The following is a 115,343-nucleotide window of genomic DNA, read 5'->3' as shown; positions in this document are numbered from 1 at the left end:
CCGATGTTGATCTGCACTGTCCCCTGGTTTAAAAAGTCGTGTCGCCAAAATGCTTTCAGCTACCGTAGGCTTATCAAACAGTGACGCGAGCAGAGGATAAATCCGGTCTGCGGTTGCTTCGCTCGTTCCTACACCTTCTGCACCTGAAAGCAAAAGTTTGGCAAACACTTCAGACGATAGATCAACCCTTTGTATGATCGAAAGAGACTGGCTGGTCTTCACTACCGAGGCGTTAGCCTCCTTCGCTAAGTGCTCGACCGCTTGGGAGAATATATTTCGTTTGTCCGTGAAACGTCGGCCGCTTTCTACGTAGGCGTCTGCGAACATCTTCAAGAACTGTGGGTTGGGGAGTAGCGCTCCTAGGTCAAATCGAGAGACTTCCGCTTGGAATGCTGCGAACTCCTCGCCTTCAACATGATGATGAAAAATTGCTCGCTGTTCTTCTTCATCAAACTCGACCAGTCTGACCACGAGTGGTGAGGATCCTAGGTATTCCTCGAATGCGTTTGTGGCCGCGCTGCTCCACTCACTGGACCGACTCGAAATGATGACGTGTGTTGGCTTGGCTTTACTGGCGTTAGCCAGAAGATCGTGAATGCCGGTTTGATCGACTTTTGCCAACTCGTCAAACGCATCGATCACGAGCGGAGAGTTATCAGCGTCGGGCCCGATGCGTTTGAATTTGTTTGCAGTAACGGTGGTAGTACCCAGTTGCTGGGCCAAACTACCCATAAGTTCAGTTTTGCCACCACCGGGTTCGGCCAAGACAACGACATAATTCGAGGCGGCTAAGAGCTCGTCTTCGGTGTAGATACTGTCTTTGCTCGAGAGCTTGCGGGGAAGATAAAAAATAGAACTCATGGAAAGAAATCTAAATTTGATGTGCTTAAAGCACCAAAAATCGGTGCCACTTGAGGACGAGTCCCTCAAATGGCGCGTCCTAGCATCGATACTACGTCATTTTATTATCCTAGGGGGCACCACCAGAAAGCCAAGTCGATTGCTCCAAATCAGGAGCGACACCCCAAAAGCATTGGTGTGCAATTTATCGAGGCGCTGACCGTAGTTGATGTTTGGGACGACTTCGCCAGACCAACTGATAAACACAGTTCAGTGACCACGTTTAAAGTACACGAACCGTTACGCCATAAGGGCTACAACACCTTGCGTCGTTGCCTACGCGTACGCCAGAATCCGCCGGCTTACGCGGCTTGGAGAGGGCTATATCGTTTCCCTGTCACTGAAAAACAGTGATCGGGTTTGGTAGCCCGTTTTCTTGACAGCCGTGTGGTGTCCCTTATGCAGTCTCATTTTTGGGGCTGAGTTTTATATGGTGGCCATGCGTGGGGCTCCTTCGGGGGCGCCGGGGGTTTCTCTGTCTTGACCGGTCTACCAACCCACGTATGGCCGCCACCCTTCGTTTGGTAGCGAAAGTGACGGCTCTTCAATTCTTTCAAGATAGAGAGTCCGTATGTTCAAAATTACGCCAAACCCGCCAGAAACCGATTCAATCCCCTACGACGCCGCACTCGAAGCCGAAAACATAAAAACGGCAACCGAACGGGCGATCAATCATTACCTCGATCCTGGGGCGCAGAAGACGTCCAAGCCCTCGCGCAAGCCGGGCAAGATCTATCTGGTCAATCCAACAATGGATGACGAAACGCTGCTGGTCGAAGCGTGCGAAACGCTGTCGTCGGCCAGTGACATGGCCCGGGATCTCGGCGACACCGTCGATCCGTCGCAGCGCAAGGCGATGCAGATTCTGCAGCAGGTCATCATGCTGAGTGAGCTGCTGGTCAATCGTGTGCTGGATAACCATCACGTCTCGCGGTAGTTGCCGCCTCGGTGAGGGGCTTGTCCCCTCACTGCCTGGCAGCCGTCGATAAAAATCCTCAAGCGACTCTTTTCCGGAGTTCCAGCTGATGTCCAAGACCGTCATTCCCCCGTTAGAAGATCCGGTGTCCCCGTACGAATTTCCCGATTCAAGAAAACTCCACGACGCGGCCGAACGCGCCCTCGACTATTACCTGACCCCCGCAGCCCGGATCATGGCCACGCCCTACACCCCAAACGACATGTTCATGGTCAACCCGCAAACCGACACGGAGTCCTTGCTGGCCAACGCCTGCGAATCCCTCGCGTCAGCCACGGTCATGCTCGGTGACTTCGCCGGCCTGCTGGAAGGGCCGAACCGCAAGACTCTGTTGGGCATTGCGCAGGTGGTGATGTTGGGCGAGTTGGCGGTGAATCAGGCGCTGGATAACCTCGTGCCGAAGGAGTAAGTAGCAAGGCAATAAAAAACCCGGAAGCTCGCTATCCGGGTTTTTTATTGCCTTGCTACAGGCGAGTTCCAAGAATTGGCCAGCCAACTGATCAAAAGTCCTCAAGGTCGGAATAGATGACTTTTCCCACGATCCATGGCTCAACAATCTCGCTATGCACCGTTCGCAGAAATGAACCCCACTCACTCCGGTTATGGGCATCCGGGCCTGTGATTGTCAGCAAAAGGTATTCATCCCGGAAAGCATCGTAGGCGTAGATAAGCCAGAAGTCGTTGTCAGGATCGTCAACCAGGGCAGTTCGATAATACTGGCGGTCTATTTTTGCCCACCGCGCCTGGGTCGCTTGAATGCTGGCCAGGTGGATGTGATGCATTTCGCTGAGATCTAGTCGTTCGTCTCGCCCGAAAATAGCGGGCAGTTCACCGCACACTTTGTAGTTAAAAAAATGAGCGGCGAAGTTTTTCCAGTTGTTGATTTGTTCGAAAAGCGCAGAGATTTTGACTGCTGGCATCTATGGCTACTTTGTTATGGGTAGCTTGCCAGTGATCACATATTTATCGAACGCTTTCTGCCCATCACGCGCGGCTTGCCGGACATCAAGAAAAGTCAGTTCATCGCGAATGACTTTTTTGACTGGCTTGTCGATCTTTCTGGTGGTGGCCATCGGAGCCTCCAAAGGAGATGTATTCATACTGACCAGCTTAAGGGATTGGATTTCTACCGGCAAACGATAGAACCGACCCCAAAGGTGCACCAGTCAGCGGATTCTGGCGTGCTTGTAGGGCATAGCGCCCCTATGTGTAGTCACGCCGTAAGCCACAATAAAAAACCCGGAAGCTCTCGCTATCCGGGTTTTTTGTATTGCAGAACAATCAGCGGTTAAACCGCTCCACCAACGAATACTGCGTATTAGCCGTCTTCGTCAGCTCTTCACTCAGCAACGCCGAGTTATGCGCCTGTTCCGAGGTCTGGTCCGCCAGTTCCGAGATGTTGCTGATGTTGCGGCTGATTTCTTCAGCCACGGCACTTTGCTCTTCGGTCGCGGCGGCGATCTGGGTGGTCATGTCGGTGATGTTGGCCACCGCTTCGCTGATGCCGACCAAGGCCTGGTCCGCTTCCAGAACCCGCGCTACACCTTCTTCCGCCTGGCGATGCCCGGCTTCCATGGTTTGTACGGCGCTGGACGCAGTCTGTTGCAACTTGGCGATCAGGGCGTGGATCTGGCCGGTGGATTCGCTGGTGCGTTGTGCCAGTTGGCGGACTTCGTCGGCGACTACGGCAAAACCACGGCCCATTTCGCCGGCACGCGCTGCTTCGATCGCGGCGTTGAGTGCGAGCAGGTTGGTCTGATCGGCAATGCCTTTGATCACGTCGACCACGCCGCCGATTTCGTCGCTGTCCTTGGCCAGTTGGGTGACGGTCAGGCCGGTTTCACCGACGACGACCGACAGACGCTGGATGGCTTCGCGGGTTTCCCCGGCGATGTCGCGGCCGCGGCCGGTCAGACGATTGGCTTCCTGGGTGGCGTCGGCGGTGCGCTGGACGTGGCTCGCCACTTCCTGGGTGGTGGCGGCCATCTGGTTGACGGCGGTGGCGACCTGTTCGGTTTCCACGCGCTGACGTTCCAGACCGCTGGAGCTGTTGTGCGCCAGGGCGTCGGACTGTTTGGCCTGATCGGTCAGGTGCTCGGCGGTGTCCTGCAGACGGGTCAGGCAGGTTTTCAGGCGCGCTTCCTGGCTGAGGATCGACATTTCCAGACGCGCCTGGGCGCCACGGCTGTCGGTGTACATCTGCGCGATCAACGGGTCGGAGGTGGTCTGCTCGGCCAGACGCAGCAGGCGCTTGAGCCCGCGTTGTTGCCATTGCAGGCCCAGCAGGCCCAGCGGCACCGACAGACCGGCGGCGAGGGCGAAGCCCCACTGCGAGTTCAGGGTGGCGCCGATCATGAAGCTCAACTGGCTGACCAGAATGAACGGCAGCCAGTCCTGCACAATCGGCAGCCACTTGTCGCTCGAAGGAATCGCCGACTTGCCCTGGTTGATGCGTTGGTAGAGCGCTTCGGCACGGCGGATCTGTTCGGCGGTGGGTTTGACCCGCACCGACTCGTAACCGACCACCTGATTGCCGTCGAACACCGGCGTTACATAGGCATTCACCCAGTAATGATCACCGGTCTTGCAGCGATTCTTGACAATGCCCATCCATGGCAAGCCTTGTTTCAGTGTGCCCCACATGTGCGAAAACACCGCCGCCGGCACGTCAGGGTGACGAACCAGGTTGTGCGGCGCACGGATCAGTTCCTCACGCGAAAACCCGCTGATTTCGACGAAAGCGTCGTTGCAGTAGGTGATCACGCCCTTGGCGTCGGTTGTGGAAATCAACCGTTGCTGAGCCGGGAAAGTCCGTTCGCGTTGTGTAATGGGCTGGTTGTTACGCATGGTTTTTCAATCCGCAAGGCTTTGAAAGGTTGTCGGCGGGGTCGGCCATTTATTGAAATTTTTTTTCATTTATAAGTACAGCGTCGCAAAACGGCCCTTGCTTCAACCCGCGAGCATCGGATAGGTGAACAGGCCGAAATGCAGCAGGTTCAGGCCAAAATGCGTGGCGATCGCCGCACCGAGCCCGCCAAAACGGTAGGCCAGACCATAGCCGACACCCGCCAGGCTCGCCAGCAACACCCATTGCCAGCCAGCGCCCACATGCACCAGGCCGAACAGCAGGGACGCCAGCAGCAGCGCGAGGTTTTCGCCGTAGGGCAGGTGTTTGAAACGTCGGCTCAGGCCGCCCTGGATATAGCCGCGAAACAGCGCCTCTTCGACCAGCGTCACCAGCAGCAGATTGTTCAGCACCCACAGCCACGCCTGATCCGGCCATTTCGGCGCCCAGGTGATCATGCCCAGCAACACCGCACCGCCGAGCGCCAGAATCACACTCAACGTCAGTGCCAGCGCGGTGGCGTAAACCGTCAGGCGCAACGAACGACGCGCGACGATCCACGGGCAGACCAGCAGCAGCCAGAAGCCAATCAGCGGTTTGTCGAGATTCAGGTACATCGAGAACGGCACGGCGTTGTCGGTGAAGCGCTGCGGTTCGATGGCCCGGCCGTTGTAGAAACCCGGCAGCCAGTGCAGGGCCAGCGCCAGGGCCAACACGATAAACAGGCCATGGCCGAGATAACGCCCGACCGGCACGGTTTGCTGGCGCACGGCATAACCGGCGAAAACCAGCAGTGCAATGGAGATCAGCGCCAGCCAGCCGAGCTGGCCGAAACTCAGCGCCAATCCGTAACCAAGGCTGAGAAGCCCGAGATAGAGCCATGGCAGAGCTGTCATGGAAAGTCCTTGTGCACGATTTGTGGACAGGCTTTCTACACGGGTGGGGGCGAGGGGACAAGTGAAGGTGTGGCGAGAAACCGGGACAACTCGCAAACCTGTGGCTGACACTGAGACCTGTGAGAGATCTGTGGGAGCTGGCTTGCCAGCGATGGCGTCTGCACAGTCGACATCTTCATTGACTGACTCACCGCTATCGCTGGCAAGCCAGCTCCCACAAGTTCTCGGGTGTGGCTGAAATGTCAGCGCAGGTTGAGCTTTGCCGCCGCGCGCTCGGTGATTTCCGTGCGCAACTTCAGCGAAGGCGCCGCACGCTTGCGCGCTTCATCGACAACAGCACTCGGCGCCGTGTCCGGGCTGCCCGAATCAAACGGCGGCGCCGGCGCATATTCCAGCTGCAACTGCACCAGTTGTGCCGTATCGACTCCCACCAGTTCCTGCGCCAGGGTCAGAGCAAAATCGATCCCGGCCGTAATGCCGCCCCCGGTAAACAGATTGCCGTCGCGCACCACCCGATCCTTCACCGGGATCGCACCCAGTGTCGGCAGCAGATCGTGATAGGCCCAGTGCGTGGTCGCCCGCTTACCTTGCAACAGACCCGCCGCGCCGAGCACCAGCGAACCGGTGCACACCGACGTCACGTACCGCGCCTGCGCCGCTTGCGATTTGATGAACGCCAGCGTCTGCTCATCCTCCATCAACGGCCCGACGCCCGCACCGCCGGGAACGCAAATCACATCCAGATCCGGGCAGTCCTCGAAGGTGGTCGTCGGTTTCAGCACCAGCCCGGTGCTGGCGGTGACCGGCACCAGATCCTTCCAGACCAGATGCACCTGCACGTCCGGCAACGAGGCCAGTACGTCGTACGGGCCGGTCAGGTCGAGTTGCTGCACCTGGGGAAACAACAGAAAACCGATCTGCAACGCCATGGTTCTTCTCCGTGAAAAGGGGGTAGACGGCTTCACTGTAGGCGCGTAGGTTTTGGCGCATACGCCAATCAGCCCACGAATTACGCCAAATGCCGAAAACCATCCACGTCCTCGCGTTCGCCAATGTGCAATTGCTCGATGTCACCGGGCCGTTGCAGGTCTTCGCCTCGGCCAACGACATCGCCCGCCAGCAGGGTTTGCCTGCGCCGTACGCGCCAACGGTGATTGCCAGCGGTGGCGGGGCGGTGAACTCGTCCGCCGGGTTGGCGATGTTGGCCGAGCCGCTGCCGCCGCAGCCCAGCGATACGCTGATCATCGCCGGCGGCTGGGGCGTCTACGCCGCTGCCGAAGACGCCGAATTGGTGAGTTGGGTGCGTGAGCACGCCAACGGATGCCGGCGCGTGGCCTCGGTCTGCACCGGCGCCTTTCTTCTGGCTGCCAGCGGCTGGCTCGACGGCCGGCGAGTCGTCACCCACTGGACCCGCTGCGAACAACTGGCGCAGCAACACCCACGCTTGCAGGTCGAGCCCAATCCGATCTTCATCAACGACGGCCCGGTCTGGACCTCGGCGGGCGTCACCGCCGGCATCGACCTGGCGCTGGCCATGGTCGAAGACGATCTCGGCCGCGACATGGCCCTGGACGTCGCCCGGCAACTGGTGGTGTTCCTCAAACGCCCGGGCGGGCAGTCGCAATTCAGCGTGACGCTGTCGCTGCAAAAACAGGGCAACCGCTTCGATGATCTGCACGCGTGGATCGCCGAACACCTGACCTGCGACTTGGGCATCCCGACCCTCGCGGAACAGGCCGGCATGAGCGAACGCAGCTTCGTGCGCCACTACCGCGCCGACACCGGCCAGACCCCGGCCCGGGCCATCGAACTGATCCGCGTCGAAACCGCCCGCCGATTGCTGAGCGACACCGGATTGCCGATCAAACGGGTGGCGGCGAATTGTGGATTTGGCAGTGAAGAAACCTTGAGACGCAGTTTCCTGCGGGCCATGGGTGTGACGCCGCAGGCTTATCGGGAGCGGTTTTCGGTCAGCGCTGGAGCAGATCCAGTAATGCCTTGAGCGTTTCGCCCGGCGCTTCCTCGGGAATGTTATGTCCGACACCGGCCAGCACCCGCCGCTCATAAACTCCGGTGAAGTGTTGGGCATCTTCATCGTCCACCGGCGCCGGGCCTACGCCATCATCGGCACCGCACAGCGAAATCGTCGGCACGCCGATCGCCGGCTGTTTCTCCAGCGCCTGCTCCATCCCTTCCAGCGCCGGATCGCCCGGCGCATACATGAAGCGATGACGGTAGGAGTGAATCACCACCTCAACGAAATCCGGGTTGTCGAACGCCGCTGCGCTCAGCGGAAAACGCTCGGCGTTCCGCGCCCAGGTCGGTGACCACAATTGCCACAGCAACTCACACAGCGCCCGACGATTCTGCGTCAGCCCTTCAACGCCTCGGGGCGTATGGAAATAGTACTGATACCAGTAACGATGCTCGCTCTGCGGATCCAGCGGCCGGACCGAATTCGGAATGTCTTGCAGGTTGTAGCCGTCGCCCGTCACCAACCCGCGCACGCGCTCGGGATACAACGCCGCCACAATGCACGCCGCCCGACCGCCCCAGTCGTAACCGCACAATGTCGCTTGTTCGATCCCCAGTGCATCCATCAGATCCAGCAGATCCTGCGCCAGCGCCGCTTGCTGGCCGGAACGCGGCGTGTCCGGGCTGTTGAAACGGGTCGGTCCGTAGCCGCGCAGGTACGGCACGATTACCCGATAACCCTTGGCGGCTAGGGGCGGGGCGATTTCGTCGTAGGCGCGGGGGGAGTAGGGGAAGCCGTGGAGGAGGATGACCGGCGTGCCGTTTTCCGGGCCGTGATGCTCATAGCCGATGGTCAGGCTTTCAGTCTTGCAAAACTGCATCACAGCTTGGGTCATCTCTCTCTCCCATTATCCGAATAACACCTTCTGCCAATGGTCTTCGCTGATGATGGCAATCGGCACGCCGCTGTCGCGAAGCTCAACTGCTTTCTTGATCTTGGTGCCATAGCTGCTGTGAAGCCATTGATCATTACCGATGCTGCCTACCACCAGATAATGAATCTTTTTGCTGACAGAACCACCGATCAATCCACCTCGCTCGACAATCAACGCCTCACAGTCCTTGCGGGGGCCGTAGGCCATGACACCGGTGAAGAGAAAGACACGATCAGCACAGCTCAATGCCGGAGCAGGGTTGTCCAGAGGCAGAGAGGTTGAGGCAACGAAGGGTTGCTGTGCGCCGACTGGAAGACCTGCGAACTGGTGAAGCATTTCCAGCAACTCGACCGACTCTTGTGCATCAAGAACGCCGTCACTCAGCATGTCGGCGAGACGCTTATAAAGGATGTTGACGACCGGATCATTCAGATGGATCAAGTGCGATTCGATCCAGTTCTTGAGAAATTCGGCTTCCTGCTGATTGATCTTGCCGTCTGCTGCAAGCCCGGCGGCGATTCCAGTCAGCGCGTCGACGGAGCGACGGTCGATTCGGGCTTGATGAAAGAAACTGCTGTTCTGAAACTCCTGATGCAGATCGACCATTGCGCTTCTCCTTAAGCTTCGGCTTCCGCCACCTGATTGAAATACTTGCTGCGATCCGGCGTAAACGTCACCACCATTTTCGTCCGCGAGCAGGTCATGACTCGCTCGGAACCCAGATCAATATCCAGATCCTCCCCACGCAACCCCTGCCACTGGGCCAGGTATTTCAGCGATCCGTATTTTTCATTCTTCTTCAGGCTGCGACTGACCCCGCCTTTCCAGCCCAGTACCGGCAGTTCATCGGCACTGCAGCGTTGGGCGAGGTCGGGGAAACGGGCGGCGCGCTGGCGGCCGATTTCCCAGCATTTGATCAGGCCCTTGTCGGCGGCTTCCCACAGTTCGTCGCGCTTGAGGCCGGTGCGTAGTGGGGTATCGATCTGGCGGTGGATGCGTTGGCTCATTCTGGTTCCTTGAATCGGGTTTTTATTGGACAGCTCCGCTGTGCCCGTTGCGGTGGATGGTAGGGGGCGATGTAACAGCTGGCAACAAGGTATTTCGGGGTGTAAGTGCGAGTTGCGGGACAAGCGTTACACGGGGTTGGCAGGTTTCTGTAGGGCGTGCCATCAACAAGTTGTATCGAAAGGAATCGATTGTGTGGGCCAGCCCTTCAACCGCAAGGCTCGGGGGTGTTTGCCGTTCGTAGGTAGCCATCCTACAAACGGCGATTGGAGTTGGGATCTTTCTTACAGGCACTGGCGAAGAAGGATGACTACGGCTGCCAGTAATTTTTCTCCCCACTCAGCTTGCGATCAAGAAAACTCGCCGCGCTGATCAGCGCCAGATGCGTCAATGCCTGTGGCGTGTTGCCCAGATGCCGGCCTCGGTTGTCGAATTCCTCCGCGTACAGCCCCAGCGGATTGGCGTAGCGCAGCAGTTGCTCGAATTCCAGATGAGCCTTTTCAACTTGCCCTGCGCGGGCCAGGCATTCCACGTACCAGAACGAGCACGCGGCAAAAGCGCCTTCAGTGCCGGACAAGCCATCAATACCCGCGTCATCGTTGCGATAGCGATAAACCATGCCGTCACGCACCAGATTTTTTTCGATGGCTTCCAGCGTCGCCAGCCATTTCGGATCCTTGGCGCTGACGAACCTCACCAACGGCATCAGCAACATCGAGCCATCCAGCGCCGTGCCGCCCTGGTACTGCACAAAATGCCCGCGCTCTTCGTTCCAGAAGTTGTCCCAGATGTCGGCATGGATGGCCTGACGGGTCTGGTCCCAGCGGGCGAACGGCGCCGGCAGCGAACGTTTCGAGGCCAGGCGGATGGCCCGGTCCAGCGCCACCCAACACATCAGGCGCGAATGCAGGAAGTGATGTTGCTCACCGCGCATTTCCCAGATGCCTACATCCTTGGTCTGCCAGGTCTCACAGACCTGATCGACCACTTCCATCACGTGTTGCCAGCCTTCGTGGGAAATCGCGTCGCCGTATTTGTTGACCAGATAAACGGCGTCCATCAGTTCGCCGAAGATATCCAGTTGAATCTGGTCGTAGGCGCCATTGCCGATGCGCACCGGTTTTGCACCGCCATGTCCCGACAAATGCGTGAGTTCGGTTTCCGGCAGTTCCTGGCGGCCGTCGATCGCATAGAGTATGTTCAGCTTCATCGACGACTTGCCGCTGCAATCGCTGACCCGCCCGCGCAGCCAGCGCATGTAGGCGTTGGCTTCGTCGACAAAGCCCAGGCGCATGAAGGCGTAGACGGTGAACGAGGCGTCGCGGATCCAGGTGTAGCGGTAGTCCCAGTTGCGTTCGCCGCCGGGTGTTTCCGGCAGGCCGAAGGTGGCGGCGGCGAGGATTGCGCCGTGCTGGCGTGAGGTCAGCAACTTCAGAGCGAGGGCCGAACGGTTGACCATTTCCCGCCAGCGACCGCGATAGTTGGACTGGCCGATCCAGTCGCGCCAGAACTTCAGTGTGCGTTCGATGCACAGCTGCGCGGCGCCTTCGGCAAAGCGCGGATCGTCGCTGGCGCCGAGCATGAACGCGGCGGTCTGATCCTGCTTGAGGGTGAATTGCCCGACCGCCGCAGCGTTATCGATGCTCAAGGTCTGATCCGAGGCCAACCGCAGTGTCGGCTGGCCGCTGGCGCTGAACAGCACATCCTTTTTATCGTTGACGGCGCGCGTTTCAACGCGGGCGTAGTTATGCCGAACCGCGCAGCGCAGATGAAACGTCGCCTGCCCGCTGACCACTCGCACCCGACGCATCAACAGCGGCAAGGCATCGTCGTTGTCGCCGATGGGCAGCAGGTCGGTGATTTCCACCACGGCGTGATCACTTAGCCAGCGGGTTTGCAGGACGTTGGTATCGGGCAGGTAGATCTGTTCGCGCCGGGCATCGGGCAGGTCGGGAGCGAGCTGGAAAATCCCCGCATCGGGGGTGTCCAGCAGCGAACAGAAAATCGACGGGCTGTCGAACTCCGGCCAGCAGAAGAAATCCACGCTGCCTTTGTCGTTGACCAGCGCGGCGCTGCGCATGTCGCCAATGATGCCGTGGGCGTCGATGGGGCTTTGTCGTTCGGATTGATGCTCAGCCATTGCCACGGAACTCCGGATAGAGGCTCATGCCGCCGTCGATGAACAGGGTGGTGCCGACGATGTAGTCGGAGGCATCGGAGGCGAGAAATACCACCGCGTTGGCCACGTCCTCGACATCGCCGATGCGCCCGTAAGGGATGAGTTTGAGCAGGTCCTGCGCGGCGTCGCCTTCGGTGGCGTCCTTATTGATGGCCGTGCGGATCGCCCCCGGTGCGATGCCGTTGATGCGGATGCGCTGGTGGCTGACTTCCTGGGCCAAAGTCTGCATCAACTGATCGACGCCGCCCTTGGACGCTGCGTAGTTAACGTGCCCGGCCCAGGGAATACGCTGGTGCACCGAGCTCATGTGGATGATCTTGCCGGCGGCTCGCGACACGCCTTCGCGCACGCCCTGGCGATTGAAGATCCGCAGCGCGGCCCGGGCGCAGAGGAACTGGCCGGTGAGGTTGACGCCGATCACTGCGTTCCAGTCGGCCAGCGACATATCCACAGCCGCCGCGTCTTTTTGCAGGCCGGAATTGGCCACCAGAATGTCCAGCGTTCCGAAGGCGTCGAGGGTTTGCTGGAACAGTCGCTCAACGTCTTCTTCCTTCGAGACATTGGCGCCGATGGCGATGGCCTGTCCACCGTCGGCGACGATCTGCCGGGCCAGCGCTTCGGCGGGTTCGGCCTGCCGGTTGTAGTTGATGACGACGGCGGCACCGGCAGCGGCCAGGGCTTTGGCGGCGCCGTGGCCGATGCCGGAACTGGCGCCGGTGACAAGAGCCACTTGGCGGGCGAGGGAAATCTGCATGCAGGGTCGCGCCTTGGGTTGAGAGCTTATTTAGCTGACTGATGGGCGGCGGCGAGAGTTCATCCGCGTACATGAAATCATCGACAGGTTTATGCGGCAGCGATTGGCCCTGCGTGCGTTGGGGACTTCACATTCCACCAACAATTCCTTGCTTCCCCGGCCGTCAGGCTTTGTGGCAACTTGGCCGCCCCTGATGAGGCTGCATCCGATGGCAAACCCTTACCGCGAACTGTTCAACGCCCCCGGCGCCCGGGCTTTTGTGATTGCCGCGATGATCGCGCGCATGCCGATTTCCATGACCGGCATCGGCGTGATCACCATGCTCTCGCAATTGACCGGCGGCTACGCGCTGGCGGGTGGGGTGGCGGCGACGTTTGCGTTGGCCACGGCGTTTTGCGCGCCACAGGTGTCGCGGCTGGTGGACCGTTTCGGTCAGGGGCGAGTGCTGCCGGTGGCGGCGCTGATCGGCGGGGGCGCGCTGCTGATGTTGCTGCTGTGCACCCGCTTGCAGGCGCCGACCTGGACACTGTTTGTCTGCGCAGCACTGGCCGGTTGCATGCCGAGCATGTCGGCGATGGCGCGGGCGCGCTGGACCGAAATCTATCGCGGCCAGCCGCAGTTGCAGACCGCTTATGCGCTGGAGTCGGTGCTCGACGAAGTCTGCTTTATCGTCGGCCCGCCGCTGTCGGTAGGCTTGTGCGTCGGTGTGTTTCCCGAGGCCGGACCGCTGGCGGCACTGTTGATGCTGGCCATCGGCGTCACGGCATTCGTCGCCCAGCGCAGCACCGAGCCGCCGGTGCATCCGCACGAATCAGAGCATCAAGGTTCAATCATTCGTTCAACCGACGTGCAATGGCTTCTGGCGTTGATGCTCGCCATGGGCGTGATTGTCGGCGTGGTGGATGTGGTCAGCGTCGCGTTCGCCCAGCAGCAGGGCCAGCCGGCGGCGGCGAGCATCGTGCTGTCGGTGTACGCCATCGGTTCCTGTCTGGCCGGGATTGCCTTCGGCGCGATGCGCTCGAAGCTGCCGTTGCCGCGCCTGTTTCTCTACGGCGGTCTGGCGACGGCGGTGACCACGCTGCCGCTGTTGCTGGCGAGCAATATTTTCGGGCTGGCCGTCGCGGTGTTCATCGCCGGCCTGTTCTTCTCCCCGACACTGATCGTGGCGATGGCGTTGATCGAGCGCATCGTGCCGCCGGCCAAACTCACCGAAGGCCTGACCTGGCTGGTGACCGGTCTGAGCATCGGCGTGGCCATCGGCGCTGCCGGTTCCGGCGCGCTGGTGGACGCATTCGGTGCCCGCAGCGGCTTCTGGCTGGCGATTGCCGCCGGGGCGGTGGTGCTGGGCTCGGCGGTGCAGAGTTTCCGTCATTTGAAGTGATCGTCACCCGGACTAATTCCCGTCGTGCCTCATCCGTTCTCTTTTACAGATAACCCATTGAGGTAAACGCGGTGACAAAGCTGACACTGCTGTGCCTGCCCTATTCGGGCGCCAGCGCCATGGTCTACAGCCGCTGGCGGCGCCAGCTGCCGTCGTGGATGCAACTGCAACCGGTGGAGTTGCCCGGACGCGGCGCGCGCTACGACGAACCCCTGCAAATCGACATGCGGGCCCTGGCCCGGCAACTGGCGCGCGAGCATAAACCTTCGCTGCAGGCGCCCTATGCGCTGTTCGGGCATAGCCTGGGCGCGCTGCTCGCGTGCGAGCTGGCCCACGCCTTTCGCGATCTTGGTGCGCCCGAGCCGGTGGCGCTGTTCGCCTCCGGCACCGCCGCCCCGAGCATGCGCAGCGATTACGATCGTGGTTTTTCCGAGCCGCGCAGCGACGAAGAGCTGATCGAACAGCTGCGCACCTTTCAGGGCACCAGCGAAGAAGTACTGGCCAATCAGGAGCTGATGAGCCTGACGCTGCCGGTCCTGCGCGCCGATTTCATGATGTGCGGACGCTTCACGCCGATCGAGCGGCCACTGCTCAATTGCCCGGTGCATGTGCTGGGCGGCAAGGAAGACCGGGCGACCACCGAACAGTTGATCGGCTGGAGCAAAGAGACGCTGGGCAGTTTTTCGGTGGACATGATGACCGGTGGGCACTTTTTCATTCATGAGCATGAAGCCCGGGTCATCCGCACGCTCAAGAATCACCTGGAAGCCCATCACCGGCGCCATGCGCTGTCGGCGGCACCGGCGCTGTAAAGCGCGGTTCACCAATCGAGTGTTTTGAGGAGGCCAGTCATGGCTGTTGCTGAGGGATTTTCCGTCCGTCCGTTGTTGCCGCATCGCGGTCGCCTGCCGCTGCTGGTGGAGGCGAGCGACGCCGATACCGACTTGCTGGCGGTGTTCGACGAATTGAAAGAGCTGGTCGATAAGCATCTGCTGCAAGACGGCGGTTTGCTGTTTCGTGGATTCCGGCTGGAGGGCGCGGAGCGCTTTCGCGAGTTTGCGGCGAGCTTCGGCCATCCGCTGCTGAACTATGAGTTCGGCTCCACGCCACGGACCAACGTGACCCAGGGGGTGTACACCTCCACCGAATACCCGGCGCACCAGAGTATTCCGCTGCATAACGAGCAGGCCTACTCCCGGGACTGGCCGATGAAGATCTGGTTCTACAGCATGATCGCGGCCAGGTCCGGTGGCGAAACGCCGATTGCCGACAGTCGCGAAGTGTATCGCCGGATTCCGGTGGCGATCCGCGAGCGCTTCGTCAGCAAGGGTCTGATGTATGTGCGCAACTTCGGCAACGGCCTGGATGTGGCCTGGGAAGATGTGTTCAACACCGAAGACCAGGCCGAGGTCGAGGCCTACTGCCAGGCCCACGGCATTGTCTGCGAATGGAAGGACGACGGCGAACTGCGTACCCGCCAGACCTGCCAGGCAGTGGCCCGGCATCCGGTCACCGGGGACATGGTCTGGTTCAATCAGGCGCACCTGTTCCACATCTCCAACCTGCAACCGGAGGTGCGCGAGAGCCTGCTGGACATCGTCGATGAAGAGGACCTGCCGCGTAACGTCTACTACGGTGACGGTTCGCCCATCGAGGATGAAGTGTTGAGCCAGATACGTGCGGTGCTCGACGAATGCGCCATCAGCTTCCCGTGGCAGGAGGGGGATGTGCTGATGCTCGACAACATGTTGTCGGCCCATGCCCGCTCGCCGTTCGAAGGCCCGCGCAAGGTGATCGTGGCCATGGCCGAAGGTCACTCCCAGGACGCCCTCTGACCCGTCGCAGCAGGAGAGCGGGTGGTTGTCGAAGCCGGTCGAGTGCCGGCTTCGGCGTTTGTGCGCCAGTCCCCGGCGACCGTCGGCCGGGGATTGCCCGGCCCCGCTAAATCATGGCGTTTGTCATTCGTTCTTGTTGATACGACCGGGCCTCCTGGTCACGCCGCCGATCAGCAAGGACCCAATGCATGAATGCCGCAGACGCACAGAAACTCGCCCGCCGCTTTATCGAATTGCCTCAGGACAAACGTCGTTTGTTCCTCGCCGGCATGGCCCGTGAAGGGATCAATTTTGCGCAGCTGCCCATGACCGCCTGCATCGGGGCCGCCGAGCGTGACGGCTTGTCCTATGCCCAGCAGCGGATGTGGTTTCTCTGGCAGATGGATCCGCAAAGCGCCGCCTACAACCTGCCAATGGCCGTGCGCCTGAGCGGTGAGTTGCAGCCCGAGGCGCTGGAGCAGGCGTTCAGCCTGCTGGCGGCGCGGCATGAGTGCCTGCGCACCACGTTCGGTCAGGAGGGCGAACAAGCCTTCCAGAAAGTCGCCGAACCGCAGCCCGTCAAGTTGACCCTCACTGACCTGAGCGCGTTGCCCGAGGATCAGCGCTGGCCGCTGGCCCGGCAGCACATGATGGCGGAGGCCACGCAAGCCTTCGATCTGGAAAACGGGCCTTTGCTGAGCCTGCGTCTGCTGCGGCTGGACGCGCAGGAACACGTGCTGTTGCTGACGTTGCACCACATCATCGCCGACGGCTGGTCGATGAACATTCTCATCGATGAATTCATGCGCACCTACGATGCGCTGGTGGCCGGGCGCGAGCCACAATTGCCGGCGATCACCGTGCACTACCGCGACTATGCGCTATGGCAACGCAGCTGGCTGGAAGCGGGCGAGCGCGAGCGGCAGCTCGACTACTGGCGCGCGCAACTGGGCGACGAACATCCGGTGCTTGAACTGCCGACCGACCGCGCGTACCCGGCCCAGGCCAGTCACCGTGGAGCGCGTCTGGAAACGGTCATCGACGCCGGCCTGCGCCAGGATCTGAAGAATCTCGCGCAACGTCAGGGCGTGACCCTGTTCGTGGTTCTGCTGGCGGCGTTCAAGACCTTGCTGCATCGCTACAGCGGCCAGACCGACATTCGCGTCGGCGGCCTGATCGCCAACCGTACCCGCAGCGAAACCGAAGGCTTGATCGGCTTTTTCGTCAATACGCAGATCCTGCGCAGCGTGGTCACCGCCAACAGCCGTTTCGCCGATCTGTTGCAGAGCCTGCGCCAGTCCGCGGCCGGCGCGCAGTCCCATCAGGATCTGCCGTTCGATGCCTTGATCGAAGCCCTGCAACCGGCCCGCAGTCAGAGCCATAACCCACTGTTCCAGGTGATGTTCAACCATCAGCCGCTGGTGACCGATTTGCAGCAGGCGCAGTTGGCGTCCGGCTTGCGGGTCGGTTACCTGACCGAGGAACAACTGACCGGCAGCGGCCGCGAACATGCGGCCACCAGCGATCTGATGCTCGACACCCGTGAAGAGGGCGAGCAACTGTTCGCCGCGTTCACCTACGCCACCGATATTTTCGACGAGTCCACCATCGCCGCGCTGGCCGGGCACTGGCGCAACGTGCTGGTGTCGGTCTGCCGTGATCCGCAGCAGTTGATCGGCAACCTTTCGATGCTGGACGTCGCCGAGCAGCAGGGCTTGATCCAGATCGCCGAAACGAGCCCGCGACTGGACAGCTTTCAGACCCTGTTCGAAGCGCAAGTGGTGCGTACGCCCGAGGCGCCGGCGGTGATTCTGGCGAGCGAGCCGTCACCCTCGATCAGCTATACCGAACTGAACCGGCGCAGCAATCGCCTGGCCCATCAACTGCGCGCCCGGGGTGTCGGCCCAGATGTGCTGGTCGGCGTGGCGCTGGGGCGTTCGCTGCAACTGGCCGTCGCCTTACTGGCCGTGCTCAAGGCCGGCGGCGCCTATGTGCCGCTGGATCCGCAGACGCCGGGCGAGCGTTTGCGCCATGTGCTCGACGACAGCGGACTGAACCTGTTGCTGACTGACCGGCAGACGCTGGCCGTTCTGCCGGCTCTCGACGGTGTGCAAAGCCTGTGCCTGGACACGCTGCCCGACGATGGCGCCAGCGACAATCTGCCGGTGACGGTCGAGCCGCAAAACCTCGCCTACGTGATCTATACCTCCGGCTCGACCGGTCGGCCCAAGGGCGTGGCGATCAGTCATGCCGCGCTGAGCGAGTTCATTGAGCGCGCCATCGACTACAGCGACCTGCGCGAAGGCGACCGGGTCTTGCAGTTCGCGACCAGCAGCTTCGACGGCTTCGTCGAGCAGTTTTTCCCGCCGCTCTGTCACGGCGCGAGCGTGGTGCTGCGCGACGCGCGTCTGTGGGACAGCGCGACATTGCATCAGGTGATCCTCGAACACGGCATCACCCTGGCCGACTTGCCGGCGGCGTACTGGTACTGGCTGGTGCAGGAATACGCCGCCAATCCTCCAGCGCATTTCGGTGCGCTGCGCCAGATACACGTGGGCGGCGAGGCGATGGCGGTGGACGGTCTGCGTCTGTGGCAACAGGCCGGGCTGGGTCATGTGCGCCTGCTCAATACCTACGGGCCGACCGAGGCCACCGTGGTGTCGACGATCCACGACTGCTCGGCGCTGACCGCTGACGCCGTGTCGTGGCGCGGCATTCCGATTGGTCACGGTCTGGCCGCACGTCGCCTGTACGTGCTGGACGATGATTTGAACCTGCTGCCGCAAGGCGCGGTGGGCGAGTTGTACATCGGCGGCCCGGGCCTGGCGCGCGGCTACCACCGACAGCCGACCCTGAGCGCCGAGCGTTTTATTGCCGACCCGTTTGCCAGCGGCGAACGCCTGTACCGCACCGGTGACCGCGCACGTTTACGCGCCGATGGCGCGGTGGAATACGTCGGTCGCATGGACCATCAAGTGAAGATCCGCGGTTTCCGTATCGAGCTGGGTGAAATCGAATCGCGCCTGCAGCAATGCCCGGGCATCCGCGAGGCCGTGGTGCTGGCCTTGCCGCTCAATGGCAGCCTGCAACTGGTGGCGTATCTGGTGGCCGATCAGGAAGTGCTGGACGGGGTGGCCGGTCAGTCGGCGTTCCGTCAGCAGGTCAGGGCTTCGCTGCAGGCCAGGCTGCCGGACTACATGGTGCCGGGCCATCTGCTGCTGTTGGCGGAGTTGCCGCTGACGCCGAGCGGCAAGCTCGATCGCAAGGCCTTGCCGGCGCCGGACATGGACCAATTGCAGGTCGATTACCGCGCCCCGCAATCGGACATCGAACAAGCCCTGGCGCAGATCTGGGCGGATGTCCTGCAAGTGCCACGTGTCGGTCTGGACGATCACTTCTTTGAGCTGGGCGGCCATTCGCTGCTGGCGGCGCAAGTGATCGGCCGGATCAAGAAACAGCTGAACGTGGTGTTGCCGCTGCGCAATCTGTTCGAAAAGCCGCTGCTCGGTGAACTGGCCCAGGCAGTGGCGCAGTTGGCCGACGGTGCAGCGGATAACGACTGGTCCGACATGGACCTGTTCATGAATGAATTGGAAGGAGAAGAAGTATGAGCGGCACCATGGCGGAGCGTATCGCTAAAAGATTCGTCGGCTTGCCGCTTGAGCAGCGTCGGCTGTTTCTGGCCAAACTGCGCGAAGAGGGCAAGGATTTCAGCCTGCTGCCGCTGCCGGTCAGCCGCCACGACTGCGCGCAGATTCCGCTGTCGTTCGCCCAGCAGCGTTTGCTGTTTCTCTGGCAGCTCGAGCCGCAGAGCGCCGCGTACAACATGGCCGCCGGCCTGCGCCTGAAAGGACGGCTGGACGAAGCGGCGCTGACCCGCTCGTTCGATCACCTGCTGGCGCGCCATGAAGTGCTGCGCACGGTGTTCCGCACCGACGGCGAGCAGCCGCATCAAGTGATCCTCGAACCGCAGGGCGTTGCGCTGGAACGCATCGACTTGACCGGTGTTGCCGCGCAAGAACGCGAGCAGACGCTGGCCGAGCACGTGCAGAAGGTGACGGCGCAGCCGTTCGATCTGCGCCACGGCCCGTTGCTTCGCGCCAGTCTGTTTTGCCTGGCGGACGATGAGTTCGTGCTGGTGGTGAGCATGCACCACATCGTCTCCGATGGCTGGTCGATGGACGTGATGGTCAAGGAATTCGTGCAGTGCTATCAGGCGTTCAGCCTGCAGCGCGAACCGCAGTTGCCGGCGCTGGCCTTGCAATACGCCGACTACGCCATCTGGCAGCGGCGCTGGCTGGAAGCCGGCGAGGGCGAGCGTCAACTCGATTACTGGAGTCAGCAACTGGGTGAGGAACATCCGCTGCTGGAGGTCGCCCCGGACTTCGCCCGGCCGCTGACCCAGAGTTTTGAAGGCCAGACTTTGAGCTTCGATTTTGGCGCGGATCTGTCACGTCAGCTCAACGGGTTCGCCCGTGCTCAAGGCATCAGTCTGTTCATGCTGGTGCTCGCAGGGTTCTCGCTGTTCCTCTCGCGTCAGGCCGGAGAGCGTGACATCCGCGTCGGCGTGCCCAACGCCAACCGCAGTCGCGCCGAGGTCGAAGGGCTGATCGGTTTCTTCGTCAATACGCAGGTGCTGCGCTGCGAGGTGGATGAGCGAGGCAGTTTCGAGGACTTGCTGGCGCGGGTGCGCGAGGCGTCATTCGGCGCGCAGGCCCATCAGGAGCTGCCGTTCGAGCAACTGGTGGACGAGTTGGTCGCCGAGCGTACGTTGGGGCACAACCCGTTGTTCCAGGCCAAGTTCAACCAGAACGTCGGCATGCAGAAACAGCGCTCGATGGCGCTGCCGGGCCTGACCGTGGCGGAGTATCCGCTGGACAAGGACGGCACGCACTTCGATCTGGCGCTGGACATCACCGACGACGGCACGTTGATTCACGGGCAGATGACCTACGCCAGCGACCTCTATCGACACGCAACCGTCGAAGGTTTTGTCTCGGCCTTGCTCGGTCTGTTCGGTGCGCTGCTGAAAGCGCCACAGGCGCCACTGCACACCGTGGCGACGGCATTGCCGAGCGCGCTCGCGGCACCGCGTGAACCGGCACAGTCGGTGTTGCGGCACTGGGCACGCGAAGTCGAGCGCCAGCCGCAATCGCTGGCAGCGCGGGATCTGAATGGCGGCTTGAGCTTCCAGGCACTGGATCAGGCTGCCAATCGCCTCGCGCATCATCTGCTGGCCCAAGGCGCGATTGCCGGTCAACCGGTGGCGGTGCTGATGGAGCGCTCGCTCGACTGGCTGACGTGCGTGCTGGCGATCATCAAGGCTGGCGCGGTGTACATGCCGCTGGACGTCAAGGCGCCGATGGCGCGCTTGCAACAGATGCTCGGCGCCGCGAAGGCTCGGGCAGTGGTGTGTGCCGAGGGTGATTCGCGGGTTTCGGAACTGGCGGTCGCCGGTTGTCAGGGGCTGGCATTCGATGCGCAGCAATGGCAACAGCAGCCGGCGACGGCCCCGGCCTGTGAGTTGTCGGCGCAGTCGCCGGCCTATGTGATTCACACCTCCGGTTCCACTGGACAACCCAAGGGCGTGCTGGTCAGCCACGGTGCGTTGGCCAGTTACGTGCGCGGTGTGCTGGAGCGTCTCGATCCGGCGCCGGACACCAGCATGGCGCTGGTCTCCACCATCGCGGCGGACCTGGGTTTCACCGTGCTGTTCGGCGCGCTGTGCTCGGGCCGGTTGCTGCATGTATTGCCGGAAGAGCTGGGCTTCGATCCGGATCGCTTCGCCGAGTACATGGCCGGGCACCGGGTGGGCATGCTGAAAATCGTTCCGGGACATCTGGCGGCCTTGTTGCAGGCGTCGCGTGCAGCCGATGTGCTGCCGGAGCAGGCGCTGATTGTCGGCGGCGAAGCGTGTTCGCCGGCGCTGGTGGAGCGTGTGCGTCAGCTCAAGCCGGGTTGCCGGGTCATCAACCACTACGGCCCGAGCGAAACCACCGTCGGTGTACTGGCCCACGAAGTCGGTTCGCTGGAACCGGGGGCTCGCAGTGTGCCGGTCGGCACGCCATTGGCCGGGGCCCATGTGTATGTGCTTGACGATGTACTCAACAGCGTGGCCGATCAGGTTGCGGGCGAGCTGTACATCGGCGGCGACAGTGTTGCCCTCGGTTACCTTGGGCAGCCGGGGCTGACGGCCGAGCGCTTCGTTCCCGATCCGTTCGGGCCGGCCGGTGCGCGGGTCTATCGCAGTGGCGACCGGGTGCGTCGCAATCGCCAGCAGGCGGTGGAGTTCATCGGGCGCGCCGACGATCAGGTCAAGGTGCGCGGGTATCGGGTAGAACCGGCGGAAGTCGCCCGGGTGCTGCTCGGCCTGGACGGTGTCAGCGAAGCGGCGGTGCTGGCACTGGCGCTGGATGACGACCCGACACGGCTGCAACTGGTGGCCTGGTGCGTGCCGGCGGCGGATGCAGCGCTGAAGGCGGAAACACTGCGCGAGCAACTGCAAGCCCGTCTGCCGGATTACATGGTGCCGGCGCAGGTTGTCCTGCTGGAGCAATTGCCGCTGACCGCCAACGGCAAACTGGACAAGCGCGCCTTGCCGGTGCCGGGCGTGGTGACGCAGCGCTTCGTCGCGCCGGTGGGCGAGGTCGAGGAAAAACTCGCGGCGATCTGGGCCGATGTGCTCAAGCTCGAGCGTGTGGGCAGCACCGACAATTTCTTCGAACTGGGCGGTGACTCGATCCTCAGCCTGCAAATCATTGCCCGGGCCAAGCGCCAGGGCATCAAGCTGAGCCCCAAGCAATTGTTCGAGAAGCAGACCGTCGGCCAGTTGGCGGCGGTGGCCAAACTGATCGAAGCCAAACCCGTGGCGGCAGCGCCGCAGAAGGTCGGCGGGCAGCTGGCTTTGCTGCCGATTCAGGCGCGCTTTTTCGAAACACCGATTGCCCGGCGAGAGCACTGGAACCAGTCGGTGATGCTGCAACCGCAGGCGCCGCTTGATGCCAGTCATCTGCAAGCCGCACTGGCGGCACTGATCGAGCAGCATGATGCACTGGCGTTGAACTTCCAGGCGTCGGGCGATGTGTGGCAGGCAACGTTCCAGACGCAACGCGACCCGGAGCTGTTGTGGGTGCGTGATCTGGACAGCCTGGATCAACTGACGGCGCTGGCGGATCTGGCCCAGCGCAGTCTGGATCTGCAACAGGGGCGACTGCTGCGGGCGGTGCTGGCGAATCTGCCGGACGGTGAACAGCGCCTGTTGCTGGTGATCCATCACCTGGTGGTCGATGGCGTGTCCTGGCGCGTCCTGCTGGAAGACTTGCAGCTCGGTTACGCCGCACTGGCATCGGGCACGCCGCTGGTGTTGCCGGGCAAGAGCAGTTCGCTGCAGAGCTGGGCCGAGCATCTGCACCGTTATGCCCAAAGTGAAACCCTGGGCCGCGAGCGCGAGTATTGGCAGGCGACCCTGAGTGCCGATGACGTGGAGTTACCACGGGACTTTGCACAGGACGTGCAGACTCAGGAGCAGGCGCAACGCGTCAGTTCGCGCCTGAGCCAGGCACTGACCCACAAGTTGCTCAAGGTCGCTCCGGCCGCGTATCGCACCCAGATCAACGATCTGCTGCTCACGGCGTTGGCGCGGGTGTTGTGTGACTGGAGCGGACAGCCGTCGGTGCTGATCCAGCTTGAGGGCCATGGTCGCGAAGACTTGTTCGAGGAACTCGACCTGAGCCGTACGGTGGGCTGGTTCAGCAGCCTGTTCCCGGTGCGTCTGACACCGCAGGCAGGGCCGGGCGAATCGTTGTGCGCGATCAAGGAGCAACTGCGCGCCGTGCCGGGCAAAGGCATCGGTTACGGCGTGCTGCGCTACCTGACCGGTGCCGCCGAGCTGCGTTCGCTGGCCCCGCCACGGGTGACCTTCAACTATCTGGGCCAGTTCGACGGCGACTTCAGTGCCGCCGAGGGCGCCCTGTTCGTGCCGTCCGGCGAAAGCACCGGGGCCAATCAGGACGCCACGGCACCGTTGGGCAACTGGTTGAGCATTGACGGTCAGGTGTATGGCGGCGAGCTGGAACTGACCTGGACATTCGGTTCGGGCATGTACCGTACCGACACGGTGCAGGCACTGGCCGAGGCTTATCGCCTGGAGCTGGAACGGCTGATCGAGCACTGCTGCGACAGCGGCGAGGCCGGCGTCACGCCGTCCGATTTCAGTCTGGTGAGCCTGACGCAGGCGCAACTTTCGGCACTGCCGATTCCGGCCCGGGAGATCACCGATCTGTACCCGCTGTCGCCGATGCAGCAAGGCATTCTGTTCCACAGCCTCAACGACCCCGACAGCCCGGCTTACACCAACCAGCTGCGGGTCGACGTGCAACATCTGGAGGCCGAGCGTTTCCGTCAGGCCTGGCAGCAGACCCTCGACGCCCACGACATTCTGCGTACCGCGTTTGTCTGGCCGAGCGACGCCGCTGCAGCGGTGCAAGTGGTTCGCCAGAGCGTGCAAATGCCGTGGAGCGTGCAGGACTGGCGGGGTCGAACCGACCTCGACACTGCGCTGGAACAACTGGCCGGCGATGATCTGGCCAACGGTTTCGAGCTGACGGGCGCGCCGCTGTTGCGGGTTTCGCTGGTGCGTACCGATGATTCGACGCATCACCTGATCTACACCTGCCATCACATCCTGATGGATGGCTGGAGTACCTCGCAGTTGTTCGGTGAAGTGCTGCAGCGTTATGCGGGCCTGACTCCGGTTGCTGCCCAGGGACGTTATCGCGACTACATCGAATGGCTGGGTCAGCGCGATCAGCCGGCGAGCCGGGAGTTCTGGAAGCACGCGCTGGCCGAGCTCGAAGAGCCGACGCGTCTGGCCAGTGCCGTGCCGACGCAGCCGTCCGGCGTCAGCGGTTATGCCGATCACCAGCACGTGTTCAGCGAACAGCTGACGGCGGACCTGAACCGTTTCGCCCGGGAGCAGAAAGTCACCCTCAACACCCTGGTGCAAGCGGCGTGGCTGGTGCTGTTGCAGCGTTACACCGGTCAGGACAGCGTGGCCTTCGGCGCTACGGTGGCCGGACGTCCGACCGATCTGCCCGGCGTCGAGCAGCAGATCGGCCTGTTCATCAACACCTTGCCGGTCGTGGCGGCGCCGTCCGCCGAGATGCCGGTCGAGCGCTGGTTGCAACACGTGCAGGGCCTCAACCTGGCGCTGCGCGAGCATGAGCACACGCCGCTCTACGAGATTCAGCGCTGGGCCGGACTCGGTGCGGGAGCGCTGTTCGACAGCATTCTGGTGTTCGAGAACTACCCGATGGCCGAAGCCCTGCAACAGGGGCCGGATACCGGTCTGGTGTTCTCGGCGATCCGCCGTCAGGAGCAGACCAACTACCCGCTGACGCTGGTGGCGGTCACCGGTCGCGAGCTGAGCCTGGGCGTCAGTTACGATCAGGCCCTGTTCGGTGCTGCGACGATCGTCGGCCTGAGTCGTCAGCTCGAAAGTCTGTTGAGCCAGTTCCTCGGCAACGCCACGCAACCGTTGGGCACCTTGCAATTGCTCGACGAGCCGCAGCGCAAGCAAGCGATCGACTGGGGCAAGGCCGGCGTCACGGCGACCGATTCGCGCACGGTGCTCGAGTTCATCGAGTCCCGCGTTGCACTGCGACCGGATGCAGCGGCGGTGATCTACGCCGAACAGCAGATCGACTATCGCCACCTCGACCTGCGGGCCAATCGTCTGGCGCACAAACTGCAAGCGGTGGGCGTGGGGCCGGAGGTGCGGGTCGGTGTGTGCATGCGCCGTACCCCGGACATGCTGGTCGCGCTGTTGGCAATTCTCAAGGCCGGTGGCGCCTATGTGCCGCTGGACCCGGATTACCCGCAGGAACGTCTGCTGCACATGCTCGACGACAGCCGCGCCGCAGTATTGCTGACCGAGCCGGCAGCGCAGGCGATGCTGCCTGACGCGTTGAGCGCTCAGGTGGTGCTGGTGGAGGAGGGCGAGCAATCGCTGGCCGGGTATCCGACCACTGCGCCGGTGGCCGGGATCAGCGGGCAAAACCTGGCTTACGTCATTTACACCTCGGGTTCCACCGGCAAGCCCAAGGGTGTGGCCATCAGTCACGCCAACCTCACTGCGCTGATCCAGTGGTCGCAAGGGGTGTACCGCGAGGAGCAACTGCGCGGTGTGCTGGCGTCGACTTCGATCTGCTTCGACCTGTCGGTCTGGGAGATCTTTGTCACCCTGGCCAGCGGTGGCTGCATGGTGCTGGCGGACAACGCGCTGGCCCTGGCGGAGTTGCCGGCCCGCGAGCGGGTCACGCTGATCAACACGGTGCCGTCGGCGATTACCGCGCTGCAACGGGCCGGGCAGATTCCATCGTCGGTCGCGACCATCAATCTGGCCGGCGAGCCGCTGAAACAGAGCCTGGTGGACACACTGTACGCGACCCCATCGGTCAAGCGGGTCTACGACCTGTACGGTCCATCGGAAGACACCACGTATTCGACGTTTACCCTGCGCACCGCGCGTGGTCAGGCGAACATCGGCCGGCCGCTGGACAACACCGTGGCGTACCTGCTCGACACGCAACTCAATGGCTTGCCGGCCGGTGTGGCGGCCGAGTTGTACCTGGGCGGCGCCGGCGTGACCCGGGGCTATCTGATGCGCCCGGGGCTGACCGCCGAGCGCTTCGTGCCCAACCCGTATGCCGGCAACGGCGAGCGGCTTTACCGCACCGGCGACCTGGTGCGCCAGGGCGCGGACGACAACATCGAGTACCTGGGGCGCGCCGACCATCAGGTGAAGATCCGTGGTTTCCGTATCGAGCTGAGCGAGGTCGAAGCGCGCCTGCTGGAGCAGGACGAGGTGCGCGAAGCGGTGGTGCTGGCGCAGGACGGCGCGGCGGGCAAGCACCTGCACGGCTACGTCGTGGCGGCGCAACCGGCGACCGACCCGGCGGCGCTGGCCGAGCGCCTGCGCGCCGCATTGGCCAGTCGTTTGCCGGCGCACATGGTGCCGGGGTATCTGCATGTGATCGAGGTGGTGCCGCTGACCCCGAACGGCAAGCTCGACCGCAAGGCGCTGATGGCATTGGGCGAGAGCCCGACGCAGCAGCAGTACGAAGCGCCGCAGACCGACTTGCAATGGGAGGTGGCGACGGTCTGGCAGGAAGTGCTGGAAGTCGAGCGCGTGGGCCTGGCGGACAACTTCTTCCAGCTCGGTGGCCATTCGTTGCTGGCGACGCTGGTGGTGACCCGGATCAAGGAGCGGCTGGGCGACAAGGTGCCGCTCAAGGAACTGTTCGAAGCCGATACCCTGAAAGCGTTCTGCAACCGGATCGAGGCGCTGCGCGACGAAATGTCGCCCGTTCAGGATGAATTGGCTAAATCCCTGGAGGCCCTCAAACGTCTATCCCTCGATGATCTGGAAAAACTGATTTCTTGAGAGGGAAAAACGCGTGCAAGAGTTAATCGAGTCGGTAGGACAACTTTCGGCTAAGCAAAGAAAGGCTCTGGCGGTTCTGCTCAAGCAGAAAGGCGTCAACCTCTTTGACATTGCCCCGGTTTTCAAGCGCACGGCCGAAGAGCCGCTGCTGCTGTCCTACGCCCAGCAGCGCCAGTGGTTTCTCTGGCAGTGGGCGCCGCACAGCGCGGCCTACAACATTCCGACGGCCCTGCGCTTGCAGGGTCCGCTGGATGAGTCGGCGCTGGAGCGCAGCCTTCAGGCGCTGATCGAACGACACGAAACCTTGCGCACGGTGTTCTCCCAGGAAACCGAACAACCGCTGCAAACGATCCTGCCGCCAGGACCGTTTGCGCTGGAAACCTACCCGTTGAGCCCTGAGCTGGCGAGCGACCCGGAGGCCTCGATCCAGGCATTCGTCCAGACTCAGAGCCAGAAGACTTTCGATCTGCAGCAAGGCCCGCTGCTGCGCGCGGCCCTGTTGCAGGTCAATCCGAACGACCATGTGCTGGTGCTGACCCTGCACCACATCGTCTCCGACGGCTGGTCGCTGCAAGTGATGATCGAAGAGCTGGTGCAGCTCTATGCCGGTTTCAGCCTCGGTCACGATGCCGGTCTGCCGCCCCTGCCGATTCAATACGCCGACTACGCCTTGTGGCAGCGCCAGTGGATGGAGGCCGGCGAGCAGGCGCGGCAACTGGCCTACTGGCAGGAAAAACTTGGCGGCGAACAACCGGTGCTGGAACTGCCGCTCGACCGCGCGCGCAGTGTCGATCAGAGCTTTGCCGGTGCCAGCCACAACCTGATTCTCGATGCGCAGCTGAGCCAGGGCCTGAAAGCCTTTGCGCGGCAGGAAAACGTCACGCTGTTCGTCTTGCTGCTGGCGTCTTTCCAAGCGCTGTTGCACCGCTACAGCGGGCAGTCGGACATCCGTGTCGGCGTGCCGGTGGCCAACCGTGGCCGGGTGGAAATCGAGCGTCTGATCGGTTTCTTCGTCAACACGCAGGTGCTCAAGGCCGACGTTGACAGCCAGACCTCGTTTGTCGATTTGCTGCGTCAGGTCAAACAGACCGCGCAGGAAGCCCAGGCCCATCAGGACTTGCCTTTCGAGCAACTGGTGGAAGCCCTGGAACCGGGTCGCAGCCTGAGCCACAGTCCGCTGTTTCAGGTCATGTTCAACCATCAGGCGGAACGCCGCAGCAGTGTCGAGACGCGCCTCAACGGCCTGAGCATCGAGCCGCTGGAATGGCAGAGCCAGACCGCCCAGTTCGACCTGACGCTGAACACCACCGAACAGGCCCACGGCATCGAAGCGGTGCTCAAGTACGCCACCGACCTGTTCGACGCGACGACCATCGAGCGTCTGGCGCAGCACTGGACCGCGCTGTTGCAGGCGATCGTCGCCGACCCGTCGCGCAGCATCGGGCAGTTGCCGATGCTCGATGACGCCCGTCAGCAACAACTGCTGAGCCAATGGAATCCGACACGGGTCGAGCACCCGGTCGAGCAGTGCATTCATCAGGCCATCGAAGCCCAGGCGGAACTTCATCCCGAGGCGGTCGCCGTGACCTTTGCCGGGCAACGGCTGACCTACGCCGAGCTCAATCGCCGGGCCAATCAGTGGGCGCACCGGTTGATCGCGAACGGCGTCGGCCCGGATGTGCGGGTCGGTGTGGCGGTCGAGCGTTCGCTGGACATGATCGTCGCCATCGTCGCCGTGCTGAAAGCCGGCGGTGCCTACGTGCCGCTGGATCCGGGCTACCCGCAAGACCGCCTGAGTTACATGATCGAGGACAGTGGCATCGGTCTGCTGCTGACCCAGGGTCACTTGCAGGCACAGCTGCCGATTCCGCCGGGCCTCACCTGCCTGGACCTGAGCCAGACACTGGAGCCGGGCAACAGCGAAAACCCGGTGTGCCTGACCACGCCGGATAACCTGGCGTACGTCATCTACACCTCCGGTTCGACCGGCAAACCCAAAGGTGCATTGCTGCCGCACAGCAACGTCATCCGCCTGTTCAGCGCCACCGAACACTGGTTCGGTTTCGGCCCGGACGACAGCTGGACCCTGTTCCATTCCTACGCGTTCGACTTCTCGGTCTGGGAAATTTTCGGCGCGCTGCTGTACGGCGGCAAACTGGTGGTCGTACCGCACGACGTCACCCGCTCCCCGGAAGATTTCTACACCCTGCTGTGCGATGAAAACGTCACGGTGCTGAACCAGACGCCATCGGCGTTCAAGCCGCTGATGCAACTGGCCAGTGAATCCTCGCGCGACCATTCGCTGCGTTACGTGGTGTTCGGTGGCGAAGCGCTGGAAGTGCAGAACCTGCGGCCATGGTTCGAGCGTTTCGGCGACCGCGCACCGACGCTGGTGAACATGTACGGCATCACTGAAACCACCGTGCACGTGACGTACCGTCCATTGTCGATGGCCGACCTTGAGCAAAGTCACAGCAGCCCGATCGGCGAGCCGATCGTCGACCTGTCGTGGTATCTGCTCGACAGCGCGCTGAACCTGGTGCCGCAAGGTTGCATCGGCGAGCTGTACATCGCCGGTGCCGGTCTGGCCCGGGGTTACCTGAATCAGCCGGGCATGAGCGCTACGCGTTTTGTACCCGATCCGTTCAACCCGCAGGCCGGCGAACGTCTGTACCGCACCGGCGACCTGGCGCGCCTGCGCGGCGACGGGGTGATCGAGTACATCGGTCGTATCGACCATCAAGTGAAGATCCGCGGTTTCCGCATCGAGCTGGGGGAAATCGAAACCCAACTGCTCAAGCATCCGGCGGTGCGCGAGGCGGTGGTGCTGGCGGTCGAAGGCCCGAGCGGTCAGCAACTGGCAACCTGGATCGTGCCGAACGAGGCACTGCAAGGCGATGCCGAGGCGACGTTGCGCGATTCGATCAAGGCGCAACTGCGCGACGCCTTGCCGGACTACATGGTGCCGGTCAGCTGGGCATTCCTCGAGCGCCTGCCGCTGACCGCCAACGGCAAACTCGATCGCAAGCAACTGCCGCAGCCGCAGGTCGCTCAGGTGCAGGAAGCGTATGCCGCGCCGCGCAGTGAACTGGAACAGCAACTGGCAGCCATCTGGCAGGACGTGCTGAAGGTCGAGCGTGTCGGCCTCAACGACAATTTCTTCGAGCTGGGCGGCGACTCGATCATTTCGATTCAGGTGGTCAGCCGCGCCCGTCAGGCGGGCATCCGTTTCACGCCCAAGGACATCTTCCAGCATCAGACGGTGCAACGCCTGGCCACGGTCGCGCAGCAGAGCGACGTGGTACTCGCGACCCAGGGCGATGTGCTCGGCGAGGCGGTGCTGACGCCGATCCAGCAGTACTTTTTCCACAGCGATATCCCGGCGCGTCATCACTGGAACCAGTCGATCCTGCTGACCCCGACCGCACCGCTGGCGGCGACTGCACTGGAGCAGGCGTTGCAGCACCTGCAACGGCACCATGACGCCTTGCGTCTGCGTTACCGCGACCTGGAGGGTGGCTGGCAACAGACCCACGCGCCGGTCGAACACAATCTGGAGCTGCTGCGCACCGTGACCTTGCAGGACAGCGCGGCCTTGCCGGCGCTGTGCCAGGAACTGCAACGCAGCCTCGATCTGGACAACGGCCCGCTGATCCGCGCGGTGCTGGTGGACTTGCCGGACGCCAGCCAGCGCCTGTTGCTGGTGATCCATCACCTGGTGGTCGACGGGGTGTCCTGGCGGATCGTGCTGGAAGACCTGCAAACCGTTTACCAACAGCTGACGGCGGGCCAGGTTGTGCGCCTGCCGGCCAAGACCACCGCGTTCAAGGACTGGGGCGCGCGCCTGCAAGGGCATGCGCGCAGTGCCGTGCTGGAAGCCGAGCTGGATTACTGGCGCGGGCAGTTGAGCGGCGCGGGCATCGAGCTGCCGCTGGACAACCCGCAAGGTCAGTTGAGCAACCGTTTCGAGCGCAGCGTCGATACGCGTCTGGATGCCGAGCGCACCCGGCAGCTGCTGCAACAGGCCCCGGCGGTCTACCGCACCCAGGTCAACGACCTGTTGCTGACTGCGCTGGCCAAGGTGCTGTGTGAATGGACCGGTACCGAGAGCGCGCTGGTGCAGCTCGAGGGTCATGGTCGTGAAGACCTGTTCGACGATGTCGATCTGAGCCGCACGGTGGGCTGGTTCACCAGCATGTTCCCGGTGCGTCTGACCCCCGGCGCCGGTTTCGAAACCTCGATCAAGGGCATCAAGGAACAGCTGCGGGCGATCCCCAACAAAGGCATTGGCTACGGCCTGTTGCGATATCTGGGCAGCGCCGAGGCACAGGCTGCCCTGAGCGGCGCGGCGCAGCCGAAGGTGACGTTCAACTACCTCGGCCAGTTCGACAACAACTTCGGTGAAGGCGCGTTGTGGGTGCCGGCCACCGAAGACAAGGGCGCCGGGCAGGACGAGCGCGCGCCGATGGCCAACACGCTGACCATCGATGGCCGGGTCTATCAGGGGCAGTTGAGCCTGACCTGGACCTACAGTGGCGATGTGTTCGAAGACGCGACCATCCATGCGCTGGCACGTGCCTATGAAGGCGCGCTGGCCGAGTTGATCGACCATTGCCTGAATCACGCGAGCGGTGGTCTGACACCGTCCGACGTGCCGCTGGCCGGGTTGTCCCAGACCCATCTGGACAACCTGCCGATCGTTGCCCAGCGGATCGAAGACATCTATCCGCTGGCGCCGATGCAGCAGGGCATTCTGTTCCACAGTCTCTATGACGCCGATGCCAGCGCTTATGTCTATCAGATGCTGCTGGACATCGAAGGTCTGGACGTCGCGCGCTTCCAGCAAGCCTGGCAGCGGGTGGTGGATCGCCATGAAGTGCTGCGCGCCGGTTTCATCTGGGGTCGCGACGGTCTCGACACGCCACTGCAAGTCATTCATCGCCAGCTGACCCTGGAAATGCCGGAAGTAGACATGCGCCACGAGCCGGACCTGGCCGTGGCCATGGAGGCGCGGGCACGGGCGGATCTGGAGCGTGGTTTCGATTTGCAGAACCCGCCGCTGCTGCGTCTGTGCCTGTTGCGCACGGCTGATGATCGCCATCGCCTGATCTTTACCTGCCACCACATCCTGATGGATGGCTGGAGCAACTCGCGGATGTTCGGTGAGGTGCTGCAGGATTACGCCGGCCATCCGGTGCCGGGTGCGCAGGGCCGTTACCGGGACTTCCTGGCCTGGCTGCAAGGCCAGGACAAACAGGCCGCGCAGGCTTTCTGGCGCGGACAACTGGCCGAGCTCGACGAGCCGACCCGTCTGGCCTCGGCGTGCCCGGGCAACGTGCAGCCGGGGGCGGGCAAGGGCGTGCATCGCCTGACGTTCGATGCAGCGTTCACGCGCCGCCTGAACAGTTTCTCGCGCCAGCAGCAGGTCACTCTGAACAGTCTGGTGCAGGCAGCATGGCTGTTGATTCTGCAACGCTACACCGGCCAGCCCACGGTCGCGTTCGGCGCCACGGTGTCCGGGCGTCCGGTGGATTTGCCGGGCATCGAGCAGCAACTGGGGCTGTTCATTAACACCTTGCCGGTGATCGCCAGCCCGCAACCGGGCGTCAGCGTGCGCGACTGGGTGCGCAGCGTGCAGGACAAGAACCTGCTGCTGCGCGACTTCGAACAGACGCCGCTGCAAGACATCCAGCGACTTGCCGAGCTCAACGGCGAAGCGCTGTTCGACACCTTGCTGGTGTTTGAAAACTACCCGGTGTCGGAGACGCTGGAGGCCAATCCGGGCGGCCTGCGCTTCGGTGGTCTGGAACACCGCGAGCAGACCAACTACGGCCTGACCCTGATCGCCGGTGCCGGCGAGGTCCTGAGCCTGGACTTCAACTACCTGACCGAGCAGTTTTCCGAGCGCGGCGTGGCTGGATTGGCCACGCATCTGGAAACCGTTCTGCAGCAGTTCCTCGACGCACCGCAGCGGCTGCTGGGTGAAGTCGGAATGCTGTCGAGTGCGGAGCACACAACGCTGGCGCAGTGGAACGACAACCACGCCGGGTATCCGGCCGAGCGTCTGATTCATCAAAGCTTCGAGGCGCAGGTCCAGGCCCGTCCGCACGCTGTGGCCCTGAGCCATGGCGGTGTGGCCCTGAGTTATGCCGAACTCAATCGCCGGGCCAACCAACTGGCGCGTTATCTGGTGTCGCTGGGTGTCGGCGCCGAGGTTCGGGTGGGCGTGGCGATGCCGCGCTCGGCGGAACTGGTGATTGCCTTGATGGCGGTGCTCAAGGCCGGTGGCACCTACGTGCCACTGGATCCGGACTACCCGGCCGACCGCGTGGCGTACATGCTGGAAGACAGCCAGGCGAAGGTCCTGCTGACGCAACAATCGTTGCTGGCGCAACTGCCGCAGACCGACGCGCAGGTGCTGCTGGTGGAGGCGGGCGGTGAGGCCTTTGCCGATGAGGCTGCCGATAACCTCGACGTGCGTGGCGATTCGGCGAACCTGGCCTACGTCATCTACACCTCCGGTTCCACCGGCAAACCTAAAGGCGTAGCGATTGCCCACCGTAACGTCCAGGCACTGATCCACTGGTCCGCCGACGTTTACAGCGAAGCCGATCTGCAAGGTGTGCTGGCATCGACCTCGGTCTGCTTCGACCTGTCGGTGTGGGAGATTTTCGTCACCCTCGCGCGGGGCGGTTCGATCGTCATGGCGCGCAATGCTCTGGAACTGCCGGACCTGCCGGAGCGCGATCAGGTGCGTCTGATCAACACCGTGCCGTCGGCGATCGCTGCCTTGCACCGTGCCGGGCATATTCCGAATGGCGTGCGGATCATCAATCTGGCCGGCGAGCCGCTCAAGCAAAGTGTGGTCGACAGCCTGTACAGCGAGACCTCGGTCGAGCACGTCTATGACCTGTACGGGCCGTCGGAAGACACCACCTATTCGACCTGGACCCGCCGCGAAGCCGGCGGCCAGGCGAATATCGGCCGGCCGCTGGTCAACACCACCGCGTACCTGCTGGACGGGCAACTGCAAGCGTCGCCGATCGGGGTGGCGGCCGAGCTGTATCTGGCCGGTGACGGCATCACCCGCGGTTACCTGTTCCGTCCGGGCCTGACCGCCGAGCGTTTTGTGCCGAACCCGGCCTCGACCAGCGGCGAGCGGATGTACCGCACCGGCGACCTGACGCGCCTGTGGGACGATGGGCGGATCGAATACGTGGGCCGCATCGACCATCAGGTCAAGGTGCGCGGGTTCCGTATTGAACTGGGTGAAATCGAAGCGCGTCTGCTGGCCCATGACCGCGTGCACGAAGGCGTGGTGCTGGCGGTGGACGGCCTCAGCGGTCAACAACTGGTGGCGTATGTGGTGCCGACCCAATCTGGCCTCAGCCTTCAGGAACAGGATGAGCTGAGCGAATCGCTGCAGTCCGCCCTCAAGGCACACTTGCCGGATTACATGGTGCCTGCGCAGTGGCTGTACCTCGAGGCGCTGCCGCTGACCCCCAACGGCAAGCTGGACCGCAAAGCCTTGCCGGCACCGGACGTCAATCAGTCGGCCCGGGACTATGTCGCCCCGTCAACGGAGCTTGAGCAACAGCTGGTGGTGGTCTGGCAGGACATCCTGAAGATTGACCGGGTCGGTGTGACCGATAACTTCTTCAGCCTGGGCGGTGATTCGATCATCTCCATCCAGCTGGTCAGCCGTGCGCGCCAGCAGGGCATCCGCTTTACCCCCAAGGATCTGTTCCAGCAACAGACCGTGCAGAAACTGGCGACGGTGGCGTCGGTGGAGTCCGCGCAGCAGGCCGACGGCACGCCGGAAAACTACCCGCTGGCGCGTCTGGAGCAGGCGCAGCTCGATGCGTTGCCGGTGCCGGCGGATCGGATCGAGGACGTTTATCCGCTGTCGCCGATGCAGGAGGGCATGCTGTTCCACACGCTCTCGGACAATGGCAGCAGCCTGTACGTCAACCAGGTCAGCTTGCCGATCCAGGGCCTGGATGTGGAGCGTTTCCGGGGCGCCTGGGAATTTGTCATCGATCGCCAGGCGATCCTGCGGACCAGTTTTCACTGGCAGGACGGGCTGGCCAAGCCGTTGCAAGTGGTCCATCGTCAGGCCCCGCTGCAGATGCAGGTGCTCGACTGGCGCGAGCGTGAGGTCAGCGATGAGTTGATCGCCGAATTCGCCAGCGATGATCGTGCCCTCGGCTTCGATCTGTCCCAGGCACGTCTGCAGCGGGTGACGCTGTTGCGCCTGAGCGATGACCGCTATCAGATGATCTGGACCAGCCACCACATCTTGATGGACGGCTGGAGCAGTTCGCGCCTGTTCGGCGAAGTCTTGCAGTACTACTCCAAGGGCAAGGTCAGCGGTGAGAACGGTCGTTACCGCGACTTCATCGCCTGGTTGCAGGCACAGGATCAGGACGCGCAGGAGCTGTTCTGGAAAGCGCGTCTGGCGGCGGTCAACGAGCCGACGGCGTTGAGCCAGGCGATCCATCCGCGCCATTCGGCCGATGTCTGCGGCCACGATGCGATCTACTCGAACTGGGATCAGGCGCAAACCGCACGCCTGCTGCAGTTCTGCCGCGACCTGCGCATCACCCCCAACACGTTGATTCAGGGTGCCTGGCTGCTGCTGTTGCAGCGTTACACCGGGCAGCGCACGGTCACGTTCGGTGCCACGGTTTCGGGGCGTCCCGAAGGGCTGGCGAATGTCGGCAACATGCTGGGTCTGTTCATCAACACCTTGCCGATCATCCAGACGCCGCAGGCCGATCAGCGCCTGGCGGACTGGCTCGGCGAAGTGCAGGCCTACAACCTGGACATTCGTGACTATTCCCAGGCGCCGCTGGCCGATGTGCAGCGCTGGTCCAACCTCGGTGGGCAGGCACTGTTCGACAGCATCATCGTGTTCGAGAACTTCCCGATCGATGATCGCCTGCAAGAAGAAAACGACACCGACCTGACCTTCGGCAAATCCATCGGCCACGGCGTGACCAACGTACCGATGGACCTCGCGGTAATGCTGGGTGACGAGCTGTCGATCGAGTACCTGTACCTGCGCAGCCACTTCAGCGCCGAGGCCGTGGAAGGCATTCGCCTGACGCTGGAAAACACCCTCGAAGCGATGGTGCGTGCGCCTTACGAGCGACTGGGCAATCTGCAGCGCCTGTCGAACGAGCAGTGGCAGGCGATCCAGGCCTGGAGCGCCGAACCGGTCTCCAGCCACGAACCGGTGCTGCTGCCGCAACTGATCAGCCGGCATGCGCAGCATCAACCAGAGGCTATCGCCCTGCAGTGCGCCGGGTTGAGCCTGAGCTATGCCGAACTTGAACAACGGGCCAATCGTCTGGCCCACTGCCTGACCGAACACGGTGCGGGCCCGGAAGTGGTGATCGGCGTGGCGCTGCCGCGCTCGCTGGAAATGGTCGTCAGCTTCCTCGCCGTGCTCAAGAGCGGTGCGGCGTACGTGCCGCTGGACATCGATTATCCGCCTGAGCGACTGGCGTACATGATCGAGGATTCGGGCATGGCCCTGTTGCTGACCCAGAGCAGCCTGCGCGCCACCTTGCCGGCGCCCGAGGGACTGCTGCGCCTGGAAATCGATCATCTCGACGAGTCCCGCTACCCCGATCACGCGCCGGTTTGCCGCGTTCAGGAGCAGGGGCTGGCGTATCTGGTTTATACCTCCGGTTCCACTGGGCGGCCGAAGGGGGTTGCGGTCACGCAAGGGCCGTTGAGCATGCACTGTCAGGCCATCGCCGAGCTGTATGAAATGGACGCCAGCAGCTGCGAGCTGCACTTCATGTCATTCGCTTTCGACGGTGCCCATGAACGCTGGTTGAGCACGCTCTACAGCGGTGGCCGTCTGGTGATTCGCGACGGTTGCCTGTGGACGCCGGAGCAGACCTACGCCGCCTTGCACGAGTATGGCGTCACCATCGCTTGCTTCCCGCCGGCCTATCTCAAACAGTTGGCCGAGTACGCGGCGGCCAGCGGCATCGCGCCGCCACCGGTGCGCATCTACTGCTTCGGCGGTGATGCCGTGCCGGACCAGACCTTCGAACAGGTGAAGGCGGCCCTGCGTCCCGAGTACTTCACCAACGGTTATGGCCCGACGGAAACCGTGGTCACGCCGATGCTCTGGAAGGTCCCGGTGAGCCAGCATTGTGAAGCGGCCTATGCACCGATCGGTCGTGCCGTCGGCGCACGTTCGCTGTACGTGCTGGACGAGGATCTGAACCCGCTGCCGCCAGGTTTTGCCGGTGAGCTGTACATCGGCGGTTACGGGGTTGCCCGTGGTTACCACGGCCGTGCGGATCTGACCTGCGAGCGCTTCGTACCCAATCCGTTCGCGGTCGGCGAGCGCCTGTATCGCAGCGGCGACCTGGTGCGTTTGCGTCAGGACGGCGTGGTCGATTACGTCGGGCGCATCGACCATCAGGTCAAGGTGCGCGGTTTTCGCATCGAGCTGGGTGAAGTCGAGGCCAGCCTGCGCCAACTGGAGGGTGTGACCGATGCGCTGGTGATCGCCCGGGACAATGCGTCCGGCAAGCAACTGATCGGTTATGTGGTGACGCCGACGGGCGAAGACGTGGGCGATGAACTCAAGGCCGGGCTGCGCGCCTCGCTGCCGGAGTACATGGTGCCGGCGCAGATTGTCTGCCTGAGTGCTTTCCCGGTCACGCCCAACGGCAAACTCGACCGCAAGGCGCTGCCGGAGCCGGACTTCAAGAGCGAGGAATATGTCGCCCCGCGCAACGAGCAGGAAACACTGCTGGCCGAGATCTGGGCCCAGGTGCTGCAAGTCGAGCAGGTGGGCATCACGGATAACTTCTTCGAACTGGGCGGCGATTCGATCCTCAGCCTGCAGGTCATTTCCCAGGTCAGGAACCATCCGACGTTGCAGATGGATCTGAAGCTGCGCGATCTGATGCGCTATCAGACCATCGCCGGCATCGTCGAACAGAACGTGACGAAGGAAGGCGCCGGACAGCCGCTGGTGGACGTCACGCAGGTGGCGGGTGAGGGGTTGTTCAATCTGTTGCCGATCCAGGAGTGGTTCTTCGCCGAGGGCATGTCCGAAGCCCATCACTACAACCAGTCACTGCTGTTGAGTGCGCGTCAGCCACTGGATCTGGATGCGCTTGAGCAGGCCCTGGGCTGGATCGAGCAACACCATGACTCGCTGCGCCTGCGCTTCACTCGGGAGAGCGGGCGCTGGCTGCAACGCTACTGCACCGCCAACGAACAGGGCGATGCGGTGCTCTGGCGCCGTGAAGCCGAGAACAGCGAACAGGTCGAAGCGCTGGCCAACCTTGCCCAGCGCAGCCTCAAGCTGGACGACGGGCCGGTCTGGCGGGTGATGCATGTCGCCCTGCCGGACGGTCAGGCGCGACTGCTGGTGGTGATTCATCACCTGGTGGTCGACACCGTGTCCTGGCGGATCCTGCTCGATGACCTGAAAACCGCTTATGAAGCGTGTGTGCAAGGGCTGGCGCCGCAACTGCCGATTCGTACCAGCAGCTATCGTTCGTTTGCCGAGGCCTTGCAGGCTCAGGCCCCGGCGATTGCCGAACAGGAGCTGGCGTACTGGCTGGAGCAGCTCGATCAACCGGGCGTCGATCTGCCGTGCGACAACTACCGTGGCAAGAATCAGGTGCGCCAGCAGGCGCAGGCGCGGCTCAAGTTGTCCCGCGAGCACACCGAACAATTGCTCAAGCAGGCGCCGGCGGTCTATCGCACGCAAATCAACGACCTGCTGCTGTCGGCACTCGGTCGGGCACTGTGCCGCTGGAGCGGTCAGCCATCGGCGCTGATTCTGCTGGAAGGGCACGGCCGCGAGGATCTGTTCGAATCCATCGACCTGAGCCGCAGCCTTGGCTGGTTCACCAGCATGTTCCCGGTCCGGTTGCGTCCGGACAGCGACGATATCGGACGTTCGATCATCGACGTACAGGCGCAGCTGGCGGCGGTGCCGCAGAAGGGCATCGGGTATGGCGTGCTTCGTCATCTGGCGGGCGCCGAGGTGTCCCGGCAACTGGCGGATCTGCCGCAGGCGCGGGTGACGTTCAACTACCTGGGGCAGTTCGACCAGAGTTTCGACGAGCAGGCTCTGCTGGTGCCGGCGCTGGAAGAAACCGGCGACAACTACAGCCTGAAGGCGAACCTGGGCAACTGGCTGGAAATTGTCGGCCAGGTGTATGACGGCCAGTTGGCGTTGCGTTGCATCTACAGCAGCCAGCGTTATCGCGCCGGCACCATGGACGCACTGATGCAGGATTACCAGCGTGAACTTGAAGCGCTGATCGAGCATTGCATGGCGCGTGTGGGCTGATCGCTGCACGCTGGATCATTTTTGAGGGGCGTTGCCGAGGCGCGCCCCTTTTTTGCTGATACAAGGATCTTCGCGATGTCGTTACACCCTGATCTGGAAGCCTTTCTCGACCTGGCTCAAGACAGCCAGGATGCCGGTCTGCCGGCGCTGCACCAAATGACTCCGGCCCAGGCCCGGGACACCTTCGAACAGACCACTGCGCAGTTGCGCTGGATGGCGCCCGAAGACCTGGACGTGCAGGCCATCAGCGCGACCGCCCGGGACGGTGCGCCGCTGGCACTGCGACTTTATCGCCCGCACGGTGTGTCAGCGCCAATGCCGGTGCTGGTGTATTTCCACGGTGGCGGGTTTGTGGTCGGAAGCCTCGATTCCCATGACGGCGTGTGTCGCGAGTTCTGCCGGCGCACGCCATGCGCGGTGCTCTCCGTGGGCTATCGACTGGCGCCGGAGCACCGTTTCCCGACGGCACTGGAAGACGGTGAGGACGCCTTGTCGTGGCTGGCCGAACACGCGGCTTCGTTGGGCCTGGACTCGGGCCGGGTCGCCTTCGGCGGTGACAGCGCCGGGGCCACGCTGGCCACCGTACTGGCGGTGCAAGCGGTGGTTCAGCCGCACACCGTGGCCATCGCACCCAAGGTTCAGTTGTTGTGCTATCCAGTCACCGACGCCTCCCGTGCCCATGATTCGCGGGCCCTGTTCAGCGAAGGCTATCTGCTGGAAGACGAGACACTGGACTGGTTTTATGGGCATTACGCGCGCACCCCGGAAGATTATCTGGACTGGCGTTTCTCGCCGTTGCTGGCCGAAGATCTGCGTGGCGTCGCCCCGGCCATTGTCGTGCTGGCCGGGTTCGATCCGCTGCTCGATGAGGGCCAGGCGTATGTCGACAAGTTGCGTGAGCACGGTGTGAGCGTCGAGCTCGAGCACTGCCCGGGGCTGACCCACGACTTGCTCAGGCTGGCGTCGGTGATGCCCGATGTCCTGCAGGTACACGAAACCCTGAGCCGGGCGCTGCATCGCGCATTGAGCTGAACCTCAGACAAATTCGCAGGCCAGAAAAAACCCCGCAATGCGGGGTTTTTTCATGGTCGCTGTAATCAGAAGTCAGCTTTGACCGACATCACGAAATTGCGCGGGTCGCCGTAGAAGTTACCGAAACCTTCGGTGCCCACAGTGGCGTAGTAGCGTTTGTCGAACAGGTTGTTGCCGTTGAGGGCGACGGACCAGGTGTCATCGATGCGGTAGCCGATGCGACCGTTCCAGACCGCGTAACCCGACTGGGTGATGTTGTCACCGCCCAGTGGCGAGGTGCGGTAGTTGCCGCTCTGGGCGTTGACGCCGGCACCGATGGTGACGCGATCCAGAGGGCCGCTCAGGCTGTAATCACCCCAGACGCGCAGCAGGTGACGTGGTACGTAGGAGTTGTAGATCACGCCGTCCTGGGTGGCGTCGGCGTCTTCCAGCACTTTGGTCTGGGTGTAGGTGTAGCCGGCCAGCAGTTGCAGGCGATCGATCACTTCACCGCTGACTTCCGCTTCGAAGCCCTGGGCGCGGACCTTGCCGGAGTTCAGCGAGCAGGAACTGTCTTCACAGCGCGGGTCATCCTGGGCCGCATCTTTCTGAATGGTGCGGAACAGGTTGAAGGAGCTGTTCAGGCGACCGTCGAACCACTCGCCCTTGATCCCCAGCTCGTAGCTCTGGCCGATCAGGGGTTTGAGGGTGCCGCCGTCGATGGTCTTGTAGCCGCCTTGCGGGGTGAAGATATCGGTGTAGCTGGCGTACGCGGTCAGGTTGTCGTTGAGATCGAACAACAGCCCGGCAAACGGGGTGACCTGTCCGGTTTCGGTGGACTTGGTGTTGACCGGGGTGCCTTCGCCGCGGAAGTACTGCACGGAGTCGGTGTCGGACTTGTACCAGCTGACACGGCTGCCCAGCACGAAGGTCAGTGGATCTGCCAGCTTCAGGCGGGCGGTGGAGTAAACACCGTATTGCTTGATGTGCATATCTACCGGACCGCCCCGGGAGGCATTGGCCAGGTAGTAGCTTTCGTCAGGCTGGGGCAGGTGATGGTTCGGGTTCAGTACGTTCTGGCGCTGTGGCAAGGCCGCCACGGCGTAGAAGTCATCCTTGTGGGAACGGCTGGCGTTGGCGCCGACGGTGAGTTCGTGCTGCTGGCCGAACGCGTCGAATTTGCCGTCCACGTAGGCATCGAAGCCGTAGTCGGTCTGCTCGTAGTCGTAGATGCTCCCCAGCATCAGCGTGTTGGAGCTGGTGGCGCCTACCGGCACCGCGCCGCTCGGGAACGCGTATTCCATGTCCTGGGTGTTGCGCGAGAAGACCCCGGCCACTTTCAGGGACCAGTCGTCGTTGAACTGGTGTTTCACGTCGCCGAAGTAGGTGGCGCGTTTGCTGCGCTGGTTGTTCCACGAGGTGTTCAGGCAGGTGGAGCGCTTGAGGTGCAGGTCGGAGCCATCGGCGTAGCGCGGCAGACCGCCCCAGCAAGGCGTGGCGTCGACGTCTTCATAGGCCATGCCCAGGCCCAGGGTGGTGTCGGGGCTGAGGTCGAAGTCCAGGGCACCGTAGTAGATCTGGTCCTTGCGGCTGGCCACGTCATAGAAGTACTGACGGGTCTGCTGGGTGACCACGGCGCGGCCACGGAGGGTGCCGGCGTCGTTCAGCGGGCCGCCGGTGTCGACCTGACCGCGATAGTTGTCCCACGAGCCTGCCGACAGCGACAGTTGGGTGTGCGGGGTGTCCTGGCCGCGCTTGCGCACGAAGTTGACGCCACCGGCCGTACCGCCTGCGCCTTTCATCATGCCGGCAGCACCGCGCAGCACTTCGACGCGGTCATAAATGGCCATGTCGCTGTTGAAGCTGTCTGCCTGTACGTAGCTGCTGCCGATGTCCAGCGGCACGCCGTCGTACTGGTACTGGCCGGTCATGCGGAAGCCGCGCGAGTAGAAATACTTGCCGCCCATGGGCGAGTCGTAAACGGTGATGCCCGGAGTCTTTTCCATCACTTGTTCGATGGTGTTGAGGTTCTGGTCGTCCAGCATCTTGCGGGTCATGACCGTGACCGACTGCGGGGTTTCCTTCAGCGAGTGCACGCCCTTGCCGATGGTCACGCCACCGGTGGTGTAGGAGTTGCTGCCTTCGGTAGTGGCCGTCAGTCGTTGCCCGTCGATGTTGGTCGGTGCCAGTTCCATCGCGCTGCCGGTGGCGGGGGCCAGCAGGGTCACGGTATTGCCGTCACGCTGATGACGGATGCCGGTGCCCTTGAGGATGGCCGCGATGGCGCTGTCGTCCGCGTACCGGCCGTTCAGGGCGGTGGAGCGCAGGCCTTGCAGGCTTTCCGGGCTGTAGATGATTTGCAGGCTGGTCTGCTGACCGAGCGATTGCAGGGCCTGGGCCAAAGGTTGCGCCGGGATGTTCAGGGTCCATTCCTGGGCCTGGACATACGGGGCGACGGCCAGCGTCATTGCCAGTCCCAGGCCGGTGGTGGCCAGACGGGAGCGGGTAGCACCGTGCATGAGCAGGGCTCGGGTCAGTGGGCGAAGCATGAAGCGGGATGCGGACATGAGGTTAAGACCTTGGCAGGTATAGTTGTTAATGGTTCTTATTCATCTCATTAAGACGAGAAAGCCGCGGTAAACCGGAAAATATTTTTCCGGTCTGGCCGCGGCTTCGTCGATCAAGCGGTTTGCAGTTCGCTTTTGACCTTTCCGGCCTCCATGCGCACCAGTTGATCGGCAACGTCGAAGTAACGGTCATCGTGGGAGATCACGATGATGGTCTTGCCCAGCCGTTTCAGGTCGGGCAGGAGTTCGGTGTAGAAAATCCGTCGGAATGTCGGGTCCTGATCGGCGGCCCATTCGTCGAACACCAGCACCGGGCGCTCTTCGAGCCAGGCGTTGACCAGTGCCAGGCGCTTGCGCTGGCCGGTGGACAGGTCGGTGGTGGTGAACGCTCCGTCGCGCACGCTGACCTTGTGCGCGATCTCCAGGCGCTCGAGGTAGCGGGTAGCGTCCTGCGGTACTTCGCGGTCTCCCTGGATCAGGTCGTCGAACAGGTAGTAGTCGGCAAAGATCGTGGTGAAGTTCTGGCGGTAGTCGTCACGGTTCAACGCGGTGATCGGCTGACCGTTGACCCGGATTTCGCCTTCGGTCGGCGCATACAGGCCCAGCAGCAATTTGATCAGGGTGGTTTTGCCGCAGCCGTTTTCACCGACGATAAACACGATGTCGCCTTGCTCGATGCGCAGGTTGACCGGTCCGAGGCGGAACGGTTCGCTGCCTGCAACCGGCGGGAAGGCATAACGCACATTGTTCAATTCCAGACGGTTGACGGCACCAGGCTTCTTGCCCTGGTCTTCCAGCAGCAGGTGCGGCTCGGGCGAGGAGAACTGCTCGCTCAGTTCGGCAATCCGGCGGAAGGCAATCTGTGCGCGGCTGATGATCGGCAGTGTGCTGACCAGATGTTCCAGCGGGCCCTTCATGTACAGCAGCACCAGCACGAAGCCGCTCATCACGGCCTTGTCACCGCTCGGCCAGAACGATTGCAGGGCCAGGGCCATGCCGATCACCACGAAGAACAGCATCGATCCGAAGGACTTGGCGATCACGAACGTGTTGATGGATTTGATCTGGGTGTCGCAGATCTTTTCGGCGGTCTTCTGGATACCCGACACAAACATGCGCTGGCGGCGCGGGCGATGGATGCGCAGTTCCTTGGCGCCTTCGGCAATCGCGTTGTAGTGCTTTTGCAGTTCGTCTTCGGAGTCGCGCGCAGCGTAAAACCCGCGCATGCCCTTGGCCCGGGCAATCGCCTGGATGGTGGTGCCGATGGCGATTGCCACCAGCATCATCAGGAACATCGGCCAGGACAGCATCGCCAGGTAGCCGAGGCACCCCAGGGTCACGGTCATGGAAATGGCCAGCGGTGCAAACGCGAAAGCGAAGTCGCTGATGGTGTCCACGTCGTGGGTCAGCACCGGAATCAGGCGGTGGCTGCGATAGCGTTCGATCTGGTCGATCGGCGCCGACAGCACTTTCTCCCCCAGCTCTTTGCGCAGGCGGGCAATGATGTGTTGGCCGACGTAGTTGGTGCCGATGTCGGACAGGATCGTGGTCAGCAAGGCCAGGGCGCACAGCCCGGCGAAAATCATGACCACGGTGCGGGTCAGTCCGTCGGCCGAGTGCAAGGCGTTGTTGATGGTCGCCAGCAGCACGGTGACGCTCAGGCCGCCGATCATGCCGAGCACGATGGATACGCAGACAATCAGGCGGAAGGGCTTGAGCAGGGCGAACAATTCGTTGATCGCCCCACGCGTTGGCTTGGTCATGGAGGATTCCTGCTTCGGTGCGGAGGGAGTGCCGGTATGTAAGGAAAACGAATGGTCACGGGGTTTCTTTAAACGACCGCAGACGGGCTGCGGTCGCTGACAGTCGGGTTCAGAGGTCGCGCACTACGCGAAAGCCCAGCCAGTCGCCCTTGCTGGTCGGCCAGCTGCTGTTGCGGTTGCCGGAACGGGAAAACACCGGTGCTTCGCCCCAGTCGTTGCCGCGCATGATCTGGCGTTCGCAGTTTTCCTGTACCCATGGGCGGCCGTCGTTGGGTACGCCGGAGTAATCCTTGTGATAACAGTCGGCCGTCCATTCGTAGACGTTGCCGTGGGCGTCGTACACGCCAAAGGCGTTGGCCGGGAAGGTGCCGGCCGGGGACGTGAAGTTGTAACCGTCGGCGGCGCCGTAGGTGTTGGCGTGTTTGGAAATCTGGTAGTCGCTGCCTTCGTCGAACGGGAAGGGGAACGAACCGGTGCTGCCGCCACGGGCCGCGTATTCGCGGATCGACTCGCTCGGCAGGCGATAGCGGTGGCCGGTCTTTTTCGACAGCCAGTCGATGTAGCCCTGGGCTTCGGCCACGTTCATGCAGACGGCCGGGTCGCGTTTGGTCTGTTTGAACTCGGGCTTGCCGGCGGTGCAGCGGCGGCCCGGGCGATCATCGAAGTCATAGGGCTTGGCGCCGGTCTCGCGGACATACGCATCCCACTCGCCGACCAGCACCTGAAAGCGGCTGATGGCGAACGGTCGGGTGAAGGTCACTTCGTGGCGCGGGCCTTCGTCGGGCTCGCGGCCGACTTCGTCGTCCGGTGTGCCCATGGTGTAACTGCCGGTTGGCAACGCCACCATTTCCGGACAGTCCTTGCAGTCCTTGAACACTTTGCCGGGGGCCGGCGGGGTGGCTGCCACGGCGGCGCCCGGCAGAAGGCCCGCGCACAGGGCGGTCAGGGCCAGGGCGGGCAATGCCTTGAAGGTGATTGAGGCGTGAGGCTTTTTCATGAGTCGTCTCTGTTTAAAGGAAACCGGGGCGCAGGGGTCAGGCGCGCAGCGTCTTGCCCAGCAAATCGAGGAAACGGTCCACTTCGGCTTCAGTGTTGAGCAGACCGGGCGCGGTCCGGATCACCGGGCCGACGTCGCGGCTGACGGCATCACAGACCACGCGGTGTTTCATCAGGCGGGCGGCGATGTCATCGCTGTCACGGCCCTTGACCCGGAAGAAGCTGAAACCGGCAGAGAACTCCGGATCGACCGGGGTCACCAGTTCGACATTCGGCTGTTCCAGCAAGCGCTGCTTCAAATAGCTGTTGAGCTGATGGATGCGCGCCTGCACGTCGGCCTTGCCCAGTTGCAGGTGAAGCTTGAACGCCTCGTCCACCGCCCAGCGATGTTCGAAGGCGTGATAGCCGCCGGGCGTCATGGTCTTGGCGAAGGTCGTGGCTTCGGAGAAGGTCGGCACGCTGGGGCTGACGTATTTCACCTCGTCGCTGCGACTGCAGACGATGCCGGTGCCGCGCGGGCCGAACATCCATTTGTGCGTGCCGGCGATGAAGAAATCGCAGTTCATCTGCGGGAAGCTCAGGTCTTCGACACCAAAACCGTGCACGCCGTCGACCACGTAAATGATCCGGTCCTTGTCGTCGCGGTTTCGGTTGTGTTCGTCGACGAGGCGGGCGATATCGCCAATCGGCAGTTTCACACCGCTGCCCGAGTGCACCCAGGTCATGCCGAGAACGCGGGTTTCGGGGCGGATGTTGCGATTGATGGTGTCGAGCACCTGATCCGTCGAAACGCTTTGCGGGTTCTCGAACAGCGTGAGCTTGCGCACCCGGGTGCCGTCGCGGGCGGTGCGGAAGTCGAGGATGTTGCGGGTGGAGTAATGCTCGTGAACCGTGGTCAGGATTTCCTGGTCCGGGCGTACGTGCACACTGCCGTAGATCATCGCCAGACCTTCGGTGGTGCTGCCGGTGAGGGCGATCTGGCTCGGCCTGGCCTGCAAGTACTGGCCGGCCCAGACCCGCACGTTCTCTTCGCGCTGTTCGGTGACGCCCAGATCCCAGTCCATCGCCAGGCCCGGATTGCGGTCGATGTCCTCACGATGGCGAGCGATAGCCTCGCGCACGGGCCTTGGGTGCGATGTCACCAGGAAGTTGGCGAAGTGGATCGCGTCCGGATCCTGTTCGAACATCCCGCGCAAGGCCAACCATTTGTCCTGCGGCGAAGCGGCGGCGCGGGCCGGCTCAGCCAGGCTGACGCCCAGAGGCAGGGCGGCGGCCAGTACGCCGGCCTGCTTCAGAAAAGTGCGGCGGTCAGTCATGGTCGGGTCGTGTCCTGACGGGAGATCAGGGCAGGTTTGGCGGCTTTCTGCACCTGATCCCAGACCCGCAGGAAGTTGCCGCCCCACAGCTTGGCGATGTCGGCTTCGGAGTAACCGCGCTGGATCAGTTCGGCGGTGACGTTGCGGATCTCGCCGACGTTTTCCCAGCCCTTGATTCCGCCGCCGTCATTGAAGTCCGAAGAGATGCCGACGTGGTCGATGCCGATCTTGCGCACGGTGTAGTCGATGGCGTCGCCGAAGTCCTTCAGGGTGGCTTTCGGTTCCTCTTCGAGAATTCCGTACAGGCCGCTGGCGTACTGACCGAGTTTCTGTTCCGACCAGGCGGTGATGATCGGGTCGCCCGGCATCAGCGCCATGGCCAGGTTCGGCAGAGGCGGCAGATCGAAGCGGGCGCGCAGGGCGTTGAGTTTGTCCTGGGTGCCCTGGGTCAGCGGTTTGAGGTACTGCGAGAAACCGACCACCTGCACCACGCCGCCGCTGTTCTTGATCAGCTGCAGTTCCTTGTCGCTTAGGTTACGCGGAATGTCCACCGCCGCTCTCGGCGCGGAGTGCGAAGCCACCAGCGGTGTACGGCTCAGTTGCGCAACCTGCTCCAGGCCCTTGGTCGACATCTGCGAGACGTCGATGATCACGCCCAGGTCATTGAGGCGGTGCACGGCCTGTTTGCCGATGTCCGAGAGGCCGTCCAGCGCATCCGGGGAATCATTGAAAAACGGCAACGGGCGCGAGGAGTCTGCCCAGCTGTTGTTGCCGATATAGCTGAAGCCGAACATGCGCATGCCACGACCGGCCCACAGGTCCAGTTTGCTCAGGTCGTTACCCAGCGGGTAGGCGTTGAGCATGCTGATGAAAATCGCAAACTTGCCTTCGCCGTGCAGGCGGCGGAAATCGTCAGGGGTATAGGCGATGCCGACCTGATTGGGGAAGTCGCGCACCAGGCCCGAGATGATCTTGTAGCGCACTTCCTGTTGATTGCGGGCCTCTTCGACGAAACCGTCGGTAGGCCGGTGCGGCGCGTTCGGGCCGTTCCACATCTCCGGCCAGCCGAACACCGTCAGCGCCGCGCCGGACAGCCGTCCACGGTTGGCCTTGATCAGGTCGAACTGCCCGGAGCCGTCCTTGTCGGCTTCATTGCCATGGGCGCCGAAACTCAAGGGCACGGTGATGTGGCTGTCGAACGACAGGATCCGCTCCTGCAGTTCGGTGGCCTGTTTCATCACCTTGACCGGGTAGCCGGGGTTGTCCCTGAACCAGTAATCCCAGGCCAGAAAGCCTGCGCCGGCGCTGATCGCCAAGGCCAGCGGCAGGCCGATGTATAGAGCCTTTTTCGAACGCGGTTTTGTCATTGCCATCTCATTCAGGTTCGCCGTCGAGGTACAGGCGCAGGGGCCTTTGCTATCTGGGAGGAACGACTGGGGAGGCAAACAATTTAGCGACGCGACAAAAGAACGCGCGAACGCGGTCCGGGCGTTCGGAGATCTTTTCGGGCAGGCGATAAATTTGTCGCACCAGCAAACGTTCTAGCTTGGATAAAGCCTGCTTCATGGCTGACACAGGTAGGGCAATGACGATCTCTCGACGCTGGTTCATGGCGGGCATGGCACTCACGGGCGCTGCGCTGCCTGCCGCTTTTTATGCACATCGTGAGCTGACCCGCGAGGAGGAGCCGATCACGCCGGGCGAGGCCACGGTGGATCTGGCGGACACTGCCGGCCAGCAGTTGGCCGACAACCTGCGCGGTGTCTGGGACATCCGTTTCACGGGCGCCGATGCCGGACTCGACGGCCTGCCCCGTGAAGGCCTGGAATTGTTTCTCGATATTGCCCAGCGCGGGCGCGGCTTGCGCGGCTGTCTCGACACCGGCGCGCGGTTGCGGGGCGACGGTTTGCCCCGCTATGACGTCATTGGCGATCTGGTCTCGGGCAATGGCGCGCAGTTGTACTGGCGTCTGATGCGCCCGGACCAGCCACAGGCGCCAGCGGTCTACGAGCTCGATGTCAAACTGGACGAAGTCTGGGCAGCCTTCGGCAATGCCGGTAGCGGCACGTTCACCGGTCAGGTGCTGCGCCTGGATCGGCCGTTGGGTCTGCCGGAGCTCGATAACCGTTTCATCGCCATCAAACGCCGTTTCCCCGAGGCTCGTGAGCGAACCGGTTTGAACCCGACCTTGCTGGCGTGGCTGGTGTCGCCCGAGCATCGCCTGTTTCACCAGCTCTGGCATGCCTCGCGGGACAAGTGGCACAAACTGTCCGAGAAAAAACGCGATGCGTTGCGCGGCATCGGCTGGCAACCCGGCCCGCGTTACAAGGAGCGTGATGCGCGCGGTCCGCGCAAGGATCGCAACGGCTCGGGCATCGACTTTTTCTTCATGCACCGGCATATGCTGGGCACCGCCCGCTCAATGCAGGACTTGCCGTCCTGGTTGAAATTCCCCGCGCCGCAACCGGAGCTCGAGCGTGATCGTCTGGGGTTCGCCCGCTACTTCGACAACCACGACGGCGATGCCTTGCCGCCGACCTGGCTGACGGAAGGCGATGACGAATACACACAGTGGGTCAGCGACATCAAGACGGCCGAGACCTACCACAGCAACTTCCAGGTCTGGGAATCGCAGTACACCGATCCGCGCTATCTCTCGAAGCTGACGCTCGGCCAGTTCGGCTCGGAAGTCGAGCTGGGCCTGCACGACTGGCTGCACATGCGCTGGGCATCGGTGGCCCGTGATCCGTCCAACGATATTCCGGTGCCGATGGCCCGGGATCAGGCTGACTTCGCGGCGCGCTGGTATGCCCCGGAAAACGATTTTCTCGGCGATCCGTTTTCCTCCCATGTGAACCCGGTGTTCTGGCGTTTCCATGGCTGGATCGACGACCGCATCGAAGACTGGTATCGCGCTCACGAACGCTTTCATCCAGGTGAAGTGAGCCGCCTGCAAGTCAATGGCGTCCAATGGTTTGCACCGGGGCGCTGGGTCGAGGTCGATGATCCGTGGCTCGGCCCGGACACCCATGGTTGCAGCACCGTTCCCGGCCTTCAGGCGGGACGTTCGGTGGAGATGGACCCGGAGACCATGAAGCTGGCATTGCGCATCACGTTCGGCGATGAAGACAACATGGCCGACCTGTTCCGCAAAGTGCCGCAGCGGCCGTGGTACGCCAGGCATCTGAAGGTCAAGGGGCGACAACTCTGAAGGCAAAAAAAATCGCAGTGTCGGGCTGCGATTTTTTTGCCTTGAACAAAGCGCTGTTCAGATGACTTGCCAGCCCCCGCCCAGCGCCTTGTACAGCGCAATGCTGGCCTGCAGGCGTGACAGCCGCAGCTGCACGTTCATGTCCTGGGCGGCATACAGCGTGCGTTGAGTCTGCAACACCGTCAGCAGATCCTCGGCGCCGGCCTGATAGCGGCTCTGGGCGATATCGAACGCGGTCTGTGCCTGGCGCAGTTCCTCGCCTTGCCATTGACGCTGTTCATCGAGGCCGCGAATGCTCGTCAGGGCTTTTTCCACGTCCGCAAAGCCATTGATGATTGCGCCGCGATATGCCTCCAGCAATTCTTCCTGGCGCGCCGTGGCCTTGTCGCGTTCGGCACGCAGGCGGCCATTGTTGAAGATCGGTGCCACCAGACCTGACGACAGGTTGTAGAACGTCGTGCGCAGCAGATCCGATGCGAGGTCGGCGCCGGTGCCGAGGCTGGCGGTCAGCGTAACCTTGGGCAGCATGGCGGCGCGGGCGACGGTCACATCGGCCTGGGCGGCGGCCAGTCTGGCTTCGGCGCTGGCGATGTCCGGGCGCCGTTGCAGCAGGTCGCTGGGCACGCCGCTGGCGATGTCCGGCCATTGCAGTTGAGCAAATGCCTGCCGGGGTGTCGGCAGCTCCTGCACCGGTTTGCCGAGCAGCGCGGCCAGGGTAATTAGCGCCTCGCGGGCCTGTTGTTGCACCAACGGCAGTTTGCGCTGTTGTTCGGCGACCAGGCTTTTCTGCTGGGCCAGTTCCAGCGCGGTGGCGCTGCCGGCGTCGTAGCGGGTCTGCACCAGATGCAGAACGCTTTGCGCATTGGTCAGATTGAGTTCGGCGATCCGCGCCTGTTCGCGCAGCGCCAGGGCCTGTGTGTAGCTATTGGCGACGGCACTTTGCAGGGTCAGTTCCACCGTTGAACGGTCGAATTCACTGGCTTGCACACCGAACACCGCGCTGTCCCGGGCGGCGCGTTTGCCGCCCCAGAAATCGATTTCGTAACTGGCGCTCAACTCGGCGTCGTAGTAATCCAGCGAGCGGTTGTCGGGGTTCACGTCGAGCTGGCTGTAGCCTTTGCCGTGCAGGAGTTTCTGGCGATTGGCATTCAGCCCGGCCTTGACCTCGGGCAGCAGCGGCGCACCGGCGATTGTCGCGCTGGCCTGCGCCTGCCTCACTCGGGCGACGGCGGCGGCCAGGTCATGGCTGCCCAGTCGGGCCTGTTCGATCAGATGATCGAGTTCCGTGCTGCCGAAATGCGTCCACCATTGTCGATCGCTTTGGCTGGCGCCGGGATGTTCGGGCGATTGCCAGGCGGGCGGTGGTCGCAGGCCGCTGTCGGGGCGTGGCGCGGGGCTGCCGCACGCCGCCAGCAAAACGCTGGCGGCGAGAAGTGTCAGGTGGGCTTTCATAGGTCGATCATTCACTGGTGAGGGCCTTGACCGGATCGAGCCGGGCGGCCTTGCGGGCAGGCATGAAACCGAAGATGACGCCGGTGGCCAGCGCGCAACCGAAGGCGCCGAACACCGCGATCCACTGGAACGCCATGGCGACGCCGCTGAGTTGCAGCACACCACCGACCAGCATCGCCAGGCTGATCCCGGCAACGCCGCCGACCACCGAGAGCATCACTGCCTCGGTCAGGAACTGGCGCAGGATGTCGCGCTGGCGGGCGCCGGTGGCCATGCGGATGCCGATTTCCCGGGTGCGCTCGCGCACGGTCATGAGCATGATGTTCATCACGCCGATGCCGCCCACCAGCAGGGAAATGGCGGCGATCGCGCCGAGCATCAGCGACAGCGTGCCCTGGGTTCGCGCCTCGGCCTGAATCATGGCGGCGTTGTTGGTCAGCTCGAAATCCTTTTTGCCGTTGTGCCGGCGCAGCATCGATTGCTCGATGGCTTGCTCAGCCTCTTTGACCTTGCGGGCGTCCCGCGCGGCGATGACCACATACTCGGGATTGCGGCTGCCGAACAGGCGCATGCTGGCGGCGGAGTAGGGCACGGCGATCCGGTTGTCACTGTCCGAGTCGCCGGAGCTGGAGCCTTTTTCCGCGAGGACTCCGAGCACCTGGAACGGTACGTTTTCGATCAGGATGTATTGACCGACGGGATCGGCGACATCCTTGAGCAGCTTGTCGCGAACCTTGGTGCCGATCACCGCCACGGCAGCGGCGCTGTCCTCGTCGGCTTGCGTGAAGTAGCTGCCCTGGACCACCGGCCAATTGAAAATGGTCGGGAAATTGGTGTCATTGCCGCCCACGTAACTGGTGTGGTCGGCATTGCCGAAGCGCACGCCGGCGGTCGAGCCGTTGACCGGCATGATGCGCTCCACCTGGGGCAGGGCGGCCAGTTCGGCAACGTCATCGAGGGTGATGATGCCCGGTGGCGTGCGCGGGTTTGGGGCGGCGCCGCTGAGGTAAATGATGTTGGAGCCGAAGGCGCCCATTTGCGCCATCACCTGGCGCTTGCTGCCTTCGCCCACCGCCAGCATCACCACCACGGACGCGACGCCGATGACGATGCCCAGCAGGGTCAGTGCAGTGCGAAAGCGGTTGACCCACATCACCCGCCAGGCCGCTTGCACGGCGTCCACCAATTCGCCTTTCCAGGCGCCGGTCTGGGTGCTGCCGGTGTTCAGGCGCTCACGCAGATCCACAGCTTGCAACGCACCGGAGCCGGAGGCGGGCGAGGGGGGCGATGACGGATCGGCGGTGTCGCTGATGATCAGGCCGTCGCGGATCTCAATGATGCGCTTGGCGCGTTGCGCAACTTCGCGGTCGTGGGTGATGAGAATCACCACATGGCCCTGATCCGCCAGTTCATCGAGCAGGGTCATGACTTCGGCGCCGCTTTGGCTGTCGAGTGCACCGGTGGGTTCGTCGGCGAGAATGATATGACCGCCATTCATCAGCGCACGGGCAATCGATACCCGCTGCTGCTGTCCGCCGGAGAGTTGGTGCGGGCGGTTGGCGGTGCGCCCGGCAAGGCCCAGGCGAGTCAGCAACGCATGGGCTCGGGCGTGGCGTTCGGCGGCCGGTGTGCCTGCGTAGATGGCCGGCATTTCGACGTTTTCCTGGGCCGAACCGGACGGAATCAGGTGATAGCCCTGAAACACGAAGCCGAACGCCTCGCGTCGCAGCCAGGCCAGAGCGTCGGTGTCCAGCCGCGCGACCTCTTCACCGGCAAACAGGTATTCGCCGCTGGTCGGTCGGTCGAGGCAGCCGAGGATGTTCATCAGTGTCGATTTGCCGGAACCGGACGCGCCGACGATCGCCACGAATTCGCCGGCATGAATCGACAGATCTATGCCGCGCAGCACTTCCACCCGCGGACTGTCGCCGCCGCCATAGGCTTTGCGGATCTGCCGCAGGTCAATCAGGGGCGTTTGCATTCAGCCTCCGTTGCCAGTGGCCGGGCTGCTCAGGACATGATCGCCTTCGACAAGTCCTTCAAGAACCTGCGTGCGCAAGCGGTCGCGGATGCCGGTACGGACTTCCCGGGATTGAACCTCGCCATTGGCGGCGACCACCTGCGCCAGTTGCCAGTCCGCGCGAGCGCTGTGTTGCAGGGCGGCGGTGGGCACGGTCAGGGTGTTTTGTGCCTGCTGCGAAACGAAGAACACCTGGGCGGTCATGTCGGTCATCAGGGTGTTATCGGCGTTATCGACATCCAGCAATACCGTGTAAAGCACCACTCGTTCGCTGCCACTGCGACCGCTGGTGGGGCTGGCGCCCTGGCTCTGTTCGAGCGGGCGCGGCGGCACCGGCAGAATCTGCCGTACGGTACTGCTCCAGCGACGGCTGCCGCCGCTGAGGGTGGTGAAGTAAGCGGTCATGCCCGGTTTGACGTGACCGATGTCGGCCTCGGAGACTTCGGCCCACACGGTCATCGGGGAGAGCCGCGCGATCCGCAGAATCAGCGGGGTCTGCTGTTGCGCGTTGAGCGTCTGGCCTTCCCGGGCGCCTACCGCCACCACCGTGCCGGACATCGGCGCATAGATGCGCGTGTAGCCGAGCTCGGCTTCGTCGCTGCGCAGACTGGCTTGCGCCTGGCGGATCTGCGCCTGGAACATGTCAATGCGCGCCTGCGTGGCGCGCACTTCGGCCCGGGCGGTCTGGACGTCTTCCTCGCGGGTGGCGCCGCCGGCGGCGAGTTTTTGCTGGCGCTGGTACTTTTGCTGCGCCAGCTCATGCTGGGCGCGTTGCTCCTGCAACTGCGCCTTGAGGTTCTCGATGGAGAACCGGCCTGCGTCGAGCTTGGCCTTTTGCGTGGACGGGTCGATTTCCACCAGCAACTGGCCTTCCTTGACCACATCGCCGGCCTCGACATGAATTTTCTGGATCTGCCCGGACGCCTGGGCACCGACATCCACATAGCGCCTCGGTTGCAGGGTGCCGAGTGCAGTCACGCTGTTTTCGATATCGCCGCGTGTCACTTGAACGGTGGCGAGGGTCTCGCGGCCCGGCGGCAACACCTGCCATGCAGCAACAGCGATGACAGGGATCAGGCAAAGGGCAACGAACAGGGCGCGTCGGGCGGGGCGGGGACGTTTCATGCAGGGTTCCGGCCAGTGGAATTCGGCCCGTCGTTCAGCAGGTGAACAGGTTCGGTGGGTCGCTGAACGCTGTCGCAAGGCACGACAGACACGGGGAGCTGTCCTGTAAACGATGAATGCGCAAGGGAATTTAAGTGCTCACACACGAAGTTACAGGTTGCCCGGCAGGACTATTTGTCTGGTGAAGAGAATCACTACTTTAAATCTATATGAGAATTACTATAAATTACGCCCCTCAATTTGCCACTATCTTGCTACTGCCCACTGGGCGGTCAGGATCGGGCTCAAGGACAGAAACCGCACCCCACGCGGCCGGGAGTCATGTTGGAAAACTACTATCGCGAATTGGTGTGTTTCCTGAACGCCAAGCTCGGCAACCGCCAGGTCGCCGAAGATGTGGTGCATGACGCTTATGTGCGGGTGCTGGAGCGCTCCAGCGACACGCCGATCGAGCAACCCCGGGCTTTCCTCTACCGCACCGCGCTCAATCTGGTAATCGACGACCATCGGCGCAATGCCCTGCGTCAGGTTGAATCACTGGATGTGCTCGACAGCGAAGAACGCTATTTCACTCCGTCCCCTCACAGTACCTTCGACCACAGTCAGCGCCTGGAGATGCTTCAGCGTGCCCTGGCAGAACTTTCGCCGCTGTGCCGCGAAAGTTTTCTGCTGCGCAAGATCGAAGGTCTGTCGCACCCCGAGATTGCCGAACACCTAGGGATTTCCAAGGCTCTGGTGGAAAAGCACATCGTCAACGCCATGAAGCATTGCCGCCTGCGCATCAAACAATGGGACGCCCATTGAGCCGTCGTCGTTAAATTTTATTTCACTGTCCTCGTTCCTACTCAACAGACGATCTGCTGTCCTGCTCAAGGCCGGTCAGGTCACTCAGGCTTTTCGTCCAGAGGACACTGGAAATGACACAGGCAATTGCATCGCCCATCGTTCACGACCTGATCGGCGTCGGTTTCGGCCCTTCGAACCTGGCGCTGGCCATCGCTCTGCAGGAGCGCGGCCCGACCCAGGGGGAACTGGATGTTCTGTTTCTCGACAAACAACCCAACTACAGCTGGCACGGCAACACCCTGTCGACCCAGAGCGAGTTGCAGATTTCCTTCCTCAAGGATCTGGTGACCCTGCGCAATCCGACCAGCCCGTACTCGTTCGTCAACTACCTCAAGCACCACGGCCGTCTGGTGGACTTCATCAACCTCGGCACCTTCTACCCCTGCCGCATGGAGTACAACGACTACCTGCGCTGGGTCGCCGCGCAGTTCACCGAGCAGAGCCGCTACGGTGAAGAAGTGCTGACCATCGAGCCGGTGCTGCACAACCATCAGGTCGAAGCGCTGCGGGTGATTTCCCGTGATACCGAAGGCCAGCAATTCGTGCGCACCGCGCGTTCGGTGGTGGTCAGCGCCGGTGGTACGCCGCGCATTCCCGAGGCGTTCAAGGCACTGAAGGGCGACGGTCGGGTGTTCCATCACTCGCAATACCTGGCCGAGATGGCCAAGCAGCCGTGCAACAACAACCAGCCGATGAGCATCGCGATCATCGGTGGCGGCCAGAGCGCGGCGGAAGCCTTCATCGACTTGAACGATTCGTTCCCGTCGGTACAGGTCGACATGATCCTGCGCGGCTCGGCCCTGAAACCGGCGGACGACAGCCCGTTCGTCAACGAAGTGTTCTCGCCGGAATTCACCGACCTGATCTTCCAGCAGAAGAGCAGCGAGCGTGAGCGTCTGGTCAACGAGTACCACAACACCAACTATTCGGTGGTCGACATCGACCTGATCGAGCGCATCTACGGCATCTTCTATCGCCAGAAGGTTTCCGGTGTTGCGCGCCATGCGTTCCGCACTCTGACCACGGTCGAGAAAGCCACCGCCACCGAGCGCGGTATCGAACTGACCGTGCGCAACAACGCCACCGGCGAAGTCACCGTGCGTGCCTACGACGCGGTCGTGCTGGCCACCGGTTACGAGCGTCAGATGCATCGCAAACTGCTGGCGCCGCTGGAGGAATACCTGGGCGATTTCGAGGTCGACCGCAATTACCGGCTGATTACCGACGAGCGCTGCAAGGCCGGTCTGTACATGCAGGGCTTCTGCCAGGCCAGCCACGGTCTGAGCGATACGTTGCTGTCGATCCTGCCGGTCCGCGCGGACGAGATTGCCGGCTCGCTGTATGAGCATGGCAAGAACCGTGGGCACAGCCGTTCGGTGATGGACTTGTTGCTGGCGACTGCCAGCTAAGTATCCTTTCAGCCTCCACACTGATCGTTCCCACGCTCTGCGTGGGAATGCCTCAAGGGACGCTCCGCGTTCCAATGGGGCGCAGAGCGTCCCCGGCTGCATTCCCACGCAGAGCGTGGGAACGATCTCGGCGATCTCGGGGGCAATCCTGAACCCTTCCTGAACACCCGCCACATTCCCCGACACACTTCCTTTTGCGGGTTTACTCTCCAGACATCGGGGCGTAAGCTTCGCGCGTTTTCATCAATAGCGGAGACCCACAGTGGGTACTTGTTCGAGTGACAGTTGTCGGCCGGTCCTTGTAACCGGCGGATTCTCGGCAAGATAACGCGCATTCCTTTGTGCCGTTGTCTCGCCGAACAGCGAGCAGCGGCATCCCGATCATGACCGGTCCCGGTCATGTCCCGACGTCCTTCTCATCGACACTGAAAAGCCTGTGAAGTCGACTTTATCGTCGTCATTTGCAGCCCTATCGACACGCCTGTCTTTTCTGACCGGCGCGCCACGCCTTGCCGTGCCGGTTTTCCGGTGCCCGAGACGAGGACGTACCTGCTCGACGGTTTCCCGGCTGACCATAGGGGCAACAGCCATGAAACTTACGCTCAAGGAATTTTTCGCAGGCTTCCTGCGGACCCGCCACATCGCCCGGCATTTCCGTCGCCTGGCCTTGCTGGAAACCCTCAACGACACCACGGTCAGCCGTGAAGTGCCGCCGACTCTCGCCAATACACTGGTGGACGCCGCCCATTGCGACAGCGGCGTGCTGCTGTCGAACCTCGGCACCCACACCGACGGTCTGACCGATTTCGAAGTCGATGTGCTGCGCGCGCAGCATGGCCTCAACGAAGTCGAACACGAGCAACCGCTGCCATGGTGGACCCATCTGTGGCACTGCTACAAAAACCCGTTCAACCTGCTGCTGACCCTGTTGGCGGTGATCTCGTGGCTGACCGAAGACCTCAAGGCCGCCATCGTGATTTTCTCGATGGTGGTGCTGTCGACGCTGCTGCGCTTCTGGCAGGAAAGCAAATCCAACCAGGCCGCCGACGCGCTCAAGGCGATGGTCAGCAACACCGCCACCGTGCTGCGCCGGGATGCGCCGCGTGCTGAACTGCCGATCAAGCAACTGGTGCCCGGCGATCTGATCGTGCTCTCGGCCGGCGACATGATTCCTGCCGATTGCCGGGTGCTCAGCGCCAAGGATCTGTTCGTCAGCCAGGCGGCGATGACCGGCGAATCGATGCCGGTGGAAAAATTCCCGCGTCAGGCCGATCGCGACACGCGCAATCCGCTGGAACTCGACAACATCCTGTTCATGGGCACCAACGTGGTGTCAGGGACGGCGGTGGCGGTGATTCTCACCACCGGCAACAGCACCTATTTCGGTGCGCTGGCACAGCGGGTCGGGGCGACTGATCGCGCGGTGACTTCGTTCCAGCAAGGCGTGAACAAAGTCAGCTGGCTATTGATCCGTTTCATGTTTGTCATGGCGCCGCTGGTGTTGTTCATCAACGGTTTCACCAAGGGCGACTGGACCGAAGCGCTGCTATTCGCGCTGTCGATTGCCGTGGGCCTGACCCCGGAAATGCTGCCGATGATCGTCACCTCGACGCTGGCCAAAGGCGCGGTGTTCCTGTCGCGCAAGAAAGTCATCGTCAAACGACTGGATGCAATCCAGAACTTCGGCGCCATGGACGTGCTGTGCACCGACAAGACCGGCACCCTGACCCAGGACAAGATCTTCCTGGCGCGCAATGTCGACGTCTGGGGCGAAGACTCCGATGACGTGCTGGAAATGGCCTACCTCAACAGCTATTACCAGACCGGCCTGAAAAACCTGCTCGACGTGGCGGTGCTGGAACATGTGGAAATCCACCGTGAGCTGAAGGTTGGCACGGCGTTTCGCAAGGTCGACGAGATCCCGTTCGACTTCAACCGCCGGCGCATGTCGGTGGTGGTGGAAGGGCGCGGCCAGCCGCATCAACTGATCTGCAAGGGCGCGGTGGAGGAGGTTCTGTCGGTGTGCAGCCGGGTGCGTCACGGTGAAGTCGACGAAGCCTTGAGCGATGAATTGCTGGCGAAAATCCGTCAGGTCACCGCAGCATTCAACGCTGAAGGCTTGCGCGTGGTAGCAGTGGCAGCACGGTCGATGCCGGAGGGGCGTGACACTTACAGCCTGGGCGACGAGCAGGAACTGACGCTGATCGGTTACGTGGCGTTTCTCGATCCACCGAAGGAAAGCACCGCCCCGGCACTCAAGGCCCTAGCCGAACACGGCGTGGCGGTGAAAGTGCTGACCGGCGACAACGAGCTGGTGACCGCCAAGATCTGCCGCGAAGTCGGCCTGGCCCAGCAAGGCCTGCTGATGGGCAACGACATCGAGCGCATGAGCGACGCTGAACTGGCCGTGGCGGTGGAAACCACTAACGTGTTCGCCAAGCTGACGCCTTCGCACAAGGAGCGCATCGTGCGCATCCTCAAGGGTAATGGTCACGTGGTCGGGTTCATGGGCGACGGCATCAACGACGCCCCGGCGCTGCGCACCGCAGATATCGGGATTTCCGTGGACAGCGCAGTGGACATCGCCAAGGAAGCGGCCGACATCATCCTGCTGGAGAAGAGCCTGATGGTGCTGGAGGAGGGCGTGCTGGAAGGGCGCCGGACCTTCGCCAACATGCTCAAGTACATCAAGATGACCGCCAGCTCGAACTTCGGCAACGTGTTCTCGGTGCTGGTGGCCAGCGCGTTCATTCCGTTCCTGCCTATGCTGCCGATGCACCTGCTGGTGCAGAACCTGCTGTATGACATTTCGCAGATTGCGATCCCGTTCGACAACGTCGACGACGAGATGCTGAAACAGCCACAACGCTGGCAGCCGGGCGATGTCGGGCGCTTCATGCTGTTCTTCGGTCCGATCAGTTCGATCTTCGACATCACAACGTTCGCCTTGATGTGGTACGTGTTCGATGCCAACACCCCGGATCACCAGACCCTGTTCCAGTCCGGCTGGTTCGTGGTGGGGCTGCTGACCCAGACGCTGATCGTGCACATGATCCGCACGCCGAAGATTCCGTTCCTGCAAAGCCGCGCGGCCATGCCGTTGCTGGTGATGACCGGAATCATCATGGCCGTGGGCATCTTCCTGCCGATGGGGCCGCTGGCGCACTACTTCAAATTGCAGGCGCTGCCGTCGATGTACTTCGTGTTCCTGCCGGTGATCCTGCTGGCGTACATGGCACTGACCCAGGCCGTCAAAGGCTTCTACATCCGCCGCTTCGGCTGGCAGTAACAGGCAAGATTCCCCCCTTGTGGGAGCAAGGGGGGCGGTTTCAAGGAGTTCGACATGCAAGCGATCAACAATCTCAACCTCACCTCATTGCTCGACACTTTGGTCAGCCTCAGTGCGGCGTTCATCCTCGGCGGCCTGATCGGCTTCGAGCGCCAGTACCGGCAACGCACGGCGGGCTTGCGCACCAATGTGCTGGTGGCGGTCGGCGCGGCGATTTTCGTCGACATGGCCAACCGTCTCGCCGGTGCCGAAGGCGCGGTCCGGGTGGTCGCGTATGTGGTCTCCGGCATCGGCTTTCTCGGTGCCGGGGTGATCATGCGCGAAGAGGGCAACGTGCGCGGCCTCAACACCGCCGCCACGCTCTGGACCTCGGCGGCCGTCGGCGCCTGCGCCGGTGCCGACCTGCTGGCCGAAGCGGTGCTGGGCACCTTGTTCGTGCTCGCCGCCAATACCTTGCTGCGGCCGATCGTCAACAACATCAACCGTCAGCCGCTCGATGTGGTCTCGGCGGAAGTCACCAACATCGTCTACGTCATCGCCCGGCGTTCGCAGCAAACGGCCGTGTTCGCCTTGCTTGAAGCCGAGCTCGAACGCAGCAACTACCCGGCCAGTGACGTCGATGTGCACGCCTTCGGGGCCGATGAAATCGAGATCGAAGCGACGCTGGCGACCACTTCGGTGGACGGCGATGAGCTGGATGCACTGGTGAAGCGGATTTCCACTTCAAGCCTGGTGGTGCAGGCTTTCTGGAGTCCGAGCACTACGGAATAAAGCGTTCAATGCGGATGAATGACGGTGTTTTTCGGAAAAGTCCTACAGAGTGCGCCTCGGCGCTTGGGTAGTCTTGCCGCCACTTGAAGCAACTTCCCGGACTTCCACGTTGACCGACAAGACCCTGCGCATCCTGATCGCCGACCCGCAGCATTTTCACCGGATGAAGATCGAACGAATGTTCAACGACCTCGATTACTACCGTATTGCACCGGTGCAAAACCTTGCCGAACTGCTGACGCTGGTCGACTACGGCTGTCAGCCGTTCGATGTCCTGGTGATCAACGCCGAACTGGCGGTCGGGATCGCGGATCTTCGCGGTTTCCTGTTTGACCATCCGCAAATCCGGCGGGCGCTGGTCTATGGTGAGCCGGCGGATTCTTCAGGTGTTCCCCGGCAATTCGGGGCAAAGATCATCACCAGTCCTGCGCCGTTGCCATCCATCCGAGCCATCGAGCAGTTGATGACCTCAGTCGAGGCATCGCTTGGGCGCTCTTCGCGTGTTCGATCACAGATCGGTCTGGCGCACAACTGTCAGATCTGACAGGTGAAGCAACGTGCACAGCGTGTAACAGTTGTGGCGCAGCTACCAATAGTCCCGTTCATGCAAGATCGGTGGCGTCATGTCATGTATTCGCCCCGGGAGTGTTCATGGGTTCAGCATTGATCGTCGATGATCATCCCGTTGTGGTCAGTGCCGTTCGCCTGGTTCTGGAGTCGCTCGGCTACAAGCCGGTTTATGTCACCTCGGACAGTAGTGAGGTGGTGTCGTTGGTCCGTTTACACGAGCCGGATCTCATGGTGCTCGATCTGAACTTACCAGGTCCGGGTGGCCTGGAAACGCTGGAGCACCTAAAGAAAGTCGGACTGTCCTGTAAAGTCGTGGTTTTCTCCACTGCCAATCCCGATCAATTTCTGATGCGTTGCCGGCGAGCCGGTGCGATGGCCTTCGTCACCAAATCCGCCGAATTGCAGCAGCTGCAGAGTGCGATCAAGGCTGTCCGCGCGGGCTATAGCTATTTCCTGGACTTGCCGAACGTCACCGCAGGGCAGACTGAGTTGCACAGTGATGAAGGCAAGCTGATCGCGTCGCTGTCCGATCGCGAGTTGCAAATCCTGATAGAGCTGGCGCGAGGCATATCGAACAAGCAGATTGCCGAGGATATGAACCGAAGTCACAAAACCATCAGCACCTACAAGACCCGCTTGATGCTCAAGCTCGGGATCAAGTCGTCGGTGGTACTGCGAGAGTTTGCCATTCGCAACCATTTGCTCTGAGAGGATCCCCATGATGAGCCTTTTGCGATGCGTCCTGCTGCTGATGCTGCTTGCGGGCACAGCGCAGGCGGCGACTAGCGCGCAAAGGCTGGAAATAGTCTCCCGCACCCGTCTGGAAGGCGTGCAGGTCCGCCTTGATGAGCAGGATAAACAGTGGCTGAGCGCCAACCCGGTATTGCGCATCGGCGCCTCCTGGCCGGATTACCCGCCGTTTGAGTTGACCCGCAAACGCCATGAACTGGAAGGTCTTACGGCCGATTACGCCGACGCGATTGCACAGATTTTGAACATCGGCGTCGAAGTCTGGTGCTATCCCGACCGCGCAAGCGCCATGGCTGCGCTCGTGGCTGGTAAAGTGCACCTTCTGGGCACGTCGAACAAGTTTGAAGACGCTAATCCTCGCCTGATGCTGTCCCGTGCCTACGCTGAAGATCAGCCGATGTGGGTCACTCGGATCGACAATCCGTTGCCTGGCGATCTGGCTGGCAAGCGCATTGCCATGGTGGACGACTACCTGCCAGCCTCGACCATCGAAGAGGCTTACCCGCAAGCTTCCCTGCAGCGTTATCGATCGATTCTCGATGCCCTCGGCGCTGTCGCGTTCGGTCGGGATGATCTGTACCTGGGCGACTTCATCAGCGCCAGTTACCTGATCAACACCCATTTTCACAACGACTTGCAACTGGCCGGGCCTTCGGGCCTTGATGCCAACCCTTTCGGCTTTGCCCTGGCCCGCAGCAACCCGCGTTTGAAACGTCTGGTCGACAAGGCCCTGCTGGCCATTCCCATGGAGCAGCGCCTGGCCATGGAGCTGCGCTGGAGCGCCGGTCGCGCCGACATGGCGGCGCAGTCGCGGGTGAGCCTGAGCGACAGCGAGCAACAATGGCTGGATCAGCATCCGGTGATACGGGTCGGCGCTGTCGATGATTTTGCCCCGCTGACATACTTTGACGCCGATGGCCGTTTCAGTGGTCTGGCCGCTCAATTGCTCAACCTGATCAGTCAGCGCAGCGGCCTGACCTTCGAGGTGGTGCGCGGTCAAACTCTGGATCATCAGGTCGAGCAGCTCAAAAGCGGTGAGCTGGACCTGTTGCCGGTGATGACACCGAGCCGCGAGCGCGAAACTGCAATGCTGTTCACTCGGTCGTACGTGAACAGCCCCTTTGTGCTCATTACCGACTCGAAGGCGCAGGCTCCGCGCAGTCTGGACGACATGGCGGGTAAACGTCTGGCGCTTTATCGCCGTAGTCCGTTGCACGATTATCTGCTGGAGAACGTGCCGCAGATCCGCCTGATCGAGTTGCCAAGTCCGGCCGACGGCACGCAGGCGCTGCTCGACGGCAAGGCTGACGCGACATTGAGTTCGTTGCTGGTGGCGCGCTACCAGATCGATCACCAGTACCGCGATCGTTTGCGGATTGTCTCCACGCTGGGTGATTTGCCGGCGCGGGTTGCCATGGCGACGTCGCTTGAGGCCCCGCAGCTGCAATCGATTCTGAACAAGGCACTGCTGAGCATCGCACCCCAGGAAATCGACGGACTGGTCGCGCGTTGGAGTCGTAACGTGGTGCTGCAAGACAGCTATTGGCAGCGTCATCAAACGCAAATACTGCGCGGGTTTGCAGTGGCGGCAGGGCTGTTGCTGTTGGCGTTGGGCTGGATCGGCTTTCAGCGTCGGCAGATCCGCCAGCGCCAGCAATGGCTACGGCAATTGCAGGAGGCCAAGGACGCAGCCGATGAAGCCAATCGCGCCAAGAGCACGTTTCTGGCGACCATGAGCCATGAAATCCGCACACCGATGAACGCCCTGATCGGCATGCTCGAACTGGCCCTCAAGCGTGCCGATGAAGGCGTGACCGATCGCCAGGCGATCGAGGTGGCGTCCAGCGCCGGGCAGCAACTGCTGGCATTGATCGGCGATATTCTCGACATCGCACGCATCGAGTCCGGGCATCTGTCGCTGGCCCCCGAGCGCGTCAATCTGCATGAAGTGGTGGCGTCGGTGTGTCGGATTTTCGAAGGCCTGGCCCGGCAGAAACAATTGTTGTGGCATGTAGAAATGGATGAGCGCAGCAACGTCGTGGTGATGCTCGATCCCCTGCGGTTCAAACAAGTGCTGTCGAACCTGCTGAGCAATGCAATCAAGTTCACCGAGGACGGCGAGGTGAGCCTGCGCCTGCGCGTGTTCGGCGAACAGGACGGGCTGATTGAAGCGGGCGTGATCATCGAAGACAGTGGCCGAGGGATCAGCGCCGAGGATCAGCAGCGGTTGTTCCGCCCGTTTGTGCAGGTCGGCGATCATCAGTCTGTGGCGCATGGCGGTTCTGGTCTGGGGCTGGTGATCAGCCGCAACCTGTGCCGGATGATGGGCGGTGATTTGTGGATGACCAGCGAACCGAGAAGGGGCACTCAGGTCATGCTGCGAATGGAACTGCCGGTGCTGGCGCCGCTTGCGCAAGAGGCTGCGCCGGCGCCAGCGGCGACGATGGTTAATTCGCTGAGCGTGCTGGTGGTGGATGACCATCCGGTGAATCGCCTGCTGCTGTGTCGGCAGTTGAGTGAACTCGGGCATCGTGCCGTTGACGCCGGTGGCGGTGAGGAGGGGCTGGCGCTTTGGCGCGGGCACGCCTTCGATGCACTGATCACCGACTGCAACATGCCGGGGCTCAACGGTTACGAGCTGACGCGAGCGGTGCGTCAGGAAGAGGCCGCGACGGGCAGGGCGCCTTGTCTGATCCTCGGATTTACCGCCAATGCGCAGATGGAAGAGAAGCAGCGATGCCGGGCGGCCGGGATGGACGATTGCCTGTTCAAGCCGGTGCTGCTGCGTGAATTGAGCCAGGCGCTGATGGCCGCCGCATCCGGGGGAGCGCCAGTCGAGAGCGTAGACGATCCGGCAGTGGCCGAATTCGATCTGAGTGCGCTGTTGCAACTGGCGGGTGCGGACAACCCGCTGATCGGGCAATTGCGTGAGGAAGTACTGAATAGTCTGCGCATCGACCTGAAGCGTCTGGATGATTCGGGCCGTAAAAGTGATCGCGCAGATTTACGTGATCTGGCGCATCACGTCACAGGCGGGGCGCACATGATCGGTGCCGAACGCGTGGTTTCGGCGTGTCGGGTGCTCGAACAGGCTTGCCGTGACGATGAGCCCGAAGCGGCATTGACGACCGCCATCGAATTGCTGCGCGTGGCCATGCACGACCTCGCGCAGCAGCTTCAGGCCTGATCGGTCAATCCCACTGCGGCGCGATGCCTTTGGGGCTGGTCAGGCGATGGCCGCGATCCAGTGTGGCGATCCGCGCCATGTCGGCGTCGCTCAGGATCAGCGCCGTGGCGCCGAGGTTGCCTTGCAGGTTGGCGCGCTTGGTCGACGACGGAATCACCGCGTAACCCGATTGCATCGCCCACGCCAGGGTGACCTGCGCCGGGGTGGCTTGCAGACGCTCGGCGATCTGCACGATCAGCGGATCCTTCAACACTTCGCCATAGGCCAGGGTCATGTACGACGTGATCTGGATGCCCTGACTCTGGGCGAATTCCACGACCTTGCGGTTTTGCAGGTACGGGTGCAATTCGATCTGATTGGTAGCGATATTTTCCGCGCCGACCGCAGCAATCGCCTGTTTCATCAGGTCGATGGTGAAGTTGGACACGCCGATCTGTCGGGTCAGGCCCAGGCGTTTGGCTTCCATCAGCGCGCCCATGAACTCTTCGACCGGCACTTGATCTTCCGGCGATGGCCAGTGGATCAGCGTCAGGTCGAGGTAATCGGTCTGCAGCTTTTGCAGGCTCTCCTTGAGGCTTTCGATCAGACGATCCTTGGCGAAGTTGGCGATCCAGATCTTGCTGGTGATGAACAGCTCTTGGCGGGCGATGCCGCTGGCAGCGATGGCCTCGCCAACGTCGGCTTCGTTTTCGTAGATCTGAGCGGTGTCGATGACCCGGTAACCGAGCTCAAGGGCAGTGCTCACCGAATCGATGACCACCTGACCTTGCAGGCGAAACGTACCAAGACCGAAAGCGGGAAGAGACATGCAGGACTCCAGGGTTGCAGTGGGAATGGGCAGGAGTATCCGCGTCTGATTCCTCGGAAAAAACCGCTGTCGGGGCAAAGTACTGTTGACTGAAAGTCACGAATCACCGCAATCGGTATCGTTCCACCAATAGAACGATGAGGACGGTTTTGGCTGACTAGTACTAAATACGTGGCGAATTTATGATCGCTCCATGATCAACCTGATGACGGAGTCCACCATGAAAAACCTTATCGGTATCTACACCAGCCCTCGCGGCCACTGGGTCGGCGATGGGTTTCCGGTGCGTACCCTGTTTTCCTACGACAACCTGGGCAAGCACGTCAGCCCGTTCCTGCTGCTGGACCACGCCGGCCCCGCGCAATTCACCCCGACCACCGAACGCCGTGGCGTGGGCCAGCATCCGCACCGTGGCTTCGAAACCGTGACCATCGTTTACGAAGGCGAAGTGCAGCACCGCGACTCCACCGGCAGTGGCGGCACCATCGGCCCGGGCGATGTGCAATGGATGACGGCGGCTTCCGGAATCCTGCATGAGGAATTCCATTCGGAAAACTTCGCTCGAACCGGCGGCAACCTGGAAATGGTGCAGCTGTGGGTGAATCTGCCGGCCAAGGACAAAATGGCCGCGCCGGGTTACCAGACCATTCTGGACAGTGAGATTCCGAATATCGCGCTCAAGGATGGCGCCGGCAGCCTGCGTCTGATCGCCGGTGAGTTCGACGGTCACAAGGGCCCATCCCGCACGTTCACGCCTATCGATGTGTGGGATCTGCGGCTGAACACCGGCAAGTTGCTCTCGCTCGATCTGCACGAAGGCCGCAACACCGCACTGGTGGTGTTAAAGGGTTCGGTACAGATCAACGGTGGGGAGTCGATGCGTGAAGGTCAGTTGGCGCTGTTCGAGCGTGATGGCGATCGCATCACCCTCGAAGCCAGCCAGGACGCAGTGGTGCTGCTGCTTAGCGGCGAGCCGATCGACGAGCCGATCGTCGGCCACGGCCCGTTCGTGATGAACACCGAGCAGGAAATCCATCAGGCTTTCGCCGACTTCCAGTCCGGCCGTTTCGGCCAGATGCACGGCTGAAAATCCCGGCAGGTGCCACGTGCGCCTGCCGGTTTTTTTCGAGCGCGTTCGGTGGCGCTCATCCCGCCAAATCAATTACTCCTACACTGAGCCCAATCTGTGCGATCTTCTCGCGACTGGCCCCTGTCGGAGTTGTTTGATGCTGTCTCTGCTCACCGATCATCCGTTGTTTTGCGCCTTGATCCTGATCCTGATCGATCTCGGTCTGTGGCGTCTGATCAGCTCCCACGGCAGTTCGTGGAAACTGTTGGTGCGGGTGCTGATTTTTGCCCTGTTCAGCATTTTGCTGTTCAACGAAGGGCTCAATCCGATGGAGCCTGCGCCGTGGGCCGACAACGTGCCGTTGCACCTGGCGGCGACCGGGCTGCAGATCGGCTGGTGGCTGTTCGGCGCGCGGACCCTGACGGTGTTGATCGGCGCGGTGATGATGCAGCGGGTCGGGCACACCGGGCGGCTGTTGCAGGATCTGCTGGGCGCGGTGATCTTCCTGATTGCGATCATCGCGGCGCTGGCCTACGTGCTGGACCTGCCGGTCAAAGGCGTGCTGGCGACGTCCGGGGCGTTGGCGATCATCGTCGGTCTGGCGTTGCAGAGCACTTTGAGTGACGTGTTTTCCGGGATCGTGCTCAACACCACCAAGCCTTATCAACTGGATGACTGGATCTCCATCGACGGCACCGAAGGCCGGGTCACCGACATCGACTGGCGCGCCACGCGGCTGCAAACCAGTCAGGGCAGCATGGCGGTGATTCCCAACTCGCTGGCGGCCAAGGCCAAGATCATCAACTTCAGCCGGCCGAGCAATATGTTCGGGGTTGCCGTCAGCGTGCAGGTCAGTCCCCATGCTCGGCCCAGCTCGGTGATTGATGCCCTGGAGCGGGCGATGCAGGGTTGCCGCCAATTGCTGGAGAGCCCCGCGCCGAGCGTTGCGCTGAAGAACTCCAGCAGTGCCGGCACCGAATATGAAATCAGCGGGTTTGTCGCCTCGATGAGCGAAAAACGTGTGGTGCGCAATCAGCTGTTCGACCTGGCGTACCGACACCTGCAAGCGTCCGGGGTCAATCTGCTGTCGAGCGATGAGCCCGGCGTGCCGAGCAATCTCTCAAGGCCACGGGCGTTGCTCGACAGCTCGCCGATTTTCTCCACCCTGCGTCAGGAGGAGAAAGAAACCTTCAGCCAGAACATGACCCTGCAGACTTTCCGTGCCGGCGAGGTGATTCTTGCGGGCGGCGAGGTCAGCGATCACCTGTTCATCATCGAATCCGGCGTGGTCTCGGTGACGCTCAAACGCCACGGCACACCGTTCGAGTCTGGGCGGATGGGCCCGGGCGAAGTGATCGGCGAGGCGGGGATTCTGTCCGATACATCATTGCCGGCCGACTTCTCCGCCAAGACCTTCTGCGCGCTGTACCGCATCGAGAAGTCTTATCTCAAGCCGTGCCTGGACGCCCGTCACGACATCAACGACGCGATGCAGGCGTTGCTCGATTTCCGTCTGCACAAGGCGCAATCCCTGACCGAAGAAACGCCGGTAGCGGCGCCGAAGAAAGGCTTCCTGCAATGGCTGCGCAATCGCGTCTGACCGTCAGCGCAGTCCGTAGTCCGCCAGTTTGCGTTCCAGGTTCAGGCGCACTTGCGGCCATTCGTCATCGATGATGCTGAAGCGCACCGAGTTGCGCTTGCGGCCGTCTGGCATGATGCGTTCGTGGCGGACGATGCCTTCCTGCTGCGCGCCGAGCCGCAGGATCGCATTGCGCGACTTCTGGTTGTTTTCGTCGGTGGTGAATTGTACTCGCACGCAATCGAGCACCTCGAAGGCGTGGCGCAGCATCAGGTACTTGGCTTCGGTGTTGACGAAGGTCTTCTGAAAGCGTGCCGAGATCCAGCTGCTGCCGATCTCCAGCTTGCGGTTGAGCGGGTCGATCTTCCAGAAGCGGGTCGAGCCGATCACTTCGCCGGTTTCCTTCAGCACGATGACAAACGGCATGACCGTCCCAGCCTCACGGCCGTCGAGGGCCTTTTTCAGGTAAGCGTCGACGGTGGTGGCCGACGGCACCACGGTGACCGTGAGGTTCCACAGTTCCCCGTCGGCAGCCGCGTGGAGCAGGGCATCGGCGTCGGTGTATTGAAGCGGGCGCAGGATGATGCCCTGACCTTGCAACGTGGTTTGCATATGGGGATTCTCGGCGGATCGGGCGAGGGCTTATTACGCCGTACTGGATGGATCAGACGCAACCGTCGCGGTGGGTGGATGTCACAGTTTTTATCGGTCAATGGCAGGAATCCGGACGATGAAAAAAATGCGCATTGCCACGTTCAACGTCAACGGCTTGCGGGCTCGACTGCCGAATCTGCTGGAATGGCTCAGGCGCGAGCAGCCGGACATCGCCTGCTTGCAGGAGCTGAAACTGGTGGACAGCGCGTTTCCTGCCGCCGATCTGGAGGCCGCCGGTTATGGCGCCATCTGGCACGGACAGGCGTCATGGAACGGCGTGGCGATTCTTGCCCGCGATGCGCAACCGCTGGAGAGCCGGCGCGGCCTGCCCGGCGATCCCGACGATAAACACAGCCGCTACCTCGAAGCGGCGGTGCATGGAGTGCTGGTGGGGTGCCTGTACCTGCCCAATGGCAACCCGCAACCGGGGCCGAAGTTCGACTACAAACTGGCCTGGTTCGAACGCCTGATCAAATACGCCCGGGATTTGCAAAGCAGCGATCATCCGGTGGTACTGGCCGGCGATTACAACGTGGTGCCTACCGATCTGGATATCTACAACACCCGTTCGTGGCTCAAGGATGCGTTGTTGCAACCGGAGAGCCGCGAGTGCTATCAGCGCCTGCTGGATCAGGGCTGGACCGATTCGTTGCGGCATCTGTATCCCGAAGATCGGCTGTACACCTTCTGGGATTATTTCCGCCAACACTGGCAGAAGAACTCCGGGCTGCGGATCGACCATCTGCTGCTCAATCCAAAGCTGAGCCCCTATCTGCACGAGGCCGGTGTGGATGCCTGGGTGCGCAACGAACCGCATGCCAGCGACCATGCGCCGACATGGATTCGCATCGATTCGCGTAAAAGGCGCTAGCAGGTGATTGGTTAATTCAATTGTCGATTCGATGCCCGGATCCCGTATACATGGCGACCATCGGCGGAACGATCCGCGCCCCATGCAAAAGGACCCAGCCATGAGCGAGCCACGCCTGACGAATCTGAAACAGTACCTGCAACGCCTGGGATTCGATGCGCCTCCGGCACCGACACTTGAAACCCTGCGCTCGTTGCAACTGCGTCATACCGGCGCCTTTCCTTTCGAAAACCTGTCGACGCTCAGTGGCGAGCCCGTCCTGATCGATCTGCCGTCCATCGAACGCAAAGTCTTTAATGACGCCCGTGGCGGTTACTGCTACGAGCTGAACAACCTGTTTCTGGCCTTGCTGCTGGAGCTGGGGTTCGATGCGCGGGGGATCAGCGGGCGCGTGGTCATGAATCAGCCCGAGGGCAGCTGGACGGCGCGCACTCATCGCTTGAGCCTGATGACCATTGACGACGTGCGCTACATCACCGACGTCGGCTTCGGCGGCATGGTGCCGACCGCGCCACTGGTGCTCGATACCGACGCCGAGCAATCCACGCCGCACGAACCGTATCGCATCGAAGTGCAGGCCGATGGCTACATGCTGCGGGCCAAGGTTGCTGGCGAATGGCGGCCGATGTACCTGTTCGACCTGCAGCGCCAGGAAGACATCGATTACACCCTCGGCAACTGGTACGTCTCGACTCACCCGGACTCGCCATTTGCCCAGCGCCTGATGGTGGCGCGTACGGGCGACGGCTGGCGGCGCACCTTGAACAACGGCAGTTTCGCGATCCATCGCATGGGCGCCGAGAGCGAGCGGCGTGAAGTGACGGATGTCGATGAACTGATCGAATTGCTGGAACGGGAGTTCGGCCTGCACTTGCCGCACCAGCCCGGTGCACGAGAGGCTCTGGCGCGCTTGATTCAGCCAGTTTGAACGCTACGGTTTGACGTCCGGTTCCAGCACCCGCCGGATCTCGTTCACGGCCGCCGACAGTTTTTTCTCAAGGCTCTTGAGGTCGGTGGCGGTGATGCCTTGCTTGAATGGCCCGCTGGAATGTTCGAGTTCCTCGGTAGCGCCGCGGCTGTTAAGCAATGCGTGGCGCAGGGTGTTGTTGATGACCGTCTGATAGCCAAACCCCTCGCTTTCAGCGACCTCGCGCGCGGCTTCGATCACCGCGTCATCGAGCATGATGGTGATGCGCGTTTTACCCTTGGTGGGAGCAATGGCGCCGCGTTTACCGTCGCTGAAATTGTATTCATCTTTCATTGATCACCTCTGCACAAAGTGCCATCGCTCGCTGGGCTCGAATGCGTTGGCAGCATTCTTGCTTTTATCGGACCGAATCTTGAATGACTTCATTATGCATACTTTATATGTATAAAAAGAACGCGCCGCGCCGTCGGTTGCCATGAACACTTTTGCTTGGGCGGATAAAGCGTGGACTCGATTGGGGATGTGTTGCCGAATTTGTGGGATGAAAGCAGCGAGATAGAAGGTTGGGTGGCTAGCTAACCATTATGTGACTGATAAGTTGTATACAAGTCTATGGACATTTGTCCTGACTCTTGCATACAGTGTGCGCATAACAAAAACCAGGGAACTCCCCCACCATGAAAACGCCCCATGTTTCACACCAACGGCCCGAGGACGAGAATCTCGGGGTCGGCGCGAATATGGCTTACGGCCTGCAACACGTTCTGACCATGTATGGCGGTATCGTCGCGGTGCCACTGATCATCGGTCAGGCCGCCGGGCTTTCGCCGGCGGACATCGGTCTGTTGATTGCTGCTTCATTGTTTGCGGGGGGGCTGGCCACGTTGCTGCAAACCCTGGGTTTACCGTTTTTCGGCTGTCAGTTGCCGCTGGTGCAGGGCGTGTCGTTCTCCGGCGTTGCCACCATGGTGGCGATTGTCAGCAGTGGCGGGGAGGGCGGCTTCCAGTCGGTGCTCGGCGCAGTGATAGCCGCGTCGTTGATCGGTTTGCTGATCACGCCGGTTTTTTCGCGAATCACCAAGTTCTTTCCTCCGCTTGTTACCGGCATCGTGATCACTACCATCGGCCTGACGCTGATGCCGGTGGCCGCACGCTGGGCCATGGGCGGTAACAGCCACGCGCCTGACTTCGGCAGCATGCAGAACATCGGTCTGGCGGCGGTCACGCTGGTGCTGGTGTTGCTGCTGAGCAAGGTCGGCAGTTCCACCATCTCGCGTCTGTCGATCCTGTTGGCCATGGTGATCGGCACGGTGCTGGCGGTGTTCCTCGGCATGGCGGATTTCTCCAACGTCACCCAGGGCCCGATGTTCGGCTTCCCGACGCCGTTCCATTTCGGCATGCCGACCTTCCACTTCGCCGCGATCCTGTCGATGTGCATCGTGGTCATGGTGACCCTGGTGGAAACCTCGGCGGACATCCTGGCGGTCGGTGAAATCATCGGCACCAAGGTCGACTCCAAACGCCTGGGCAACGGCCTGCGGGCGGACATGCTGTCGAGCATGTTCGCGCCGATCTTCGGCTCGTTCACCCAGAGCGCCTTCGCCCAGAACGTCGGGCTGGTGGCGGTGACCGGGATCAAGAGCCGCTATGTGGTGGCGACCGGCGGTATCTTCCTGGTGATCCTCGGCCTGCTGCCGTTCATGGGCCGGGTCATCGCAGCGGTGCCGACCTCGGTACTCGGTGGTGCCGGTATCGTGCTGTTCGGCACCGTGGCGGCGAGCGGTATCCGCACGCTGTCCAAGGTCGATTATCGCAACAACGTCAACCTGATCATCGTCGCCACCTCGATCGGCTTCGGCATGATCCCGATTGCCGCACCGAACTTCTACGATCACTTCCCGAGCTGGTTCGCGACGATTTTCCATTCGGGCATCAGCTCGTCGGCGATCATGGCGATCCTGCTGAACCTGGCGTTCAACCACTTCACGGCGGGCAACTCGGATCAGCAGTCGGTGTTTGCGGCGGCAGAAGAGCGGACCCTGCGTTATCGCGATCTGGCAGCGTTGCGTGAAGGCGACTACTTCAGCGACGGCAAACTGCACGACTGCGACGGCAATGAAGTGCCGGTGATCGATCCGGATGCGGATCACGGTCACGGCGTGCCGAAGGTACATGCCAAGAGCAGCGAGCACGTCTGACCGTTGTAGTTGAATGAAAAGGGCCGATCAGTTGCGAAACTGATCGGCCCTTTTTATGGCGCTGACTTTTTCAATGCCCACAAAAAAGCCCCTGAATCTTTCGATTCAGGGGCTCTGTATTTGGCTCCACAACCTGGACTCGAACCAGGGACCCAGTGATTAACAGTCACTTGCTCTACCAACTGAGCTATTGCGGAATTGGTGCGTATGTTACTGATTTAAAAAGACTAGTCAAGCGCGAGATGTAAATTTTCTGGAAAGGTCAGGACGGGCGGCGGTTTATCGGCGATTGGCGGTTACCAGAACCGTAGCAGAGGTCTACCATGGCCGCCCGGAAGTGGTCACACGCGCTGCCGGCCATTCGCCGAAAAGGTACGCGCCATGAATAGCCCCATCCTCACTCATCGTCCTGTCGAGGTGTTCGCATGAGCACCGCACAAATCAGCCTGCCCAAAGGCGTCGGTACACACGCCGAAAAGCTTTTCGACGCGATCACTCAGGCCGCCACGGCTGAAGAGCTGAACCGTGCAGGCGGCAAGGCCGAAGGTTTTGTCCTCGGTCTGGAAAGCACCAAGGCCATCAAGAGCCAGATCGCCGAATCGCTCTACGTCGTTTATGACGATGCGGCGACTCAGCGTGCAGCGGAACTGGCTTAACCGCCGAACGTGAAGGTGCCGAGCATCAGTTTGGCGTACAGCATCGTTGCGCCCAGTTGCACCAGCCACAGCGCCAGCCCGCCGAGAAACACCCCGGCCGCGACTTGCAGCACCAGGTTGTTGCCGCGTTTGGCCGGGGCGCGGGGGATGAAGTCATCCAGATCGTCGCGGTCGGCGCGCAGGTCGTCGTTTTTCATATCGGTTCTCTGAAATATCGTTTGGGTGCAGTCTAGAGGGTGTATCGGTTTTTCTTTAGACAAATAAAAAACGGGAAGCCCGAAAGCTTCCCGTTTTTAGTGCCGCGTCGGGTCAGATGACCTGAACGATGGCGTCCGTCACGGCTTCGATGTTGCTCTGGTTCAGCGCGGCGACGCAGATGCGGCCGGTGTCCAGGGCGTAGATGCCGAACTCATTGCGCAGGCGGTGAACCTGTTCGGTGGTCAGGCCGGAGTAGGAGAACATGCCGCGCTGACGACCGACGAAGCTGAAGTCACGCTGCGGGGCTTTCTTCGCCAGCAGAGCAACCATCTGCTCGCGCATGCCGCGAATGCGCAGGCGCATTTCAGCCAGTTCGGCTTCCCACTGAGCGCGCAGTTCCGGGCTGTTCAGCACAGCGGCAACGATGCTTGCGCCGTGGGTCGGCGGGTTGGAGTAGTTGGTGCGGATCACGCGTTTGACTTGCGACAGGACGCGGGCGCTTTCTTCTTTCGATTCGCTGATGATCGACAGTGCACCGACACGCTCGCCATACAGCGAGAACGACTTGGAGAACGAGCTCGAGACGAAGAAGGTCAGGCCGGATTCAGCAAACAGACGCACGGCAGCGGCGTCTTCGGCGATGCCGTCACCGAAACCCTGGTAAGCCATATCGAGGAACGGCACGTGACCTTTGGTCTTGACCGCTTCCAGCACGTTGTTCCAGTCCGCCGGGCTCAGGTCGACGCCGGTCGGGTTGTGGCAGCAGGCGTGCAGCACGATGATCGAGCCGTTCGGCAGGGCGTTGAGGTCTTCCAGCAGGCCGGCACGGTTCACGTCGTGGGTGGCGGCGTCGTAGTAGCGGTAGTTCTGCACCGGGAAACCGGCGGTTTCGAACAGGGCGCGGTGGTTTTCCCAGCTCGGGTCGCTGATCGCTACAACGGCATTCGGCAGCAATTGCTTGAGGAAGTCGGCACCGATTTTCAGTGCGCCGGTCCCGCCGACGGCCTGAGTGGTGACAACGCGGCCAGCTGCAAGCAGTGGCGAATCATTGCCGAACAGCAGCTTTTGCACGGCCTGGTCGTAGGCCGCGATGCCGTCGATTGGCAGGTAGCCGCGCGAGGCGTGCTGAGCGGCGCGAATGGTTTCGGCTTCGATGACGGCGCGCAGGAGTGGAATTCGCCCCTCTTCGTTGCAGTACACACCCACCCCAAGGTTGACCTTATTGGTCCGGGTATCGGCGTTGAATGCTTCGTTGAGGCCCAGGATTGGATCGCGGGGTGCCATTTCGACAGCGGAGAACAGGCTCATTTTTACGGCAGCTCTATTGGAGAGTGGAGGGACGTGTGGCGCTCCAGCCGAATGCACTAGAGCGGTGCACAAACGGGGAGCTAGTATAGAGGCCATCATCGATCAATGGCGACAGGCGAATCGGCTTTTAAGGTAAGTTTTTCCGATTATTTCTCGACCGTTAGTCGAATGAACCTGTCAGAGACTTTACCGGATGTAGGACGTTTGCCTTGAAAGGCGAGGCAATCGGCTCCACATTCAGCACAATCTTCGTTTTTCCTTGCGCGACATCGGTCGTTTGCGGTCTTTCTCGTGGTACTGCGGTTGCCCGCCGCATCGCGATTCCAGAGGTGTTTATGTCTGAATTCCAGCTCGTCACCCGTTTCGACCCTGCCGGCGATCAGCCTGAAGCCATTCGCCTGATGGTCGAAGGCATCGAAGCCGGGCTGTCGCACCAGACGCTGCTCGGGGTGACCGGGTCGGGCAAGACCTTCAGCATCGCCAACGTGATCGCCCAGGTGCAGCGTCCGACCCTGGTTCTGGCGCCGAACAAGACCCTGGCCGCGCAGTTGTACGGCGAGTTCAAGTCGTTCTTCCCGAACAACGCTGTCGAGTACTTCGTTTCCTACTACGACTACTACCAGCCCGAAGCCTATGTGCCGTCGTCCGACACCTTCATCGAGAAGGATGCGTCGATCAACGACCACATCGAGCAGATGCGTCTGTCAGCGACCAAGGCATTGCTCGAGCGCAAGGACGCGATCATCGTCACCACGGTGTCGTGCATCTACGGTCTGGGCAGCCCGGAAACCTATTTGAAAATGGTCTTGCATGTCGATCGCGGCGACAAGCTCGACCAGCGTGCGCTGGTGCGGCGCCTGGCCGACCTGCAATACACCCGCAATGACATGGATTTCGCCCGTGCGACCTTCCGGGTGCGCGGCGATGTGATCGACATCTACCCGGCGGAATCCGACCTGGAAGCGATCCGCATCGAGTTGTTCGATGACGAGGTGGAAAGCATTTCCGCGTTCGACCCGCTGACCGGTGAAGTCATCCGCAAGCTGCCGCGCTTCACCTTCTATCCGAAGAGCCACTACGTGACGCCGCGGGAAACCCTGCTCGACGCCATCGAAGGGATCAAGGTCGAGTTGCAGGAGCGCCTCGAGTATCTGCGCAACAACAACAAACTGGTGGAAGCCCAGCGTCTTGAGCAGCGCACCCGGTTCGACCTGGAGATGATCCTCGAGCTCGGCTACTGCAACGGCATCGAAAACTACTCGCGCTATCTGTCGGGTCGTCCGGCCGGCGCTGCGCCGCCAACGCTCTACGATTACCTGCCGGCCGACGCCTTGCTGGTGATCGACGAATCCCACGTCAGCGTGCCGCAAGTCGGCGCGATGTATAAGGGCGACCGTTCGCGTAAGGAAACTCTCGTGGAGTATGGCTTCCGCCTGCCGTCGGCGCTGGACAACCGGCCGATGCGCTTCGACGAGTGGGAAGCGGTGAGCCCACAGACGATTTTCGTCTCGGCCACGCCCGGCAACTACGAAGCCGAACACGCAGGTCGGGTGATCGAGCAAGTGGTGCGCCCCACCGGTCTGGTCGACCCGCAGGTTGAAGTACGCCCGGCGCTGACTCAGGTCGACGATCTATTGTCGGAAATCACCAAACGTGTTGCGGTGGAGGAGCGAGTGCTGGTCACCACGCTGACCAAACGCATGGCTGAAGACTTGACCGATTACCTGGCCGATCACGGCGTGCGCGTGCGTTATCTGCACTCGGACATCGACACCGTCGAGCGGGTCGAAATCATCCGCGACCTGCGTTTGGGCACGTTCGATGTGTTGGTGGGGATCAACCTGCTGCGTGAAGGTCTGGACATGCCGGAAGTATCGCTGGTGGCGATTCTCGACGCGGACAAGGAGGGTTTCCTGCGTTCCGAGCGTTCGCTGATCCAGACCATCGGCCGCGCGGCGCGGAACCTCAATGGCCGGGCGATTCTCTACGCGGACCGCATTACTGGTTCGATGGAGAGGGCTATTGGTGAAACCGAGCGTCGTCGCGACAAGCAGATCGCCTTCAACCTGGCCAACGGCATCACGCCGAAGGGCGTGTTCAAGGACGTCGCCGACATCATGGAAGGCGCCACCGTGCCCGGTTCGCGCAGCAAGAAGCGCAAGGGCATGGCCAAGGCCGCCGAAGAGAACGCCAAGTACGAAGCCGAATTGCGCTCGCCGAGCGAGATCACCAAACGCATTCGCCAACTGGAAGAGAAGATGTACCAGCTGGCCCGCGACCTGGAATTCGAAGCGGCAGCGCAGATGCGCGACGAAATTGCCAAGCTGCGTGAGCGGCTGTTGGCTGTCTGACTGATCGTTCCCACGCTCTGCGTGGGAATGCAGCCCTGGACGCTCTGCGTCCGCTCAAGGTTAATGTGCCTCGCCGGCCTTCAGTCCGGCGGGCAGTTTCTTGGTCAGCAAAATCGCCAGCATGCTGATCCCCAGCGCAATCCCGACAAAATGAAACGCATCGTTGTAGGCCATGATCAGCGCCTGCTGATGCACGATCTCGCTCAACTTGCCCAACGCCGCCGTGTCACTGCCGAACCGATCAGTCATCGACGCCAGGCGTTCGGCCACCTGCGGATTGGTCGGCACCACCGCTTCACGCAGGTAATCGAAGTAGGTCTTGGTGCGCGCGTCCAGCAGCGTTGCGAGCAGGGCGATGCCGATGGCGCCGCCGAGGTTGCGCAGGATGTTGAACAGGCTCGACGCCGAACCCGCGTCCTGCGGCAGGATGTACGCCGTGGCGATCAGTGAAATAGTCACCATGATCAGCGGCTGGCCCAAGGCGCGGATAATCTGGATCTGGTTGAACTGCGGCCCGGCGAAATCCGGGTTGAGCACCCCGGAGGAAAAACTCGCCAGCCCGAACAGGCCGAAACCGATCGTACACAGCCATTTCGGCGAGACGAACTTCATCAGCTTCGGCACCAGTGGAATCAGAAACAGCTGCGGCACGCCCATCCACATGATCACTTCGCCGATCTGCAAGGCGTTGTAGTTCTGGATCTGCGCCAGATACAGCGGCAGCAGATAGATCGAACCGTACAGCCCGACGCCCATGCCCAGGCTGGAAATACTCGACAGCCCAAAATTGCGATTGCGCAGGATGCCGAGGTTGATCAGCGGATTGGGCTTGGAAATCTGCACGATCACAAAGGTGATCAAACTCAGCAGGGCGATACTGCCCAGCGTCACGATCAGGCTCGATTCCAGCCAGTCCTTGCGATGGCCTTCCTCAAGAAAAACCTGCAGGCAACCGAGGCCGATGCCCAGCGTGAGAATGCCGGTGTAATCGGTGCTTTTCAGCAGTTCCCAATGCGCTTCTTTCTTCTCCAGCCCGTACATCAGCCCGGCGATCATGATCAGTCCCGGCGGAATGTTGATATAGAAGATGTACTCCCAGCCCCAGTTTTCCGTGAGCCAGCCGCCGAGGGTCGGGCCGATGGACGGGGCGAAGGTGGCGGTCATGGCGAACATCGCCATGCCTTTGGCCCGGTGGTGTTCGGGGAGTTTGATCAGAGTCAGGGTGAACGCCAGCGGGATCAGCGCGCCGCCGGTGAATCCCTGCATGGCGCGAAACACGATCATGCTCTCCAGGCTCCAGGCCATCGAGCACAACAGCGACGAAATCAGAAATCCCAGCGACACCCACACCGCCAGCCGACGGGCCGACAACAACTGCACCAGCCAGGCGGTCAGCGGAATCATGATGATTTCCGCCACCAGATAAGACGTCGAGATCCACGAGCCTTCTTCTAGCGTCGCCGACAGGGCGCCCTGAATATCCTTGAGCGAGGAGTTGGTGATCTGGATGTCGAGCACCGCCATGAAGGCGCCGAGCATTACGCTCATCACCGCGATCCAGTCCCGCCGGGTCGGTTCGCCGACCGGGCGGATCAGTGAATCACCGGCCATTGTCAGGGGCGTCTTTGATGTTCACGGTGGCGGTGACGGACATGCCCGGACGGATCTTGCCGTGCAGCGGGTTATCGGCCTTGAAGGTCAGTTTGACCGGAATCCGCTGCACGACCTTGGTGAAGTTGCCGGTGGCGTTGTCCGGCGGCAGCAGGCTGAACTGCGCGCCAGAGGCGGCGAACAGGCTTTCGACTCGGGCTTCGATCGGAGTGTCGCTGTAGGCGTCGAAGGTCAGTTCGGCTTTTTGTCCGGGTTGCATGTGGCCGATCTGGGTTTCCTTGAAATTGGCCTGCACCCAAATGTCTTCGTCCGGAACGATCGACAAAAGATACGCACCGGCCTGCACCACTTGCCCATTACGCGCGGCACGCTGGCCGATCAGGCCGCTGATCGGCGCGTGGATTTCGCTGCGGGTCAGGTTCAGTTCGGCCTGGGCGACGTCGGCGCGGGCGTTGGCGATCTGCGCGTCGAGGCGTTTGATTTCGGCCGTAAGTGCATTGACTTGCTGGCGCTGGCTCTGGGCATCGGCCTGGGCCTTGGCCACTTGCGAGCGGGCGATGTGGGCGTCGGCGGAGAGGGTGGTGACCCGCTCCTCGGAGACGTAGCCGGGTTTGCGCAGGGTTTCTGCCCGCGACAGATCCATCTGCGAGCGCCCGAGGGTGGCTTGCGTGGTTGCCACTTGCGCATCGCTGGCGGCGATCAGGCTGGCTTGCTGGGTCAGTTTGCTTTGGGCTTGCAGGCGCTCGGCTTCGCGGGTGGCGAGGGCGGCATTGGCGCGATCGACGGCGAGGCGGAAATCATTCGGTTCGAGACGGATCAGCAGCTGGCCCTTTTCCACATGCTGGTTGTCCTGCACCAGCACTTCGTCGATGCGTGCGCTCAACTGGCTCGACACGCGGGTGATTTCACCCTGGACATAGGCGTTGTCGGTGCTTTCATAAAAGCGTCCCTTGAAAAACCAATGGGCGAAAAAGCCCCCGGCAATCAGCAGGACCAGCAACAGGAAAATGAACAGGCGACGCTTGAGTTGGGCAGGCATGGGCAAACTGTAGTCGAGGAATTGTAAGGAAAGTTATCAGCAGGCGAATCTGGCATACAGCCGATGAACGGTAAATGCCGTCTGTTGATATTCGGCCATTCACCACGGCCAACGGGCGTTCAAGACGCAACCTTGGCTTAAATGCCCTGCCCGCTGGAGCGGGGCGGGTGTCGCCTGTTACCATTCGCCGCTTGATCGTTCTTTGCTTTTCATTCTTTTCGAGACATGCCATGACCACCGTCCGCACTCGCATCGCGCCATCGCCTACCGGGGATCCCCACGTAGGTACCGCTTACATCGCACTGTTCAACTACTGCTTTGCCAAGCAGCACGGCGGTGAGTTCATCCTGCGGATCGAAGACACCGATCAGTTGCGTTCGACCCGCGAGTCCGAACAGCAGATCTTCGACGCCCTGCGCTGGCTGGGCATCGACTGGAGCGAAGGCCCGGACGTTGGCGGCCCGCACGGCCCGTACCGTCAGAGCGAGCGCGGCGATATCTACCAGAAGTATTGCCAGCAACTGGTCGACATGGGCCACGCCTTCCCGTGCTTCTGCACCGCCGAAGAGCTGGACCAGATGCGCGCCGAGCAAATGGCACGCGGCGAAACCCCGCGTTACGACGGCCGTGCGCTGTTGCTGTCCAAGGAAGAAGTCGCCCGTCGCCTGGCTGCCGGCGAGCCGCACGTGATCCGCATGAAGGTGCCGAGCGAAGGCGTCTGCGTGGTTCCGGACATGCTGCGTGGCGACGTCGAGATCCCGTGGGATCGCATGGACATGCAAGTGCTGATGAAGACCGACGGTCTGCCGACGTACTTCCTGGCCAACGTGGTTGACGATCACCTGATGGGTATCACCCACGTGCTGCGCGGTGAAGAATGGCTGCCGTCGGCGCCGAAACTGATCCTGCTCTACGAGTACTTCGGCTGGGAACAACCGGAGCTGTGCTACATGCCGCTGCTGCGTAACCCGGACAAGAGCAAGCTGTCCAAACGCAAGAACCCGACTTCGGTGACGTTCTACGAGCGTATGGGCTTCATGCCTGAGGCGATGCTCAACTACTTGGGCCGCATGGGCTGGTCGATGCCGGACGAGCGCGAGAAGTTCTCGCTGCAGGAAATGGTCGACAACTTTGACCTCAAGCGTGTGTCGCTGGGCGGTCCGATCTTCGACATCGAGAAACTGTCGTGGCTCAACGGCCAGTGGCTGCGTGATCTGCCGGTGGAAGAGTTCGCCGCTCGCGTGCAGAAGTGGGCGTTCAATTCCGAATACATGATGAAGATCGCGCCGCACGTTCAGGGCCGTGTCGAAACCTTCAGCCAGGTTGCACCGCTGGCCGGGTTCTTCTTCGCCGGTGGCGTGAATCCGGATGCCAAGCTGTTCGAATCGAAAAAGCTTTCGGGCGATCAGGTTCGTCAACTGATGCAGTTGATCCTGTGGAAGCTGGAAAGCCTGCGTCAGTGGGAGAAAGACAGCATCACCGCGACGATTCAGGCGGTGGTCGAATCCCTCGAGCTGAAGCTGCGTGATGCAATGCCGCTGATGTTTGCCGCGATCACCGGGCAGGCGAGTTCGGTGTCGGTGCTCGATGCGATGGAAATCCTCGGGCCGGACCTGACCCGTTTCCGTCTGCGCCAGGCAATTGACCTGCTGGGCGGTGTGTCGAAGAAAGAAAACAAAGAGTGGGAAAAGCTGTTGGGCGCCATCGCCTGATTGCGTTTGACTCTGCAGGACGCGCCGAAGGTCAGGATCTTTTGATCCTGTCCTTCGGTGTTTTCCCCCGAATTTACGGGGGGAGGGCGGTAAGTGATTGTAATGCCGACAAAAAATTTTGAATTTTTTCAAAAATAAGTTTGACAGCCTTTCGATACGCCCTTAAGATTCGCCCCGTCCTCAGCGATGACATCAACGATGAGGGGCTATAGCTCAGCTGGGAGAGCGCTTGCATGGCATGCAAGAGGTCGACGGTTCGATCCCGTCTAGCTCCACCAATTTACACTTCGAAGCCTGGCCACACCGGCTTCGAAGCGATCAACACTCAGCGTTGATCAGTTGTATAGAAGGGTTTGCGTCCCCTTCGTCTAGTGGCCTAGGACACCGCCCTTTCACGGCGGTAACAGGGGTTCGAGTCCCCTAGGGGACGCCAGTTTTACAGAAGCGATGTTGCAAGATGTCGCTCCGCCGAGAGGCGAAAAATCCGGGGCTATAGCTCAGCTGGGAGAGCGCCTGCATGGCATGCAGGAGGTCAGCGGTTCGATCCCGCTTAGCTCCACCAATTTACAGTTCAAGGTCTGGCCACACCGGCCTTGAATCGATCAGTACTCAGCGCTGATCAGTTGTATAGAAGGTTTGTGTCCCCTTCGTCTAGTGGCCTAGGACACCGCCCTTTCACGGCGGTAACAGGGGTTCGAGTCCCCTAGGGGACGCCACGATTACCCGCTCTGCGGGATTTTATAAGGGTCATTCAATTATTGAATGGCCCTTTTGTTTGTCTGGCGTTTGGCCAAATCCTCTTTTTCCTTAACACTGTGCTTCAGACCAGCGGTCACGCTTGTGACTTGCGGAATATTATTATGAGAATAATATTGCTATCGTAATATTCGGAGGCGACGATGAACGACAAGAAAGCTCAAACCCGCGAACGCATTCTCAAGGCCGCCAGCGCTGCACTGATCCAGCGCGGCCCGGCTGAACCGAGCGTGGGCGAAGTGATGGGTGCAGCCGGCCTGACCGTCGGTGGCTTCTACGCCCACTTCGAAAGTAAGGACGCAATGATGCTTGAGGCGTTCAAGCAATTGCTCGGTCGCCGTCGCGACCTGATTGCCGACATGGACAGCGAGCTGACCGGTGAAGAGCGCCGCGCCCTTGTGGCTGCGTTCTATCTGTCGCGCAAGCATCGCGATTCCAGCGATTCGGCCTGCCCGATTCCGGCCTCCATCGGCGAGCTTGGGCGGCTGCCGGAAGAATTCCGCATAGCGCTGAACGAGCACCTGGAACTGATGATTGCGCAGTTGGCTTCAAGCCCTGAAGACATCGATAAAGCGTTGGCCGACGTGGCCTTGATGGTAGGTGGTCTGGCGCTCTCAAGGGCGTTGGGCCCTGGGGATTTATCCGATCGATTGCTGCGTGCTGCCAAGTCGGCGGTGCGTTGACCTGAAGGCTACAAGCCCGAGGAGAGAGCGATGAGCACGTTGAAGTGGGTTCGCGGCGTTAATGGCACCTTGGGCTGGTTCGCACCGAAACTGGTGGCGAGCAAAATGCGGCTGGCGTTCATGACGCCGCGCGCGAATGCACCGCGGGACTGGGAACTGCCGCTGCTGGCCAAATCCGAGCGCATTACCTTGCGTTTCGGTCTCTCGGCTCTGCGCTGGGGACAAGGCCCGACGGTCCTGCTGATGCACGGCTGGGAAGGGCGACCCACCCAGTTTGCCGCGTTGATCACGGCGCTGGTCGACGCGGGCTACACGGTTGTCGCGCTGGATGGTCCGGCCCACGGTCGCTCGCCGGGGCGCGAAGCCAACGTGGTGCTGTTCGCTCGAGCGATGCTTGAAGCCGCGGCCGAATTGCCGCCGTTGCAAGCGGTCATCGGCCACTCCATGGGCGGTGCCAGTGCCATGCTCGCGGTGCAATTGGGCTTGCGCACCGAAACCCTGGTGAGCATCGCCGCTCCAGCGCGGATTCTCGGGGTGTTGCGCGGATTTGCCCGTTACGTCGGCATGCCACCCAGAGCTCGTTCGGCGTTCATTCGCCAGGTCGAGCAAGACGTCGGCATGCGCGCCGCCACGCTCGATGTCGCTCACTATCAACTGGATATGCCGGGCCTGATCGTGCATGCCGAAGACGACACTTTCGTTTCGGTCAAGGAATCCCAACTGATCCACGAATCCTGGTTCGACAGTCGCTTGCTGCGTCTGGAAGCCGGCGGCCATCAGCGCGTACTGGCCGACCCTCGGGTGATTGATGGCGTGTTATCACTGCTGGCCGGGCGCAGCCTTCAGGCGCGGCAATCGGCCTAGTCATCCGTTACACTGCCCCGGTTGAATCATTTGACCGGGAGTAGGGCATGGGCTGGGATCGGGCAACGCCGTTTACCATTGATCTGCAAGTGGGCGCCGAGGACATCGACGGGCTGGGCCACGCCAACAACGCGGTCTACGTGACCTGGCTCGAGCGCTGCGCCTGGCGCCACTCGCAGCGTCTGGGTCTGGATCTGGTCGAGTACCGGCGTCTGGATCGGGCGATGGCCGTTGTGCGCCACGAAATCGATTACCTGGCCGCCGCCTATGAAGGCGACGAGCTGCAACTGGCGACCTGGATCGTCGATTGGGATCAGCGCCTGAAAATGACCCGTCACTTCCAGTTGATTCGCCCCAGCGACAACGCCACGCTGCTGCGCGCCCAGACCACCTTCGTCTGCATCGAGCTGTCCACCGGCAGGCCCAAGCGCATGCCCGCCGAGTTCATCGACGGCTACGGCCCGGCCATCCAGACAGCGGACATGGGTTTAACCCGCGAAACCCAGTAAACTGCCGCACGTTTTTCCTTGAGTGTGTGTTTCCCATGCAAATTGCTCTGGCGCCGATGGAAGGGTTGGTCGACGACATCCTGCGCGATGTCCTGACCCGTGTCGGCGGTATTGACTGGTGCGTGACCGAGTTCATTCGGGTCAACGATCAGTTGCTGACCCCGGCCTATTTCCACAAGTTCGGCCCTGAACTGCTCAACGGTGCGCGCACCGCTTCCGGCGTGCCGCTGCGCGTGCAATTGCTGGGTTCCGATCCGGTGTGCCTGGCAGAAAACGCGGCGCTGGCCTGCGAGCTCGGTTCTGAAGTGATCGACCTGAACTTCGGTTGTCCGGCAAAAACGGTCAACAAATCCCGTGGCGGTGCGGTGCTGCTCAAGGAGCCGGAACTGCTCAACCGGATCGTCGAGCACGTGCGTCGCGCCGTTCCTGCACACATTCCGGTTACCGCCAAGATGCGCCTGGGTTTCGACAGTCCGGACGGCTCGCTGGTCTGCGCCACGGCGCTGGCCGAGGGCGGTGCCGAGCACATCGTGGTTCACGCCCGGACCAAGGTCGACGGCTACAAGCCGCCAGCGCATTGGGAATGGATCCCGCGCGTGCAGGACGTGGTCAAGGTGCCGGTGTTTGCCAATGGCGACATCTGGAGCGTCGAAGACTGGCGCCGCTGCCGGGAAATCAGCGGCGTCGAAGACATCATGCTCGGTCGTGGTCTGGTGTCGCGTCCGGATCTGGCCAGGCAGATCGCCGCCGCCCGTGCCGGCGAGGACGTCGTCGAGATGACCTGGACCGAACTGATGCCGCTGATCCAGGACTTCTGGCTGCAAGCCAAAGCACAAATGACCGCGCGCCAATCGCCGGGCCGTTTGAAGCAGTGGTTGGCCATGTTGACCCGCAATTATCCCGAAGCCGTTGAGCTTTTTACCGTGCTGCGCCGGGAGACCGAGCCGGATCAGGTCTCGCGTTTGCTGGGTTTGCCGGTCGCCGAAGCCGCCTGAAAAAAATCTTCAAACGATCTCTTGAAAACAAAACGCAGGTCCCTATCTAAGGGTTACGCGATGCCGAATTCGGGTCGCGGAGACAAAAAAACTTGCTGATTGTTTTCAGGAGATTTGAATCATGAGTACTGCATTTTCCCTCGCTCCACTGTTCCGTTCTTCGGTGGGTTTCGACCGTTTCAACGACCTGTTCGAAACCGCTCTGCGCAACGAGCCAGGCAGCACCTATCCGCCTTACAACGTGGAAAAACACGGTGACGATCAATACCGCATCGTCGTGGCGGCGGCCGGTTTCCAGGAAGAAGACCTGGAACTGCAAGTCGAGAAAGGCGTGCTGACCATCAGTGGCGGCAAGCGTGATGCCAACGAAGGCGTCACGTTCCTGCACCAGGGCATTGCCCAGCGTGCATTCAAGTTGTCCTTCCGCCTGGCCGATCACATCGAGATCAAGGCCGCCGGCCTGAGCAACGGTCTGTTGAGCATCGACCTGTTGCGAGTGATTCCGGAAGAGGCGAAAGCCAAGCGCATCCCGATCAACGGGGCGCAGCCGGCACTGCAACACTGAGTCACTTGCAGAAACAAATCGTCTGAACGGGCGATAAGCCGCTGAATGAAGGCCCCGATACGTCGGGGCCTTTTTTGTGGGCGCAGGAAAATCGTCGCGGGGTTTGCCGCTGGTTTCCCGGCTCTTTACAATCCGCGCCGACAAGGCCGGCACTCCTCATTTTTCACCGGCCCCGGAGCCTTTTTCATGGACGAGATGGAGCAGCGCTGGCTGTATGCGCTTTCTGCACCTTTGGTTGCCCTAAATCCCGATGCCGACTACACGGCACCCACCTATTGCTTCGACCTCAAGCACGTCGATGTCGAAGGAGGGTGGGGCATTACCACGCGCCCGCAACTATTAGACATGTTGCGCACAGCCGACAACGGGCACGCCACACAGTTGAACGAAGCCTATCGTCAATGGGAACGCTGCCTGCCTTCCGAGTGGCAAGCGCTGATCGAAACACTCGACAGCCGGCAACGAGCTTTTTACGAATTGGCCAGCCGTACGTTCGGAGAATGTGGCTCCGGTGGTATTCGCGCCTGGGACATCGGGCGTATGGGATTTCTGCTGCGCTCCGCAGTGCTGCACGGTTGGATCGACCTGACCGAAAGCCTCTGGTTGCACGGTCGCATGGCGGCGCGTGCGCGGTATTACTACGACAGTTGGACCAGTTATCTGAACGGTTTTGTCATCGGCAAGGCCTTTTGGCATTGCCTCGGCAACAAGGATGAGGAACTGGCTCACGAATACGACCGGCAGGGTGATTACGTCGGCACGACGGTGGTGATCAGGAAGCTGGATCGCGACGCTCGCGATCTTTTTGCACAATTGCCTTGGGACATGCCCCTGCATCTGCCGGAACGCCCTGAGTCTCTAGGGGAGTTCGACTGGTCATGAGCTGCTGGATTCGCTTGGGTATCGAGCCCACCAAAGACAATGAAGCCATTCGTGGCGCCTATCGCGCGCGTTTGCCAAAGCACCATCCGGAAACGGACCCTGAAGGTTTCCAGGCATTGCGTGAAGCCTATGAAATCGCCCTGCGCTTTGCCCGAGAAGAAGAGCCCGAGGCAGATGCACCGGCTGACACCGAGCTGAATGCCAGCGATCAGCTGTTAAGCGGCTTTGAGGCGTTGCTCAGTGATTCTGCGCGCCGATTCGCTCCTGCGGCGTGGCAAGTCTTCATTTTTGAGCTGGATCAAGTGCCGCTTGAGGTTTTGGATGAGGTCTGCTGGCCTTTGCTGCGCGAGTTGCTCGATGCAGGACCTATTTCCCACGTCTGCGCACGCTTGCTCGCCCAACGCATGGGCTGGGCAAGTCGGATGCTCGATCTGGATTTCGAAAATGCCCGGCATGTCGACGAATTTTTGCAGCGTATCGAGGCGGCGGATCCTTTCGATACATCGTTGATGAGCGAATGGCCAGTCGTCGCGCAACTGGAAACGCTATGGTTTTTGCGTACGCTGAATCATCTCCACCGTAATGCGTCACTGGATGATTACCGTTATTTCGCCAACCTTCACACCTGCGTACCGCTACCGCCGGACGACGGTTTGCTGCAGCGTCTGGCCATCCAGTTCAGTCAGGCCGGCATCGCCAGCAAAGGCTTTCTCGAAATCATCAATGAGCAGCATCGGCTTGCGCCGATGGATGTTGACTGGCTCTATCTGCTGGCGTGCCAGCGCAGCGCCTTGGGCATGGAAGAATTGGCTTTACAGGCTTGGGTGCGTCTCTGGCGAGAGCATCAGCACCCGAAAGCCGCGGACTGGCTCCTGGCCCTGTGCGCGCGTCATCAACCCCAGCGTTTGCCGTTGTTGATTCAGGCATTTGATCGCCTCGAGAATTTCCGCGACTGGTCCGATGACCTGGGTGATGTCACCCAGGAATACGGCAGCCCTTCGCAGCGTCCGGAAACACTGGGTCGCTGGTTTCGCGCCCGACAGCTTGAGCTGCATGACATTGCCGATGCCTTCGTCGAATGGCGCATCAGTGGTGATGAATTACCGTTATTGGCATCTCTGATCGTCGCCAGCGATGACACGCGACTGCAGACGCTGTACCAGTACGCCTGGGCGCTGCACCGGGGTGACGTTCCATTGCTGCAACGAATCATGGAGGCGCCGCAGGCTTCGGACATTCTTGAACAGTTGGTGTTGGAAGGCTTCAAGTATCAGGCCGACCAGCAAATCTGCTGGTTGACCCAGGCACCGATTCCGCTGGCACTGAAAGCATTTCTGGCGAGCAATTCAGCGCAACCGGTACTTGAGCCGGTGTTGCAGAAGGGCGAACCGCTGGCGCTTTGTCTGCTGTGGATGCGTCGCCTGCGAGCCTACGACGCTCGTTCGTTGGCCCGACTGGATGAGGCATTCGGCCTCGGCAAGCAAGGCGCGCTGCTCGACGGACTGAAGTTGCAGGCACAACTCGCCGGGCAGGGCATGTTGCTTCCCGCTATCGATGGTCGTTGCGATGTGTGGGAATGGCATCGTCAGGCCCTGTATCTGCTGGCGACGCTCGACCAGCCGGTGCGCTGGCTGGGCGCGCAGTCGGCGCATTGCGTCGACTCGATGAATGTAGAGCGGGAGCATCCTCTGGCGCGTTTGCAACCGTTGCTCTGCCGGTTGAATCGCGAACAGGGCAGTGCCAGCGGTCTGCTCGGGTGGTTGCAAGCGGCAGATCCGGTGCATGCCATGCTTGCCCGTCAGCTGTTGAGCGCTCAGGAGGCGCTCGACAGTGCGCGGTTGCTGAGCAACGACCGCTTGTTCGAGTGCATGCGCAGCGATATCAAGGCGTTCGATGACGATTTGCTCGGGCGCATGCTGCTGGGGGGCGTGCTGTATCACGATCCTCTGCTGGATGCCCAGCAGCGAAAATACCTGCTCGACAGGATTACCGAGGTCGTCAATCCACAGGACTGGTTCGATGGTTTCCGCCACGGTTTGATCAAGGGTGAGCCGCCGCATCCACCTTCAGCGCTTCTGGAGGAAGAAGGGATCAGCAGTGATGCTTTCGGCCTGGCCGTGGATGTGCTCAAGAGATTGGTGCGTTACGGCAGTGCCGGTGTGCCGCGGCAGAAAATGCTGCTGCGTATGCAACGAGCCAAGGACAATCCCGAGAATGGCCTCGGTCTGCGTTTTGCCTTCAGCGCGCTGTTGTCGTGGAGTGAGCGTTTGTTGCAGGCCAAAAGCGACACCCGCCCGACGCCGGCTTCAGCGTTCTGGCGTTTGGGCTCGCGGTTGGGCCGAGGCGCATTCATCTGGCAGGTCATTGGCGCTGTGCTGATCACGCCTTTGGCGGCGTTGCTCAGCGGTACGCCGCTGGCCGGAATCATCGTTATGTTGTTGGGCGCAGCGTTCCTGCTCGGCGCGATTTTGCGTCGCCTGCATGATATGGGGCGAGGGATTCCCACCTTGCTGATCATCGCAGTGTTGTCGCCGGTACTGCCTTTCTTGCCGCTGGTATTGTTCGGATTTCCCGGTGACACGTTGCCCAATCGGTACGGCGTGCCACCGGACAGCGTCGGTGAAGACACACTGCCCGGCGGTTTGCAGGCCACGTTGCGACGGCTGATCGGTTAGAGGCGAAGTTGATCCAGAGCCTTGTTGAGTTGTGACCGGTGGCTGGCAATCTCTTCCGATTGCTGGCTGCCGAGCACGGTGGTGAACGTGTCCAGCCAGTCGGCAATGCGTTCGCGTTCGTCCCCCAGGCTTTGCGTCCACGCACGCTCCAGCCGGGCCAGTAGCGTCCGGTTTGGAAGGGCGTCTCGGGGGTGGATTTTCAGGGTGGCGAGTCGCTCGTGACTGTTTTGTCGCGATTGTTCGTCGAGCCCGGTCGGGCTTCGATCAATGCTGTGGCTGTGACGTTCACCGCTGTCCAGCAAGTTGACGTCGACTTCAAGCAATCCGTTGATGTCGTAGCTGAAACGCACGTCAAGAGCCTGGATCTGTTCGCTCGCCGTTACCGGTACGTCGAAAGCATCAATGAAAATGTTATCGCGCACCCAAGGGCGTTCGCCCTGGTAGACCGCGATGCGAATGGTCTCCTGCTGTGGATGCGTGGTGTAAAAGCGTTGCACCCTGGATGTTGGAATAATGGTATTACGCTCGATGATCGGTGAAAAAGCGCCGCTGATACCTTCACCACGGTTGGTCGAAATTCCCAGTGTGTAAGGGCAGACATCGGTCAGGATCAGTTCTTCAACCGCACCGTCCCGCGCCTTGCAGGCCGCTTGCGTCGCCGCACCCAGTGCGACAATCGTGTCCGGATCGAGGTGTCGATAAGGCAGGCGTCCGAACAGCGTGGCCACCATTTGCTGCACCGCCGGCATCCGGGTAGCACCGCCTACCAACACCAAGCTGTCGAGATCTCGGGGTTTGAGGCGGGCATCACGCAGGGCTTGCTCGATCGGTGCGCGCAAACGGGCCAGAAGTGGTTCCCAGATCTTTACGGCGCCGGTTTCGTCCAGCGACCATTCATACGAACTCTCCCCATTGCGCCAGTTCAGGCTTTGAGTGCCTTCAGAGAGCTTGCACTTGAGCTGTTCAAGGTTGTCGCAAAGGCTGGCGAGATTCTGGGCTTCAATGTGCGCCGGGGTGAGCTGCCACGCCTTGAGGCATGCTTGCAGCAAGGCCTCGGTAAAGTCCTCCCCACCCAAAAAGTTGTCACCGGTGGACGCATGCACTTCAATCAGCGGCAACGCATATTCCAGCACCGTGACATCGAACGTCCCGCCGCCCAGATCGAAGATCAGCGTGCGTTCGAATTTCTGCTCGTGCAGCCCGTACGCCATTGCAGCGGCGGTCGGCTCGTTGATCAGTCGGGAAACCTTCAGGCCCGCCAGTTCGGCGGCGAACAGCGTGCGTTTGCGTTGCTCGTCACTGAAATACGCCGGCACGGAAATCACCGCTTCAGCCACCGGGTGGCCGAGAAAGGCTTCGGCGTCCTGCTTGAGTGAGCCCAGCACCAGTGCCGATAACTCTTCGGGGCTGAAGGTTTTGGTGCCGAGTTCGATCTGCCGGTCGCTGCCCATGAATCGCTTGAACGCGGCGGCTGTTCGTTCCGGGTGGGTCGTCAGGCGTGCGCGTGCGGCTTTGCCGACCAGAATGGTCTCGTCTTCATCGAGGCTGACCACCGAAGGGGTCAGTACCTCGCCGAGGGCGTTGGGGATCAATCGGGCCTGACCGTCCTGCCAGACGGCGATCAAACTGTTGGTGGTGCCAAGGTCAATGCCCAGCAGGGCCGGGCGGGGGAGGGTTGCATCCTGCATGATCGATCTCGAAACAGCGCGAAAAAACGCGACCCTACAGGTTGCCGCCAACCCTGGCAATTACCGGCCTGGGTCAATACTTGCGACAAGCAATCGCAGGTGTCGGGTCATTTCAGCAATCCCTTCAACCCTTCCAGCGGCAACGGCCGGCTGTGCAGATAACCCTGATACAAATGGCAGCCCAGCCCTTGCAGGAAGGCCAGCTGTTCCGGGGTTTCCACGCCTTCGGCGATCACTTCCAGTTCCAGGCTGCGGGCCATGGCGACGATGGCGCGGATGATTTCGGCGTCGTTGGGGTCGGTGGTGGCGTCGCGGATGAACGACTGATCGATCTTCAGCGTGTCCACCGGCAATCGTTTCAGGTAGGTCAGCGATGAATAGCCGGTGCCGAAATCGTCCATGGCAAAACTCACGCCGAGTTTTTTCAGACGACGCATTTTGCTGATGGTGTCTTCCAGATTCTGAATGACGATGCCTTCGGTGATTTCCAGTTTCAGCAAGGAGCAGGGCAGGCCGTGGCTGCTCATGCTGCGCTCGATGCGCTCGACGAAGTCATTCTGGCGGAACTGCCGGGGGCTGATGTTCACGCACAGGCTGAAGGCCAGAGGGTCGATCAGTTTTTCGGCGATCAATTGCTTGAAGGCTTCGCACGCCTCATCGAGGATCCAGGTGCCGACTTCCAGAATCAGCCCGCTGTCCTCCAGCACCTTGATGAATTCGGTGGGCGATTGCGCGCCGAGTTCCGGGTGATTCCAGCGCACCAGGGCTTCGGCGCCGATGATGCGGTTGTCCCGGGCGTCGATTTGCGGTTGGTAGTGCACGTCGAACTCGCCCCGGGACAGCGCCAGGCGCAGGTCGGTCTCCATGCGCAGCCGTTCGCTGGCCGCCTTTTGCATGGTGTTGTGGTACATCTGCGTGGTGTTGCGCCCCGAATCCTTGGCCCGGTACAGCGCAATATCGGCGCGTTTGAGCAGGTCGGTCGGGGTCGAGCCGTGATCGGGAATCAGCGCCACGCCGATGCTCGGCGTCACTTGCAGGCGCTGGCCGTCGAGGAACATCGGCTCTGACAGCAGTTCGCGAATGGTGTCGGCCAGCTCGCGTACTTGCGCGCTGACTTCGTTGCGCGTGCCCTCCAGACCGCTGAGCAACACCACGAATTCATCGCCACCGAGCCGCGCCACGGTGTCTTCCATGCGCACGCTGGCTTCAAGCCGCGCGGTGATGATTTTCAGCACCGTGTCGCCAACCGGGTGACCCAGCGAGTCGTTGATGTGCTTGAAGTGATCCAGATCGAGAAACAGTAGCGCCCCGCGCAGGTTGTGGCGCTTGAGCAGGGCGATCTGCTGGCTCAGGCGATCCATCAGCAGTGCGCGGTTGGGCAGGTTGGTCAGCGGATCGTGATAGGCCAGGTGGCGAATCTGCGCCTCGGCGTTCTTCAGCAGGCTGACGTCCCGGGCGGTGAGCAGCAGACAGGCGGTTTCGTTGAGAGTGATCGGCTCGACCGAGACTTCCACCGTCAGTATCTCGCCGCGCTTGTTGCGCCCGAGCATTTCCTGATGGTGCACGCGGCCCTTGATCTGCAGCTCGGCGAGCAGTGCGGAGCGTTGTTTTTCCTCGGCCCAGATACCGACCTGATACACGGTTTTGCCCACCACTTCGTCGGCGCGGTAGCCGGTGAGGCGGCAGAAACCGTCGTTGACCTCCAGATAGCGTCCGGTGTCGCGCTCGGTGATGGTGATGGCGTCGGGGCTGGAGTGGAACGCCTTGGCGAATTTCTCTTCGCTGGCCTTGAGCGCCGCTTCCGAGCGCTGTTGCTGGGTGATGTCGCGTAGCGTGGTAACGATGCACGGCTGGTTACCGACGCTGATCTGGCGGCTGGAAATCACGCAGGTCAGCGACTGGCCGTCCTTGTGCTGGACGATGATCGCGACATTGCTCAGGCCCTGTTCGCGGATCACCCGTTCGATGCGTTGCAGGCTTTTCGCCGAGGCGTCCCACAGGCCGATTTCTTCGGCGGTGTGGCCGATCACATCGCTGGCGCTCCAGCCGAAGGTCTGGGAAAAGCTGGAGTTGATCTCGATGAATTCCCCGGTTTCCTGGCGCGTGACGCAGATCGGGTCGGGGCTGACCTGGAACAGCGTGGCGAATTTCTCTTCCGAAGCCACCAGCCGTTGTTCGCGCTCGACCTGATCGGTGATGTCCAGCAGGGTGCCGGCCATCCGCAGCGGTACGCCGTTGTCGTCGCGATAGAGGCGGGCGCGGCTTTCCAGATAGCGCGAGCTGCCGTCCGGCAATTGCACGCGGTAAGTCAGCTGATAATTGCCGGCCGGGCCTTCGCGCAGGCTGCGATAGGCGTCGCGCATGCTGTCGCGCTCTTCGCCGGGGACGCCCTCGAAGAACTCTTCGAACGACTCATGGAACGGTTTTGGCTCCAGACCGTGTAATTGCGCAGCGCGGGCCGAGCCGTAGAGCATGCCGCTGGGAATGTGCCAGTCCCAGGTGCCGAGCTGCGCCGAATCCAGCGCCAGGTCGAGGCGTTCCTGGCTGTCTTTCAGGGCATGTTCGGCGGCTTTGCGTTCAGTGGTGTCGAGGAAGGTACTGAGCAGGTACGGCTGGCCTTCGAGTTCGACCTTTTGCGCGCTGAGAATGCCGTCGTGGATCTGGCCGTTGCTGGCGCGGAACTGCACCTCCATGCTGATCAGTTCGCCCTTGGCCTTGGTCTTCTTGACCAGCTCGGCCCGTTGCTCGGGATGCACCCACAGGCCCAGTTCCAGGGTGGTGCGACCGATGGCGCTCTGCACCGGCCAGCCGAACAGGCTTTCGAAATACTGGTTGGCCTCGCTGATCAGGCCGTCTTCCTGACGGGTCAGCAGTACCATGTTCGGGCACAGGTGAAACAGTGTCGCAAAACGTTTCTCCGAACTGCTGAGCGCCTGTTCCCGTTGCCGCTGGTGGGTGATTTCGCGGATCACCCCGATCATTCGGGGGCGACCGTGTTTGTCCGGCAACAGGCTTCCGTTGATCTCCAGCCAGTGCAGGCTGCCGTCGGGCCAGCGGATGCGGTGGTGCATCGCCTGTTCCAGCGGCGCACCGGCAATCACCGCGTGGAAGGCGCGGATGGTTTTCGCCCGGTCTTCCGGCGGCAGCAGGTCAAGGTATTCCAGGTCTTCGGGCAGCGGTTGCCGCGGATCGAAGCCGAACAAGGCCTGAGTGCCTCGCGACCAACTGATCTGCCCGCGCTCGATGTCCCAGTACCAGGCGCCGAGGCGGGCACCGTTGAGCGCCGCGAGCAATTGCGGCGCGCTCTCCCAGCTCTGCTCGGATCGCCGTGGATCAATGGCCTGAATACGCGGCATCGGCGGAATACGGTCAACAGATTTCGGCATTGTTAAGGGGCCTTGAGCTGATTTGGGCGTTAGGCACAGGGACGGCAGCTCTATAGGAGTAGCACAAGTTAGCCGAGAGTCCCTGGCAGATCGATTTGAGCGTCCAGCAGGGCCATAAACGCCCGTGCAGCATTCGACAGCGTCCTTTCAGTGTGCAGGATATAGCCTAGCTGGCGACTGAGCTGTATGCCCGGTAAAGGTATGCGCGCCACCTGTTCATCGAGCATCGTGCGCGGCAAAACGCTCCAGGCCAAGCCGATCGACACCATCATCTTGATGGTTTCCAGGTAGTTGGTGCTCATGGCGATGTTCGGCGTCAGGCCCTGAGCCTCGAACAGCCGTTGGACAATATGGTGAGTAAAGGTGTTGCCGCCGGGGAAAACCGCCGGATGGCCGGCAATGTCCGCCAATGTGACGGCGCCGTTGCTTATCAACGAATGTTCCGGGGCGACCACGAAATCCAGCGGGTCATCCCAGACCGGCGTGGCTTTGACCAGCGTATGCGGCTCCGGCGCCAGGGTGATGACCGCCAGTTCCGCCCGGCCATGGAGAATTTCTTCGTAGGCCACTTCCGAGTCGAGGAACTGAATATCCAGCGCCACCTGTGGGTAGCGGCGGGTGTATTCCCTCAATAAGGGCGGCAAGCGGTGCAGGCCGATGTGGTGACTGGTGGCCAAAGTCAGTCGACCGGTGACTTCACCGGTCAGGTTGGTCAGGGCGCGACGGGTGTCATCGAGCACGTTGAGAATCTGGTAAGCCCTTGGCAGCAGGGCCCGGCCCGCCTCGGTCAGGCCTACTTCACGACCGAGCCGGTCGAACAGCCGCACATTCAATTGCTGCTCCAGCCCGGCGATGCGTTTGCTGATCGCCGGTTGCGTCAGGTGCAGCCGTTCACCGGCACCGGAGAAGCTTCCGGTCTCGGCAATCGCGATAAAAGCATTGAGGTTGGCCAGGTCCATGTTTGTATTCCAGTTGGTTATCCAAAGCATAAAAAATATGAATTTGAGTTATTTAATCTAACCCCATAGGATCGGCCTCACAAGCCAAAGGGTTATTGATAAGCCCAGGGCATAGAAACAAGCTGATGAGGAACCGTCTGATGGCCGGCAAAACGCTCTACGACAAGCTCTGGGATTCGCATTTGGTCAAGCAGCGCGACGATGGCTCGGCGCTGATCTATATCGATCGTCACATCATTCACGAAGTGACCTCGCCGCAAGCCTTCGAAGGCCTGCGTCTGGCCGGGCGCAAGCCGTGGCGCATCGATGCCAACATCGCCACCCCGGACCACAACGTACCGACCACCCCGGAGCGCAAGGGCGGCATCGAAGCCATTGCCGACCAGGTCTCGCGTTTGCAGGTTCAGACCCTCGACGACAACTGCGATGAATACGGCATCGTCGAATTCAAGATGAACGACGTGCGTCAGGGCATCGTTCACGTGATCAGCCCGGAGCAGGGAGCGACCTTGCCGGGCATGACCGTGGTCTGCGGCGACTCGCACACCTCGACCCACGGCGCGTTCGGCGCCTTGGCTCACGGGATCGGCACCTCCGAGGTCGAGCACGTGCTCGCTACCCAGTGCCTGGTCGCCAAGAAAATGAAGAACATGCTGGTGCGCGTCGAAGGCCAGTTGCCGTTCGGCGTGACCGCCAAGGACATCGTCCTCGCGGTGATTGGCAAGATCGGCACCGCCGGCGGTAACGGCCATGCCATCGAGTTCGCCGGTAGCGCGATCCGCGATCTGTCGATCGAAGGCCGCATGACCATCTGCAACATGTCCATCGAAGCCGGTGCCCGCGTGGGCCTGGTGGCGGCGGACCAGAAGACTGTGGATTACGTCAAGGGTCGTCCGTTCGCACCGAAAGGCGCCGAATGGGATCTGGCGGTCGAATCCTGGAAAGACCTGGTGTCCGACGCCGACGCGCATTTCGACACCGTGGTCGAGCTCGACGCCACGCAGATCAAGCCGCAAGTCAGCTGGGGCACATCGCCGGAAATGGTGCTGGCCGTTGATCAGAACGTGCCGGACCCGGCTAAAGAGATGGATCTGGTCAAACGCGACTCGATCGTCCGCGCCTTGAAATACATGGGTTTGACCGCCAATCAGGCGATCACTGACATTCAGCTCGACCGCGTATTCATCGGCTCCTGCACCAACTCGCGGATCGAAGACTTGCGCGCTGCGGCGGTGATCGCCAAGGGTCGCAAGGTTGCGTCGACCATCAAGCAGGCCATCGTCGTGCCGGGCTCGGGTCTGGTGAAGGCGCAGGCCGAGGCCGAAGGTCTGGACAAGATCTTCCTCGAAGCCGGTTTCGAATGGCGTGAGCCGGGTTGCTCGATGTGTCTGGCGATGAACCCGGACCGTTTGGAGTCCGGCGAGCATTGCGCCTCGACGTCCAACCGTAACTTCGAAGGCCGTCAGGGCGCCGGTGGCCGTACCCACCTCGTCAGCCCGGCCATGGCCGCTGCGGCGGCAGTGAACGGTCGTTTCATCGACGTTCGTGAATTGATCTAAAGGAGCGCAGCATGAAAGCTTTTACCCAGCACACTGGTCTCGTCGCGCCTCTGGATCGTGCCAACGTCGACACCGACCAGATCATTCCGAAGCAGTTTCTGAAGTCGATCAAGCGCACCGGTTTCGGTCCGAACCTGTTTGACGAGTGGCGTTACCTCGATGTGGGTCAGCCCTATCAGGACAACTCCAAGCGTCCGCTGAACAAGGAATTCGTGCTCAACGCCGAACGTTATCAAGGCGCCAGCGTGTTGCTGGCCCGCGAGAACTTCGGTTGCGGGTCCAGCCGTGAACACGCGCCATGGGCGCTGGAAGAATACGGTTTCCGTAGCATCATCGCACCGAGCTATGCCGACATCTTCTTCAACAACAGCTTCAAGAACGGCTTGCTGCCGATCATCTTGAGCGATGCCGAAGTCGACGAGCTGTTCAAGCAAGTCGAGGCCGCGCCGGGCTATCAGTTGCAGATCGATCTGCACGAGCAGACCGTGACCAGCCCGAACGGCAAGGTCTACCGCTTCGAGATCGACGCCTTCCGCAAACACTGCCTGCTCAACGGCCTGGACGACATCGGCCTGACCTTGCAGGACGGCGATGCGATTGCCGCGTTTGAAGCCAAACATCGCGCGAGCCAGCCTTGGTTGTTCCGCGACGCGTGAATCTGAAAGGTTGAAACCCAGAAAAGGACGTACCCATGACCAGCACCGCCCACAGTCAGGTTGTACAAAAGCAATTCGGTGAACAGGCCGCCGCCTACCTGAGCAGCGCCGTTCACGCTCAAGGCACTGAATTTGCGCTGCTGCAGGCTGAACTGACGGGGCAGGGCGAGGCTCGGGTGCTGGACCTGGGTTGCGGCGCCGGGCACGTGAGTTTTCACGTCGCCCCGTTGGTGAAAGAAGTGGTGGCGTACGACCTGTCGCAGCAGATGCTCGACGTGGTCGCCGCCGCTGCCGTTGATCGCGGCTTGAGCAACGTGTCCACGGTCAATGGCGCCGCCGAGCGTCTGCAGTTTACCGATGGCGAATTCGACTTCGTGTTCAGCCGCTATTCGGCGCACCATTGGAGTGACCTCGGCGTGGCCTTGCGCGAAGTGCGTCGTGTGCTCAAGCCGGGCGGCGTGGCGGCGTTCATCGATGTGCTGTCGCCGGGCAGTCCGCTGTTCGACACCTATTTGCAGAGCGTCGAAGTGCTGCGCGACACCAGCCATGTGCGCGATTATTCGGCCGGTGAGTGGTTGCGCCAGGTCAGCGAGGCCGGTCTGCACACCCGCAGCACCACGCGTCAGCGCCTGCGTCTGGAGTACAACAGCTGGGTCGAGCGCATGCGCACACCCGAAGTAATGCGCGCCGCGATCCGCCAGTTGCAGCAATCGATGGGCAACGAAGTGCGCGAATATTTTGAGATTGAAGCCGATGGTTCGTTCAGTACAGATGTACTGGTGCTCTGGGCTGAAAAGTAATCCTGAAACGATAAGTATTTTTCCGGGCGCGCCAGTCGATGGCGCACCGACTGAAGACACGAGGAAAGCATGAGCAAGCAGATTCTGATTCTCCCAGGCGACGGTATTGGTCCGGAAATCATGGCCGAAGCGGTCAAGGTGCTGGAGCTGGCCAACCACAAGTACAGCCTGGGCTTCGAGCTGAGCCATGACGTGATCGGTGGTGCCGCCATCGACAAGCACGGCGTGCCGCTGGCCGACGAAACCCTCGACCGCGCTCGCGCTGCCGATGCCGTTCTGCTGGGCGCCGTGGGCGGCCCGAAATGGGACACCATCGAACGTGACATCCGCCCTGAACGCGGCCTGCTGAAAATCCGCGCGCAACTGGGCCTGTTCGGCAACCTGCGTCCGGCGATCCTGTACCCGCAACTGGCCGACGCTTCGAGCCTGAAGCCGGAAATCGTTGCCGGCCTGGACATCCTGATCGTCCGTGAGCTGACCGGCGGCATCTACTTCGGCGCGCCGCGCGGTACCCGTACTCTGGAAAACGGCGAGCGCCAGTCTTACGACACGCTGCCGTACAGCGAAAGCGAAATCCGCCGTATCGCCCGTGTCGGTTTCGACATGGCCCGCGTGCGTGGCAAGAAACTGTGCTCGGTGGACAAGGCCAACGTACTGGCGTCCAGCCAACTGTGGCGTGAAGTGGTCGAGCAGGTCGCCAAGGATTACCCGGACGTTGAGCTGAGCCACATGTATGTCGACAACGCCGCGATGCAACTGGTGCGTGCACCGAAGCAGTTCGACGTGATCGTCACCGACAACATGTTCGGCGACATCCTGTCCGACGAAGCGTCGATGCTCACCGGCTCCATCGGCATGCTGCCGTCGGCCTCGCTGGATGCCAACAACAAGGGCATGTACGAGCCTTGCCACGGTTCGGCGCCGGACATCGCGGGCAAAGGCATCGCCAACCCGCTGGCGACCATTCTGTCGGTATCGATGATGCTGCGTTACAGCTTCAATCTGCACGAAGCGGCGGATGCCATCGAGAAAGCGGTCAGCGTGGTGCTGGATCAAGGTCTGCGCACCGGCGATATCTTTTCGACCGGTTGCACTAAAGTCGGTACGCAGGAAATGGGTGACGCAGTAGTCGCCGCGCTGCGGAATCTGTAATCTCTCGGGCCCGCTGCGAAATTCAATACAAAGCAGCGGCCCACTTTTCAAGAAGGTGTAGTTGCGATGAAACGTGTAGGTCTGATCGGTTGGCGCGGCATGGTCGGTTCCGTGCTCATGCAGCGGATGCTGGAAGAGCAGGATTTCGATCTTATCGAGCCGGTGTTTTTCACCACTTCCAATGTCGGTGGCCAAGGCCCGTCCGTGGGCAAGGACATTGCTCCGCTCAAGGACGCTTACAGCATTGAAGAGCTGAAGACCCTCGACGTGATCCTGACCTGCCAGGGCGGCGACTACACCAGCGAAGTATTCCCGAAGCTGCGCGAAGCCGGCTGGCAGGGTTACTGGATCGACGCGGCCTCGAGCCTGCGGATGAACGACGACGCCGTGATCATCCTCGATCCGGTCAACCGCAAGGTCATCGATCAGCAGCTCGACGCGGGCACCAAGAACTACATCGGCGGCAACTGCACCGTCAGCCTGATGCTGATGGGCCTGGGTGGTCTGTTCGAGGCCGGTCTGGTCGAGTGGATGAGCGCCATGACCTATCAGGCGGCCTCTGGTGCCGGCGCGCAGAACATGCGTGAACTGATCAAGCAGATGGGCGCGACCCACGCCGCTGTCGCCGATCAACTGGCCGATCCTGCCAGCGCGATCCTCGACATTGACCGTCGTGTGGCCGAAGCCATGCGCAGCGACGCGTACCCGACCGAAAACTTCGGCGTACCGCTGGCCGGCAGCCTGATCCCGTGGATCGACAAGGAACTGCCGAACGGCCAGAGCCGCGAAGAATGGAAGGCCCAGGCCGAGACCAACAAGATCCTCGGTCGCTTCAAGAGCCCGATCCCGGTCGACGGCATCTGCGTGCGCATCGGCGCCATGCGTTGCCACAGCCAGGCGCTGACCATCAAGCTGAACAAAGACGTGCCGATCGCCGACATCGAAGGGCTGATCAGCCAGCACAACCCTTGGGTCAAACTGGTGCCGAACAACCGCGATATCAGCATGCAGGAGCTGAGCCCGACGAAAGTCACCGGCACCCTGAACGTACCGGTTGGTCGTCTGCGCAAGCTGAACATGGGTTCGCAGTTCGTCGGTGCTTTCACCGTCGGCGACCAACTGCTGTGGGGCGCGGCCGAACCGCTGCGTCGCATGCTGCGGATCCTGCTTGAGCGTTGATCGCTTGATGCAATGAGAGAACCCGCGCCTCGCAAGAGGCGCGGGTTTTTTTGTACCTGTTGATCGTTCCCATGCTCTGCGTGGGAATGCAGCCATGGACGCTCCGCGTCCGCTCTTCGCGGCGGGCGCGAATTGCCTGCGTGCGACTCACCCGGTAAAGTGCCGCTCCCCCCGTTTCGCCAGAGGTAGCAACATGACCCAGACCCTTGATATTGCCGTGATCGGCGCCACCGGTACTGTCGGCGAAACCCTCGTGCAGATTCTCGAAGAGCGCGACTTCCCGGTGGGCACGTTGCACCTGCTGGCCAGCAGCGAATCCGCCGGCAGCTCGGTGCTGTTTCGCAACAAGAACGTGCGCGTGCGTGAAGTCGACGAGTTCGATTTCAGCAAGGTCAAGCTGGCGTTCTTCGCCGCCGGCCCGGCCATTACTCTGAGTTACGCCGCCCGCGCTCACGCGGCAGGTTGCTCGCTGGTCGACTTGTCCGGCGCCTTGCCGGCGGATCAGGCGCCGCAAGTGGTGCCGGAAGCCAATGCCGCTGTGCTGGCCGGTTTGAAAGTACCGTTCCAGGTCAGCAGTCCGAGCCCGTCGGCCACCACATTGGCCGTGGTGCTGGCGCCGCTGCTCGATCTGATCGAGCTGCAATACGTGCATGTCACCGCCAATCTGGCGGTTTCCGCCCAGGGCCGCGAAGCCGTGACCGAGCTGGCGCGCCAGACCGCCGAGTTGTTGAACATGCGTCCGCTGGAGCCGACATTCTTCGACCGGCAGATGGCTTTCAACCTGCTGGCTCAGGTCGGCACGCCCGACGCGCAAGGCCATACGCTGCTGGAAAAACGTCTGGTGCGCGAGCTGCGTCAGGTGCTGGCCAAGCCTTTATTAAAGATTTCCGCAACTTGCGTTCAAGCCCCGGTGTTTTTTGGCGATAGCTTTAGCGTGACCTTGCAGTCAGCGAGCGCGGTCGACCTGGAAAAGGTCAACGCCGCGCTTGAAGAGGCCGAGGGCATCGAGCTGGTCGAGGCCGGCGATTATCCGACCGCCGTCGGTGACGCGGTGGGGCAGGACGTGGTCTACGTCGGGCGGGTGCGTGCCGGTGTCGACGAACCGTCGGAACTTAATCTGTGGTTGACGTCAGATAACGTACGCAAAGGTGCGGCCCTCAACGCCGTGCAGGTCGCCGAGTTGTTGATAAAAGACCTGCTGTAAAAGATACTTGGCAACAATTTGTCGACTGATTCTAGGCGAGCGCTATGCTTGGCCGGAGCACTCGATGACGTGTCACCCTCCGGGACTTTCCGGGGCATCAAAGAAATGATCGCGCGCGGCATGCTGTCGTCGTCGCGCGCAATGCCTTACGGCAGCGACAATCAACATCTTCTCGCTGGCCGAGGAACGTTCAAACAAAGGAAGAGGCTATGGTTCAAGTTCGCAAACTGGTGTTAGCAATAGCGGCCGCCTCGGCGCTGTCCTCCGGTATGGCGCATGCCCTCGGGCTCGGGGAGCTGACCCTGAAGTCGACCCTGAACCAGCCGCTGGTGGCGGAAATCGAGCTGCTCGATGTCAAGGATCTGACCGCTGCCGAAGTGGTGCCGAGCCTGGCCTCGCCGGAAGATTTCGCCAAGGCCGGCGTCGATCGCCAGGCCTTCCTCAATGATCTGACCTTCACCCCGGTGCTCAACGCCAGCGGCAAAAGCGTGCTGCGCGTAACGTCGAGCAAGCCGCTGTCGGAACCGATGGTGAAATTCCTCGTGCAGGTGATGTGGCCGAACGGCCGTCTGCTACGTGATTACAGCGTGCTGCTGGATCCGTCGAAGTTCTCGCCGCAGACCGCTGATGCCGCCGCTCAACCAGCGCCGGCACAAACCATCACCGCACCGACCACCGGCGCCACGCATTCGACCCACACCACCACGCCACGCGACACCCTGTGGGAAATCGCCGCCAAGGCGCGCACCGGTGGTTCGGTGCAGCAGACCATGCTGGCGATCCAGGCCTTGAACCCGGACGCGTTCATCGGCGGCAACATCAACCGCCTGAAAACCGGACAGGTGCTGCGTCTGCCGGATCAGGTGCAAAGCACCGCACTGCCGCAGTCCAAAGCGATTGCTGAAGTGGCTGCGCAGAACGAAGCCTGGCGTCAGGGCCGTCGTTATGTGGCCAAACCGGGCACCGGTCAGCAGCAGCTCGATGCGACCAATCGTGGTCGCGCCAATACCGGTGCTGCGCAAAACGCCAAGGACAACCTGAGCCTGGTGTCCGCCGAAAGCGCCAAGGCGCGTGGCAAGGGGCCGGCCGGCGACGCCAAGGCCCTGAGCAACAAACTGGCGGTGACCCAGGAAAGTCTCGACACCACCCGTCGTGACAACGAAGAACTGAAAAGCCGCATGGCCGATCTGCAAAGCCAGCTGGACAAGCTGCAACGCCTGATCGAGCTGAAGAACAATCAACTGGCGAAAATGCAGGCCGAAGGCTCGGGCGCTGCTCCCGCGACCGCCGCCACTGCGCCAGTGGTGCCGGCGATCACCGCGGAGCTGGCGGCCACGCCGCCGGCTACTCCGGCAGAGGCTGCTCCGGCCGCACCTGCGCCTGAGGCTGCTGCTCCGGCCCCGGTAGAGCCGGTTGTCGAGCCTGTGGTTGAAACCACGCCGGCCGCCAATGACGAAAAAACCTTCAACGAACTGCTGACCAATCCGATCCTGCTGGGTCTGGTCGGTGGCGGTGCAGTGGTTCTGCTGCTCCTGCTGTTGCTGCTGGCTCGTCGCCGCAAGGCCCAGCAGGAAGCCGAAAAACACCTGCGAATGGCCCGTGCCCTGGAGGAGCAATCGTTCTCCCAGGACCTCGATCTGCCGGAAAGCAGCTTCGAAGGTCTGGAAGTGCCAGCCGCCAGCGTCAAGCTGAACCCAGCCCCAGCCCCAGCCCCAGCCGCTGCTGCTGTAGTTGCTCCAGTCGTGATGGCCGAGCCGATCGCCGCGCCGCTGGTGGCGCCTGCCGCCGAGCGTTCCGACGACGTGCTGGACAAGGCGCAGTCGCACATCGACGGCGGTCGCCTGAATCAAGCGGCCGCGCTGCTGGAGGAGGGCGTGAGTCTGGAGCCGCAGCGCAGCGATCTGCGCCTGAAGCTGATGGAAGTCTACGGTCGTCAGGGTGATCGCGATGCCTTTGTCGGTCAGGAGCGCCAACTGGTTGCCAATGGCGACAACTTCGCCAAGGTCGAAGAGCTGAAAAGCCGCTTCCCGGCCATGGCGGTCGTCGCGGCCAGCGGTCTGGCGGCAGCGGCCATTGCCGCCGAGCTGGACGAGGATTACGTCAAGGAGCTGTTGCTCGACGAGCCTGAAGCGCCTGCTGCGGCAGATGCCGAACTGGACAGCGCTTTCGATCTGAGCCTCGACGATCTCGACAACATCACGCCAGTAGAGCCTGTGGCGGCTGTCGAGCCGGAAGCGCCGGTCGAACTCGACGCATTCCCGACTGACGACGACCTGAGCTTCGAATCGGTGCTGCAGCAGCAGACCGATATCAAGGAAAACCTCGACGACCTGTCGGACTTCGACCTGGATCTGGACCTCGGTGCCGATCCTGCGCCTGCGCCGGTCGAGCTGGCAGACGATGATTTCCTGCTGGATCTGGACGAAGGCGTGAAGGATCTGCCGCTGGTCGAAACCCCGGCCGTGACCGACGTGCCGCAGGACGATCTGGAGCTGCCAGCCGATTTCGACCTGTCCCTGGCCGACGAAATGGACGCGGCGCCTGCCGAGCCGGATGCGTTCGCCGCCGAACTGGACGACGTCAACGCCGAGCTGGATCGTCTGTCGAGCAGCATCAATGAGCCAAGCTTCACCGAAGCTGATGCCGCGTTGGGCGACGATCTGGGTGAGGATGACTTCGACTTCCTGTCCGGTACCGACGAAGCCGCGACCAAGCTCGATCTGGCTCAGGCCTACATCGACATGGGCGACAACGACGGCGCGCGCGATATCCTCAATGAGGTCATCAGCGAGGGCAACGACAAGCAGAAGAGCGAAGCGAGCGAAATGCTTTCGCATCTGGCCTGAGTCGGCATTGAGCGGTAAACAAAACGGCAGCCCATGAGGCTGCCGTTTTTGTTTGGGTCTGGTTTCCCCGTCCCGCCGCCTTATAATGCCCGCCTTTGTAGATCAGCAGGCTGTCCCGACTTGGCAAACATAGATAACCCGGCCGCCGAAATGGCACCCGAAGGCTTTTTCCGCGTCGCGCTGGGCGTTGAATACAAGGGCTCGCGCTACAGCGGCTGGCAGCGCCAGTCCACCGGTGTGCTCACCGTGCAGGAAACCCTGGAAAAAGCCCTGTCGAAGGTCGCCGACTCGCCGATCTCGCTGCAATGTGCCGGGCGCACCGACGCCGGTGTGCATGCCTGCGGGCAAGTGGTGCATTTCGATACCCAGGTCGACCGTTCGCTGAAAGCCTGGGTCATGGGCGCCAACATCAATCTGCCCCACGACATCAGCGTCAGTTGGGCGAAGGTCATGCCGGCGCATTTCCATGCGCGATTCAAGGCGATTGCCCGGCGCTATCGCTACGTGATCTACAACGATCAGATCCGCCCGGCGCATCTCAACGAAGAAATCACCTGGAATCACCGTCCGCTGGACGTCGAGCGCATGGCCGAAGCCGCGCAGTACCTGATCGGTACCCATGATTTCAGCGCGTTCCGTGCCGGCCAGTGCCAGGCCAAGTCGCCGATCAAGAAGATGCATCACCTGCGCGTGACCCGTCACGGCAAAATGATCGTTCTGGACATCCGCGCCAATGCGTTCCTGCACCACATGGTGCGCAACATTGCCGGGGTGCTGATGACTATTGGCGCCGGCGAGCGGCCCGTGGAGTGGATGAAAGAAGTGCTGGAGAGCCGCGAGCGGCGTTCCGGCGGGGTCACGGCGCATCCGTTCGGCCTGTATCTGGTGCAGGTCGAGTACCACGACGAGTTCCCGTTGCCCGAGCGTTTCATCGGGCCACATTTCCTTACGGGTTTCTCGGAACTTGACGGCTGACGCCCTCGAACGCATTTGTTACCATCCGGGACTTTCTCGGATTTGCCTTGGGGTTTTTATCGACATGTCAGCCGTTCGCAGCAAGATTTGCGGGATTACCCGCATGGAAGATGCGTTGGCAGCCGTCGAGGCCGGGGCCGATGCCATCGGTTTTGTGTTCTACGCTAAAAGTCCCCGGGCCGTGACCGTGCAGCAGGCGCGGGCGATCATCGCCGCATTGCCGCCGTTCGTGACCACGGTCGGATTGTTCGTCAATGCCAGCCGCTGCGAGCTCGGGGAAATCCTCGATGCCGTGCCGCTGGATCTGTTGCAGTTCCACGGCGATGAAACCGCCGCCGAGTGTGAAGGCTGGCACCGGCCGTACATCAAGGCCTTGCGGGTCAAGGCAGGCGATGACATTGCCGCAGCCTGCGATGCCTACCCAAGCGCCAGCGGCGTGCTGCTCGACACTTATGTCGAAGGCGTGCCCGGCGGAACCGGCGAGGCGTTCGACTGGTCATTGATTCCGCAAGGCTTGAGCAAGCCGTTGATTCTGGCCGGCGGCCTGACGCCGGAGAACGTCGCCGATGCGATTGCCCGGGTGCGGCCGTATGCCGTGGATGTCAGCGGCGGGGTAGAGGCGAGCAAGGGCATCAAGGATCACGCAAAGATTCGTGCATTCATCAACGCCGTACGCTGATGTGACGGCTGGCAGACTGCCGCCGTCCACAGCTCTGTAGAAAAGAGGCTGAGGGTCTTTTCGGGGTGTACGCAGGTCAGTTCCGCTGACCCGGCAGTCCGGACGATCATCGCCACACATGAATTTAGCTGAAGGGCATACGCGGGGCCGCGAACCAGAGCGTTCGGGCCGCCGGTACTGGAGAAAGAAAGCATGAGCAACTGGTTGGTAGACAAGCTGATCCCTTCGATCATGCGTTCCGAGGTCAAGAAGAGCTCGGTCCCTGAAGGTCTGTGGCACAAATGCCCGTCCTGCGAGGCTGTGCTGTATCGTCCGGAGCTGGAAAAGACCCTGGACGTTTGCCCTAAGTGCAACCACCACATGCGCATCGGCGCACGTGCGCGCATCGACATCTTCCTGGACGCCGAAGGCCGTGCCGAACTGGGCGCCGACCTGGAGCCGGTTGACCGTCTGAAATTCCGCGACGGCAAGAAGTACAAGGACCGTCTGGTTGCTGCTCAGAAGCAGACCGGCGAGAAAGACGCACTGGTTTCCATGAGCGGCACCCTGCTCGGCATGCCGGTCGTGGTTTCGGCGTTCGAATTCAGCTTCATGGGCGGTTCCATGGGCGCCATCGTCGGTGAGCGCTTCGTGCGCGCCGCCAACTACGCGCTGGAAAACCGTTGCCCGATGGTCTGCTTCTCCGCCTCCGGTGGGGCGCGGATGCAGGAAGCCCTGATCTCGCTGATGCAGATGGCCAAGACCTCGGCCGTGCTGGCGCGTCTGCGTGAAGAAGGCATTCCGTTCATCTCCGTGCTGACCGATCCGGTTTACGGCGGCGTTTCCGCCAGTCTGGCGATGCTGGGCGACGTGATCGTCGGCGAGCCTAAAGCCCTGATCGGCTTCGCCGGTCCACGCGTGATCGAGCAGACCGTGCGCGAAAAACTGCCGGAAGGCTTCCAGCGCAGCGAGTTCCTGCTGGAGCACGGTGCAATCGACCTGATCATCGACCGTCGCGAACTGCGTCCGCGTCTGGGTAACCTGCTGGCGCAACTGACCGGCAAGCCGACGCCTAAATTCGTTGCTGCGCCGATCGAGCCGATCGTCGTTCCGCCGGTGCCTGCCAACGTATGACCGAGCGCACCCTTGGCGAGTGGCTCGCCTACCTTGAGCAGTTGCATCCATCGGCCATCGACATGGGGCTGGAGCGTTCGCAACAGGTAGCGTCCCGCATGGGGCTGGGCCAGCCGGCGCCACGGGTGATTACGGTCACCGGCACCAACGGCAAGGGTTCGACCTGCGCTTTCGTGGCTTCATTGCTGCGGGCGCAGGGCCTGAACGTCGGTGTCTACAATTCTCCGCACCTGCTGCGTTACAACGAGCGGGTGCAGCTCAATGGCGTCGAAGCCACTGACGCGCAGCTGTGCGAAGCCTTCGCGGCGGTCGAGGCGGGGCGCGGCGAGACTTCCCTGACTTACTTCGAAATGGGCACCCTGGCGGCGTTCTGGCTGTTTCAACAGGCCGGGCTCGATGCGGTGGTGCTGGAAGTCGGGCTGGGCGGGCGTCTGGATACAGTCAACGTGGTCGATGCCGATATCGCGCTGGTCACCAGCATCGGTGTCGATCACGCCGACTACCTGGGCAACACTCGCGAATCCGTGGCCTTCGAGAAGGCCGGGATTTTCCGTCAGGGCAAGCCTGCGCTGTGCGGCGATCTGAATCCTCCACAACCCCTGCTGGACAAGGCGCGTGAGCTTGCTTGCCCGTTCTTCCTGCGCGGGCGGGATTTCGATCTCGGCATCACTGATCAATTCTGGCAGTGGCGCGGCACTAATGCTGACGGTCAGGTCGTCGAGCTGCGCGATTTGCCGCTGCTTGATCTGCCGATGGAAAACGCCGCGCTGGCGTTGCAGGCGTATCTGCTGCTCGGTTTGCCATGGGATGCCGAACAGATTGTTGCGGCGTTGCAGGCGACTCGTGTGGTCGGTCGCCTTGATCGTCGTTCGTTCGAATGGAACGGCAAGTGCTTGAATCTGCTGCTGGACGTTGGCCATAACCCGCATGCGGCGGAGTACCTGGCGCGGCGTCTGGCTGCTCGTCCACCGGTCGGCAAGCGTCTGGCGGTGTTCGGCCTGTTGGCGGACAAGGATCTGGACGGTGTCATCGGTGAATTGAATGCCAGCGTCCAGCATTGGGCGGTGGCGCCGCTGGATTCGCCGCGTGCGCGGCCGGTGGCTGAATTGAATGTTGCACTGCAGAACCTTGGCGCATCGGTCACGTCTTATGACAGTGTGGCGGCTGCGCTGGAAGGGCAGTGTGCAGTGGCCACCAGCGACGACGAGATCTTGCTGTTCGGATCATTTTATTGTGTCGCCGAGGCCCTTGAATGGCTGTCTCGGCGCTCCACGGAGGAAGCGGCAAATGGCTTTGCTGGATAAAGCGTACAAACAGCGCATGGTTGGTGCCCTGGTGCTGGTGGCGCTGGCGGTGATTTTCCTGCCGATGCTGTTTTCCCGTCAGGATGAGCAGCGTCAGGTGACCGTCGATGCGCCGGCCGCACCGCAAGCGCCTGCCGTGGCGCAGATCCAGATGGAAACCGTGGCCGTGCCCGAGCCGCAGGTTCTGCCGCAAGAGCCAGTGCCGAGCGATGACGAGGTCGCCGAGCAAGCGGCGCCAGCGGCGCCAGCGGCGCCGATTGCTTCCGCCGCGCCAGCTCCGGCTCCGGCGCCGGTAGCCAAACCGGTTGCACCGGCTCCCGCTCCTGTGGTCAAGCCAACCACAGCCCCGGCCCAGCCGATCGCTGCGCTGTCTGCCAAACCGGATACCACTCAAAGCCGCGTCGATGCCAATGGCCTGTCGGTGAGCTGGTCGGTGCAACTGGCCAGTCTGTCGAGCCGCGCCAGCGCCGAAAGCCTGCAGAAAACCCTGCGCAGCCAGGGCTATAACGCTTACATCCGTTCCGCCGATGGCAAGAACCGGGTGTTCGTCGGCCCGCTGATCGAGCGTGCCGAAGCCGATCGTCTGCGCGATCTGTTGAGCCGCCAGCAGAACCTCAAGGGGTTTGTGGTGCGCTTCCAGCCCGAACGCGGCTGATATCTATCACTTCGATAGAAATGCACTGAAAATCGCAGCTTACCGACAGCCATGCGCTCTGCTAAAATGCGCCGCCTTATCCGTCTGTAGGCTGCACTGTGCCATTTACCTGGGTTGACTGGGCGATCGTTGCAATCATCGCCATCTCCGCTTTGATCAGTTTGAGCCGCGGCTTCGTCAAAGAAGCATTGTCGCTGGTGACCTGGATCATCGCAGGAGCCGTTGCCTGGATGTTTGGTGGCTCACTGTCCGAGTACCTCGCCGGATACATTCAAACACCGTCGGCTCGTGTGATCACGGGCTGTGCCATCATGTTTGTCGCCACACTGATCGTGGGCGCAATGATCAATTATCTTATCGGCGAGTTGGTTCGCGTCACCGGGTTGTCCGGGACCGATCGATTCCTCGGCATGGCCTTCGGCGCTGCGCGTGGCGTGTTGCTGGTGGTCGTGGCGGTCGGGCTGTTGAGCCTGGGGCCGGTACAGCAGGACGGGTGGTGGAAAGAGTCACAGCTCGTGCCAAAGTTTCTATTGGTCGCCGACTGGTCCAAGAACCTGATTCTCGGGTGGAGCAGTCAGTGGCTTGCCAGCGGAATCAGCGTACCCGCTGATATTCCGTTCAAGGAGCAACTCTTGCCGTCGGCCAAAACGCCTCAGTGAGTGTTGTTCAGTTCAGATCCATTAAGTAGGGGTTGCGTCGCATGTGTGGCATCGTCGGTATCGTCGGTAAGTCGAACGTCAATCAGGCGCTGTATGACGCGCTAACCGTGCTCCAGCACCGCGGCCAGGACGCTGCCGGTATCGTGACCAGCCATGATGGCCGGTTGTTCTTGCGCAAGGACAATGGCCTGGTGCGTGACGTGTTTCAACAGCGTCACATGCAGCGCCTGGTCGGCCACATGGGGATCGGCCACGTCCGTTACCCGACTGCCGGCAGCTCGACCTCGGCCGAGGCTCAACCGTTCTACGTCAACTCGCCGTACGGCATCACCCTGGCGCACAACGGTAACCTGACCAACGTTGAACAGTTGGCCAAAGAGATCTACGAATCCGATCTGCGTCACGTCAACACCAGCTCCGACTCGGAAGTGTTGCTCAACGTGTTCGCCCACGAGCTGGCCCAGCGCGGCAAGCTGCAACCGACCGAAGAAGACGTGTTTGCCGCCGTGACCGACGTGCACAACCGTTGCGTCGGTGGCTACGCTGTCGTGGCGATGGTGACCGGTTACGGCATCGTCGGTTTCCGTGACCCGCACGGCATCCGCCCGATCGTGTTCGGCCAGCGTCACACCGACGAAGGCGTCGAGTACATGATCGCGTCCGAAAGCGTTTCGCTCGACGTGCTCGGCTTCACCCTGATCCGCGACCTGGCACCGGGCGAAGCGGTCTACATCACTGAAGACGGCAAGCTGCACACCCGTCAGTGCGCGACCAATCCGTCCCTGACCCCGTGCATTTTCGAACACGTCTACCTGGCGCGTCCGGACTCGATCATCGACGGCGTATCGGTCTACAAGGCCCGTCTGCGCATGGGTGAGAAGCTGGCCGAGAAGATCCTGCGCGAGCGTCCGGAGCACGACATCGACGTGGTCATCCCGATTCCGGACACCAGCCGCACTGCGGCACTGGAGCTGGCCAACCACCTGGGTGTGAAATTCCGCGAAGGCTTCGTCAAGAACCGTTACATCGGCCGTACCTTCATCATGCCCGGCCAGGCCGCGCGCAAGAAATCGGTACGTCAGAAGCTCAACGCCATCGAGCTGGAATTTCGCGGCAAGAACGTGATGCTGGTGGACGACTCGATCGTTCGCGGCACCACCTGCAAGCAGATCATCCAGATGGCCCGCGAAGCCGGCGCGAAAAACGTCTACTTCTGCTCGGCCGCTCCGGCTGTACGCTTCCCGAACGTGTACGGCATCGACATGCCGAGCGCTCACGAGTTGATCGCACACAATCGTTCGACTCAGGATGTCGCTGACCTGATCGGCGCTGACTGGCTGATCTATCAGGACCTGCCTGACTTGATCGAAGCGGTCGGCGGCGGCAAGATCAAGATCGAAAACTTCGATTGCGCAGTGTTTGACGGCAAGTACGTCACCGGCGATGTCGACGAGGCTTACCTGAACAAGATCGAACAGGCACGTAACGATGCCTCGAAGGTCAAGACCCAGGCGGTCAGTGCGATCATCGATCTGTACAACAACTGAGTTTCAACCGGCCCTTAGGGGCCGGTTTTGTATCTGGCAAAAGACTTTTATTTATCGAGAACAGGGCAAGGAGTGACAGCATGAGTCAGGAATGGGATGCCGGTCGGCTGGACAGCGACCTCGAAGGCGTAGCGTTCGATACCCTGGCCGTACGTGCCGGTCAGCACCGTACGCCGGAAGGCGAGCACGGTGATCCGATGTTCTTCACTTCCAGCTACGTGTTCCGTACCGCCGCTGACGCCGCCGCACGGTTTGCCGGGGAAGTGCCGGGCAACGTTTACTCGCGTTACACCAACCCGACCGTTCGCGCGTTCGAAGAGCGTATTGCCGCGCTGGAAAGCGCCGAGCAAGCGGTTGCTACCGCCACGGGCATGGCTGCGATCATGGCGGTGGTGATGAGCCTGTGCAGCGCCGGCGACCATGTGCTGGTGTCGCGCAGCGTGTTCGGTTCGACCATCAGCCTGTTCGAGAAGTACTTCAAGCGTTTCGGTGTGGAAGTTGATTACGTGCCGCTGGCCGATCTGTCGGCCTGGGACGCAGCGATCAAGTCCAACACCAAATTGCTGTTCGTCGAATCGCCGTCCAATCCGTTGGCTGAGCTGGTGGATATCACCGCGCTGTCGGAAATCGCGCACGCCAAGGGTGCGATGCTGGTGGTCGACAACTGCTTCTGCACGCCGGCGTTGCAGCAGCCGTTGAAATTGGGCGCAGACATCGTTGTGCACTCGGCCACCAAGTTCATCGATGGCCAGGGCCGTTGCATGGGCGGTGTGGTTGCCGGTCGCAGCGAGCAGATGAAAGAAATCGTCGGTTTCCTGCGTACCGCTGGGCCGACCCTGAGCCCGTTCAATGCCTGGATCTTCCTCAAAGGTCTGGAAACCCTGAACCTGCGGATGAAGGCGCACTGCGCCAACGCCCAGCAATTGGCCGAATGGCTGGAGCAGCAGGAAGGTATCGAGAAGGTGCATTACGCCGGACTCAAGAGCCATCCGCAGCACGAGCTGGCCCAGCGTCAGCAGAAGGGTTTTGGTGCGGTGGTGAGCTTTGAGGTCAAGGGCGGCAAAGAGGGCGCCTGGCGCTTCATCGATGCGACCCGTTTGATTTCGATCACGGCCAACCTGGGTGACAGCAAAACCACCATCACCCACCCGAGCACCACGTCCCACGGCCGTCTGGCGCCGCAGGAGCGTGAGGCAGCCGGCATTCGTGACAGCCTGATCCGTATCGCGGTCGGTCTGGAAGATGTCGCTGACCTGCAAGCCGACCTGTCGCGCGGTCTGGCGGCGTTGTGATCGAGTTGTCTACGCCAAAGATCGGCACCCATGGCCGCGTTGCATTGGTCACGGGTGCCGCGCGCGGGATCGGTCTGGGCATCGCTGCGTGGCTGATCAGCGAAGGCTGGCAGGTGGTGTTGACGGACCTGGATCGTACACGGGGTTCGAAAGTGGCGAAGGTGTTGGGTGAGAACGCCTGGTTCATCGCCATGGACGTCGCGGACGAAAGCCAGGTGGCGTTGGGTGTCGCTGAGGTGCTGGGGCAGTTTGGTCGTCTGGATGCGTTGGTGTGCAATGCTGCCGTGGCGGACCCCCACAACATCACGCTGGAAAGTCTCGATCTGGCTTACTGGAATCGGGTGTTGGCGGTGAACCTCGGTGGGCCGATGTTGCTGGCAAAGCACTGTGCGCCATATCTGCGTGCGCACAACGGGGCGATCGTCAATCTGGCCTCGACCCGAGCGGCGCAGTCGGAGCCTGATACGGAGGCCTATGCGGCGAGCAAGGGCGGTTTGCTGGCGCTGACTCACGCACTGGCGATCAGTCTCGGGCCGGAGATTCGCGTCAATGCGGTCAGTCCTGGATGGATCGATGCGCGGGACCCTTCCGCCCGACGCGCGGAGCCGTTGACCGATGCCGATCATGCCCAGCATCCGGCGGGCAGGGTAGGGACGGTCGAGGATGTGGCGGCGATGGTGGCGTGGTTGCTGTCGAAGAATGCAGGGTTTGTGACGGGGCAGGAATTCGTGGTCGATGGCGGCATGACCAAGAAGATGATTTATAAGGAATGAAGCAATTTCGTCTTTTTTAGAAAAACTTCAATCCTGCTATTGACTTAGGTTCGCTACCTGCGTAAATTTCGCGGCCTCGGAGATGCAAACGGGTGATTAGCTCAGCTGGGAGAGCGTCTGCCTTACAAGCAGAATGTCGGCGGTTCGATCCCGTCATCACCCACCACTCCCGAGATACTTGCGTAAGCAAGAGCGTAGGCTGAAAGTGCCTGCACCGACGCGCAGCGGTAGTTCAGTCGGTTAGAATACCGGCCTGTCACGCCGGGGGTCGCGGGTTCGAG

78 protein-coding genes and 6 tRNA genes (1 of these 84 running past the window's edge) are annotated in these 115,343 nt (G+C 61.8%); 54 read left to right on the top strand and 30 right to left on the bottom strand.

What is annotated here, in order from left to right; all coding sequences use genetic code 11:
• Nucleotides 1–861, bottom strand: partial view of a hypothetical protein gene (locus tag GQX66_RS18200; RefSeq protein WP_240870312.1) — the 5' portion only. It extends 3,168 nt beyond the left edge of the window; only the first 861 of its 4,029 coding nucleotides appear in the window; its start codon is at nt 859–861; its stop codon lies off the left edge, out of view.
• 610 nt (nt 862–1,471) lie between these two features.
• On the opposite strand from GQX66_RS18200, the gene GQX66_RS18195 reads away from it, so the two are divergent.
• Together GQX66_RS18195 and GQX66_RS18190 are read left to right on the top strand one after the other, a co-directional pair.
• Nucleotides 1,472–1,837, top strand: a complete 366-nt coding sequence (locus GQX66_RS18195) for a DUF6124 family protein (RefSeq protein ID WP_240870307.1) — start codon at nt 1,472–1,474, stop codon at nt 1,835–1,837.
• Between the two features lie 88 nt (nt 1,838–1,925).
• Complete coding sequence (locus GQX66_RS18190) at nt 1,926–2,285, top strand: DUF6124 family protein (RefSeq protein ID WP_007956335.1); 360 nt, start codon at nt 1,926–1,928, stop codon at nt 2,283–2,285.
• A gap of 91 nt (nt 2,286–2,376) precedes the next feature.
• On the opposite strand, the gene GQX66_RS18185 is transcribed toward GQX66_RS18190, so the two are convergent.
• From GQX66_RS18185 to inhA, 5 genes are all read right to left on the bottom strand, one after another.
• Nucleotides 2,377–2,796, bottom strand: a complete 420-nt coding sequence (locus GQX66_RS18185) for a type II toxin-antitoxin system YafO family toxin (protein WP_240870304.1) — start codon at nt 2,794–2,796, stop codon at nt 2,377–2,379.
• 6 nt (nt 2,797–2,802) lie between these two features.
• Nucleotides 2,803–2,949 carry a hypothetical protein gene (locus tag GQX66_RS18180; RefSeq protein ID WP_165369536.1) on the bottom strand — a complete coding sequence of 49 codons (147 nt, stop codon included), beginning with the start codon at nt 2,947–2,949 and terminating at the stop codon, nt 2,803–2,805.
• A gap of 208 nt (nt 2,950–3,157) precedes the next feature.
• Nucleotides 3,158–4,723, bottom strand: coding sequence for a PAS domain-containing methyl-accepting chemotaxis protein (locus GQX66_RS18175; RefSeq protein WP_064594745.1), 1,566 nt, complete (start codon nt 4,721–4,723; stop codon nt 3,158–3,160).
• Nucleotides 4,724–4,825: 102 nt separating this feature from the next.
• Entirely contained in the window at nt 4,826–5,617 is a 792-nt protein-coding gene (locus GQX66_RS18170) for a CPBP family intramembrane glutamic endopeptidase (RefSeq protein ID WP_085609004.1), read from the bottom strand.
• Between the two features lie 242 nt (nt 5,618–5,859).
• Nucleotides 5,860–6,546 (bottom strand): isonitrile hydratase, encoded by a 687-nt coding sequence (inhA, locus tag GQX66_RS18165; RefSeq protein ID WP_240870302.1) that lies wholly within the window; start codon nt 6,544–6,546, stop codon nt 5,860–5,862.
• 89 nt (nt 6,547–6,635) lie between these two features.
• Between inhA and GQX66_RS18160 the strand changes: the two genes are divergently transcribed.
• Entirely contained in the window at nt 6,636–7,619 is a 984-nt protein-coding gene (locus GQX66_RS18160) for a GlxA family transcriptional regulator (protein WP_102717698.1), read from the top strand.
• Here the strand turns inward: GQX66_RS18160 and GQX66_RS18155 are convergent.
• From GQX66_RS18155 to GQX66_RS18135, 5 genes are all read right to left on the bottom strand, one after another.
• On the bottom strand, nt 7,588–8,487 hold the full coding sequence (locus GQX66_RS18155; protein ID WP_240870300.1) for an alpha/beta hydrolase: 900 nt from the start codon (nt 8,485–8,487) through the stop codon (nt 7,588–7,590). The two genes, GQX66_RS18160 and GQX66_RS18155, sit on opposite strands and share 32 nt — an antisense overlap.
• Nucleotides 8,488–8,499: 12 nt before the next feature.
• On the bottom strand, nt 8,500–9,132 hold the full coding sequence (locus GQX66_RS18150; protein ID WP_240870298.1) for a BRCT domain-containing protein: 633 nt from the start codon (nt 9,130–9,132) through the stop codon (nt 8,500–8,502).
• 11 nt (nt 9,133–9,143) lie between these two features.
• On the bottom strand, nt 9,144–9,533 hold the full coding sequence (locus GQX66_RS18145) for a hypothetical protein (protein ID WP_240870296.1): 390 nt from the start codon (nt 9,531–9,533) through the stop codon (nt 9,144–9,146).
• A 308-nt stretch (nt 9,534–9,841) separates the two neighbouring features.
• A complete protein-coding gene (locus GQX66_RS18140) occupies nt 9,842–11,671 on the bottom strand; it encodes a glycoside hydrolase family 15 protein (protein ID WP_240870295.1) in 1,830 nt (609 codons plus the stop codon).
• Nucleotides 11,664–12,464 carry an SDR family oxidoreductase gene (locus tag GQX66_RS18135; protein WP_240870290.1) on the bottom strand — a complete coding sequence of 267 codons (801 nt, stop codon included), beginning with the start codon at nt 12,462–12,464 and terminating at the stop codon, nt 11,664–11,666. The genes GQX66_RS18140 and GQX66_RS18135 overlap by 8 nt, the downstream gene beginning before the upstream one ends.
• 208 nt (nt 12,465–12,672) lie before the next feature.
• Here GQX66_RS18135 and GQX66_RS18130 point away from each other — a divergent pair, with 208 nt between their 5' ends.
• From GQX66_RS18130 to GQX66_RS18100, 7 genes are all read left to right on the top strand, one after another.
• Nucleotides 12,673–13,845: an MFS transporter gene (locus tag GQX66_RS18130; protein ID WP_240870287.1), complete on the top strand. Its 1,173-nt coding sequence runs from the start codon at nt 12,673–12,675 to the stop codon at nt 13,843–13,845.
• A 71-nt stretch (nt 13,846–13,916) separates the two neighbouring features.
• Nucleotides 13,917–14,657: an alpha/beta fold hydrolase gene (locus GQX66_RS18125; RefSeq protein WP_039770083.1), complete on the top strand. Its 741-nt coding sequence runs from the start codon at nt 13,917–13,919 to the stop codon at nt 14,655–14,657.
• A gap of 39 nt (nt 14,658–14,696) precedes the next feature.
• On the top strand, nt 14,697–15,680 hold the full coding sequence (locus GQX66_RS18120; RefSeq protein ID WP_085747869.1) for a TauD/TfdA family dioxygenase: 984 nt from the start codon (nt 14,697–14,699) through the stop codon (nt 15,678–15,680).
• 188 nt (nt 15,681–15,868) lie between these two features.
• Complete coding sequence (locus GQX66_RS18115; RefSeq protein ID WP_240870286.1) at nt 15,869–19,270, top strand: amino acid adenylation domain-containing protein; 3,402 nt, start codon at nt 15,869–15,871, stop codon at nt 19,268–19,270.
• On the top strand, nt 19,267–27,102 hold the full coding sequence (locus tag GQX66_RS18110; protein ID WP_240870284.1) for a non-ribosomal peptide synthetase: 7,836 nt from the start codon (nt 19,267–19,269) through the stop codon (nt 27,100–27,102). The genes GQX66_RS18115 and GQX66_RS18110 overlap by 4 nt, the downstream gene beginning before the upstream one ends.
• Before the next feature lie 13 nt (nt 27,103–27,115).
• The gene (locus GQX66_RS18105) at nt 27,116–39,442 is read left to right on the top strand and encodes a non-ribosomal peptide synthase/polyketide synthase (RefSeq protein WP_240870279.1); all 12,327 of its coding nucleotides are present in this window, start codon (nt 27,116–27,118) and stop codon (nt 39,440–39,442) included.
• A gap of 75 nt (nt 39,443–39,517) precedes the next feature.
• Nucleotides 39,518–40,474 carry an alpha/beta hydrolase gene (locus GQX66_RS18100; protein WP_085747865.1) on the top strand — a complete coding sequence of 319 codons (957 nt, stop codon included), beginning with the start codon at nt 39,518–39,520 and terminating at the stop codon, nt 40,472–40,474.
• Nucleotides 40,475–40,539: 65 nt separating this feature from the next.
• Here GQX66_RS18100 and GQX66_RS18095 read toward each other — a convergent pair whose 3' ends face one another.
• The 5 genes from GQX66_RS18095 to pvdM all read right to left on the bottom strand — a co-directional run bounded on the left by GQX66_RS18095 (nt 40,540) and on the right by pvdM (nt 48,462).
• A complete protein-coding gene (locus GQX66_RS18095) occupies nt 40,540–43,020 on the bottom strand; it encodes a TonB-dependent receptor (protein WP_236191005.1) in 2,481 nt (826 codons plus the stop codon).
• Nucleotides 43,021–43,133: 113 nt separating this feature from the next.
• The gene (locus tag GQX66_RS18090; RefSeq protein ID WP_085747863.1) at nt 43,134–44,783 is read right to left on the bottom strand and encodes a cyclic peptide export ABC transporter; all 1,650 of its coding nucleotides are present in this window, start codon (nt 44,781–44,783) and stop codon (nt 43,134–43,136) included.
• 109 nt (nt 44,784–44,892) lie between these two features.
• The gene (locus tag GQX66_RS18085) at nt 44,893–45,780 is read right to left on the bottom strand and encodes a formylglycine-generating enzyme family protein (RefSeq protein WP_240870278.1); all 888 of its coding nucleotides are present in this window, start codon (nt 45,778–45,780) and stop codon (nt 44,893–44,895) included.
• Between the two features lie 37 nt (nt 45,781–45,817).
• Nucleotides 45,818–47,095 carry an aminotransferase class V-fold PLP-dependent enzyme gene (locus tag GQX66_RS18080; protein WP_085747861.1) on the bottom strand — a complete coding sequence of 426 codons (1,278 nt, stop codon included), beginning with the start codon at nt 47,093–47,095 and terminating at the stop codon, nt 45,818–45,820.
• The gene (gene pvdM / locus GQX66_RS18075) at nt 47,092–48,462 is read right to left on the bottom strand and encodes a pyoverdine-tailoring dipeptidase-like protein PvdM (RefSeq protein ID WP_102717686.1); all 1,371 of its coding nucleotides are present in this window, start codon (nt 48,460–48,462) and stop codon (nt 47,092–47,094) included. Before pvdM ends, GQX66_RS18080 begins: the two co-directional genes overlap by 4 nt.
• 218 nt (nt 48,463–48,680) lie before the next feature.
• Here pvdM and GQX66_RS18070 point away from each other — a divergent pair, with 218 nt between their 5' ends.
• On the top strand, nt 48,681–50,306 hold the full coding sequence (locus GQX66_RS18070; protein WP_240870276.1) for a PvdJ/PvdD/PvdP-like protein: 1,626 nt from the start codon (nt 48,681–48,683) through the stop codon (nt 50,304–50,306).
• 57 nt (nt 50,307–50,363) lie between these two features.
• On the opposite strand, the gene GQX66_RS18065 is transcribed toward GQX66_RS18070, so the two are convergent.
• Genes GQX66_RS18065 through GQX66_RS18055 form a run of 3 tightly spaced genes read right to left on the bottom strand, consistent with a single transcriptional unit; the run spans nt 50,364 to nt 54,903 of the window.
• Nucleotides 50,364–51,758 carry an efflux transporter outer membrane subunit gene (locus GQX66_RS18065; protein ID WP_240870274.1) on the bottom strand — a complete coding sequence of 465 codons (1,395 nt, stop codon included), beginning with the start codon at nt 51,756–51,758 and terminating at the stop codon, nt 50,364–50,366.
• 7 nt (nt 51,759–51,765) lie between these two features.
• Nucleotides 51,766–53,739, bottom strand: coding sequence for a MacB family efflux pump subunit (locus GQX66_RS18060; RefSeq protein ID WP_240870272.1), 1,974 nt, complete (start codon nt 53,737–53,739; stop codon nt 51,766–51,768).
• Entirely contained in the window at nt 53,740–54,903 is a 1,164-nt protein-coding gene (locus GQX66_RS18055; protein WP_240870271.1) for an efflux RND transporter periplasmic adaptor subunit, read from the bottom strand.
• 321 nt (nt 54,904–55,224) lie between these two features.
• Between GQX66_RS18055 and GQX66_RS18050 the strand changes: the two genes are divergently transcribed.
• The 7 genes from GQX66_RS18050 (at nt 55,225) to GQX66_RS18020 (ending at nt 65,725) form a co-directional block, all read left to right on the top strand.
• Complete coding sequence (locus tag GQX66_RS18050) at nt 55,225–55,707, top strand: sigma-70 family RNA polymerase sigma factor (protein ID WP_085747855.1); 483 nt, start codon at nt 55,225–55,227, stop codon at nt 55,705–55,707.
• 113 nt (nt 55,708–55,820) lie between these two features.
• On the top strand, nt 55,821–57,158 hold the full coding sequence (locus tag GQX66_RS18045; protein ID WP_240870270.1) for a SidA/IucD/PvdA family monooxygenase: 1,338 nt from the start codon (nt 55,821–55,823) through the stop codon (nt 57,156–57,158).
• A 589-nt stretch (nt 57,159–57,747) separates the two neighbouring features.
• On the top strand, nt 57,748–60,447 hold the full coding sequence (mgtA, locus tag GQX66_RS18040; RefSeq protein WP_129973121.1) for a magnesium-translocating P-type ATPase: 2,700 nt from the start codon (nt 57,748–57,750) through the stop codon (nt 60,445–60,447).
• A gap of 54 nt (nt 60,448–60,501) precedes the next feature.
• Nucleotides 60,502–61,218, top strand: coding sequence for an MgtC/SapB family protein (locus GQX66_RS18035; RefSeq protein WP_085607898.1), 717 nt, complete (start codon nt 60,502–60,504; stop codon nt 61,216–61,218).
• Between the two features lie 109 nt (nt 61,219–61,327).
• Nucleotides 61,328–61,762 (top strand): chemotaxis protein CheY, encoded by a 435-nt coding sequence (locus tag GQX66_RS18030; RefSeq protein WP_240870265.1) that lies wholly within the window; start codon nt 61,328–61,330, stop codon nt 61,760–61,762.
• A 107-nt stretch (nt 61,763–61,869) separates the two neighbouring features.
• Nucleotides 61,870–62,496, top strand: coding sequence for a response regulator transcription factor (locus GQX66_RS18025; RefSeq protein ID WP_240870263.1), 627 nt, complete (start codon nt 61,870–61,872; stop codon nt 62,494–62,496).
• 10 nt (nt 62,497–62,506) lie between these two features.
• Entirely contained in the window at nt 62,507–65,725 is a 3,219-nt protein-coding gene (locus tag GQX66_RS18020) for a transporter substrate-binding domain-containing protein (RefSeq protein WP_240870261.1), read from the top strand.
• Nucleotides 65,726–65,729: 4 nt separating this feature from the next.
• On the opposite strand, the gene dkgB is transcribed toward GQX66_RS18020, so the two are convergent.
• Nucleotides 65,730–66,533 (bottom strand): 2,5-didehydrogluconate reductase DkgB, encoded by an 804-nt coding sequence (dkgB, locus tag GQX66_RS18015; RefSeq protein WP_085747849.1) that lies wholly within the window; start codon nt 66,531–66,533, stop codon nt 65,730–65,732.
• A gap of 220 nt (nt 66,534–66,753) precedes the next feature.
• On the opposite strand from dkgB, the gene GQX66_RS18010 reads away from it, so the two are divergent.
• Both GQX66_RS18010 and GQX66_RS18005 read left to right on the top strand, forming a co-directional pair.
• Nucleotides 66,754–67,620 (top strand): pirin family protein, encoded by an 867-nt coding sequence (locus tag GQX66_RS18010; RefSeq protein WP_085747924.1) that lies wholly within the window; start codon nt 66,754–66,756, stop codon nt 67,618–67,620.
• A 139-nt stretch (nt 67,621–67,759) separates the two neighbouring features.
• Nucleotides 67,760–69,202, top strand: coding sequence for a mechanosensitive ion channel family protein (locus tag GQX66_RS18005; protein ID WP_129973125.1), 1,443 nt, complete (start codon nt 67,760–67,762; stop codon nt 69,200–69,202).
• A gap of 3 nt (nt 69,203–69,205) precedes the next feature.
• On the opposite strand, the gene GQX66_RS18000 is transcribed toward GQX66_RS18005, so the two are convergent.
• Nucleotides 69,206–69,793, bottom strand: a complete 588-nt coding sequence (locus GQX66_RS18000; protein WP_127797464.1) for a GNAT family protein — start codon at nt 69,791–69,793, stop codon at nt 69,206–69,208.
• Nucleotides 69,794–69,911: 118 nt separating this feature from the next.
• On the opposite strand from GQX66_RS18000, the gene GQX66_RS17995 reads away from it, so the two are divergent.
• Both GQX66_RS17995 and GQX66_RS17990 read left to right on the top strand, forming a co-directional pair.
• Nucleotides 69,912–70,706: an exodeoxyribonuclease III gene (locus GQX66_RS17995; protein ID WP_085747846.1), complete on the top strand. Its 795-nt coding sequence runs from the start codon at nt 69,912–69,914 to the stop codon at nt 70,704–70,706.
• Between the two features lie 100 nt (nt 70,707–70,806).
• A complete protein-coding gene (locus GQX66_RS17990; protein WP_240870259.1) occupies nt 70,807–71,634 on the top strand; it encodes an arylamine N-acetyltransferase in 828 nt (275 codons plus the stop codon).
• Nucleotides 71,635–71,637: 3 nt separating this feature from the next.
• On the opposite strand, the gene GQX66_RS17985 is transcribed toward GQX66_RS17990, so the two are convergent.
• Entirely contained in the window at nt 71,638–71,967 is a 330-nt protein-coding gene (locus tag GQX66_RS17985) for a BrnA antitoxin family protein (protein WP_085747844.1), read from the bottom strand.
• A 344-nt stretch (nt 71,968–72,311) separates the two neighbouring features.
• Here GQX66_RS17985 and GQX66_RS17980 point away from each other — a divergent pair, with 344 nt between their 5' ends.
• Nucleotides 72,312–73,832 (top strand): nucleobase:cation symporter-2 family protein, encoded by a 1,521-nt coding sequence (locus GQX66_RS17980; RefSeq protein WP_085747843.1) that lies wholly within the window; start codon nt 72,312–72,314, stop codon nt 73,830–73,832.
• Between the two features lie 121 nt (nt 73,833–73,953).
• Here the strand turns inward: GQX66_RS17980 and GQX66_RS17975 are convergent.
• Nucleotides 73,954–74,029: transfer RNA gene (locus GQX66_RS17975), tRNA-Asn, on the bottom strand.
• A gap of 228 nt (nt 74,030–74,257) precedes the next feature.
• Here GQX66_RS17975 and GQX66_RS17970 point away from each other — a divergent pair.
• Nucleotides 74,258–74,488 (top strand): hypothetical protein, encoded by a 231-nt coding sequence (locus GQX66_RS17970; protein WP_102686996.1) that lies wholly within the window; start codon nt 74,258–74,260, stop codon nt 74,486–74,488.
• Here GQX66_RS17970 and GQX66_RS17965 read toward each other — a convergent pair.
• Nucleotides 74,485–74,685 carry a hypothetical protein gene (locus GQX66_RS17965; protein ID WP_007956421.1) on the bottom strand — a complete coding sequence of 67 codons (201 nt, stop codon included), beginning with the start codon at nt 74,683–74,685 and terminating at the stop codon, nt 74,485–74,487. The two genes, GQX66_RS17970 and GQX66_RS17965, sit on opposite strands and share 4 nt — an antisense overlap.
• Before the next feature lie 112 nt (nt 74,686–74,797).
• A complete protein-coding gene (locus GQX66_RS17960) occupies nt 74,798–75,994 on the bottom strand; it encodes an amino acid aminotransferase (protein ID WP_129973128.1) in 1,197 nt (398 codons plus the stop codon).
• 335 nt (nt 75,995–76,329) lie between these two features.
• Here GQX66_RS17960 and uvrB point away from each other — a divergent pair, with 335 nt between their 5' ends.
• Complete coding sequence (gene uvrB, locus GQX66_RS17955; RefSeq protein ID WP_129973129.1) at nt 76,330–78,345, top strand: excinuclease ABC subunit UvrB; 2,016 nt, start codon at nt 76,330–76,332, stop codon at nt 78,343–78,345.
• A 60-nt stretch (nt 78,346–78,405) separates the two neighbouring features.
• Here the strand turns inward: uvrB and GQX66_RS17950 are convergent, their stop codons facing one another.
• On the bottom strand, nt 78,406–79,896 hold the full coding sequence (locus GQX66_RS17950) for an MDR family MFS transporter (protein WP_170844900.1): 1,491 nt from the start codon (nt 79,894–79,896) through the stop codon (nt 78,406–78,408).
• A gap of 49 nt (nt 79,897–79,945) precedes the next feature.
• Nucleotides 79,946–80,995: an HlyD family secretion protein gene (locus GQX66_RS17945; protein ID WP_240870256.1), complete on the bottom strand. Its 1,050-nt coding sequence runs from the start codon at nt 80,993–80,995 to the stop codon at nt 79,946–79,948.
• A gap of 230 nt (nt 80,996–81,225) precedes the next feature.
• Here GQX66_RS17945 and gltX point away from each other — a divergent pair, with 230 nt between their 5' ends.
• From gltX to GQX66_RS17885, 12 genes are all read left to right on the top strand, one after another.
• Nucleotides 81,226–82,707: a glutamate--tRNA ligase gene (gltX, locus tag GQX66_RS17940; RefSeq protein WP_007956429.1), complete on the top strand. Its 1,482-nt coding sequence runs from the start codon at nt 81,226–81,228 to the stop codon at nt 82,705–82,707.
• Nucleotides 82,708–82,909: 202 nt separating this feature from the next.
• A tRNA-Ala gene (locus GQX66_RS17935) sits at nt 82,910–82,985 on the top strand.
• 79 nt (nt 82,986–83,064) lie between these two features.
• A tRNA-Glu gene (locus GQX66_RS17930) sits at nt 83,065–83,140 on the top strand.
• A 53-nt stretch (nt 83,141–83,193) separates the two neighbouring features.
• Nucleotides 83,194–83,269: transfer RNA gene (locus GQX66_RS17925), tRNA-Ala, on the top strand.
• 78 nt (nt 83,270–83,347) lie between these two features.
• Nucleotides 83,348–83,423: transfer RNA gene (locus GQX66_RS17920), tRNA-Glu, on the top strand.
• A gap of 183 nt (nt 83,424–83,606) precedes the next feature.
• Complete coding sequence (locus GQX66_RS17915; protein ID WP_007956432.1) at nt 83,607–84,146, top strand: TetR/AcrR family transcriptional regulator; 540 nt, start codon at nt 83,607–83,609, stop codon at nt 84,144–84,146.
• A gap of 30 nt (nt 84,147–84,176) precedes the next feature.
• On the top strand, nt 84,177–85,010 hold the full coding sequence (locus GQX66_RS17910) for an alpha/beta fold hydrolase (RefSeq protein ID WP_240870252.1): 834 nt from the start codon (nt 84,177–84,179) through the stop codon (nt 85,008–85,010).
• A 47-nt stretch (nt 85,011–85,057) separates the two neighbouring features.
• On the top strand, nt 85,058–85,519 hold the full coding sequence (locus GQX66_RS17905) for a thioesterase family protein (RefSeq protein ID WP_007956435.1): 462 nt from the start codon (nt 85,058–85,060) through the stop codon (nt 85,517–85,519).
• A 35-nt stretch (nt 85,520–85,554) separates the two neighbouring features.
• Nucleotides 85,555–86,514: a tRNA-dihydrouridine synthase gene (locus GQX66_RS17900; protein ID WP_085747839.1), complete on the top strand. Its 960-nt coding sequence runs from the start codon at nt 85,555–85,557 to the stop codon at nt 86,512–86,514.
• Between the two features lie 121 nt (nt 86,515–86,635).
• Entirely contained in the window at nt 86,636–87,079 is a 444-nt protein-coding gene (locus tag GQX66_RS17895; protein ID WP_011333344.1) for an Hsp20 family protein, read from the top strand.
• 186 nt (nt 87,080–87,265) lie between these two features.
• The gene (locus GQX66_RS17890) at nt 87,266–87,961 is read left to right on the top strand and encodes a DUF1266 domain-containing protein (RefSeq protein WP_236190954.1); all 696 of its coding nucleotides are present in this window, start codon (nt 87,266–87,268) and stop codon (nt 87,959–87,961) included.
• On the top strand, nt 87,958–90,636 hold the full coding sequence (locus GQX66_RS17885) for a DUF805 domain-containing protein (protein WP_240870250.1): 2,679 nt from the start codon (nt 87,958–87,960) through the stop codon (nt 90,634–90,636). The genes GQX66_RS17890 and GQX66_RS17885 overlap by 4 nt, the downstream gene beginning before the upstream one ends.
• Here the strand turns inward: GQX66_RS17885 and GQX66_RS17880 are convergent.
• The 3 genes from GQX66_RS17880 to GQX66_RS17870 all read right to left on the bottom strand — a co-directional run bounded on the left by GQX66_RS17880 (nt 90,633) and on the right by GQX66_RS17870 (nt 96,669).
• Complete coding sequence (locus tag GQX66_RS17880) at nt 90,633–92,324, bottom strand: molecular chaperone HscC (protein WP_240870248.1); 1,692 nt, start codon at nt 92,322–92,324, stop codon at nt 90,633–90,635. The two genes, GQX66_RS17885 and GQX66_RS17880, sit on opposite strands and share 4 nt — an antisense overlap.
• Nucleotides 92,325–92,431: 107 nt before the next feature.
• Nucleotides 92,432–95,710 (bottom strand): bifunctional diguanylate cyclase/phosphodiesterase, encoded by a 3,279-nt coding sequence (locus GQX66_RS17875; protein ID WP_085747835.1) that lies wholly within the window; start codon nt 95,708–95,710, stop codon nt 92,432–92,434.
• 68 nt (nt 95,711–95,778) lie between these two features.
• Nucleotides 95,779–96,669, bottom strand: coding sequence for a LysR family transcriptional regulator (locus tag GQX66_RS17870; protein ID WP_007956444.1), 891 nt, complete (start codon nt 96,667–96,669; stop codon nt 95,779–95,781).
• A gap of 140 nt (nt 96,670–96,809) precedes the next feature.
• Here GQX66_RS17870 and leuC point away from each other — a divergent pair, with 140 nt between their 5' ends.
• The 17 genes from leuC to GQX66_RS17785 all read left to right on the top strand — a co-directional run bounded on the left by leuC (nt 96,810) and on the right by GQX66_RS17785 (nt 115,228).
• Nucleotides 96,810–98,228 (top strand): 3-isopropylmalate dehydratase large subunit, encoded by a 1,419-nt coding sequence (leuC, locus tag GQX66_RS17865; protein WP_011333350.1) that lies wholly within the window; start codon nt 96,810–96,812, stop codon nt 98,226–98,228.
• Between the two features lie 11 nt (nt 98,229–98,239).
• Entirely contained in the window at nt 98,240–98,884 is a 645-nt protein-coding gene (gene leuD / locus GQX66_RS17860) for a 3-isopropylmalate dehydratase small subunit (protein ID WP_007956446.1), read from the top strand.
• 35 nt (nt 98,885–98,919) lie between these two features.
• The gene (locus tag GQX66_RS17855) at nt 98,920–99,684 is read left to right on the top strand and encodes a class I SAM-dependent methyltransferase (RefSeq protein WP_240870247.1); all 765 of its coding nucleotides are present in this window, start codon (nt 98,920–98,922) and stop codon (nt 99,682–99,684) included.
• Nucleotides 99,685–99,753: 69 nt separating this feature from the next.
• Entirely contained in the window at nt 99,754–100,836 is a 1,083-nt protein-coding gene (leuB, locus tag GQX66_RS17850) for a 3-isopropylmalate dehydrogenase (protein ID WP_134020722.1), read from the top strand.
• A 66-nt stretch (nt 100,837–100,902) separates the two neighbouring features.
• Nucleotides 100,903–102,015, top strand: coding sequence for an aspartate-semialdehyde dehydrogenase (asd, locus tag GQX66_RS17845; protein WP_003226428.1), 1,113 nt, complete (start codon nt 100,903–100,905; stop codon nt 102,013–102,015).
• A gap of 193 nt (nt 102,016–102,208) precedes the next feature.
• A complete protein-coding gene (locus tag GQX66_RS17840; RefSeq protein WP_102687006.1) occupies nt 102,209–103,219 on the top strand; it encodes an aspartate-semialdehyde dehydrogenase in 1,011 nt (336 codons plus the stop codon).
• Between the two features lie 209 nt (nt 103,220–103,428).
• Entirely contained in the window at nt 103,429–106,065 is a 2,637-nt protein-coding gene (locus GQX66_RS17835) for a FimV/HubP family polar landmark protein (protein WP_240870245.1), read from the top strand.
• Nucleotides 106,066–106,215: 150 nt separating this feature from the next.
• Nucleotides 106,216–107,040, top strand: a complete 825-nt coding sequence (truA, locus tag GQX66_RS17830; protein WP_085607862.1) for a tRNA pseudouridine(38-40) synthase TruA — start codon at nt 106,216–106,218, stop codon at nt 107,038–107,040.
• A 64-nt stretch (nt 107,041–107,104) separates the two neighbouring features.
• On the top strand, nt 107,105–107,719 hold the full coding sequence (locus tag GQX66_RS17825) for a phosphoribosylanthranilate isomerase (protein WP_085712003.1): 615 nt from the start codon (nt 107,105–107,107) through the stop codon (nt 107,717–107,719).
• A gap of 192 nt (nt 107,720–107,911) precedes the next feature.
• On the top strand, nt 107,912–108,832 hold the full coding sequence (gene accD / locus GQX66_RS17820) for an acetyl-CoA carboxylase, carboxyltransferase subunit beta (protein WP_064378840.1): 921 nt from the start codon (nt 107,912–107,914) through the stop codon (nt 108,830–108,832).
• Nucleotides 108,829–110,136, top strand: a complete 1,308-nt coding sequence (folC, locus tag GQX66_RS17815) for a bifunctional tetrahydrofolate synthase/dihydrofolate synthase (protein WP_240870244.1) — start codon at nt 108,829–108,831, stop codon at nt 110,134–110,136. Before accD ends, folC begins: the two co-directional genes overlap by 4 nt.
• On the top strand, nt 110,120–110,791 hold the full coding sequence (locus GQX66_RS17810; protein ID WP_240870242.1) for an SPOR domain-containing protein: 672 nt from the start codon (nt 110,120–110,122) through the stop codon (nt 110,789–110,791). The genes folC and GQX66_RS17810 overlap by 17 nt, the downstream gene beginning before the upstream one ends.
• A 98-nt stretch (nt 110,792–110,889) precedes the next feature.
• Nucleotides 110,890–111,450, top strand: a complete 561-nt coding sequence (locus tag GQX66_RS17805) for a CvpA family protein (RefSeq protein WP_007956464.1) — start codon at nt 110,890–110,892, stop codon at nt 111,448–111,450.
• A 41-nt stretch (nt 111,451–111,491) separates the two neighbouring features.
• Nucleotides 111,492–112,997: an amidophosphoribosyltransferase gene (gene purF, locus GQX66_RS17800; protein ID WP_007956466.1), complete on the top strand. Its 1,506-nt coding sequence runs from the start codon at nt 111,492–111,494 to the stop codon at nt 112,995–112,997.
• 80 nt (nt 112,998–113,077) lie between these two features.
• Nucleotides 113,078–114,289, top strand: coding sequence for an O-succinylhomoserine sulfhydrylase (locus GQX66_RS17795; RefSeq protein WP_085747827.1), 1,212 nt, complete (start codon nt 113,078–113,080; stop codon nt 114,287–114,289).
• Nucleotides 114,286–115,062 (top strand): SDR family oxidoreductase, encoded by a 777-nt coding sequence (locus GQX66_RS17790; protein ID WP_129974336.1) that lies wholly within the window; start codon nt 114,286–114,288, stop codon nt 115,060–115,062. The genes GQX66_RS17795 and GQX66_RS17790 overlap by 4 nt, the downstream gene beginning before the upstream one ends.
• 90 nt (nt 115,063–115,152) lie before the next feature.
• A tRNA-Val gene (locus GQX66_RS17785) sits at nt 115,153–115,228 on the top strand.
• The last annotated feature ends 115 nt before the right edge of the window (nt 115,229–115,343 follow it).

The organism is Pseudomonas sp. B707, assembly GCF_022496685.1.
Classification (GTDB): Bacteria; Pseudomonadota; Gammaproteobacteria; order Pseudomonadales; family Pseudomonadaceae; genus Aquipseudomonas; species Aquipseudomonas paraglycinae.
This window is presented reverse-complemented; position numbering and strand designations above follow the sequence as displayed.

What these genes read in the sequence shown, in the direction of transcription:
- GQX66_RS17795 (WP_085747827.1), top strand. Translation starts at nt 113,078, where the DNA reads ATGAGTCAGGAATGGGATGCCGGTCGGCTGGACAGCGACCTCGAAGGC.
- mgtA (WP_129973121.1), top strand. Translation starts at nt 57,748, where the DNA reads ATGAAACTTACGCTCAAGGAATTTTTCGCAGGCTTCCTGCGGACCCGC.
- GQX66_RS18155 (WP_240870300.1), bottom strand. Translation starts at nt 8,487, where the DNA reads ATGACCCAAGCTGTGATGCAGTTTTGCAAGACTGAAAGCCTGACCATC.
- GQX66_RS18000 (WP_127797464.1), bottom strand. Translation starts at nt 69,793, where the DNA reads ATGCAAACCACGTTGCAAGGTCAGGGCATCATCCTGCGCCCGCTTCAA.
- GQX66_RS18185 (WP_240870304.1), bottom strand. Translation starts at nt 2,796, where the DNA reads ATGCCAGCAGTCAAAATCTCTGCGCTTTTCGAACAAATCAACAACTGG.
- GQX66_RS17995 (WP_085747846.1), top strand. Translation starts at nt 69,912, where the DNA reads ATGAAAAAAATGCGCATTGCCACGTTCAACGTCAACGGCTTGCGGGCT.
- GQX66_RS17915 (WP_007956432.1), top strand. Translation starts at nt 83,607, where the DNA reads ATGAACGACAAGAAAGCTCAAACCCGCGAACGCATTCTCAAGGCCGCC.
- GQX66_RS17840 (WP_102687006.1), top strand. Translation starts at nt 102,209, where the DNA reads ATGACCCAGACCCTTGATATTGCCGTGATCGGCGCCACCGGTACTGTC.
- GQX66_RS18195 (WP_240870307.1), top strand. Translation starts at nt 1,472, where the DNA reads ATGTTCAAAATTACGCCAAACCCGCCAGAAACCGATTCAATCCCCTAC.
- GQX66_RS18005 (WP_129973125.1), top strand. Translation starts at nt 67,760, where the DNA reads ATGCTGTCTCTGCTCACCGATCATCCGTTGTTTTGCGCCTTGATCCTG.
- inhA (WP_240870302.1), bottom strand. Translation starts at nt 6,546, where the DNA reads ATGGCGTTGCAGATCGGTTTTCTGTTGTTTCCCCAGGTGCAGCAACTC.
- GQX66_RS17970 (WP_102686996.1), top strand. Translation starts at nt 74,258, where the DNA reads ATGAGCACCGCACAAATCAGCCTGCCCAAAGGCGTCGGTACACACGCC.
- GQX66_RS18175 (WP_064594745.1), bottom strand. Translation starts at nt 4,723, where the DNA reads ATGCGTAACAACCAGCCCATTACACAACGCGAACGGACTTTCCCGGCT.
- GQX66_RS18150 (WP_240870298.1), bottom strand. Translation starts at nt 9,132, where the DNA reads ATGGTCGATCTGCATCAGGAGTTTCAGAACAGCAGTTTCTTTCATCAA.
- GQX66_RS18180 (WP_165369536.1), bottom strand. Translation starts at nt 2,949, where the DNA reads ATGGCCACCACCAGAAAGATCGACAAGCCAGTCAAAAAAGTCATTCGC.
- GQX66_RS18135 (WP_240870290.1), bottom strand. Translation starts at nt 12,464, where the DNA reads ATGCAGATTTCCCTCGCCCGCCAAGTGGCTCTTGTCACCGGCGCCAGT.
- leuB (WP_134020722.1), top strand. Translation starts at nt 99,754, where the DNA reads ATGAGCAAGCAGATTCTGATTCTCCCAGGCGACGGTATTGGTCCGGAA.
- GQX66_RS18110 (WP_240870284.1), top strand. Translation starts at nt 19,267, where the DNA reads ATGAGCGGCACCATGGCGGAGCGTATCGCTAAAAGATTCGTCGGCTTG.
- GQX66_RS17825 (WP_085712003.1), top strand. Translation starts at nt 107,105, where the DNA reads ATGTCAGCCGTTCGCAGCAAGATTTGCGGGATTACCCGCATGGAAGAT.
- GQX66_RS17965 (WP_007956421.1), bottom strand. Translation starts at nt 74,685, where the DNA reads ATGAAAAACGACGACCTGCGCGCCGACCGCGACGATCTGGATGACTTC.
- accD (WP_064378840.1), top strand. Translation starts at nt 107,912, where the DNA reads ATGAGCAACTGGTTGGTAGACAAGCTGATCCCTTCGATCATGCGTTCC.
- GQX66_RS18140 (WP_240870295.1), bottom strand. Translation starts at nt 11,671, where the DNA reads ATGGCTGAGCATCAATCCGAACGACAAAGCCCCATCGACGCCCACGGC.
- GQX66_RS18190 (WP_007956335.1), top strand. Translation starts at nt 1,926, where the DNA reads ATGTCCAAGACCGTCATTCCCCCGTTAGAAGATCCGGTGTCCCCGTAC.
- purF (WP_007956466.1), top strand. Translation starts at nt 111,492, where the DNA reads ATGTGTGGCATCGTCGGTATCGTCGGTAAGTCGAACGTCAATCAGGCG.
- leuC (WP_011333350.1), top strand. Translation starts at nt 96,810, where the DNA reads ATGGCCGGCAAAACGCTCTACGACAAGCTCTGGGATTCGCATTTGGTC.
- leuD (WP_007956446.1), top strand. Translation starts at nt 98,240, where the DNA reads ATGAAAGCTTTTACCCAGCACACTGGTCTCGTCGCGCCTCTGGATCGT.
- GQX66_RS17945 (WP_240870256.1), bottom strand. Translation starts at nt 80,995, where the DNA reads ATGCCTGCCCAACTCAAGCGTCGCCTGTTCATTTTCCTGTTGCTGGTC.
- GQX66_RS17880 (WP_240870248.1), bottom strand. Translation starts at nt 92,324, where the DNA reads ATGCAGGATGCAACCCTCCCCCGCCCGGCCCTGCTGGGCATTGACCTT.
- dkgB (WP_085747849.1), bottom strand. Translation starts at nt 66,533, where the DNA reads ATGTCTCTTCCCGCTTTCGGTCTTGGTACGTTTCGCCTGCAAGGTCAG.
- GQX66_RS17900 (WP_085747839.1), top strand. Translation starts at nt 85,555, where the DNA reads ATGCAAATTGCTCTGGCGCCGATGGAAGGGTTGGTCGACGACATCCTG.
- pvdM (WP_102717686.1), bottom strand. Translation starts at nt 48,462, where the DNA reads ATGACAAAACCGCGTTCGAAAAAGGCTCTATACATCGGCCTGCCGCTG.
- truA (WP_085607862.1), top strand. Translation starts at nt 106,216, where the DNA reads ATGGCACCCGAAGGCTTTTTCCGCGTCGCGCTGGGCGTTGAATACAAG.
- asd (WP_003226428.1), top strand. Translation starts at nt 100,903, where the DNA reads ATGAAACGTGTAGGTCTGATCGGTTGGCGCGGCATGGTCGGTTCCGTG.
- folC (WP_240870244.1), top strand. Translation starts at nt 108,829, where the DNA reads ATGACCGAGCGCACCCTTGGCGAGTGGCTCGCCTACCTTGAGCAGTTG.
- GQX66_RS17875 (WP_085747835.1), bottom strand. Translation starts at nt 95,710, where the DNA reads ATGCCGAAATCTGTTGACCGTATTCCGCCGATGCCGCGTATTCAGGCC.
- GQX66_RS18120 (WP_085747869.1), top strand. Translation starts at nt 14,697, where the DNA reads ATGGCTGTTGCTGAGGGATTTTCCGTCCGTCCGTTGTTGCCGCATCGC.
- GQX66_RS18070 (WP_240870276.1), top strand. Translation starts at nt 48,681, where the DNA reads ATGACGATCTCTCGACGCTGGTTCATGGCGGGCATGGCACTCACGGGC.
- GQX66_RS17885 (WP_240870250.1), top strand. Translation starts at nt 87,958, where the DNA reads ATGAGCTGCTGGATTCGCTTGGGTATCGAGCCCACCAAAGACAATGAA.
- GQX66_RS17905 (WP_007956435.1), top strand. Translation starts at nt 85,058, where the DNA reads ATGGGCTGGGATCGGGCAACGCCGTTTACCATTGATCTGCAAGTGGGC.
- GQX66_RS18050 (WP_085747855.1), top strand. Translation starts at nt 55,225, where the DNA reads ATGTTGGAAAACTACTATCGCGAATTGGTGTGTTTCCTGAACGCCAAG.
- GQX66_RS18115 (WP_240870286.1), top strand. Translation starts at nt 15,869, where the DNA reads ATGAATGCCGCAGACGCACAGAAACTCGCCCGCCGCTTTATCGAATTG.
- GQX66_RS18020 (WP_240870261.1), top strand. Translation starts at nt 62,507, where the DNA reads ATGATGAGCCTTTTGCGATGCGTCCTGCTGCTGATGCTGCTTGCGGGC.
- GQX66_RS17990 (WP_240870259.1), top strand. Translation starts at nt 70,807, where the DNA reads ATGAGCGAGCCACGCCTGACGAATCTGAAACAGTACCTGCAACGCCTG.
- GQX66_RS18045 (WP_240870270.1), top strand. Translation starts at nt 55,821, where the DNA reads ATGACACAGGCAATTGCATCGCCCATCGTTCACGACCTGATCGGCGTC.
- gltX (WP_007956429.1), top strand. Translation starts at nt 81,226, where the DNA reads ATGACCACCGTCCGCACTCGCATCGCGCCATCGCCTACCGGGGATCCC.
- GQX66_RS17855 (WP_240870247.1), top strand. Translation starts at nt 98,920, where the DNA reads ATGACCAGCACCGCCCACAGTCAGGTTGTACAAAAGCAATTCGGTGAA.
- GQX66_RS18085 (WP_240870278.1), bottom strand. Translation starts at nt 45,780, where the DNA reads ATGAAAAAGCCTCACGCCTCAATCACCTTCAAGGCATTGCCCGCCCTG.
- GQX66_RS17870 (WP_007956444.1), bottom strand. Translation starts at nt 96,669, where the DNA reads ATGGACCTGGCCAACCTCAATGCTTTTATCGCGATTGCCGAGACCGGA.
- GQX66_RS18055 (WP_240870271.1), bottom strand. Translation starts at nt 54,903, where the DNA reads ATGAAACGTCCCCGCCCCGCCCGACGCGCCCTGTTCGTTGCCCTTTGC.
- GQX66_RS17835 (WP_240870245.1), top strand. Translation starts at nt 103,429, where the DNA reads ATGGTTCAAGTTCGCAAACTGGTGTTAGCAATAGCGGCCGCCTCGGCG.
- GQX66_RS18090 (WP_085747863.1), bottom strand. Translation starts at nt 44,783, where the DNA reads ATGACCAAGCCAACGCGTGGGGCGATCAACGAATTGTTCGCCCTGCTC.
- GQX66_RS17890 (WP_236190954.1), top strand. Translation starts at nt 87,266, where the DNA reads ATGGACGAGATGGAGCAGCGCTGGCTGTATGCGCTTTCTGCACCTTTG.
- GQX66_RS18035 (WP_085607898.1), top strand. Translation starts at nt 60,502, where the DNA reads ATGCAAGCGATCAACAATCTCAACCTCACCTCATTGCTCGACACTTTG.
- GQX66_RS18060 (WP_240870272.1), bottom strand. Translation starts at nt 53,739, where the DNA reads ATGCAAACGCCCCTGATTGACCTGCGGCAGATCCGCAAAGCCTATGGC.
- GQX66_RS18080 (WP_085747861.1), bottom strand. Translation starts at nt 47,095, where the DNA reads ATGACTGACCGCCGCACTTTTCTGAAGCAGGCCGGCGTACTGGCCGCC.
- GQX66_RS18145 (WP_240870296.1), bottom strand. Translation starts at nt 9,533, where the DNA reads ATGAGCCAACGCATCCACCGCCAGATCGATACCCCACTACGCACCGGC.
- GQX66_RS17810 (WP_240870242.1), top strand. Translation starts at nt 110,120, where the DNA reads ATGGCTTTGCTGGATAAAGCGTACAAACAGCGCATGGTTGGTGCCCTG.
- GQX66_RS17960 (WP_129973128.1), bottom strand. Translation starts at nt 75,994, where the DNA reads ATGAGCCTGTTCTCCGCTGTCGAAATGGCACCCCGCGATCCAATCCTG.
- GQX66_RS17895 (WP_011333344.1), top strand. Translation starts at nt 86,636, where the DNA reads ATGAGTACTGCATTTTCCCTCGCTCCACTGTTCCGTTCTTCGGTGGGT.
- GQX66_RS18130 (WP_240870287.1), top strand. Translation starts at nt 12,673, where the DNA reads ATGGCAAACCCTTACCGCGAACTGTTCAACGCCCCCGGCGCCCGGGCT.
- GQX66_RS18160 (WP_102717698.1), top strand. Translation starts at nt 6,636, where the DNA reads ATGCCGAAAACCATCCACGTCCTCGCGTTCGCCAATGTGCAATTGCTC.
- GQX66_RS18100 (WP_085747865.1), top strand. Translation starts at nt 39,518, where the DNA reads ATGTCGTTACACCCTGATCTGGAAGCCTTTCTCGACCTGGCTCAAGAC.
- GQX66_RS18095 (WP_236191005.1), bottom strand. Translation starts at nt 43,020, where the DNA reads ATGTCCGCATCCCGCTTCATGCTTCGCCCACTGACCCGAGCCCTGCTC.
- uvrB (WP_129973129.1), top strand. Translation starts at nt 76,330, where the DNA reads ATGTCTGAATTCCAGCTCGTCACCCGTTTCGACCCTGCCGGCGATCAG.
- GQX66_RS18025 (WP_240870263.1), top strand. Translation starts at nt 61,870, where the DNA reads ATGGGTTCAGCATTGATCGTCGATGATCATCCCGTTGTGGTCAGTGCC.
- GQX66_RS18065 (WP_240870274.1), bottom strand. Translation starts at nt 51,758, where the DNA reads ATGAAAGCCCACCTGACACTTCTCGCCGCCAGCGTTTTGCTGGCGGCG.
- GQX66_RS18010 (WP_085747924.1), top strand. Translation starts at nt 66,754, where the DNA reads ATGAAAAACCTTATCGGTATCTACACCAGCCCTCGCGGCCACTGGGTC.
- GQX66_RS17980 (WP_085747843.1), top strand. Translation starts at nt 72,312, where the DNA reads ATGAAAACGCCCCATGTTTCACACCAACGGCCCGAGGACGAGAATCTC.
- GQX66_RS17910 (WP_240870252.1), top strand. Translation starts at nt 84,177, where the DNA reads ATGAGCACGTTGAAGTGGGTTCGCGGCGTTAATGGCACCTTGGGCTGG.
- GQX66_RS17985 (WP_085747844.1), bottom strand. Translation starts at nt 71,967, where the DNA reads ATGAAAGATGAATACAATTTCAGCGACGGTAAACGCGGCGCCATTGCT.
- GQX66_RS18170 (WP_085609004.1), bottom strand. Translation starts at nt 5,617, where the DNA reads ATGACAGCTCTGCCATGGCTCTATCTCGGGCTTCTCAGCCTTGGTTAC.